Genomic DNA, 115,343 nt, shown 5'->3' with positions numbered 1-115,343 from the left:
AGCAGGGCCGCCCATGTCTTGCCGTAGCCCTCCTCGGGCGGCCCTGTGATCCAGTAGCGCACCGTGCGGTCGGTGAGCGTGTCGAGGACAGCGCCGAACCGGAGACCGGCCGGGAGGTTCTTGCGCTCGATGGCGCGCGTGGGCTGGAGGAGGAGTACATCGTCGGGCTCGATTCCCGCGAGCGACCGCGTACCCTCGCGGTCGCCTCCCGGCTCACGTGGGTCGAACAGGTTGGGAATCCTGACGGCTCGGATCCCGTGCACGGTCAGCCTCGACCAGGCGCGTTCGTTGATCGTGACGTGGAGCGCTCCGTCGATGTCGGGCGGGATGCCGCGCACGTGCTCGAAGCGCCGTCGCTCCCACGGGAGGTCGTGGTGGTGCAGGAGGACGCGCCCTCCGCGACGTTGCAGCACGTCACCCACGACACGGGAGGCGGCCTCGTGCAGCGGGAGGGAGCAGAGGTTCTCGACCACCACCAGGTCGTCGTCTCCGAGAGCGTCGCCGACCTCGACCGGGTCGGGCCCGACGGTGGCGTCGATGGCGAGGCCCGGTAGAACGACATCGGAGTGTTTGCCGTCGTCGAGGATCTCGCCGGCCACGCGGCGCACCGTGAACCCGAGCTCCGTGAGGGCCCACGACCACTTGGTGGCCTCGACCGACACGCCGTCGGTACCGCCGAGCCGGTACGACACGATCACCGCCCGCCTCGCCACGGACGGAGCGTACCGAGCCTGGTGTCAGGCGGGGATGCCGAGGCGGCGGTTGGTGGCGTCGAGCACGGCGCGCGCCAGGGCATCGGCGTGGCGGCCGGCCCGCACCACCGCTGTGCCCGACAGCTGGTGCTCGGCCGGAGGGTCGACATGGGCGAGGGTCACGATGGCCACGTGGGAGCGACCGACCGGGATCACGTGGGCCGTGTCGACCGCGAGCGCGGCGACGGCGGGCGTCGCGCCGCCGAGGGCGTCGAGGACGGCTTCGGCCACGATGCGCCCGTGGGCGACCGAGGCGATGGAGCCCTCCGCTGTCCCGCGGAGTTCCCGGCCCCGGTCGTCGAGTGTGACGGTCACGTGCGTGTGGCCACCCGTGCTGAGCTCGTCCACTCCCGTCAGGACCGGGCGGTACGTCCCCTCCGGCGCGGAAGATGCGGCAGGCGTCGCGACAGGGCGGGATCTCCCCGGCGAGGCCGTCCCGCTGCCGGGGGTGTGGGCCGTCGGGGCCTCCCCGGGCGCCGGCTGCACGACCGAGACGGCGCGCCGGTCGAGACGGAGCCCGAAGGATGCCACCGCCACCGACTCCACATCGCGCACGATCTGCTTCGGTGGCTTCCCGGGGAGTGCGACGATGTGGATCTCGGCCACACCGCCCGACGGATCCGCCACAACCCGCGCGATCGAGACATCGGGCAGACGCGTGAGCTCGCGCTCCAGCCCTTGCAGATCGGGATCGTTCACGGGTGCGTCCTCCCCTGCGGTGAACACTATGCGTGGTGAGGCCCGGGGGGTACCAAACTCGGAGAAATTGGTGCTTGTGTTGTTCGTGTTAATCAACGAGACTCCTGTGAGTCACGAAGGGGCACGGGGCGGGGCGGTGACCCCGGCTCCGCCCCTTCCTGACGGTCCGGGTGGACGGGGCCAGGCGGGCGGATTCCCCAGGCTGAACACCGGGTGTGACGACCCGGGACCGATCGACCCGACCGAGGAGAGCCGAGAGCACGACGCAGCCGCCGGACCGGACCGGGTCCCGGCGGGATCCCGCACGATCAGCCACCTCAGCGGAGCGGATTGCCGCCGCGGCCCGGGCACGGGTCGCGGGCCGTCGATTCGCACGAAGGAGGGTGTGCGATGGTGCAAACCCTGTCTGTCCGACTGACCGTCCTTGCGACGGCCGCGGCAGGACTGCTCCTCGTGGGTGGAACCCGCCGTGGCTTCTGGTACTAGAGCGGAGCGGAACGGCTGACGACGGGGTCCCGCCCGAACCCCGCCCGCCGGTGGCGACGCGTCGGTGCACCGACGAGCAGCCATGTCGAGCACGAGACCGTCTTCGAGCAGGGAGTCGTCACCCGCCCGCTCCGCGTGTTCCGGCGGGGCGCCGGCGGGTGCCCGCCGACGGACGTCGCGGCGCTTCGGGATCTTCGGCGTCGTGCTCGGGGTCGGTGCGTTCGCTGTTGCCGCGGTGCTCTGCGTGACCGGCGGAGCCCCGGCCGTGGGGCCGCTCGTGGTCTTCGGGGGCCTCGTCGCCTTCACGGAGAACCGCTCCGTCGCGTTCCCCGACGGCACGACGATGTCAGCCAGCAGTGTGCCGGTCATGGCGGCGGTCGTCGTGTTCCACGCGCAGGGTGCGCCGGCGGGGGCGATGATCGTCTCGATGTGCGGCGCCCTCTACCTTCCGGCCCTGCGGCGTCACGACGTCCCGCGCATCGCCTTCAACGCCGGTAGCTACGGCTTCGCCACGCTCGTCGTCTCCGTCACGTACGCCGCGCTCGCGGCCGTCACGGGTGTCACGGGCCTCGCGCTTCTCGTCCTGGCTGTGCCCGTCGCGCTCGTCGACCTCGTCCTCAACGATCTCCTCGTCGCTGTCGCCATGACGCTGGCGGGCGGTCGGTCGGTCCGGTGGTGCCTCCGCCGCTTCCGCCCGGGGTCGTGGCAGGTCGTGCCGTTCACGGTGCTCGGCCTGGTCATGGGCTCCGTGTGGGTGGAGTACGGCGCCGCGACGCTGCCGCTGTTCATCGTCCCGGTCGTGGTCGCCCACCGCACGTTCCACGCGTACGAGGAGCTCCGCCGCGCGCACGAGGCGACTCTCGAGACGCTGCTGCGCGCCCTCGAGGCAAAGGACGGAGCGACCGCCCGGCACGTGCGGCGGGTCGCCGTGTACGCCCGGCTCATCGGCGAGGAGCTCGGCCTGTCGCCCGCACGGCTGGACCGTCTCCGATGCGCGGCCCTCATGCACGATGTCGGCAAGCTCGCCGTGCCCAGCGAGTTGCTGAACAAGCCGGGTCGGCTGACATCGGAGGAGTTCCACCTCGTTCACCGGCACGAGGAGGTGTCGGTGGAGATCCTGGAGCGAATCAGCTTCCTGCGCGACGTCGCCCCCAGTGCCTCGAGTACCCATTCGCGCTATGACGGCGCCGACCCGATTGGCGCCGCACCCGGGACTCCGCCCGACAGGGACCGGCGCGCCGACTCGGTTGACATCCGCAGGACGGGACCTCGACGCGGGAAGCGGGCGGCTCTCCTCGAGCCCCACATCGTTCACGTGGCCGACGCATTCGACGCCATGACCTCGACGCGCCCCTACCGACGCGCGCTGGGCAGGGACGTGGCGCTCGACGAGCTGCGTCGCTGCGCCGGGAGTCAGTTCCACCCGCTCTGTGTCGAGGCACTCGAGCGCGCACTCCAGTGGCGAGCGCGTGACGTCTCCCTCGGGAGAGAGGACACGGTCTCCGACGCGATACTGCGCGCCGCGGGCGCCCCTCCCGCTGTCGAGAGGTTCCCGGTGTCACCGCCCGTGATGGGAACGGGGTCGGCCGGGCTCGGCGACCTGGCCGAGGCGGGCGCGTGAGCCGGTCGTCACGGGTCGTCGTCGTGATCTGTGCCGGGGTGTGCGCGCTCGGTGTCTCGTTCGTGCTCGGTGGCTCGGCTCCCGACATCGTGCTCCTCACGCTCGGGGTCGTCGTCGGGGACCTGCTCGTTCTCCACCCGCTGGGCGCGCCCCGCGTCCCGGCATCGCACGCGGTCGTTCTGGTGACGATGAGGAACCTGGCCGTGCCTGAGTTCCTCGCGGTGTGCGCGGTCGCGTTCCCGGTGGCAGCGTGGCTGCGCGGGAGCGGTGCCCCGTTGACCGAGCGCCGACGCGTCGCATTCCGGCTGGCCACGGCGTGTACGGCACTGGGCGCCTACCACGCGGTCCTCGCTCTCGCCCCCGCCGGCACCGCACCCTGGGTCCTCGCGTCGCTGGGCGCGGCAGCGTTGATCCAGATGGTCGCCGACGAGCTCGTGTTCCGGTTCCGTGGCGGCGCGTGGCTCCCGGAGCTGCCCGACGCGACCCGGGGGGCTCCGATCGGCTCCCACCGCATCGGGCACCGATCACGCCGGCCCGCCGGGCGCGCAGCCGCCCTGGCCGTTGCCACGAGCGGCGTCTTGATGGCTCTCGTCTCGACGGGGGTGGACGGCCGGCCCGGTCCGGGCCGGTGGAGCGCCCTGCTCCTGGCCGTCCCGCTCGTCGCTGCGCTGGCGGCCGACCACCTCGTTCGCCGTGCACGCCGGAACTACACCGAGACCATCGACGCCCTGGCCGCGGCTCCGGAGCTGGGCGGCCACGTCGCTCCAGGGAGTACGGACCGTGTCACCGAACTGTCGCGCGCGGTGGGCGAGAGCCTGGACCTCGATCTCGCGGCCCTCGAGGATCTGGAGGCTGCCGCCCGTCTCCACCGACTGGGCAGCGTGTGCCTCGACGCCGACGTCGCCACCGACGTGGAACGGCACACCGACCGTTGGCGTGCGCACCGTCGAGCGGCAGCGCGAACAGACGAGGCGGACGCCACGGCACACATCCTGGCCGCCGACGACCGTCTCGACCGTGTCGGAGCCGTCGTGTGGGCCGCGGCCCGTCCCCACCGGCGCCCGCGACCGGAACCCTCCGATGCGCGTCGCTATCCCGACCCGCCCGGCGCCGCCGCTCTCCGGGTCGCCGTCACCTACGAGGAGCTGACCCGGGGTGACGACGGACGCGCAGCCCTGGCGCTGGAGCGGATGTACTCGGGTCCTGCATACATGTTCGGCACCAGCGCGCTCGGTGCGCTCGAGCAGGTCCTCGGGGACGACGGCCGTCTCGAGGACCGCCCGGAGGGTTCGACGACCCGTGGTGGCCGTCGCCGGTCGCGCGACGCCTGAGACACGACGTCCGGAGTGCGCTGCACTACGCTCCCGCGCCGTGCAGGAGATCAGAAGCCCTGTGGGCGGAAATGTCCGTGACCTCCCTGCGGAGCTCGGAACGATGATCGCCGAAGGTGAGGTCGTTGCCGTCCTCGAGTCGGCGGGAACCGACGTGCCGGTGACCACTCGCGAGCCCGGCGTCGTCCGGGAGATCCACGTCGATCTCCACCAGCAGGTCTGCGACGGAGACCTGATCGCCCTCATCGACGAGTCCTGAGACGCCGTGATCCGCTGGGAGGCCCGAGGGCACGTCGTGGTCGCGACGCTCGACCGCCCCGACCGGCGCAACGCCCTCCACGCACAGGGTTGCGATCAGCTGCGCGCACACCTCGAGGACGCCGACGACGTGCGCGCTGTCGTGCTCACCGGCGCGGGCTCGGCATTCTGCGCCGGCGCCGATCTGGGCACGAGGTTCGCGCCCTCCACCGACGACTCCCACGAGCCCGGCGGCGAGTGGCGCGAGCAGCGCCGCGACACGTTTCGGCCCGCCTTCGAGGAGCTGCTCGACGCCATGGGCGCGCTTCCGGCACCGGTCATCGCAGCGGTTCATGGTCCCGCGATCGGTGCCGGGACGCAGCTCGCGGTCGCATGTGATCTGCGCGTGGCGGGTCGTGACGCCACCTTCGGGATCCCCGCGGGACGGCTCGGCATCCATCTGCACTGGACCAACATCCAGCGGCTCGCCGATCTCGTGGGTCCCGGGAATGCCCGGGACCTGCTCATCACGAGCCGGACGGTCGGTGTCGACGAGGCGGACCGGATGGGACTCGTGAGCCGACGGAGCGACAACCCGCTCGACACGGCCCTGGAGATGGCCGACGAGATCGCGCAGCTCGCACCCCTCACCGTGGCGGGCCACAAGCGGGCCCTCGAGCTCATCGCCGAGCGCGGAGGTCTCGTTCCCGGTGTCGACGACGACGCCATCGCCGCCATCGATGCCGACGAGGAGCGCGCCTTTTCGAGCAACGACGTACGCGTCGGCATGGAGGCGTTCGCCGAGAAGCGTCCTCCCGATTTCACAGGACGCTGAACGAAGGCCTGCCGCAGGTCAGGTGAGGTCCGGCATCCGTGCGGAACCAGCGCACATCGTCGGTTCCCCGCCACGGTCCATCACGCCGAACCGTGTGCCGCGCTCGGGGCGCCGGTTCACCATCTGCCCGCTATCGATCCACATACCGTGGAGCATTCCGTCGCCGTCATGAAGCGACGGTACCGGCCCTTCCGGCGGTCTGCGCCCGGCCGGTGGATCCGCCGGGACGCACGATCCGTGTGAGGCGCTCCCAGGCCGACCGAACAGCCCCGGCGATGCCGTCGGGGTAGGCCACGGCGACGACCACGAGCACCACTCCACTGATCGCGAACTGGTACTCCGCGGCGTCACCACCGGTCTGGTCGAGCGCGACGGTGACGAGCCCGCCCTGTGCGAGCAGCCCGGCGATCACGGCGCCGCTGACACCCGCGATTCCCCCGAGGTAGGTGAGGGCGAGGAAGGAGAGTGACAGGAACACGAGGAAGCTGTCGCCCGAGATCGTCTGGCGCTGGTAGGCGAGGAGACAGCCGGCGAGGCCCGCCAGGAAGGACGAGATGGCGAAGGCCGTGAGCTTCGTACGCGCCACGTCGATCCCCGCCGCGGCCGCCGCGCGCTCGTTGGCGCGAACAGCGAGGAAACGGAGCCCGGTCAAGGACCTCCGGTAGTTGGCCACGAGAAGACCCGCGAGAGCTGTGACGATGACACACAGGATCCCGAAAGCGGGTCTCGGGAAGCCGGTGCCACGCGCTGCGATTCCCAGGTCCATCCCGAAGATCTCCGGTGGGGGCACATCCGTTCCACCGAGGCCGCCGGTGAGCCAACCCCACCGGAAGACGATCTCCTCCACGGCGAGCGCCGCCGCCAGCGTGACCAGAGCGAGGCTCATGCCGCGGACGCGCACAGCCGGCAGGCCTGTGAGCAGACCCAGTGCAACGGCCGCGGCGGCGGCGAGTACGGGGGCGAGGGGAAACGGGATTCCGTAGGCCTCTGTGAACTTGATGACGGCGAACCCTCCGAAGCCGGCGAAGGCCATCGGCGCGAGCGAGATCTGACCCACGTAGCCCGTGAGGACGACGATCGACAGGCACAGGAGTGTGGCGATGGTCGTGGTGATGATCCCCTGTCGCCACACGCTCCCGAGCGTCAGGAGTCCCGCGACCGCCCCCGCCGCGAGGACGAGCGTGGTGACACCTGCGTGGTGGGGGGTCGGTGACCGCGGCAGGAGACGCTGGATCAGGTCGCCACGGGTGGGCAGGCTCCGGCCCCGCAGGGCCATGACGAGGATGACCAGGAGAAAGGGCACGCCCTGCTGGATTCCGTCGGGGAGCCACCCGTGGTCGGCCTGGAGCTTGAGGAGCTCCGACTCGAGCATCCCGATGGCGAGCCCTGCGGTGGCAGCGATCAGGAACGAGCGGAACCCGCCGAGGAGAGCGGCGGCCAGGGCCGGGACCACCAGAAGACTGCTCGTGACGGGATCGAGCCGGGCGATCGGTGCGATGAGGATCATCGCCACTCCTGCCGACACCGTGGCGAGTCCCAGTTCACGACGGCGACACGGTCGGGCGACAGGCCGATGAGGAGCGCGCCCTTCTCGCTCTCGGACGCGGCGCGTGTGGCGATCCCGAACCGTGTCCACTTGTAGGCGGCCGCGAGAGCGGCCGAGGCCAGGAGCACGACGGCCGCCAGCCAGATCCGGTCGCGGGGGATCACCGCCCCGAGGACGGTGACGGGCTCGGTCGGGAACAGGGGCTCGATCGTGCTGACGGCGGCGCCGATCGTGGGGAAGCGGAGGCTAACCAGCGACTGGGCGTAGAGAAAGATTCCGAGGGATGCAACCACACGGCCGAGAAGCGGCGCGTGGCGCAGGGGCCGGAAGACGACGGCGTACAGGAGCACGCCGATGGCGGCCGCCAGGAGGATGGCCACCGCGAACGCAACCCACGTGGGTGGATCGTCCATGACGTGGAGCCGGTCTGGAAGGCCGAGTACGGGGAGGACGAGGTCACCCGTACCGCGGAGCTCGTAGTAGGCGAACGCGATGTACATGCCGATCGCCGCGTGCGCGAAGTTGATGACCCCCGACGCCCGGTACGTGAGAACGAGCCCGAGTGCGAGGGCGCCGATGACGGCGCCGCCGCCGAGGCCCAGGAGCAGGAACTGGACGTGGGCCTCGATGGTCGCCTCGTCGGTCTCGTGGGTCGGTCAGGATCGGGACTCTCGGCTGTTCAGCCGACACCCGCCTCACGCAGGATCTCGGGAACCTGGATCCAGTCGTCGTTCACCTGCGACAGCTCGGTGCCGTCCCAGACGACGAGATTCTCCTGAGGTGAACACATCGCGGGAAGGTCCGGGATCTGTTCTCCGTCACAGGTGTAGGGATGCCCGTCGAAGCTCGGGACGTCGACGGCTGTGCGGAGTCCCTCCATGATCGTCGCGGTGGAGATGTTGTCGGCACCCAGCTCCGTCATGAGGGCGTAGAGGTTCATCGTCGAGCGGAACGAGACGGTAGCAGCGCTCTGGGGATCGAAGGCCCCCTCGCCGTAGCGGTCCGCGACGGCGGTGAAGAGGTCGACCTCCGGGTTGGGCACGTCGGCCTTGGCGACGCCCTCGATGTTGAACAGGACCCCTTCCGCACCCGGACCGACCTCCTCGACGATGCGCGGCGCCGCGCACGCGCCCGTCATGAACAACTGCGCGCTCACGCCGAGGTCGAACGACGACTGCATCACGGACTGGCAGCCGGCGTCGGCGGTGCCCCAGAAGATGGCGTCGGGATTTCCCTCCATGGCACGTGTGACGACCGGGAGGAAGTCGGTCGTGTCGATCGGGAAGGCGACGAGGTCGACGTCGTCGACACCCCGGGCCTCCAGGACGGCCTCGCCGTACTGGATGGCGGCGTCGGAGATGGGTGGGAACTCGCCGTAGGCGATGGCGACCTTCTCGGCGCCCACCTCCTCGGCGGCCCAGTACGCGAAGGCCGTCATGGCGCCCCACGTGCCGCCGCTGAACTGGAACGACACCGGGCTCTGGGCCTCCTCGAAGTTGGCCGGGATACCGCCCACGTAGGGGATCTCGTTCTGCTCGAAGATCGGCATCGATCCGGCGCTGGCCAGGTCGATGCCCCCGAGAACGGCCACGACGTCGCTCTGGACCATTTCCTGCGCGCAGGCCGACGACTGCTCCGGCGAGAAGTCGGTGATGCAGGTGTGGAGTTCGATCGGTCGCCCGTCGACGCCCCCCATCTCCTCGTTGAGGAACTGGACGGCGGTCTCGGCGCCGAGTCGAACCTCGGGGAACGAGCCCAGCGGCGTGTCCTCCTGGTTCAGGAGACCGACGGGGATCGGCTCGCCCGTTGCCTCTGTGGGAGCGTCGGGAATGACACCGATCGACATCTCGGTGCCGGCGAACTGCTCCACCACGGGGCCACCGTCGGAGGCGCCGGACCCGTCGGTCCCCGAACCGCTTCCAGATCCGCTTCCCGAACTGTCGCCGTTGTCGCAGGCTGCGGCCAACAGGGCGGCCGCAGCCATCAACGCCGCGACCGCGAGCGGCCCCCGCCTGCGACCCATCGAGTCCGGTCCCCCCTGTTCGGTCGGGCTGTATCCAATCAGGGCGCGTTGACGCCGTCAATGTCGTCGAAGCCGTCACCGCAGCGATCAGGAGCTCGAGGAGCGTCTCTCCCCGCGAGCCGCCACCAGGCTCACTGCACCCACCGCACCCCAGACGATCGCCAGGGCCGTGATGGTCGACGTCGTGTAGTCGATCGGGTGCAGCGTCGGGTTACCCGGGTTTCCTCCGAGACCGATCAGAGGCGGGAGGACGACCAGGAGGACGGATGCACTGATGATGCACCCCGCCATGACCGGCGTCCGCCACGGCACGGGCAACAGGCGAGCCAGCACGGCGCCGGCGAGGAACGCCGCAGGAGCGAACAGGGAATCGTGGAGGAGGTCCGCGCCGATGAAGAACAGGCCCCAGCTCACGAGGGCGTCACCCGAGAGGTTCCGGATCAGCCCGATCGCGCCGTAGGCCATCACGGCGCCGCCGATGACGACACCGACCCAGAAGCGAGCGCCGTAGGTGTTGTCCGCGGGGGAGGGATCGCCGGAGCCGTTCACCGTGCCTCCAGGCGGGAGACCCACTTGGTCTGCATGACCCCGGGCCGGTTGGGCCCGATGAGGCGCACCGGGAACCCGTGGTCGGCGTCGAGTGTCTCACCGTTGACCTCGAGCGCGAGCAGCGTGTCACGGTCGTGGGCGTGCAGCCTGTTCAGGTCGGACGAGCGTTGCCGCGGGCTGTCCTGCATCGAAATCGCACGCGCCTCGCAGTCGTTCGGCGCGCCCGCGCGTTCGAGGAGATCGCTCACGGGAACACCCGTCCACGTGGCGTTGGCGCTCCAGCCCTCGACGCACGCGATCGGCAGTTCGACGGTTCGTTGCGGCAGGGCCCGCAGCTCGTCGTAGGTGAGCTCGAAGGGGTCGGTGGCTGCGGGTCCCTCCACGGTGAGGCGGTAGTCGGCGACGTCGACGTCGGTGAGGCCGACCGAGGCGGCGGTGCGGTTGACCGGCAGTCCCTGAGGGCCCGAGTCGGGCCGGCGGGGCGCCAGGTAGGCCACTGTCCGGAGTGGCTCGAAGCTCTGTCCGACGGTGAAGAGGGCCACGGCCGCCGAGGCACCGAACGTGGTGGCGAGAAAGCCCCGTCGTGACATCCCGGCGGACCCGTTGTCGCCCGTGGCGTCGAGGTCCTTCGCCGCGGCGTGCCCGCCGCTGCGCCACAGGGCGTCGCGCGTCGTGGCGTACTTGGCGAAGACGTGGATCACCAGCGCGCCGATGGTGATCCACGCCGCCCAGTAGTGGCCGGGCCGGAAACCGAAGTTCCAGGGACGCCAGACGTTGATGTTGCCCAGACCGGTGAACGTGAGGAACAGGCCGCCGCCCACGAGCGGCAGGATGGTGACGCGCTCGACGAAGTGGGGAAACGACCCGAAGGGCGGCCAGTCGAAGAACTTCGGGTAGACCACCCACAGCTTGGCAAGCAGCACCGGGATCAGCGCGAGGCCCAGCGCCACGTGTGTTCCCTGCGTGAGCCGGTAGAGACCGGCCGGGCGCGACGTCCAGAGAAACCAACTCGGTGGGTTCTGGATCAGGTGCGACAGCACGCCCGTGGCGAAGCAGACCGTGAAGCCGACACCGAGCGCCACCCCGAGGACGGCGGCCGTGCGCTCGTCGTGGAGGCGACCGGAGAAGGCGCCGTCGCGGAACGGCCCGACGGTGGGGCGGGGCGGCCAGCGGAGCCTCATGACCCGGGCCCGGCCGGGGGCCGAACCGTGTCGTCGACATCGGCGGCCGAACCTGCGTCGACGCGGGCGGGGACGACGAGCAGCGCCAGGTGCCGCCCGCGGTCCGACCAGATGTCGACGACGTCGAGACCGGCATGCGCCACGCTCGCCTCGGCCTGATCAGCGGGCAGCCGCCCGAAGTCGAACCACGGCCCCACGCCGACGGTGCCCGGACCGTGCCCGGCGACGATCTCGAGGCGGACGCGGCGCACGTCGGCGGCGGTTCCCGGCGGGTCGAGCTCCACGAGCAGGCGCCCGCCGGGGCGCAGCAGTGCAGCGACACGACGCATCAGCCGGACGGGATCGGCCCCGATCCCGATGTTGCCGTCGAGGAGCAGGGCGCTTCCCCACCGGCCGGCGGCGGGGACTCTGTCGAAGACGGAACGGTGGAGGACCGACGCCCCCCGGTTGCGTGCCACGTCGAGGGCCCGCTCGCACACGTCGATGCCGAGCGCCGGGATCCCGCGTTCGGCGAGGGCGACGACGTGGCGGCCCGGTCCGCACCCGACGTCGAGGACAGGCGCGACGTCGAGCTCGACGACGAGCTCGACGAAGGCACGCTCGGCGTCGTCGGCCGGCGTGGCCCAGCGGTTGTCGGGCGGCACGAAGGGCGTCCCGCACTCCCCGCGCAGCAGCGCGGTGGGCACACCGTGCAACGGCGCTTCCGTCGTGTGCGGTCTCACGGCGTCGACTCCAGCAGGGCGGCGACCTTCGCCACCGCACCCGCGAATGCCGTGCCGGGAGCGGTGGCGGCGACCGCCGTGGCGTCGTCGAAGGTGTCGACGTCCATGAGCGAGGGGAGATCGCCATGGCGGAGGCCGAGCTCCTCGAAACGGCGGACCTGGTCGGGGTACGTGTGGTCGGTGCTCATGGGGACCCCGTCGAAGACCGGGAGATCGGGGCGGCGGAGCCCGAGCGCCCACCAGCCACCGTCGAGGGCGCGGCCCAGGACGGCGTCGGGAGCCGTCCCGGCGGGCTCGCAGAGGCGCCCGAGGGCCTCACTGAGCAGCGGCGGGTCGATCTGGGGCGTGTCCATCCCCACGAGCAGCGCCGGACCGTCGGCGTGGGAGAAGGCATCCGACAGCCGCTCGCCGAGGGCACCGCCGCACTGGGGAACCACATCGAAGCCATCGGGTAGCCACGGACCCGCTGTGCCGTCGAGCGCCAGGATCCGGCGATTCGCGGGCGTCGTGGCGACCGCCATCAGCGTGTCGGAGAGGGCGGCGGCGGCCAGGTCGGCTGCCTGCTCCGGGGTGCACGGTGGGCACAGCCGGGTCTTCACGCGACCGGGTCGTGGTTCCTTGGCGATCACGATCAGGGTGGCCGGAGGTGCCGTCATGCGAGGACCCGCCGCATGTCGCGGATGGTACGGGCGGTCCCGCGCACGGTTCCCGTGACCTTGGAGCGCCCGTCGCGGGGCGCATAGGTCACGTCGACCTCGTCGACGCGCCACCCGGCCTCGAGGGCGCGCACCACCATCTCGAGTGGCCACCCGAACCGGCGGTCGCGGAGATCGAGGGCGACGAGCTCGCTGCGGTGCGCGGCACGCATCGGCCCGAGGTCGCGCAGGCGCACGCCGTAGCGCTTCCGGATCGTCCGCGTGACGGCGCGGTTGCCGAGGCGGGCGTGCAGCGGCCAGGCGCCGCGTGCGGCGTCGCGAGCACCCAGCACGAGATCGGCCACACCCTTGGCGACGGGGTCGGCGACGCGTGGCAGTTGCGTGGGGTCGAGCGAGCCGTCGCAGTCCATGAAGCACACGACGTCGTCGGAGGCCGCCGTCAGTCCGGCGAAACACGCGGCTCCGAAACCGCGGCGCGGCTCGTGGACGACGAACGCGCCGAGGTCTTCTGCGACCGAGGCCGAGCCGTCGGTCGACCCGTTGTCGACGACGATCGGCCGGTAGCCCACAGGCATCGACCCGAGAACCCGCGGCAGCGCCGCCACTTCGTCGAGGACGGGCAGCACGACATCGGGCACGCCGTGAACCGTACCGAGAGCACCACCGGGGATGTCTGCGGATCTGCTTACGATTCGCGAAACAACTCCGGCGCGCGGGCGTCCGGAACGGTGGTGGCCGGTAGATTTCCGACGTGCCCCGCACAGACGTGTCGACCCCTGGGGTCCACTCCGAGAGCTCCGCCGGGGCGGCGGAGGGCGACACGCCCGTCCGGACCGCCGAGCACGAGGGCCCGCCGGGCTCGTCCGCCGTGTCGCCGGCGCGCCCGTGGTGGTCCCGGCCGGCCTACCGCGCCACCGCCGCCGTGGTGGCGTGGGGTCTCCTGATCGTGGCCGCCCGGCTGTGGGGACAGCACCTCATCGATGACCTCGGTCGCGAGGCGCTGCGGCTCAGCGCACCTCCGATCGTGGGGTGGGACGACCTCCGCCTCGGCGTGCGTGTCGTCGTGCCGGTTGCCGTGGCCCTGGCTGTCATCGTCGGTGCGCCGCGTGCGGTTCGCGCGCTGCCGTGGCGCACACTCCTCGCCGCGGCGGCGATCGCCGCGGCCGTCTGGGCGGTGGCGCTGGCGTTCACCGACGGTCTCGACGGCATCACGGACCCCACGACGCTTCCGGGCGACGAGTACCTGCTCGACGTCGACCGGGTCGGCTCGCCCGGCGACTTCCTGTCGGGCTTCACCGACGACATCGACAGCTACGTCACCCACGTCCGCTCACATCCGCCGGGCACACTGCTCACTCTCTGGTCGCTCGACGAAGTGGGCCTCGGAGGCCGGGCTTGGGCCGCCGTGCTGTTCATCGCCGGTGGCGCGCTGGCCGTCCCCGCCGTCCTCGTGGCGGTCCGGGAGGTAGCGGGCGAGCAGCGGGCACGCGCGGCGGCACCGTTCCTCGTTCTGGCTCCGGTAGCGGTGTGGATCGCCACGAGCGCCGATGCCCTGATCGCCGGTGTCTCGGCCGCCGCCGTGGCAGCGGTGATCGTGGGTACGGGCCGGTCCGGGCGTCGCTCCGACATCGCGAGCGCCTCAGGGGGACTGCTCTTCGGTGCGGCCCTGATGCTGTCGTACGGCGTGGCGCTCGTCGCGCTCGTCCCTACCGGCGTGGCGGCGGCGCGCCGCCGGCCGCGGCCCCTGTTCGTGGCGACTGCGGGAGCACTGCTGGTCCTCGGCGTCTTCTGGCTGGCCGGCTTCTCGTATCTCGACGGGTGGTCGACGTCGCGTGCCGAGTACTACGAGAGCGTGGCCTCGACCCGGCCCTACGGCTATTTCCTCTGGGCCAACATCGCCGCCCTCGGCCTGGTGGTGGGCCCCGCCACCGCCGCAGGACTGGCGTGCCTGGGCGACCGCAAGCTCTGGCTGCTCGTGGGAGGAGCGCTGGCTGCTGTCGCCGTCGCCGACCTCTCGGGCTTCTCGAAGGGGGAGGTGGAGCGGATCTGGCTGCCGTTCGCCGTCTGGCTCCTCCCGGCGGCCTCCGCCCTCATCGGACGCGTGCCGCGGGCCGCGGTGCTGCGGGGATGGCTCGCAGCACAGGCGCTCGTTGCCCTCGCCGTACAGACCGGGATCCGGACCCGGTGGTGACCATGACCACGCCGACCCGCCGCGTGCTCGTCGTCGAGGACGACCCGACGGTCTCGGAGGTCGTCGTGCGGTATCTCGAACGCGATGGATACGACGTGTGCGCCCTCGACAGCGGTGAGGCCGCCGTGAGGGAGGCCGACGCCCGTCGCCCCGACCTCGCCGTGCTCGACCTCATGCTCCCCGACATGGATGGTCTGGAGGTGTGTCGCCGCCTCCGTGACGCCGGCCCGGTTCCTGTCGTCATACTCACGGCCAAGGGCGAGGAGGAGGACCGTCTGTGCGGGCTCGAGTACGGCGCCGACGACTACGTGACGAAGCCGTTCTCACCCCGGGAGCTCATGGCCCGCATCAGGGCCGTCCTGCGCCGCACCCACGCGCCCACTCCCGATCCGGTGGAACCCGTCACGTTCGGCGACCTGGTGATCGACACGGGTGCCCGCACGGTGGAGCGCGGCGGTGCGGAGGTCCCACTCACCGCACGGGAGTTCGACCTCCTGGCCTTCCTCACCACCCATCCGGGGGTTGCCTTCCGACGCGACGAGCTCCTGGAGAGGGTGTGGGGCTACAGCTACGGCGACGCGTCGACGGTGACCGTGCACATCCGCCGGTTGCGCGAGAAGATCGAGGACGAGCCGTCGAACCCGACCAGGATCTCGACCGTGTGGGGTGTCGGCTACCGGTTCGACGCGTGAGGACGAGGGAAGAACCATGAGCGTGACGACGACCACACACGAGACCGTCCCGGGCACCCGGCGGACGCTGCTTCTCGTCGGGGGAACGCTCCTCGTCGGCGCGTTCCTGACAGCGCTCGTCGCCTCGGCGCGGTCGATGTCGCGTTCGCACTTCTTCGAGCTGCTCGTGATCGCCGCCGGAGCGGCCCTGGTCGCCGGAGCCCTCGGGACTCTCGCGCTGGGCCTGGCCCGCCGGCGCCCGATCGGCGTACAGGTCACGATCGTCACGTTGACGGCGGTGGGTGCCGCAGGGCTCGGAGCCTGGTCGGCCGCGCGGCGGATGTTCATCTCCAACGCCGACGCGGCCGCACTCGACGTCGTGCTCGTCGCCGCCGGAACCGTCGGTGTGGCGGCCGCCGTGCTCCTCGGCAACCGTGTGTCCCGCGCCAGCCACGCACTGGCCGAGCGCACGCGCCGAATCGGCGACGGCGTCGCGGTGGAGGCCGGGGACGCCCCGGCACGGTCGGTCGGACCGGGGGAGTGGGCACGCCTCGCACGTGAGCTCGACGACATGTCGCAGCGGCTCCGGGAGTCGCGGGAGCGTGAGCAGGCGATGGAGCAGTCGCGACGCGAGCTCGTGGCGTGGGTGAGCCACGACCTCCGGACACCACTGGCCGGGATCCGCGCCCTGGCGGAGGCCCTCGAGGACGGCGTGGTCACCGACCCGGGAGTCGTCGCCGAGTACCACACGACCGTCCGGACGCAGGCCGACCGGCTCGCCGAGCTGGTCGACGACCTCTTCGAGCTGAGCAGGGTGGAGGCCGGTGTCGTCCGCCCGGAGCGGGAGCAGGTGCCCCTGGCCGATCTCGTCTCGGACGCTCTCGCCGGTGTGGAGGGCGTGGCGGCGGCGAAGGGTGTCCAGGTGGAGGGTCGGATGGTCGGGACCCCGCCGGAGCTGCGGTGCTCGCCGGTCGATGTGCTGCGTGTGCTGCGCAACCTCTTGGAGAACGCCATTCGTCACACGCCCGTCGACGGCACCGTCGTCGTCGAGGCGGGCAACGGTGCCGGCGTCTCCGCCGCGTCGGTCGACGGCGGGGGCGACGTCCCCGCCGCGTGGGTGTCGGTCTGCGACGACGGTGGCGGGATCCCCGAGGCCGATCTCGACAGGGTCTTCGACACCGCGTACCGCGCCGATCCGGCGCGCCCGGCCGACGGTGGCGCGGGCCTCGGGCTCACCATCGCCCGCGGCCTCGTCGAGGCCCACGGCGGACACATCGAGGTGCGCAACGACAACGGCGGCGCACGCTTCACGGTTGTCCTGCCTCTCGACCCCGGTCCACCGGGAGGCGGCGATGTGCACCGCCCGGTCGCCACGGCGTGAAGCCATCGGTCCTCGTCACCGGCGGAGCCGGGTTCATCGGCTCGCACGTCGTCGACGCCCTGTGTGAGCGGGGCCACGACGTGCGTGTGCTCGACCTGCTCCATCCGGGCGCCCACAACGGTCCTCCCGCCGACCTGCGACCCGACGTCGACCACCGGTTCGCCGACGTACGCGACCGCGACGCGGTGGCCGACGCACTGGGTGGTGTCGACGCGGTGTGCCACCAGGCGGCGATGGTCGGGCTCGGCGTCGACTTCGGCGACGTCGAGCACTACGTCGCGCACAACGACGCCGGCACCGCCTCCCTGCTCGCCGCCATGCACGCGGCCCATGTTCCGGAGCGGCTTGTCCTGGCGGGGAGCATGGTCGCCTACGGCGAGGGCCGCTACCGGTGCGGCGAACACGGGCTGGTACGCCCCGGGCCCCGACCGCGGGAACGGCTCGACGCCGGTCTCTGGGAGCCGCTGTGCCCCGAGTGCGGCTCGGAGCTGGTGCCCGAGGCCGTCCCCGAGGAGGCACCGGTGGATCCCCGCAACGTGTACGCGGCCACCAAAGTCCACCAGGAGCACCTGTGCGCCGCCTTCGCGCGCGAGCACGACACGGAGCTCACGGTCCTGCGCTACCACAACGTCTACGGGCCGAGGATGCCCCACGACACGCCGTATGCGGGTGTGGCGTCGATCTTCCGCAGTGCCTACGAAGACGGGACCGCACCCCGCGTGTTCGAGGACGGTGGGCAGATGCGCGACTTCGTGCACGTGCGCGACGTGGCTCACGCCAACGTGCTCGCTCTTGCCGGTACCCACGAGGACGGTGCCGGGTCGGAGGCGGCCGTGCTCGACCACGCTGTCTTCAACATCGCCAGCGGGACGCCGCGAACCGTGCTCGACCTGGCGCAGGCACTCCACCGCTGCTTCCCGGGCTCACCCGCCCCCGAGGTGGTGGGCGGCTACCGCCCCGGCGACGTCCGCCACGTGTTCGCGTCCATCGAGCGTGCGGCGACGTACCTCGGCTTCCGCGCCCGGATCGACCTGGCGGAGGGGATGGAGGAGTTCGCGTCAGCCCCGATGCGGGGCTGACGCCTTGCCCATGCCTCGCCTCGGGCGGGGCAGGGTACCTGCCCCGCTGGTCCTCGGCTCGGGTCGGCGCCTGCGGCGCCTGAGCCCCGATGCGGGGCTGACGCCTTTCCCATGCCTCGCCTCGGGTCCTTGCCTCAGTAGTTTCCGGGGAGGACGCGCTCGAGGTAGGTGTAGAAGAAGAAGAGAACGGCCAGGAACGGAATGGCGCCGGCGAACCACGTGTACCAGTGCCGCCAGCGCCGGAAGGCGAAGTACCACAGCGCCCCCACGGCGGCCACGACCAGGCCGAAGACGTAGGTGGGCATCCGGCTCCCGGACTCACCCGACAGGCCCGCCGAGTCGATCGTGGTGCGCTCTGCCCCCAGGGTGACGTCGACGCTCGGCGGTTGCGCCTCGGGGCTCTTCGAGGGGTTGAGCGCCGCGAACACCACGAGGCGCTCCGCCGCCGAGTACTTCGGGTTGCAGGTGGTGAGCGTGAGCATCGCCCCGCCCTCGGGGATTTCGTCGCCGACGTAGGTGTTCTTGCCGGGGGGCTCGAGCACGTCGACGTCGGTGGGTTGGACGACCTCGGTCTTCACGACGTCGTAGACGAAGGTGCCGCTGAGGGTCGTGGTGGTGACCTCGTCGCCCGGCTCGAGCTTGTCGAGGTTGTGGAAGGGCTGGCCGTAGGTGGTGCGGTGACCGGCGATGGCGGCGTTACCGATCTCACCGGGCATCGGGGTGAACTCGTAGTGGCCCGGGCCCTTGCGCAGGTCGGGGATCGACACGCCCTGCACGACGATCCTGTCGACACCGGCATCGGGGATCTCGATCTTGAAGGCGGCCTCACCCTCGGTGAACGACGAGGCGGGAACGGGCTCGTCGAGGAACGATCCGTTCTCACCCTCGGCCCCGCCCAGGTCGTCGGGCGCCTGGTTCTCCGTGGCGTTCGATTCGACCTCCTGGAGACGCTGCTCGAAGTCGGTCTCGAGCTGGTTCTGGGCGCGCGCCTCGTAGATTGCTGTTCCCCAGAGCTGGTAGGCGACGAACAGGAGAACGAGGATTCCGAGCGTGATGAGGCCACGGCCGATGAAGCCGACCACCGCCCGGATGCCGGTGTCGCGGGGCCGGGAGGAGCCGGATTCGGGGTCGGGTGTCTCCCCGGGAGGCTCGTCGCCGCCGGAGCCGCCGTCGCCGGTGCGCCCCGGCTGCCGGGAGGGGCCGGTGTCGCCGTCTGCTGCCGGGCGCTCCGTCGTCGTGGTCGGGGTGGCCGTGGCCGTCGACGCCGTTGCGACGGGCGCCGAGGACGACGCAGTGGTCTCGGACGCGGTGGTCTCGTCGGGCATGTCGTCCATCTCGGGCACGGGGCGAATCCTACCGGGACATTCGGGGCAGTCCGGCTCACCACCGGGTCGTGCGACCTCCCACGGTCCGGCGGCGGCGTCCACATGCCGGTTCGACGGGTTCACGGGGCGCTCCTTACACTTTCGGCACCGTTTCCCGGCCCTTGAGGGTCCGTTGCCGCTCGCTGTGCGCCTCCGCGCCGCTGTCTGTCTCCTCGGTCGCTTCCCCGCTCTGGCGGGCGCCGACCTCGACGTGAGCCGAGGCGAGATCGTGCTGCTCAGCGGCCCCAACGGAGCGGGCAAGACCACGATCCTGCGGTTGCTGGCCGGCCTCGTCCGGTTGCGGTCGGGTGAGGCCGAGGTCCTGGGTGTCGACCTTGCCCGTGACCGGCGAAGCCACCGACACCTCCTCGGGCTCATGGCGCACGACACGCTGTGCTACGACGACCTGACCGTGCGGGAGAACCTGCGTTTCGCCGCGCGGGCAGCGGGAAACGACGCCTCGTCGGCGGACGACCATCTCTCGCGGGTCGGACTCGACGCGCAGGCGGCCGTCACCCACCAGAAGCTGTCGGCCGGCCAGCGCCGCCGCCTCGCACTGGCCGTGGCGCTCACCGGCCACCCCGAGCTGCTGCTCCTCGACGAGCCCCACGCCGGGCTCGACCCTGATGGGCGGGCCGTTCTCGACGGGATCGTGCGCGCGGCGCCCGATCACGGCACGACCGTCATCATCGCCTCGCACGAGACCGAGCGCGTGCGGTCGCTGGCGGACCGCGAGGTCCGCGTCGTCGGCGGCCGCGCGCACCCCGTCGCGGCCGCACCGACGGGCGACGCACCGGGACCACGCCCATGAGCCTCGTCCGTGAGGTGTGGCTCGTCGCCGCCAAGGACCTGCGCATCGAGGCCCGCTCACGGGTCACGCTCAACCAGGTCCTGCCGTTCGGCGCCGTCGTGCTGCTGCTGTTCGCCTTCGCCCTCGACCCCGACCGCGGCCTGCTCCCCGTCGTGGCCCCCGGGCTGTTCTGGGTCGCCGTACTGCTGGCCGCGGTGCTCGCGGTCTCACGCTCTTTCGCACTGGAGACCGAGCACGGCGCTCTCGACGGACTTCGCCTCTCCGGCATCGACGGTGCGTCCGTGTTCCTCGGCAAGGCGCTCGCCGTGAGCATCGAGCTCCTGGCTCTGGAGGTCGTGCTCGGTGTCGGTGTCGTCGTCTTCTACGACATGGCGCTGCGAAGCCTCGGGATCCTCGCCCTCACGGCCCTGGCCGCGACCGTCGGCGTCGCGGCCACCGGTACGCTCTTCGGGGTGCTCGCCGCCGGCCTGCGCACGCGCGAGACGCTGGTGCCCCTGTTGCTGCTTCCCGTGGTTGCGCCGGTCATGCTGGGGGCCACGCGGGCGTTCGAGGCGGGGCTCGACGGCGTGCCGTCCGAGGCATGGCCGTGGGTCCAGCTCCTCGGGCTGTTCGCCGTGTTGTACGTGGGGCTGGGGGTTCTCGCCTTCGGCTCCCTGTTGGAGGACGCATGATCTCGCTGGCCCGGCCCGCGGTGAACATCCTGGGTCTCGTCACGCTGCTGGCCCTGTTCGTCCTCGGCGTTCTCGCGCTGGGGGTCGCGCCCGCCGACGCCGTGCAGGGCGACGCGCAACGGCTCATGTACGTCCATGTGCCGGCGGCGTGGCTGGCGTACCTGGCGTTCTTCGTCACCGCCGTGGCGTCACTTCTCTACCTCTGGCCGCGCACGCGCCGCCTCGACTGGGATCTTCTCGCCGGTGCGTCGGCCGAGATCGGCGTGGTGTTCACGGGGCTCACGCTCGTGCTCGGCTCGCTCTGGGGCCGTCCCGTGTGGGGAACGTGGTGGGTGTGGGACGCCCGGCTCGTCACCACCGCGGTGCTGTTCTTCCTGTATCTCGGCTACCTGGCGCTGCGGCGCGTGCCGGCCGATCCCGACGTGCGGGCCCGACGCGCCGCGATCGCGGCGCTCATCGCCTTCGTCGACGTGCCGATCGTGCACTTCTCGGTGAACTGGTGGCGCACCCTCCACCAGGAGGCGACCGTGTTCAACCCCGAGCTCGACGCGCAGATCGAGGGGACGATGGCTTGGACGCTGGCATTCGCCGTCGTGGCCTTCACGCTCGCCTACGGCTACCTCATGGCGCGTCGGGTGCAACTCGCCCGCCTCGAGGAGGGCCACGACGAGCGTGAGCTCGAGGCCGCGATAGCGGATCGGATCGCGAGCGCCGATGCCGGTGCGGCGAACAGCGCCGCGTCGGCCGGCCCGGCGGTCGCGGGTGTGGGAGACGACCGGTGAGCGATGCGGGGTACGTGCTCGCGGGGTACGTCGTCACGGTGGTCGTCCTCGTCGCGTATGTCGCGTGGATGGCGTGGCGCTTCCGGAGGGTCCGCGCCTCGATGACCGACGAGGACCTCACCCGTGTCCGGGCGCGGGAGGGGCGCCCGTGACGTCGCAGGCCTCGCCGCGCGCCGTCCGGGGTCGACGGTGGCTCTACGTCGCAGCCGCACTCGCCTGTGTGGGCGCGGTGGCCTTCCTCGTGTTCGGAGGCCTGCGCGGCAACATCGTCTACTTCCGGACCGTGTCGGAGGCCGTGGCGGAACAGGACAGCGGACGGGTGCGCCTCGCCGGTGAGGTCGTGCCCGGGACCGTTGCCGAGACCGACGACGGCGTCACCTTCGAGGTCACCGACGGCACCGCGACCGTCGAGGTCGTCCACCGTGGCGACCCGCCCGACCTGTTCGCCGAGGGCGCCCCCGTGGTGACCGAAGGGGAGTGGTCCGACGACTTCGTGACGTTTCGCTCCGACCGGATCCTCATCAACCACGGCAACGAGTACTCACCGCCCGAGGTGAACACCGACGAGGAGCCGTCGTCGGACGCGGCGACGTCGGAGGGTGACGCCCCATGAGTCGTCGGGGCCCCGGCGCCCCCAGCCTGCGCCGGTGAAGGCGGCGATCGGATACGGCGCCCTCGTGTGGGGTGCCGCCGCCTGTGCTCTCGGCATCACGGCCCTCGGCGTCGGTTTGCACCGCGGCGACGACCGCCTCCTGCTGCTGGGGCGCCGCTTCGTGTTCGCGGTGCTCGTGGCCGCGGTCGTGGCAGCGCTCGTCATGGAATGGGCACTGCTGAGCCACGACTTCTCCCTGGAGTACGTGGCCGCCAACGGCTCGCGCGCCACGCCGGTCTTCTACACCGTGGCGTCCCTGTGGGCGTCGCTCGAGGGCTCGATCCTCCTGTGGGTCCTGATCCTCGCCGGCTACCTGGCCCACACGGCGTGGCGGTTCCGCGACCGTGCCACCGACCCGCTCGTCGCGTGGGCGACGATCACGGGTCTCGTCGTGGCGCTCTTCTTCTTCCTTCTCGTCCTGGGTCCCGCCAACCCGTTTCGGCTCGTGTCGGGTGTCGTTCCCCCCGACGGCCCGGGACCGAACCCGCTGCTCCAGAACCACCCTCTCATGGCGGTCCATCCGCCGATGCTGTACCTGGGCTACGTCGGCTTCACCGTGCCGTTCATGTTCGCCGTGGCGGCGCTCGTCACCGGCCGGCTCGGCGAGGGCTGGCTCATCGAGACCCGCCGCGCTGCTGTGCTGGCCTGGGGTTTTCTCACAGCGGGGATCGTCCTCGGCGGATGGTGGAGCTACGAGGTCCTCGGCTGGGGCGGCTACTGGGCGTGGGACCCCGTCGAGAACGCGTCACTCCTTCCGTGGCTCACCGGCACGGCCTACATCCACTCCGTGATGGTGCAGGAGCGCCGGGGGATGCTCCGGGTCTGGAACCTGTCGCTTCTCATCGCCACGTTCTGTCTCACGATCCTCGGCACGTTCCTCACGCGTTCGGGTGTGGTGAACAGCGTCCACTCCTTCACGGAGTCGGGCATCGGGCCGATGCTGCTCGCGTTCCTCGGCATCACCGCCGTCGTGGGGATCGGGCTCATCGCGTGGCGCGGCGACCTGTTGCGCTCGCCGGGTCGGATCGACAGCATCGTGTCGCGCGAGTCGGCGTTTCTGGCCAACAACCTCCTGTTCGCGGCGTTCGCCTTCGTCGTGCTGCTCGGCACCGTGTTCCCGCTGCTCGTCGAGGCCTTCCAGGAGCGGCAGTTGTCGGTCGGTGAGCCGTACTTCGACCGGATGACTCTTCCCATCGGGCTGGCGCTCCTCTTCCTCATGGCCGCCGCCCCCGCTCTGCCGTGGCGTGCGGCCTCGGGTGACGTGCTCCAACGGCGGTTCCGGGTGCCGGCCTGGACCGGGGCGGCCACCATGGCCGTCGCCGTCCTGTTCGGCACCCGCGGCGTCGCCCAGATCCTCGTCTTCGGCCTCGCCGCCTTCGCCCTCGCCGGGATCGTGCAGCAGTTCGTCGTGGCGGTGCGGTCGCGTCGCCGTGGCCACGACGAGGCGGTCCCGACGGCACTTCTCCGCACGGTCACCGGCAACCCGCGCAGGTACGGCGGCCTCGTCGTGCACGTCGGGGTGGTGCTCGTCGCCCTCGCCATCTCGGTGGGCGCCCACTGGTCGACCAGCCGCGAGGTCCGGCTCGCCGAGGGTGAGTCGGCCACGGTGGCGGGCTACACGGTCACCTATCTCGGGAGCGAGACGTCGACGACCGCACAGAAGGCCACGAGCTCGGCACGTGTGCGGGTGGAAAGGGGGGGCGACGACCTCGGTGTCTACGCGCCTGCGATCTCCACGTTCCCGAACAGCACCCAGGGTATCGGCACCCCCTCGGTGCGCACCGGCGTCACGCGCGACGTGTACCTCACGTTGATCTCGTCGCCCAACGAGTCGGGGCGCGTCACGCTCGGCGTGGCCGTGAACCCGATGGTCCTGTGGCTCTGGATCGGCGGCGGCGTGATGTTCCTCGGGACCCTGGTCGCCGTCGGCCCGTCGGCGAAGAGTGCGCTGCACCGCGTCCGCCGCTCCGACGTGGCAACGGACGCACTCCCCGAGACACCGGAGGTACCGGCGTGACGACCGGTGCGCCGTCGCCGGAGGGTCGGCCACGCCGCTCGCGGGTCGTGCTGTGGACGGCGTCGGCGGCGGGAGTCGTCGTCGTGGTCCTGGCCGTCGTGCTGGCGACGCAGGTGAACACCGACCCCACGTTCGAGGGTGGGCCGGATCTCGGTGGGCCCGCGCCGGAGTTCGACCTGCCCGTGCTCTCTCCTGCCGTGGTGGACGCAGAGCCGCCCGCGGAGACCGTGAGCAACGAGTCGCTGGCGGGCAAGGCCGTGATCGTGAACTTCTGGAACTCCTGGTGCCTCCCGTGTCGTACGGAGCACGACGCGCTGGCCGAGTTCTACGACCGGCACGCCGAGGACGCGGACTTCGCGATGGTCGGCATCGTGCGGGACGACACCGACGAGGCCGCACTCGCATGGGTCGAGGAGAAGGGCGTCGACTGGACGATCACGTCTGATCCGGGTGCTCGGGCCGCGCTCGACTTCGCCACCACGGGGCAACCCGAGACCTACGCCATCGATCCCGCCGGCGTCGTCGTCGCCAAGCAGCTCGGCGAGGTCGACGTCGACGACCTCGAGGCGATGCTCGATCGCGCGCGGGGAATCGGGTGATGCGCCGCTGGCTGCCCTGGGCGGCGCTCGCCGCTCTCGTCGTGGCGACGGTCGCCGTCGCGTGGAGCGATTCGGGCGGGGGAGACACGTCTCCGGAGGCGCGCCACGAGGCCCTCACGGAGGAGTTGCGGTGCCCGACCTGCCAGGGGCTCTCGGTGGCCGACAGCCCGTCGTCGACGGCGCGGGCCATCAGCGACGACGTCCGACGCCGTATCGACGAGGGGCAGACCGACGAGGAGATCCGCCAGGCGTACGTCGACAGGTACGGCGAGTGGATCCTGCTCGAACCGCCGGGGAGCGGTGTGGGCCTGCTCGTCTGGCTCCTGCCGGTCGCCGGGCTCCTGGTCGGTGGGGGAGTCCTCGTGGTCGCGCTCACGCGGTGGCGCCGTGAGCCCCGCTACACGCCGACGGCAGAGGACCGTGAGCTCGTCGAGCGCGAGCGCCGACAGGAGGAGGACCCCGGTGCAGCCGGCGCTCGGTGACCTCTACGACGAGCGCGACTTCCTCCTTCGGTCCCTCGACGACCTGGAGCGCGAGCGTGCCGACGACGACATCGACGAGGACACATACGAACGGCTCCGCGACGACTACACCGCGCGTGCTGCAGCGGTACTGCGGGCCATCGATGCGGCGGAACGTTCCGGTGAGGACCCGGGTACGACGGAGCGTCCGCGCAGCACCGCGCGAACGCTCGCCGTGGCCGGCGGCATCCTGGCGTTCGCGGTCGTGGCGGGCATCCTGCTCGCCAACGCGCTGGGGGATCGTACGGAGGGGGGGACCGCCACCGGCAACGAGCAGACCGCCGAAGACAGCGCCGCAGCGACGCGTGAGGCCCTCGAGGAGGCGGTGGAGCGCAACCCCGACGACCCCGAGGCGCATCTCGAGCTGGCGCGCTTCCTGGCGCCCACGGACCCTGCCGCCGCACTCATGGCCTACGACGAGGTCGTGGCCCTCGACCCCACGAACGTCGAAGCGCGCGCCTACGGCGGGTGGATCGTGTTCCTGGCCGACCTCCCCGACGAGGCCCTGGAACGCGTCGACGCTGCGGTCGCACTCGATCCCGACTTCGCCGACGCCCACTTCTTCCGGGGATTGATCCTCCTGCGGGGCATGGACGACCCTGCCGGAGCGGTCGTCGAGTTCGACCGGTACCTCGAGCTCGATCCCGACGGCCCCCTGGCCGACCAGGTACGCCAGGTCGCCGAGGAGGCGCGGGCCGCGGTTCCTGCAGGCTGACGCATCGCTGTTCGCAAGTCGAGGCAGGTGCCGACGCCCCGGTAGCGTGAAGGCTCCGACGCCCCAGGAGCTTCCGTGGAACCGCAGACGAACCATCCCATCGACGAGGACGCCACCTACCGCGTGACCGTCACCACGAGCAAGGGCGACATCGTGATGGATCTCGACCCCACGCTGGCACCCCGCACGGTCGCCAACTTCGTCGGCCTCGCCCGCGACGGCTACTACGACAAGCTCACGTTCCACCGAGTCGTGCCCGAGTTCGTCGTGCAAGGCGGATGCCCCGACGGCGACGGCACGGGCGGCCCCGGCTACCAGTTCGAGGACGAGCCCGTCACCGGTGAGTACACACTGGGTGCGGTGGCCATGGCCAACGCCGGGCCGAACACCAACGGCTCGCAGTTCTTCATCTGCATCGACGACTGCACGAGCAAGCTGTCGAAGGACTACAACCTCTTCGGCTACACCACCGAGGGTCTCGACGTCGCCCAGGCCATCGAGGTCGGCGACGTCATGGAGTCGGTCGTCGTCGAGGAAGTCTGACGGCGCGGTTTCGTCGCGCTACGGGGTGGCGAGACCGTAGCGGCGGCGGATCCGTCGCTCGAGCGTCCCGAACCCGAGGCTGTCGACGGCGATCCCGATCACGAGGATCACGACCATCGTGGCGAGCAGCGCCGTGGCGCCTTCACGTTCGAGGCACGGCTCACGTTCCTGTTCTTGGCGGCCCGAGGGACCGAACATGTCCGACCAGCAAGCCTGGATGCCCAGCTTGGCGAACGCCGAGTGGACCTGGGCTTTGGACCCGGTACGCACAGCCACCAGCTTGGCCCGATAGCGGACCAGCTCCCGCTGCTCGCGTACCTCGCTCCGGGCCATCCACGCCTCGGGCAGCGTGTTCGTGCGCATCAACTGGCCCAACAGCTCGCAGTCCCGCACGTCATTTTTCACCCGGCGATTCTCGAACCCGCGCACCGCAGCAACGTTGACCAGCTTCACCTCGCACCCGGCTGCCGAGAGCGCGTCGACCGCCCAGTACCACCCGTAGGTGGCTTCAATCGCCACCTCGGGAGACTCGCCGTGCTAGAGCACCTCAGCCACCAGCGCGTCCGGTTCGTTGGCGACCCGCTTCCAACCCAGCATCTCACCGGCGGAGTCGATGTGCATCACCACCGAACGGCGGCGATGGAGATCAATCGGAACGTACCCTGCCATGAGGGCCCTCCCATCCTCGTGAACATGGTGTGAGCCCCCGAGCATGCACGCCGGGCTCACGAGGAGCGCAGGACCCGCTCCTTCATCCCATCAACCACCAGCGTCTCCACGGCCACTGCCACGACATGCCACCAGCAGAACTCGAAGCAGCGTTCTACGCTGGTCAACAGACCGACCACAACACGGTTGGAACCCAATGAACCGAGTCTCCATCAAACCCAGGGTGAACCACTGATCTGTCACCTCGAACCCCGGTCAGGAAGGTGGAGGTCCCCCGGGTTGACGGACACCGATGCTGAGGCGACTGTGGGTCGTCTCGGGAAGGAGTCCAGATGCCTGCACCCCACCCACCGGAGTTTCGTCAGCGAGCCGTGGAGTTGGCCCGGTTGCGCGAGAAGCCCGTGGCGGAGATCGCAACCGATCTTGGGATCTCCGACAGCTGCTTGCGGAACTGGATGCACCAAGCTGACCTCGACGAGGGACGGCGCTCTGGTGGTCTCAGCACTGCTGAGCGCGAGGAGCTGGTGAAGCTGCGCCGTGAGTTGCGCGTGGCGAAGATGGAGAACGAGATCCTCAAGCCTGCGGCGGCGTACTTCGCCCAGGAGAACGTCCTCCCAAAATGATCTACACCTTCATCGCCGAGCGTTGCTCGGATCTGCCCGTCGCGGTGTGCTGCCGTGTGATGGGGGTGTCGAGAGCGGGCTTTTTCCAGCGTCGATCCGAACCGGTCACTGACGCCGAACTCGACGACGCCTGGATGGCCAACACGGTGTTCGACATTTGGACGATGTCTCGGCACTCGTATGGGTCACCTCGGGTTCTTCAGGAGCTCCGCTTGGGGATGCGCCGGCGGTGCTCCAAGACCCAGGTGGAACGCTGGATGCGTGACTGCGGCGCGGTGGGGATCCACTACCCGTCCCGGCGAGGCAAGAACGGTTGCACCCGCCGCGACGGCACGGACCCGAACCCCGACCTCGTGCAGCGACGCTTCGACCCCGAAGGTCCCGACCGCCTGTGGGTGATGGACGTCACCGAGCACCGCACCGATGAAGGCACCGTCTACCTCGCCGCTGTGGTCGACGCCTGGTCCCGCCGGGTCGTTGGCTGGTCCATCGCGGATCACATCCGCACAGAGCTCGCCGCGGATGCACTCCAGATGGCTACCTGGCGGCGGCGACCTCCAGCAGGCCAAACCGTTGCACACTCGGATCACGGGTCGATCTACACGTCATGGCTGTTCGGCAACCGGCTCCGCAACGCCGGCCTGCTCGGATCGATGGGATCCATCGGCGACGCGTATGACAACTCCGTCGCCGAGGTCTTCTTCTCGAGCCTGCAACGCGAGCTGTTGGACCAGCACCACTGGGACACCCGCGACCAGCTCGCCCACGCGATCTTCTGAATGGATCGTAACCTGGTACAACCCCCGCCGCCGGCACAGCTACAACGCCGGACACAGCCCCCTCGACTACGAAACCACCAACGCCCCATGATCACCCACACCCAACCTGTCCGTCAGAGCGGGGGACCTCCAGAACCGAGTTGCGGCAAGTAGTCATGGGCTGCAAGACCTGCGGTCCGGGTTTCTTCCATTCTCTCGATTGCCCCGTGCTCGAGAGGAAGGTACGTACCGTCTTCTTGTTCTTGACTGGAGCTCTTGGTGCACTGGTGGTGGCTTGGGTGCTCGGCCAAGCCAGGCCGTCAGAAGATGCCCGGTGGAAGATTGCGGTGGCCGTGGCGGTTTGGTGCGGTACAGGTATCGCCGCCCTGCTGCTCGGCGACCGGCGGCGCAGGCGTTAGGTCTGGTCGCGCGCTGCGGCCGCCGGCGCTACGGCCTATACCTATGATCTGGCCAACCGAATGACGGGCGCGTCGAAACCGGCGACGGGCTCAGTGGTCGACGTGGAGTTCAACGTGCGCTCGTTGTGGTTGTTCCCGGTCTACTTCGGCAGCGTTCGGGTCACCGACCAACAGGCTGGCGTCGACGTCACCGTGCCGATCTGGTTCGGACAGGTCACACCCGACGGCGCGAATGGGGCGACGAGCACCTACAGCTTCTTCGGACTCGTCAACCTCGACTGGTCAGTCACCGACAACGGTGCCGGCAACGACGAGGTCAGCCTGTCCCTGTCAGGCGCCGTAGACTACGAGGCCTACGGAACGATCACCGATGGGGATCTCCAGGTCACCAAGATCGGGGAGACCGTCACGGGCGTCACCGGGTCCGCCTCACTCGTTGGGGGTTCCCACACGACCGACGTGGCCTACAGCTACGACGCCGACGGGAACCGGCTCGCGGCCACGACCGAAACCGGAACGACCTACTCGTTGTGGGATCGGAACGCCCCGGTACCACAGCTGGTTGGCGAGTCCGACGGTGGCGGAGTGCCGTTGCGCGACTACGTGTTCGGCGAAAGCACGATCTCGATGCGCGCAGCCGGCGGGGAGTCGTTCTTCCACCGCAACGACCTCGGCAACATTGCGGCCGTCACCTCCGCCGACGGCACGCCACGATGTTCCTACGACTATGAGCCATTCGGTGCAGCGCGTCGTTCGGAACAACTCGAGCCGTCAGCACCGGCGAATCCGATGCGCTTCACGGGCGAATACCTTGATGAAGAGACCGGCCTCTACAACCTTCGGGCCCGCCAGTACGACCCATCGACAGGCCGGTTCCTCGCCACCGACCCACTGCAACCTTCTGCGGACAGCCCGTCGGTGTCGTCATACGCCTACGTCCGAAACCGCCCCGGCGTTCTGGTCGACCCGATGGGTCTCAGAGGATGTGGGTGGCGGGACCTCGGGAACTGCCTCGACGACGCCGTCGACTGGGTCGGCGAAAATAGGGTCGGGATCACAAAGGCCGTCGATACTGGTGGAGTTTTGCTGGGCACAGGTGTCACGTTCGCCAATCCGCCTGCCGGGCTAGCGCTTGTAGCTGGGGGGAGTGCCCTGAACGTGACCTCTGAAGCACTCGACGAGAAGCCATGCAAGCGGCAGCGGGTAGCACGCGCGGCAGCGCTGCCCGTTTTTTGGAGGAGCTGTGGGTGGGCCCTTGGGTGCGGCAGGAGCCTCGCGAGCAGCAGCGATTTCGGATCTGGGTGTCACCGCCGTCGGCGCGTTTGTCGATGTTCGGTGCCCAGGGTCGGGCAAGTAGCGGTGGTGAAGCGCGAGAGGTACGACGAGAAGGAGTATCGCTGGGCTTCAGCACACCCGCGGCTAGCGGGTTCGATCGTCGGAGCGTTCGGCTTCGTCTATTCCATGCTCCAGTTCGACTTCAACTACCCGCTCGTGTGCGTTGGGTTCGGGATCGGTGCTGGCTTGTTCACCTGGTGGCTTGTCCGCCCGGGTGGTGTCGGTCATCGCTGGCGGCGGCGCTACGAAGAACGCCGCCGGCGCGACTGAGGGCCGACGTCATTCACGGCGAGCCCGCTGGGCTAGGGCTCAAGAGGTCGCAAGCCCGTAGCGGCGGCGGATCCGTCGCTCGAGCGTCCCGAACCCGAGGCTGTCGACGGCGATCCCGATCACGAGGATCACGACCATCGTGGCGAGCAGCGCCGTGGCGTCGTCGCTGCGCTGCGCGTCCTGGAGCCGGACACCGATCGACTCGCTGCCGGCCACCTGCACGATCAACTCCCCGGCGATGAGGCTCCGCCACGCGAACGCCCAGCCCTGCTTGAGGCCCGCCACGTACTGGGGGTAGGCCGCCGGGAGCACCACGTAACGCAGAGCCGTCCACCCGCGCGCGCCGAGCACGCGTCCCGCACGCAGGAGGTTGGGTGGGATCTGGTCGATCCCGGCCACGAGCCCGTTGGCGACGGCCGGAGCCGCGCCGAGCACGACCACGAACATGATGGCGGTCTCCGACTGCGAGAAGAGCAGGATCGCGAACGGGAACCACGCGGTCGACGGCATGGTCTGGAGACTCGTCACGACCGATCCGACCGCCGTCCGCACGACGCGCACCCGCGCCACGGCGATCCCGATCGGCGTTCCGATGGCGATCCCGAGTGCGAATCCGAGGACGGCCCGACGAAGCGTGAGCGCCGTGGCAAGGATGAGATCTCCGCTCCACAGGTCGTCCCAGAGCGTCTCGAACACCGGGCCGGGCCCGGGCAGGACGTCCGTGGAGCGCCACCCCGACCAGACGATCAGCTGCCAGGCGACGAGCGCCACGAGCGCAGCGGCCAGTTTCGGCCACGCGGCGGCCCAGGCGCGCGTCGCCCGCCCGGGGGACGGTGGGACGGCCACTTCCAGCGCGTCGAGGCCCGCCAGCTCCTCGGTGAGCTCGTCGTCGGAGTGACCGTCTCGGTGGCTGCCGGAGTGGCCGTCGACGGACGTCGCGGGCTCAATGGGGCACATGACGCTTCACCTCTGCCATGAGGCACCCGGTGATCTCGACCGAGAGGTCGGCGACCTCGTGCGACTCGATCCTCCGGGGGCGGTCGATGTCGACGTCGAACTCCTCCACGATGCGACCCGGGCGGCTCGACAGCAGCACGACGCGGTCGCCCAGGCGGACGGCCTCACGCACGTTGTGCGTGACGAAGAGCACGGTGAGGCCCGTGTCGGCCCACAGGCGGCACAGCTCCTCGTGGAGGACGTCGCGGGTCACCGCGTCGAGGGCGCCGAAGGGCTCGTCCATCAGGAGCACCTCGGCCTGCTGGGCGAGAGCCCGGGCGAGGGCCACCCGCTGGCTCATCCCGCCGGAGAGCTCGTGGGGGCGCCTGTCGGCAAAATCGGTGAGGTGGACCATGTCGAGCAGCGCCGCCACCGTCTCCGCCCGGTGGGTCGCCGACATCGATCGCAGGGTCAGCGCCAACTCGACGTTGCCGGCCACGGTGAGCCACGGGAAGAGCGCCGACTCCTGGAACATGACCGTCGCCCGCCCGCCCTGGACCCCGATCCGGCCCGCCGTCGGCGTGTCCAGCCCGGCCACGAGGTGCAGCAGCGTCGTCTTGCCGCATCCCGACGCCCCGACGAGGCACACGAACTCCCCCGGCGACACCCGGAGCGTGACGTCGTCGAGGGCGTGGACGGCATCGGGGCCGTGGCCGAAGACCTTCGACACGTGATCCAGGTCGACGGCGTGCGGGGAACGGACATCACGCCGCACGTCGGGCGGGGAAGGCATCGGCGCCGACGGTAGCGGCCAATTCCCGACCTCTCAAGTCGGATTTAGCCGGTGAGCCCGGGCGCCCACCCCGTTGCGTCACAATGTGGGCCCATCGGCCGAAAGTCCCCAGCCGCCGCGCCGATGGGAGTGGGGGTGCCGGTCGAGGGCGCCCCCGGTCGACGGGGCCACCGGCCCCGGGAGGAGGCGGCTGCCCGTGGCGGCCCTGGTCATCATCGTGGGCCTCGTCGTGCTGATCTGGCTGCTGGCACGCGCCGGGATCTTCCGGGCCTTCGGACGGAGCGCTCCGCGCCAGACCGTCGACACCGACCGTCGGTCGATCGGGGACCTGCCCGACCTCCCCGCAGCGGGGGACTTCCGACCCGTGTTCCGCTACGAGTTCCTCGCCCCGCTCCGTGCCCTCGACGACGTGGCCGACGGTGACGATGTGAGCGGTCTCGACGCGCTCGTCGGATGTGCCCGGGGGACGTTCAACGGCCGCAGCGTCTGGGTCTACGGCCGCGCGACACCGAGTGGCACCGTCGTGTGCTCCGTCTCGGAGCTCAACGCCGACGTGCCCCGGCTCGAGATCACCCCGACGGGTGCGCCGACCGACGGACCGGCCCTTCCGCTGGAGCGGGGCACGGCCTTCACGTGCGGGGCGAGCGACGACTTCACGAACGCGTTCGCCGTCATGACGACCGACGACACCTTCGCCGCCGAGCTCCTCGACGAGCCGATGCGTCGGTTCCTGCTAGCCCAGGTCGAGCCGTGGTCGTTCGGTTTCGGGGGCAACTACGTGGTGGTCCGGGCCCGCGGTCTCGACACGGTCGGTGTCGAGCGGTTCCTCGACGTGGTCACGCGCATGCGCGACACGGTTCCTTCCGGTGTCCGCCGGATGTACCCGGCCTCGTCGCCCGACGCCTCCTGAGCCACCACCCGACGCATACTCTGGGGCCTCGTTTCACGTCAGGCTCCCGCGCCGCGGGTGCATCGAGATCCCGGAGCCCCATGTCGAAGGTCACTCCCGGCACCCCCGTCGAGCTCGTCGAGTCGGTCTACACGCGGTATCCCGGCGCCGTGGCCACGGCGCGCGAGCGCCTGGGCCGGCCGCTCACCTACGCCGAGAAGGTCCTGTTCGCCCACGCCGACGACGTCGACACAGTCGGACTGTCCCGCGGGGTCGACTACGCCGACTATCGCCCCGACCGTGTGGCCATGCAGGACGCCACCGCGCAGATGGCGCTCCTGCAGTTCATGCTGGCCGGCCTCCCCGCCGTGGCGGTCCCGACGACCGTCCACTGCGACCACCTCATCCGGGCCCACACGGGCGCCGAGAGCGACCTGAAGGTGGCGGTCGACACCAATCAGGAGGTCTACGAGTTCCTGCGCACGGCGTCGTCGCGCTACGGGATCGGCTTCTGGCGGCCCGGGAGCGGGATCATCCACCAGGTCGTGCTGGAGAACTACGCCTTTCCGGGCGGAATGATGATCGGCACCGACAGCCACACTCCGAACGCGGGTGGTCTGGGCATGGTCGCGATCGGCGTCGGCGGCGCCGACGCCGTCGACGTGATGGCGGGCCGGCCGTTCAACACCCGTGTCCCCGAGCTCATCGGCGTTCGCCTCACCGGTGCGCTGTCCGCGTGGGCCTCCCCGAAGGACGTGATTCTCCAGGTGGCGGGGATCCTCACCGTGAAGGGCGGCACGGGCGCCGTCGTCGAGTACTTCGGCCCCGGCGTCGAGTCGATCTCCGCCACGGGCAAGGCCACGATCACGAACATGGGCGCCGAGATCGGCGCCACGACGTCGATCTTCCCCTACGACCGGAGATCGGCGAAGTACCTGGCGGCGACCGGCCGCAGCGAGCTCGCCATGCTCGCCGACTCCCACGCCGAGTTCCTCTGCGCCGATCCCGACGTCGACGACGACCCCGGGCGGTACTTCGACCGGGTCATCGAGATCGACCTCGACCTCCTGGAGCCCCACCTCGTCGGCCCGCACACGCCCGATCTCGACCGACCGATCTCCGAGGTCAAGGAGGCGGCGGAGACCGAGGGCTACCCGATCCGGATCTCCTCGGCGCTGGTCGGCTCGTGCACCAACTCGTCGTACGAGGACATCGGCCGTGCCGCCCACGTGGCCCGCCAGGCCTCGGCCGCCGGTCTCACGGTCCAGAGCCCGCTGCTCATCACGCCCGGGTCGGAGCAGGTGCGCGCCACCATCGAGCGCGACGGCCTCCTCGCCGATCTCGAGGCGATCGGCGCCACGGTGCTCGCCAACGCCTGCGGGCCGTGCATCGGCCAGTGGAAACGTGACGACATCGAGGAGGGCGAGCGCAACACCATCGTGTCGAGCTTCAACCGCAACTTCCCGCGCCGCAACGACGGCAACGCGCAGACCCTGTCGTTCATCGGCTCGCCGGAGACCGTCGTGGCGTTGGCGCTCGGAGGACGGCTCGACTTCGACTTCCTGCGCGACACCCTCACCGCACCCGACGGCACGGATGTGCGGCTGGAAGCACCGTCGGCCGACGAGCTCCCCTCCGCCGGCTTCGACACGGGCGAGTCGGGGTTCGTCGCGCCGGCCGACGACCCGTCGTCGGTGGCGGTCGTCGTTCCCGACGACTCGGACCGACTGGAGCTGCTGCAGCCCTTCGCCGCGTGGGACGGCGGGGACATCCGGGGCATGCGGGTCCTGATGAAGTCGGAGGGCAAGACGACGACCGACCACATCTCCCCGGCCGGCCCGTGGCTGCGCTTCCGCGGCCACCTCACCAACATCTCGGGGAACCTCTTCACGGGGGTCAACAACGCCTTCGCCGAGAAACCGGGTCACGGTATCGACGTGCGCAGCGGCGAAGAGGTCCCACTGCCCGACCTCGCCCGGTCCTACAAGGAGGCCGGCATCGAGTGGGTGGCGGTCGGCGACGAGAACTACGGCGAGGGGTCGTCGCGCGAGCACGCGGCGATGGAGCCCCGCTACATGAACGGGCGCGTGGTGATCGCCCGGTCGTTCGCACGGATCCACGAGGCGAATCTCAAGAAGCAGGGCGTGCTGGCGCTCACGTTCGCCGACCCCGCCGACTACGACAAGGTCCGCGTCGACGACACCGTCGACATCCTCGGCCTCGAGACCCTGGCGCCCGACGCACCGCTGCGCGTCCGTCTCAACCATTCCGACGGCAGCACCGACGAGTTCGACACGACGACGACGCTGTCCCCGGAGCACGTCGAGTGGTTCAAGGCAGGTTCCGCTCTCAACGCGATGGCGTCGCGGGGATAGCCGGGGGCTCAGGGCACCTCGAGCACGCTCAACTGCGCGTCGGTCGGCTCCGAACAGCAGTACCACGACTCCGTGAGCCGCGGCCTCGTCGGCGGGACGGCTGCCGCATCGACGGCCGGCCGCGGATCGGGGCGCCCGGCTACGGCGAACACGGCGTCACGGACGCGCTGGTAGCCGGCCGTTGCTCCCGGTGTGGCGCCGGTAGCCTCGGCGGCGCCCGACTCCACGATGTTCGCGAGTTCCGCCTGGAGGTCGTCGAGGGCGGGATCGTCGGGCCGCCACCTCCACGCGTGCGCCGCCTCGTCGAACGCCCCGACGCGTTTCCGGACCTCGGGGAGATCGAGCAGGAGCGATCCGGGCGGGAGGAGCAGCCGGATCGTGTACTGCACGGGATCCACGTTGGGGACGAGATCGTGGTCGGCGACGAAGTCGAGCAGGTCGACGAGGTGCTCGATCTGAGTCCACGGCAGGAAGGGGAGGAAAGACGGCCGGATCTCGATGCCGTGGGCCCGGAGCAGCCCGACGGCCTCGGCCGCCTGCGCCGCCGTGTGACCCTTGTCGAGGAGGGCGAGTGTGCGGTCGTCCACCGACTCGAAGGCCGAGACCACGAACCGGCACCCCGCCGCCACCATCTCGTCCCACACGTCGGCGTGGCGCAGGATGTGCTCCACCTTGACGGTGCAGTCGAACGTCAGCGGTCCGCCCGCAGCGCCCTCGAAGTGCCGTCTCATCTCGCGCACGATCTCCAGCGAGTGCCGCGGCCGGTTGAGGAAGTCGGCGTCGCCGAAGGTCACGTGTCGGGCACCAGCGGCGACCTGCTCTTCGATGTCGGCCAGCACCGTGTCGGTGGCGACGGCGCGTGTGCGGCCGTCGTAGACCACCGGCACAGGGCAGTGCCGGCACCGGTGGGCGCACCCGTGGCTGGCCTCGACCGCCGCGACCGTTCGCTCCCCGTCATGGTCGACGAAGCGCACGTACCGGTCGAGGCCGGGCAGGCCGGTCCGGTCGGGCACCGGCGTGCCCGTCGGTCCGGCACGACCGATGTCGACGACGGCCCCCCGTGCCTTCTGGCCTGCCGGGTCGTCGGCCCACTCACGGAGTGCGTCCCCGTACTCACCGGCGATCAGGTGGACCGACCCGTCGCGTGCCGGTGTGGCAGCGACGGCGTAGAGACCGAACCAGCACACCGGTAGCCCGGGGCGCACCGCCCGTGCACGGCCGGTGGCCTCGGAGGCGAGACGGCGCGCCGTGTGCATCGGCACCGAGCACGCCAGGGCGTCGGCCCAGGCGACGTCGCCGTCGTCCCACGCCTCGACGGCGAGATCGCGCACCCGGGCATCGTGACCCGCTGCCCGCAGCACGGCCGCGGCCGCGGCCGCGTGCACGGGCTGGTGACCGAGCTCGTAGGTGGACAGGACCAGGACGCGCATCGCGGCCAGCGTACGACCCCCGTCGGCGTCGGGCGGTGCCGGCCACCCGTCGTGTCAGGTGATGTCGATGGTGAGCTTCCCGTGGGCGGTGCGCAGCGTGGACTCGACCTCGTCGGGGCTCGCTCCGCGGGCGAACACGAATCCGAGGTAGCGGCCGCCCTCCGGGAGCGGTTCGACGGTGCTGCCTCTCGGGATCGTGGTCTCGAGGCCCACGACACCCGGCACGGCACGGGCCTCTTCGACGCCGCGGACATCACGCAGGGTTCCGGCGCGGGGGATCGGCAGCATCATCACGCCGGAGGCCGCCCCCTCGGGGACGAGGACGGGCTGCCTGTCCTGGAGGGCGTGCCGGAGGATCACCTCCTCGAGGCTGACACCCACCCCGAAGCGCAGCGCACGTGCACACAGCCCGCCGATCGACCGCGCGGCGACCTCGAGGAGACGCACACCCCGGTCGCTGATCCGCGCCTCGGCGTGCACGGGCCCGTCGGTGAGTCCTAGGGCGCCGACCCCGGCACCGACCACCCGTTCCAGGTCGCGGAGGTCCTCCTCGGAGTGGCGACTGGGGGTCACGTAGATCGTCTCCTCGAAGTAGGGCCCGTCGAGCGGGTCGGGCTTGTCGAAGACGGCGAGAACGCGAACCTGCCCCGATCGGACCACGGCCTCCACGGCCACCTCGGGTCCGGGCACGAACTCCTCGAGCAGCAATGGGCTCGGCTCCGGAGGGTCCGTTGCTTCACCCCCCTCCGCGCCCGTGACCACCTGTGCGACCCGCTGTGCGACCGCGGGGAGATCGGCTTCCCGGTCGACACGGATCACGCCCTGGCTCCCGGAGAGTCCGAGGGGCTTGATCACCGCGGGGAACGAGACCAGCTCGTCCGAGCCGAGGTGCTCACCGGCGCACAGCCGGCGCACATCCTCGGGCTCGAGGACCGAGTACGCGGGCTGTGGCACCTCGGCAGCGCCGAAAGCGCGACGTTGCTCACGTTTGTCACGAGTGCGGCGTACCGCTTCGACGTGATTGCCGGGGAGCCCCAACCGCTCGGATGCCGCCGCTGCCGCGACGACGCCCCTGTCGTCGACCCCGACGATCGCGTCGAACGGCGTGAGGGTGTTGGCCTCGACGATGGCGTCCACCGCCGCACGCACCCCCTTCTCGTCGGGATCGCCGAGCGGGAGGACCAGGGTGTTCGCCCCGGTGACGTCCTCCAGGACCTGGCGCCCGTCGGACCCGACGACCACCTCGACACCCAGGGAACCGGCCGCCTCCAGGAAGTCGCGGGCTCTGTAGGTGGTTGTGGGCAGGAGGAGAAGCACCCGGGGCACAGGTCGTATCATGGCTGTCGACGCCGTTGTCGGGCTGATCCGATGAGTCCGGATCCATTTTTCGGATCGGATCGGCCGGCTCCCCCCCCGTGAGGACACCATGGCCAGTGACGAGAAACCCGAGACCACGCCGCTGCTGACGCTCACCGACGAGGCCCGCGAGAAGGTCCTCGAGGCACGCGCCGACGAACCCGAGGCCGACAACCTCGCGCTCTGGGTCGAGGTCAGCGGGATCGCCGGTGCCACCTACCGGTACGAGATGTACTTCCGTGCGCTCTCCGAGGCCGGCGAGGCCGAGACGGTCCTGCACAACGACGACCTGAGTGTCGTGATCGGGGCGGGTAGTGCCGACAAGCTCCGCGGCGCCACGCTCGACTACACCAACAACGGCATGGTCATGAACAACCCGAACAGCCCGGCCCCGCCGTCGGCCGGCTACGACGGCCCGCCACCCGACCTGTCGGGTGAGCTCCCCCAGAGGGTGATCGAGGTCCTCGACACGCAGATCAACCCCGCCATCGCCTCACACGGCGGTGTTGCGGAGCTCGTCGCCGTCGACGAAGGCATCGCCTACCTCCGCCTGGGCGGTGGGTGCCAGGGCTGTGGCATGGCCTCCGTGACGCTCTCGCAGGGCATCGAGGTGGCGCTCACCGAGGCCATCCCCGAGATCATCGGTGTGCGCGACGTCACCGACCACGCCTCGGGCGAGAACCCCTTCTACGAGTCCGCGAAGAAGTGAGGCGAGGGTAAGCGTCGCAGGTATCCTGCGGCGCCCGAGACGAACAAACGGGAACCTGTCCCTCAGGCTTCGAAACGCGCGGCGTCCTGGGCGGCGTAGCGCGCCACCGTCGTGTCGGTGTCGGCCATGGAGGTGACCTGTTGCACCACCGTGGCCAGCATCGGCCCCGGAATGGTGCAGGTCATCTCGGCGGCGGGCATTCCCGTGCGGACCCGACTGAGTGCGCAGCCCACGCTGGCGGCGGGCTCACCCTGCTCCTTGGCGATGGCCACGATGTGGCACTGGGGCTTGCCCTCGATGCGCAGGCCGGGAATGGCATCGGAGAGGATCATGAGCTGCTTGCCGTTCACCCGCAGCATGACCACGTCGGGGTCCACGGGTGTCTCGGCGAGTGGTCCGTAGGTGACGGTGCCCGGCTTCTCCTGCACGACCGGGATCTCCGGTACGACATCCATCGTGACCCAGCCCGACTCCACGAGGGTGGCCACGTCACCGTTGCCGGCGACCTCGTCGAGCGTCTTGAAGCCGTGCGTGAGGCTCCCCACCGAGCAGTTGCCGTGGTCCTCGGCGACCGTGGAGAAGGTGCGCTCCGTACCCTTCATCCAGAACACACAGCCGGCGGGAACCCGGCCGGTGCGACCGTCGAGGGCTTCGGGCATCGGCTCCTCGAAGGGCTCCACACCGTCGGGTGGCGTGTCGGAGAAGGTGATGGCGATCGGCGGTGCCGACAGCTTCAACGCCTCCGTCAGCTCGGTTGTGAGTGCGTTCCAGTCAGCCATGTGTGTGTTCCTCGCTGTGGTGGTCGGTGGTCGTGGTTCCCGGGGAATTCTCGGCACGCGTGCAGGGACTCTAGGTGTCGGGGCCCGCGAATGACGGGGCCGGCTCGTCCTGACCGATGCGCTCGTCCTCACCGATGCGTACGAGGAGGAAGACCAGGACCGGGTTGGCGACGGCCATCGTCATCCCCGGTACGGCCAGGCCCGAGTCGTTGAGGGCGAAGCCCAGGACCGCTGCGACCAGCAGTCCCCACGCGGCGGCTCGGAGCTCGGGGATCCGCTCGACGATCCGGTCGAGTCGGTCGCGGGCTCGCATCACGAGAGCGCCGAAGAAGACGCCCACCGCGAGGATCTCGAGACGCCAGAGGGAGTTCGTGAGGGTTCGGAGGTTCTGGTCGAGCTTGCGACGCACGACCAGTTCGAAGCTCTCCCAGCCGTCGGACGAGACGGTTTCGAACAACCGGCCCAGGTGGGTGCGATCGGCCGCAGGTCTCAGGAGATCCAGGCCGCCGATGAGAGCCACGGCGCCCGCGGTGGCCACGACGGCAATCACGACCGTCCGCAGACGCACGCGGACCTTCCACAGGAGCGCCGCAGTCAGCGCGAACGCGGGCACCCCGGTGAGGATTCCCCCCACATCGGAGCCCCAGGGGGGCGCGACGTCGACCAGGAGAACCGCGCCGAGCAGCACCGTGGCGGCGACCGCGCCGCGCGGAGACGGAAGGCAATGGGCCAGGAGCGCCGCCACGATGATCGCCGCCGCGAAGAACGCCGCCGCCGTCACGTTGTTCACGCCCGTGAACCGTCCCGCCACGATCGGGGAGTCACCGAACACCGTGCTCAGCTGCAACTGCGAATCGAGGACGACGACCGACAGCGCGACCACCGCGAGTATCGAACCGAGAGTCACGAGCAGTGGGCCAACGACACGGGCGCGTGTCGCGTGGGCAGCTGTCGCGATGGCGGCGGCGACCACCGCGAGGAAGCCCAGGTAGGCCGCCGTTCCCCAGTTGGCGAACGGAAAGAACGCGGCCAGGTAGGTGGCCGGAACCACACCAAGGACAGCGAGCGCGCTGAAGCGCACCACGGATGTCCATCGGGGATGCCGGGGACGTCGCCAGATGAGGATGCCGGCTGCGACGGCGAGGACGATCTGGAGGGCGATGAACACACTCAGGACGGGATCGAGTATGTCGTCCCGGAACTGTGCGTCGGCGTCGGCACCGATGAGATCGTCGACGCGCTGGGTGGTCGTTCCGCCGGTGTTGCCGACGTCGACGGGCCGTCCCTCCATCGTGCTCGGTGGTTCGATGTCGAAGAGCTCCAGGATCGTCGGTGCAACGTCGGAGATCGTCACGAAACCGTCGCGCCGCGTGACGGCGCTGCTCAGAAGCCCGGGCTCGACGCCCGGCGCGCGTAGTGCGAAGACGGTGAGGCGTGGTGTCGACGCCGGCACACCGGGCGCGACGAGGAGCACGGCGTCGGTCGCGGGGTCGACCTCGGCGAGCAGAGACCCGACCATGTCGTCGGTCGACTCCAGCACCCGCTGCATCATCGACCCTTTCTGCGCATCGTCGAGGACGATCCGATAGCCGTCGGCACGAGCCAGGTCGGACGCCTCGACCACGATCGTGCTCGCGTTTCCGGTCCACACGTCGGAGAACGCACCCACGACTTCGTCGGGGTCGAGTTGAACTCCGTAGGGTGCGTCGGGCGACTGCTCGAGGATCCCGCGGTCGACCCGCCCCCCTGCGACGAGGCCGTCGGTGTCGACCAGGGCCAGGGCGGCCTCGCGATGTGCGATCCAGAATCCGGCGTTCGAGAAAGGACGGTCGGCGTTGGCGACGACCGCCCTGTCGATGCCGTGTTCGGCGAGCTCCGAGCCGAGCAGTCCCGGGTCGGCGCCGAAGAGGGCTGCGTCGTTCGCCCTGAGAATCTCCGGGAACGCCACCTGGCCGACAGCTGCGTCGAGAGGCCGACCTGTTCGGCGTTCGAAGGCGTCGCCGGCTGTTCCTTCCCCGAAGGGCTCCTCGGGTCCGTAGGCCTGGCCGGCGATCTCGGGCGGCGCCACGGCGCGGCCCCCCGCTCCCATGGTGGCGTAGCCCTCACCCTGTTCCGCCCGTCCGCCCGTGACACGCGTCGACAGGTTCGCGATGGCGGAGTCGTCGATCAGCCCGTCGAGGTTCGGCGTGTCGGCGTTCCGGAGATCCTCCCAGGTGAGGTGAGGGAGCGAGACGACCAGAACGCGGTCGACCTGTGCGGACGACCCTTCCACTCCGAGACCACCGGCGGGAGTGAGAACGAGCGCCACAACGGCGATCAGGGCCGCGACGGCACTGCGCTGGATCATCGTGTGGACACGCTAGCGGGGACCTCGATCCGGCCTGGAGCCAGGTCGAGCTAGGGGGCGGCGGCGTCGGATCGCCGGGAGGGCGGGCGCAGTGACCGCAAACCGTCGACCACAATCGGAAACGCCTCGAGAAACAGTGCGACGTCGGCGTCTGAGGTGTTCCAGCCGACGCTGACACGCAGTGAGTGGTCGGCGTCGACGCCCATTGCCGCGAGGACCGGCGACGGCTCCAGGATCTCGCTCGAGCACGACGACCCCGAGTGCGCGGCGACACCGCGCTGGTCGAGCCCCAACAGGATCGGTTCCGCCTCCACGCCCTCGACACCGAAGCAGACGAGGGTGCCCAGCCGGTTGCCGGAGTCGCCGAACACGGTCACGCCCTCGACGGCAGACGAGGTTTCGCGCTCGATGGCGCTCGTCTGCTCCCGTGCGGTGTCGAGCTCTGAAGCGAGCCGACCCGGACCGGAGAGCTCTGTTGCGAGTGCCCCGAATCCGGTGGCGGCGACGACGTTCTCCAGGCCTGCCCGCCGGTCGCGTTCCTGCGCCCCGCCCACGATCATCGGGGCGATGCGCAGCCCGCGTCGCACCAGGAGCGCTCCGGTGCCCGCCGGCCCGCCGCTCTTGTGTGCCGTCACCGAGCACAGGTCGACACCCGAGCCGATGAAGCCCTTCCAGGAGCCGACGAGGTCGATGACACCGGCGCAGGCGTCGAGGTGCAGCAGCGCCGCGCCCGGCATGTCGGGGAGCCCGGCCGCCACCGCCTCCCAGGGCTGGCGGGTCCCGACCTCGTGGTTGGCGCTCTGGATGCTCACGAGCGCGGTGTCGGCCCGCACGGCGTCGAGAACAGTGGCCGGGTCGTAGCGCCCGAGACCGTCGACGCCGATGATGCTGACGTCGGCGCCCGCACGCTCCACGGCCTCGCCCACACTCGAGTGCTCCACCGCCGTCACGACGGCGTGTGGAGGTGCGCCGCCGGCGCTCGCCCGGGCGCGTTCGACTGCGCCGGTCACAGCCGTGTTGACCGCTTCGGTTCCACCCGAGGTGAAGACGACCTCGCGTGGCCGAGCGCCGAGCAGCTCGGCGACGGACGCGCGCGCTTCCTCCAGAGCCACGCGGTGCCGGCGCCCTTCGGCGTGCAGGCGGCCCGGATCGCCGGCCACGACATCGAGGGCGGCGACCATGGCGTCGCGGACCACGGGCCGAAGCGGCGACGTGGACGCGTGGTCGAGATAGGCGCGTCGCACGCGTCAGGCGCGGGTGAGAACGCGCGCCACGCAGTGGTCATCGCCGTCGGGGCGGCTCTCCTCGTGGCTCGTGACCGTGTCGCCGTAGAGACCGGCGAGCATCCCGCGGATGATGCCGCGGTCGACGGCGCACACGACGTGGGGGTAGGCCGTGGCCGTGCCCCCGAACGGGCAGTGCTCTGCGACGATGCGAAACGAGCGACCCTCATGTTCGGCGTGGGCGGCGAAGCCGTGGGCCGTGAGGGCGTCGGCGACGGTGCTGAGCGCTGTCTGCACCGACCGGTGGCGCTCCGCCGGATCGATGCGGTCGGCCATGGCGCGACCGTAGTCGTAGCCCACCCGGTCGGCCATCTCCGCGGCCTGCGAGGGGTCGAGGAGCTCGAGAGCCTGGGAAAGGAGTGTGGCGAGGAGATCGTCGCGACGGGGCGGGAAGCTGAGCAGGTGGTCGTGGCCTGTGACGCGGTAGCGCTTCGACGGTCGTCCGGCGGTGGTCTGCCTGTCGAGGTCGACGTCGACGTAGCCGCCGCCTGCCAGCTTCTCGAGATGGTGGCGGGCGACGTTGGCGTGCACGTCGAAGCGATCGGCCACCTCGCCGGCGGTGACGCCGTCCGGGAGGTCGCGCAGCCAGAGGTAGATCTTGCGGCGTGTCGGATCACCGAAGGCCGACGTCACCGCCGTGACCGCGGCGGTGAACTCGTCGGAGCCGAGGTCGGTCTCGAAGCGCGGGGTCGGCCCTGCTTCGGGGGTGCGGGGGGTCACGCCGGTATTCTACCTACCGACGTAGTGGAAATTCCTGCGTCCCGTCGAGTCACCGAGGAGGGCCGTGTCCGCGACGAGCCAGGTTGGCGTGGCCGAGGTCCGGGAGCGCCTCGCCGCGGTCGACGACCCGGCGACCGGACGCGGCCTGGGCGAGCTCGGACTGCTCGGTGACGTGTCCGTGTCGGGCGGCACCGCACGCGTGGAGGTGATGGTCCCGTCGGACGACTACCCCCTGCGCGACCGTCTCGAGAACGCCGTACGCGACGCACTGGGCGCCATCTCCGGCCTCGACGGGGTCGAGGTCTCCGTGGGCGTCCTCGACGAGGCGGGTGCCCGTGCCCTGGCCGAGCTCCTGCGGAGCACCGGGCCGGCGGCGGGGGAGAGCGGCGTCAACCCGTTCACGAGCGCGTCGACGCGTGTGATCGCGGTGTCGTCGGGAAAGGGTGGAGTCGGCAAGTCGTCGGTCACCGCCAATCTCTCGGTGGCTCTCGCCCGGCAGGGTCACGACGTCGCTGTCGTCGACGCCGACGTGTGGGGCTTCTCGATGCCGCGCATGTTGGGCATCGACCGCCCGCCGGCGTTGGTCGACGACCTCATCGTTCCGCCGTCGGCACACGGCGTCCGCCTCATCTCGATGGGCTTCTTCGCCCGGGAGGACCAGCCGATCATCTGGCGCGGGCCGATGCTGCACAAGGCGTTGGAGCAGTTCCTGACCGACGTCTACTGGGGCGAGCCCGACTTCCTCGTCGTCGACATGCCGCCGGGCACCGGTGACATCTCGATGTCGATGGCCGAGTTCCTCCCGCGTGCGGAGGTGGTGGTGGTGACGACCCCCCAGCCGGCCGCCCAGCGTGTCGCGCAGCGCGCCGCCTACATGGCCCGCAAGGTGAACCTGTCGGTGGTCGGGGTCGTCGAGAACATGTCGTGGTTCCGCGGCGACGACGGGACCTCCTACGAGCTGTTCGGGGCCGGTGGCGGAAAGGAGCTGGCCGACGACCTCGATGTTCCCCTCCTCGGGCAGGTGCCGTTGGTTCCCGAGCTGCGCTCCGGCGCCGACGAGGGCCTCCCGATCGTCGTCGCGCACCCCGACGACGAGGCGAGCGCCGCGTTCGACGCCATCGCACGGCGGCTCGCCACCGAGATCCGGCCGTCCAAGGTGTACAAGAGCGAGCTTCGGATCTCCTGAGTCGCGAGTGCGCGGCCCTCTCGCGGTTCCCGGCTGCGGCCGAACGAGACCGCCACGGGTACGATGCGCCGGAGACGATCGAACGGGAACGAGGGCCGCACGGACATGGAAGTCAGGGTCGGAGTCATCCACAGCCACAAGGAGCTCAGCATCGAGGTCGACGATGCGGCCGACGACATCTCGGCGAAGGTCGACGCGGCCATGGCCAACGACGACTCCGTTCTCTGGCTCGACGATCGCAACGGTGAGCGCGTCGGGATCGCGGTCGACAAGATCGCCTACGTCGAGCTCATGGGCACCGACGGGAAGAGCCAGGTCGGTTTCGGGGGCGGCTAGCGCCGTGCGCGCGGCCGACCTGCTCGACCGCCGACTCGTCTTCGTCACGGGGAAGGGTGGCGTCGGCAAGAGTACCGTGGCGGCGTCGCTGGCGCTCCTGGCCGCCAACGACGGTCGACGTGTCCTCCTCGTCGAGGTCGACGCCAAGGGCAACCTCACCGACCTCTTCGAGCAACCACCGGTCGGATTCGAGCCGCGGTCGATCGTGCCGGGTGTGCATGCGATGCGCATGGACACCGAGGCATCGCTGCGTGAGTACCTCAAGCTGAATCTGAAGATCCCCGTCCTCGGGCGCCTCGGCCCGGTGGCCCGCGTGTTCGACTTCGTCGCGACAGCCGCACCCGGCGTCCGAGAGATCCTCACGGTCGGGAAGATCTGCTGGGAGGTGCGCGAGTCGATGGAGGGGCGTGGCGACTGGGATCTCGTCGTGGTCGACGCGTCGGCGTCGGGGCACGTGATCGCACAGCTCGCGGCGCCCGACACGATTCAGGGGCTGGTCAAGGTCGGGCCCGTCCGGCAGCAGACCGAATGGATGAATGACATCCTCACCGACGGCGACATCACCGCGCTCGTGGTCGTGGCGACGCCCGAGGAGATGCCCGTCAGCGAGACGATCGAGCTCGTGAACCGCGTGCGCGCGGAGCTGAGGGTGTCGCTCGGGCCGGTCATCGTGAACAGGGTGCTCCCGGAGCTCTTCACGCACGCCGACGAGGCGACCTTCGAGGCCCTCCGCGACGACGGGCCTCTCCGTGTGCTGGAGAGCCGGGCCGGCGCCGGCACAGAGGTCGTTCTCGACGCGGCCCGCCTGGCCGTCTCGCTGCGACGGACCAGGGCCGAGCATCTGCATCGTCTGCGGGACGAGGTCGACCTCCCCATGGTCTACGTGCCGTACCTGTTCGTTCGCGAGCACGGGTTGCGTGTGACGCGCATGATCAGCGACGCGCTCGACGAGGAGATGGGGCTGTGACCCGCGCGGCAACCGACCTTCCGACAGGGCGCCGCGACCTGGAGCAGCTGCTGGCCGCCAAGGAGATCATCGTCTTCTGTGGCAGCGGTGGGGTCGGCAAGACATCCGTGGCCGCGGCCGCCGCACTCGGCGCAGCCGCGCGACTGGGTGGGAAGGTCCTCGTGCTCACCGTCGACCCGGCGCGCCGGCTGGCCACGGCGCTGGGGCTCGAGGGGATCGGCAACGTGGCGCGACGAGTCCCACCGGAGGTGTGCGAGGCCGCCGGCGTGGAGATGCGTGGTGAGCTGTGGGCGGCGATGCTCGACACGAAGGAGTCGTGGGACGCGCTCGTGCTCCGGCACGCGCCGAACCGTGAGACGGCGTACCAGATCCTCGAGAACACCCTGTACCGGAACATCACCGCACGATTCGTTCAGAGCCACGACTACATCGCCATGGAGCGACTCTACGAGGTGCATGCGAGCGGCGACTACGACCTCATCGTCCTCGACACCCCTCCGACCCGCAACGCCATCGACTTCCTCGAGGCTCCCAGGAGGATGGCCGACTTCTTCGGCGGTCGCCTCCTGCGGTGGTTGACCGCGCCCTACCGCGTGGGCGGCAAGCGCGGCGCCCGCGTGCTCAACTTCGCGTCCCGGCCCTTCTACCAGGTCGCCGACCGCGTGCTCGGCAGCGAGTTCCTCCAGGAGATCGGCGAGTTCTTCTGGCTCTTCCAGTCGATGTACGACGGGTTCGTCGAGCGAGCCGCCGCTGTCGAGGACCTGCTGCACGACCGGAGGACCACGTTCGGTGTGGTCACGACACTCGAGGCGGCGCCGCTTCGTGAGGGGGAGGTCTTCATCGAGGAACTGCGTCGACGCGACTTCGACCTCCAGGCGCTGGTCCTCAACAAGACGCTCCCCGGCACCCTCCTCGACCCGACCGGAGCCGACTCGGCGCGCGTCCTCATCGACGAGGCCACCGAGCTGGCGGACGCACTCGCCGCTGGAGCGGCCGGGTCGTCGTCAGCGCCCGAGGGGCCACTCGACAGTCCGAACCGGACGGCGCGCGTTCTCCGAACGGTGGGGGAGTCGTTTCGCAACTTCGGTGTCGTCGCCAAACGGGAGGCCGAGCTGCGCGCGGAGCTGTCCCGGGTCCCCGATGTGCTGTGCAACGTCCCAACCCTCGAGGTCGACATCCACGACGTCGGAGGGCTCGCCGAGATCGGGATGCATCTCTTCGGGCCCGGGCCCGAAGTGCCGGGTCCCACCCCACCGGTGGGGCGCCCGCGATGACACCCGACCGGCTCCTCGTCCACTTCCACGAGATAGCCCTCAAGGGACGCAACCGAGGTGTGTTCCTCAAGGCCCTGCGCCGGAACCTCACGACGGCGCTCGGCGACCAGGCGGGGGAGGTCCGCTCCCTGGGTGACCGGCTGGAGGTACGCGATCCCGGCGACGGCGCACTCGAACGCACGCTCCGGGTCTTCGGAGTCGCCAATGCGGCACCGGTCCGCGCCGTGGAGGCGACGCCCACGGTCGTTCTCGACACGGCCCTGGAGGTCGCCGAGGCGACCGACGCCGACGAGCCCTTCGAGACCTTCGCGGTTCGGGCCCGCCGGGCCCGCACACGGTTCCCTCTCGACAGCGGGACCGTCAACGTCGAGGTCGGCGAGGCCATCCGCACCGGTCTCGACAAGGCGGTCGACCTGTCGAGCCCCGACGTCACGATCAGGATCGAGATCGTGGGTGACACCGCCTACGTGTCGGCCCGGAAGTTCACCGGCGCGGGCGGGCTTCCGGTCGGTACCGCCGGGCGGACGGTGGCGCTGCTCTCGGCGGGGATCGATTCCCCGGTCGCGGTCTGGCGGATGCTCAAGCGCGGGTCGGACGTCGTGGCGGTGCACTGCCACGGCCAGCCGTTCACCGACCCCTCGTCGGAGCGCAACGTCTCCCGGATCCTCGACCAGCTCGGTCGCTGGGGATTCCGCGGGACCTGGTGGTCGGTACCGATCGGGGAGGAGCAGCGCGCCATCACGCTCGGCGCGCCGGCGCGCGTTCGGGTCCTCCTGTACCGACGGCTCATGCTGCGTGTCGCCGAAGCCTTGGCGGAACGGGAGGATGCGCTCGGGATCGTGACGGGTGAGAGCCTGGCGCAGGTGGCCTCACAGACACTCGAGAACCTTGGAGCGGTCGGTGCCGTCGCGACCCTGCCGGTGCTGCGGCCACTGATCGGCCACGACAAGGCCGAGATCATCGACGAGGCGCGGCGCATCGGGACCTACGACCTGTCGGTACTGCCCCACCAGGACTGCTGCACGTTGTTCGAGCCGCGGGAGGCCGCCACGCGTACGACCGCCGATGCCCTGGCACGAGCGGAGGCCGATCTCGACGTCGACGGAGCGCTCCGGCGGTCACTGGAGCGCGCACGCCGTGTCGGCCCTGATGGAGACGTGGTGGGGCCCGACAGGCCGACGGGTACCGTTTCACCGTGATCACGGTTCTCGACCTCGCCCGAACGTACACATCGCTGCAGCGCGACGATCTCGAGCACCTCGAGAGCCTCGTCTTCTCGTGGCAACCGCTCGCAGACCTGTGTTTCGCCGACCTGATGCTGTTCGCCCCGTTGAAGGAGCACAGCGCGCGCTTCGTCGCTCTCTCGCAGGTTCGCCCGGTCACCGGCCAGACGCTCTACCCGCACGAGACCAGCGGTGCCATCGTCGACGAGGAGGAGCGCCCCCTCGTGGCCGAGGCCTTTCACAGCGGCGAATCGGTCGAGGGCGACGGCCAGGTCGTCGGGACCGACGAGCCGGCACGCCTCCTGTGCATCCCGGTGCGCCACGACGACAGGGTCATCGGGGTCCTCACCCGCTACCAGTCGACCGTGGCCCGGCGTCGGCGCGGCGAGCTCGAGCGGAACTACCTCAAGGCGTTCGGTCACTTCGCCGAGATGGTTCAGGCGGGGTCGTTCCCCTTCCCCCTCGGGGAGCTGAACGTCGAGGAGGAGCCCCGCGTCGGCGACGGTGTCATCATCGTGGAGGACGACCTCACGATCCGGTTCGCCAGCCCGAACGCTGTCAGCTCCATGCATCGTATGGGCTTTCTCGGCTACAGCCGTGGTGCGCCCCTCACCGAGCTGGGCTTCGACGTCGGCGCGGTCGAGATGGCGATGAGCGCCCGGACCCCCGTGCTCGAGGAGGTCGAGGAGGGTGACTCCAACACGATGATGCGTGTCGTGCCCTTTCTCGAGGGCGACACGGCCGTCGGAGCGATCCTCCTGATCCGCGATGTCACCGACCTCCGACGACGCGACCGCATGCTCCTGTCGAAGGACGCCACCATCCGCGAGATCCACCACAGGGTCAAGAACAACCTCCAGACGATCGCAGCGCTTCTCAGACTCCAGAGCCGGCGGCTGCGGACACCTGAGGCGCAGCAGGCCGTGGCCGAGTCGGAGCGGCGGATCCGGTCGATCGCGCTCGTGCACGAGACCCTCGCGAAGGAGTCGAGCGAGGTCGTGCCCTTCGACGACATCGTTCGCCCCCTCGCGCGTGTCGTCGAGGAGGGTGTGAGCTCCCCGGAGACCCCGATCTCGTTCACCGTGAAGGGCTCGGTCGGCGATCTGCCCGGCTCGGTGGCCACGCCGCTGGCGGTCGTACTCAACGAGTTGATGCAGAACGCTCTCGACCACGCCTTCGACTACGAGCGTCCCGGGGCCGGTGGAACGGTGACGATCCTGCTCGAACGCGACGGCGACGACCTGAGCATCGACGTCGTCGACGACGGCCGTGGGCTGCCCGGCGACTTCGAGCTCGAGAACTCGAAGGGGCTCGGCCTCTCGATCGTCCAGGCTCTCGTCACCAGTGAGCTCGGGGGAACGATCGAGCTCGTGTCGGACGGCGGAACACATGTCCGCGTGAGGCTGTCGGTCCCGCACACTCCCGACGCGCTCGTCGCCGGATAGAACGACGGAGCCTCCGCGGTCGACGTCAGCCGCGAACGGTGTCGAGGGAGGCACCGACCGCGGTGTCGCCGGTGTGTTCGGGCGCCCGGGCGGCAGAGCGGCGTGCCCGGCGCATCCGCCGGCGCTCCTCCTCGGTGGCGCCGCCCCACACACCCGCTTCCTGGTTCGTGCTCAACGCGAACTCGAGGCACTCGGGTCGGGCCAGACACTTCGTGCACACAGCCTTGGCCGCCTCGATCTGGTTGACAGCCTCACCGGTCGTTCCGACGGGAAAGAACAGCTCCGGGCTCGTCTCCCTGCACAGGGAGCGCTCACGCCAGTCGTCGGCGTCCCAGTCGTGGTCGCGGATCCAGGTGAGTGCCACGCGTCCTCCGGTTGTCGGCGGTCCTGCCCGCGTCGTTGAACCCGTCGTCGTCGAACCGTCGATGACGCGCCGTGTACACGGTGTCGGGTGCGGGGGCTCCGGTGGTCCCGGTCGTGGGAGCCGGTCTCCTCCCGCCCGTCCGCACCACGCTACCGGGGTGACGCGGGTGTCACAAGGGGTCTGACCAGCGGTTTCGCGTGGCGACCCCGGACCCGTCAATGACGAGGCATCATCGCGCGGATGCGCGCGCCGGAGCCGCTCCCGCTCGTTCTCGCCCACCGCGGTGACCACACGCGGTCGCGCGAGAACACCACGGCGGCCTTCGGAGCCGCCCACCTCGCCGGTGCCGACGGCGTGGAGCTGGACGTGCGCCGAAGTGCCGACGGGATCCTGCTCGTCCACCACGACGCCACCGCCGACGGTGTCGGCGTTCTCGGTCATGCCACCTTCGGACAGGTCCGCGACGTGCTGCCATGGCTCCCCACCCTCGACGAGGCTCTCGATGCCTGTGCCCGGATGCACCTCGTGAACGTCGAGATCAAGAACATCCCCACCGACCCCGACTTCGACGAGTCCGAGGGGATCGTCGATGCCGTCGTGGACCTGGCGGCGCGCCGCCGATCCGATCCGGGGCCCCGGATGGTCATCTCGTCGTTCATGGTCCCGTCCCTCGAGCGCGTGAAGGGGCTCGATGCGACGATCGAGACGGCCTGGCTGACATTCCCCGATCTCGAGCCACGCGCGGCGCTACGTGCCGCTGCCGAGCGCGGCATCGGTGGTGTGCACCCGGCCCGTCAGGCGCTCGAGCGTTCCGACGTGCCCGGGGTCGTCGACCACGCCCGCGACCTCGGTCTCGCCCTCCGTCCCTGGACGGTCAACGACGCGGGCGACCTACGCCGGTTCCTCGCGGCCGGTGTCGACGCCGTGATCACCGACCGACCGGCCGACGCCGTGGCGCTACGGAACGAGGAGCCGCAGTGAGTCGGGCTCGTAGGCCACGGTGAGCCGCTCGGCATCGCCCAGGTGGTCGCCGTCGACCTGGTAGGGGAAGGGACGCGAGCCCACCACAGAGAACGACTCCAGGTCCGAACGGTGCACGAGACCGGACGCCTTCTTCACGAAGCGGCCGGTGGTGAGCGCCGAGGCCGCTCCGCGCAGCAACAGGTACGCCGAGAGCGACTGGAAGGCCGTGACGGCCAACGGACGCTCGAGGGACGCCTCGGGCGCGATCCGGATCGGCCGGCGACCCAGGTAGGTGTAGGGCGTGGTGTTCGAGATGATCACGAAGAAGCAACCGCCGACCGACTCGCCGGGGAGCTCGAGGCGCATAGCCGGGTTCGAACGGTCGTAGTGGCGGGCCCAGGTGTCGAACGCGGCGACGACGAACAGAGGGTGCGCCAGATAGCGCTTGAGCCACCCTCGCCTCTCGACCTGCGCGATCACCGCTGCGTCGAAACCGAGCCCGGCGTGGAACAGGAAGCGCCGACCTGACACGGCGCCGACACCCACCCTCCGGAAGGCGCGGCGCTCGAGAGCGTCGAGGAGCTGGCCTGTCGCCTCGACGGGGTCCGCGGGGATCCCCAGTGTCCGGGCGAACACGTTCGTGGACCCTCCGGGGAGTGCGGCCAGTGCGGTGTCGGTGCCGACCACCCCGTCGGCTGCCTCGTTGAGCGTGCCGTCGCCGGCGAGGACGACGACGACGTCGTAGCTGTCGACGGAGGCGCCCCGTGCGAGGCGGGTGGCGTGGCCGCGCCGCGATGTCTCCACCACGCGGAGGTCGTGGTCGGCGTCGAGAGCCTTGCTGATGACGACACGGGTCCGTGCTGTCACCGAGGAGGCGGTTGTGTTCACCAGGAGCAGGACGCGCATCGCCCGGAGGCTAGTGGTGGTGCCTCGGTGGGAGCGGTCCCGCTGCCGCAGGCCCTACGCTGGGGGTGTGCCCGTGAAGGTCGTCATCATCGGTGCGGGTCCGGCCGGCAACACCGCCGCCACCGTCGCCGCCACACTCGGCGCCGAGGTCACGCTCGTGGAGCGTGACCTCGTCGGGGGCGCGGCACATCTTCTCGACTGCATCCCGTCGAAGGCGATGATCGCATCGGGCGCGAAGCTGCGGGGGCTCCGCCGAGCGCGCACCGTCGGGCTCCACGCGGAGGGGAGTCTCGACGTCTCGGCACTTCGCGAGCACGTCGCCACGATCGAGGCCCAGCTGCACGACGCCACCACCCGGCTCCTCGAGTCGCAGGGCGTCCGCATCATCCGGGGGACGGGACGGCTGAAGGGGCCCCACGAGGTCGTGGCCGACACCGGGACGGGTCTCGAGGAGCTGGACGCCGACTTCGTCGTTCTCGCCACCGGCTCACGCCCACGGGTCCCCGACTGGGCGGAGCCCGACGGCGAGCGGATCCTCACGACCCGCGACGCCTACCCGCCGCCGGAGCTGCCGTCCCATCTGGTCGTCGTCGGCTCGGGTGTCACAGGCGTCGAGTTCACCAACATGTTCTCGTCGTTCGGTGCCGACGTCACCCTCGTGGTGTCCCGCCAGCAGGTGTTGCCGTTGAAGGACCCCGAGGTCGCCGCGGCGCTGGAAGAGGAGTTCCTGCGACGCGACGTGACGCTGCTCAAGGGCGCCCGTGCCGATTCCGTCACCCGCGAGGGCAGTGCCGTCCACGTCGACTGTGACGACGGGCGCCGGGTCGTCGGCTCACACGTGGTGCTCGCCATCGGGTCGGTTCCGAACTCCGAGAACCTCGGGCTCGAAGAGGCCGGGGTGGAGGTCGACAGCGGCGGCTACGTCCCCGTCGACCGCCACTGCCAGTCGAACGTGGCGCACATCTACGCTGCCGGTGACCTCTCGGGCAAGCTCCCCCTGTCGTCGGTCGGGGCGATGCAGGGCCGCAAGATCGCCGAGCACCTGATGGGGCTCCACAACCGGCCCCACCGCCACCTCGACTACGACAAGGCGGCGTCTGCGATCTTCACGGTCCCCGAGATCGCCGATGTCGGCCTCGAGGAGGCCGACGCGTTCGCCCAGGGCCGCAAGATCCGTGTCACCAAGGTCCCGTTCTCCGCCAACGCCCGGGCACTCATCGACGGCGACTCGCGCGGCTTCGTCAAGGTGATCTCCGACCCGGCCACCGGGGTCGTCCTCGGAGGCTCGATCGTCGGGCGCAACGCCGCCGAGCTCATTAGTGTGATGGCCGTGGCAGTCACGAACGGCCTCAAGGTCGACGACATCGTCGACTCGCTCCTCGTCCACCCGGCTCTGGCGGAGTCACTCGCCGACGCTGCGTCATGAGGGCCGGCGCACCGTGACGGTGACCACGACGATTCGCGGCTTCGCGGGCGACCTCACACGGTGGGCCGTCGGTGTGCGCAAGAGCTCGTGGTGGAGCGATCTCCTCAGCCCGGTTCCGAAGGCGGCCGGTTTCTACACCCGTCTCTGCATGGACTGGGCTTCCGGGCGCACGCACTCGGCCGGCATCCCGCGGACGCGCCCGCACCCCCTCGTCCTGGCGGAGGCCACGCTCGACGAGCTGGTCCTCGCCGTGTTCAAGGTGGGGCGACCGCCACGCCACGACGACGCCTACCGCCGGATCATCGAGGAGGGCCTCGACGCGGCCGCCGTGTACGAGTCGCTCGGCTTCCACCGCGACCCGCAGGCCTTCTGGGGTGAGCCCGAGCCGTTCGGTGAGCCCGTCGTCCGGCAGCGGTCCGTTGCCGACCACGTCTACGAGCACTGCACGTGGTCGAGCGGGTTCGAGCCCCACGAGGGGGTTCCCGGCGCTCAGCGGTGGCGGTCCTACGCCGCCAACCGCACGACACACGCCTGGGTGCTCCGTCACGACGAGCCACGCCCGTGGCTCGTGTGCCTCCCCGGAACGGGGATGGGTTTTCCCCGCGCCGACTTCCAGACCTTCCCGCCGCGGCACCTCCACGACGAGCTCGGGCTCAACGTCGTGGTTCCCGTGGCGCCGCTCCACGGGCCGCGCCGCCGCCAGGCGATCTACGGACTGGGCTTCCCGACCGACGACCTCGTCGACACGGTGCACGGGATCTCCCAGTCGGTGTGGGACACGCGTCGCATCCTGGGCTGGATCCGCCGGCAGTCCGACGAGGCGATCGGCCTCACCGGCATCTCGCTCGGCGGCTACCTCAGCGCGAGCGTGGCCAACCTCGACGAGGACCTCGCCTGCGTCATCGTCGGTGTCCCTCCGGTCGACTTTGCCTCCCTCTTTCAGTCGCACACCCCACATTCCGTGCGCGACACGCCGATCTTCGCCGAGTTCCATCAAGCGGCGAGCCGGCTGTTCCGTGTCGTGTCCCCACTCGCGCTGGAGCCGAAGCCTGCGCGGGAGCGACGCTTCATCTACGCCGGACTCGTCGACCGGCTGATCAACCCACGTCGTCAGGCCCTTCGGCTGTGGAACCACTGGGAGCAGCCCCGGATCACCTGGTACTCGGGTAGCCACCTGGGGTTCATGTGGTCGCGGCCCGTGCGTGACTTCGTGGAGGAGGCCCTCGTCGACACCGGGATGGTCGAGCCCTCCCGCAGTCACGTCGCCTGACAGCCGCCCGGGCGGCGGTTGGGCGCAGCGGTCTACTCCACGACGATGAGGACGTCCCCCGGCGCGACCGTGTCGCCCCCGGACACCCGGATCTCACTGACCGTGCCGTCGGCGTCGGCGTTCAGGTGGTTCTCCATCTTCATCGCCTCGAGTACGAGAAGTGCCTGGCCGGCCTCGACCGTGTCTCCGACGTCGACGAGGACCTTGACGATGGTCCCCTGCATGGGTGCGCTGATCGTCCCACCGCCGGTGGCACCCCCACCGGTGGACGCGGCCGGCTTCGGAGCCCGGGCTGTGCGCGCTGCGGGTGCTGCCTCGACGTCGGGGAGCCAGACCTTCACCTCGAAGCGCTTGCCGTTGACCTCGACGGGCACGGTGCGCTCGGTCAGTTCCTGTGCCGAGTCTGTGGGCGGCGAATCGGCCGAATCACCGGCTCTCACGAACGTGGCGGGGTCGACGTCCTCTTCGAGCCACTTCGTGGAGTGGCGGGCGGCGCGGAAGTCGGGGTGGTCGAGCAGGGCGAGCTGCGCGTCGATGGTTGTCCTGACTCCACTGATCTCGAACTCCTCGAGAGCGCGCCGGGTCCGCGCAATGGCCCTGTCGCGGTCGGGAGCCCGGCAGACAAGCTTTGCGATGAGGTTGTCGTAGTGCTGAGACACGGTGTCGCCGGTCTCGTAGCCCTGGTCGGTCCGCACGCCGGGCCCGTCGGGGCGCTCGAAGCGGGTGAGGGTGCCGGGTGACGGCATGAAACCTGCGGCGGGATCCTCGGCGTTGATGCGGCATTCGATCGCATGCCCCCGGCGCTCGATGCTGTCCTGGGTGAACGACAGGGGTTCGCCGTCGGCGACGTGTATCTGCTCAGCGACGAGGTCGAGCGACGTGACCTCCTCGGTGACGCAGTGCTCGACCTGGAGCCGGGTGTTCATCTCGAGGAAGTAGAAGTCGCCGTCCTCGTACATGAACTCGACGGTTCCGGCGTTCACGTAGCCGAACTCACGGCAGAGCGCCACCGCCGCCTCGCCCATGGCGGTGCGGACGCTGTCGGGGAACTCGGGCGCAGGGCTCTCCTCGATGAGCTTCTGGTGCCGTCGCTGGATCGAGCAGTCGCGTTCGCCCAGCCACACGGCGTTGCCGTGCGTGTCGGCGAAGACCTGCATCTCCACGTGGCGAGGACGCGTGAGGTACCGCTCGATGAAGGCCTCGGGGCGCCCGAAGTAGGCCTCGGCCTCGCGTGCCGCCGAGTCGAGCGCCGCCTGGGCCTCGTCGGGGTGTTCCACGACCTTCATGCCCTTCCCACCCCCGCCGTAGGCGGCCTTGATGAGGATCGGGTAGCCGTGCTCCTCACCGAACGCCAGGACCTCGGCGACGTCGGTGACGGGGTCGAGGGTCCCGGGCACCGTGGGCACACCGGCGTCGGCGCCTGCCCGGCGCGACGACAGCTTGTCGCCGGCGACCTCGATCGCCTCGGGCGGGGGACCGATCCAGGTGACACCGGCATCGATGACCGCCCGGGCGAAGTCGGCGTTCTCGGAGAAGAAGCCGTAGCCGGGGTGCAGGGCCTCGGCGCCGCTTGCGGCGAGCGCAGCGAGAATCGCGTCCGTGTTCAGGTAGCTCTCGCCGGCCGCCTGGCCGCCCAGGGCGTAGGCCTCGTCGGCCTCACGCACGTGCATGGCGTCGCGGTCGAGGTCGGAGTAGACGGCGACGGTTCCGATACCCATCTCGCGGCAGGTGCGGATCACCCGCACAGCGATCTCGCCGCGGTTGGCGATGAGGATCTTGGAAAACACTGACGGGCTCCCGGGTCGGCGGCGGCCCCGTATCCTACGGGCGATGCGCACGAACCCGCCCATCTGGAGCGGTCGAGGCGTCGACGAACGGCTCCGCGCCGCACGCTTTGGGCCGGTTCGGTGGTTCGACCGCCTCGACTCCACCAACCGTTACCTCCTCGACGAGGCGGCCGGCGGTGCGCCCGACGGCACCGTGGCCGTGGCCGACGTCCAGGACGCCGGACGCGGGCGCCTCGACCGCCGGTGGGAGGCTGCGGCGGGCCGGGCGCTTCTCGTGTCGGTGCTGCTGCGGCCGTCCGGGTTGCCCGACGACGCCTGGCACCTCGCGACGGTGGCGGCGGGACTGGCCATGTCCGACGCCGTCGTGGCGACGGCCGGTGTGGAGCCGGCGTTGAAGTGGCCCAACGATCTCGTCGTCGACGACCGCAAGCTGGCGGGGATCCTGGCCGAGTCGGTGGTGACGGGCCCCGACTCACGGGCCCTGGTGGTGGGCGTGGGATGCAATCTCGCCCGCGGCGCGTTCCCCGACGACCTCGCGGGAGTGGCCACGTCGGTCGAGCACGTCACCGGTCGTTCCGTGGAGGTACGGGATGCGCTCGTGGCGTTCCTCGACGCTTTCGCCGACTACGCGGACCACCTGGGGTCCGGCGCCGGGCGGGAACGCCTACGCGCCCTCGCGCGGGACCGCTCGGCGACCCTCGGTCAGGTCGTCGAGGTGGAACACCCCGGCGGGAGCGTGTCGGGACGCGCCGTCGACATCGCGACCGACGGTGCTCTGATGGTCGAAGCGGGCGGAGAGCGGCACGCGTTCCACGTCGGAGACGTGATCCACGTTCGTGCCGACCGACATTCGTCGTGAGATGCAGCGTTCGTGTCGGGGGTGCCGCCGCCGTCAGGGGTCGGGTGTGGTGCGGACCAGCTCGGTGAAGGCCTCGGCCAGGTGACGCGTGATCGGCCCCGGTACTGCGAACTCCGTACCGTCGACGCGGTCGACGGGTTGGATCTCCCGTGTCGACGACGTGATGAACACCTCGTCGGCGGCGAGGAGCGTGCTCGGCTCCAGGCGGCCCGTCGATGTTCCGATCCCTGTCGAGGCGGCGATCTCGAGCACGAGAGCGCGCGTGACACCGAGGAGGCAGCCCGACGCTGCCGGTGGCGTGAAGAGTTCCCCGTCGACGACGGCGAACAGGTTCGCCCCGGTCCCCTCGCACACGTCGCCGACGGTGTTGAGGAAGAGCGCCTCGCCGCCTCCCCGCTCGGAGGCGAAGGCGAGCGCCCGGACGTTCTCGGCGTACGAGATGGTCTTGAGCCCGGTCACTGCGCCACGCTCGTTGCGTGGCCAGGGGACGGTGACGAGCGCCGTGGTCGGCGGCCACGCGGCCGCGGCGGCGGCAGCGACGATGACGGTGGGCGCGGTGTCGCCCCGCTCGGAGCCCAGCGGTGAGGGACCGCCGGTGATCGTGATCCGCAGTCGAGCCTCGGTGAGGCCGTTGGCCGACAGGACGTCGTCGGCCCGCCGGCGCAGATCGTCGCCGTCGGGGACGTCGAGACCGAGCCCGGCGGCCGAGTGGTGCAGCCGGTCGAGGTGGCGTGTCCACGCGAACGGGACCCCCGCGTAGACGCGCAACGTCTCGAACACGCCATCGCCCACGAGGAGGCCGTGGTCGAAGGGGGAGATCCGTGCGTCGTCCACGGCCAGGAGCCGTCCGTCGACCGACACCTGCACCGTCACGCTGCACCTGCACCGGTGAGCACGGACACGTCCTCCCCGACCGACCGACGGACGCGCGCCACCTTCAGCTCGGTCTCCTCCCACTCGCGCGTCGGGCTGCTGTCGGCCACGATGCCGGCACCGACCCCGAGGTGCGTCGAGTCGTCGTGAACGGTGAACGTGCGGATGGCGACGGCCAGATCGCCACGATCGCGCGCGGTGTCGATCCAGCCAACGGCACCGCAGTAGACACCGCGTCGCACGGGCTCGAGGTCTTCGATGGCCTGGAGCACGCGTGGCTTGGGTGCCCCCGTCACCGACGCCGGTGGCATCGTGGCCGTCAGCAGGTCGCCGAGTCCGGCGTCGTCGCGCCGCCGGCCCCGCACCGTGCTGACGAGGTGGAAGAGCCCGGGGTGTGCCTCGAGACCGCACAGCTGCGGGACATGGATCGAGCCCGGCACGCACACGCGTCCGAGGTCGTTGCGCGCGAGGTCGACGATCATCACGTTCTCGGCGCGGTCCTTCGTGCTGGCGGTGAGCGCCGAGGCGGCGCGGCCTGTGCCCTTGATGGGGCGTGTCTCGACCGAACGCCCGTTCCACGCGAGGAAGCGCTCAGGGGAGGCGGACACGACCCCGGTGCCGGCGATGTCGACGAGCGCGGTGTGCGGAGCGGGGTTCCCGCTGCTGAGCGCGGCGAAGAGTCGGGCCGTGTCGGGCGCCAGCGGCCAGGTGAGGCGTCGCGTGAGGTTCACCTGGTAGCACTCGCCCGCCTCGAGCAGGCCGATGATGCGCCGAACGGCACTCTCGAACGCCGGGCGGTCGAGGCTCGTGGTGGGCTGTCCCGACAGAAGCGGAGCGCCAGACGTCGCCGGGGTGTCGCCGTCGACAAGCCGCGCTGCGACCTCGTCGAGCACCCCGCGTCCCTCGCCGTCGCCCACGACGGTGACCGACGGGGACGCGCCGGGATCGATGAGGAGGCGGGCGTCGAAACGCCCGAGCGCGACGTCGGGGACGCCGGGCCACTCGGCGTAGAATCCTCCGGCGCGGGGCCTGACGCGCTCCACCGTCCGCCCGATGTCGTAGGACAGGAACCCCGCCCACCACCCACGGTCGGCGTCGGACGACCCGAGGCGGTGCAGTCGGTCGAGTGCCTTCCCGCCGTCGGCGGTGATGACCGCGTCGGGGTGGACACCGACGACCGTGCGCTGCCCGTCGCGCACGATGACGCGCCCGTCGCGTGGGCCGTCGAGGGGTGGGAGGAGACGGGCCACGGCGCCGGCAGCAGCGTGCGGCAGGTCGAGTGGTGGCACCGCCGCAGGGTACCGCCGGCCCCTCGGCCCCTGATGCGTCGATATGGCGTCAAGGAGGCCCGCATGTGGCACCTCATTGATGCACCGGGGCCCGCCCCGCCCGCCAGAGCGGCCGCGACCGGGCCGACGGTGGCCCCGCCGGTAACATCGACGCCTCGTGCCAAGGTCCACGTCGTCACTGCGCGCATTCCTGGTCCGGTTCGGCATTGCCCTCGGAGTGGTCTTTGCCCTCACCGGCCTGGCCGTCGCGGGCGCGTACTGGGAGACCAACAACAAGGTCGACGAGATCCAGCGGGTCGAGATCGTCGGCCTCGATCCTGACGACGACCTCCCGGCCCAGGCGGGCAACTTCGTGATCATCGGCTCCGACTCCCGTGAGGCGCTCGGCGCCCAGGTCGAGGGCGACGAGGAGCAGATCGGGAGTGAGCGCTCCGACACCCTGATGGTCGCCCATGTGGACCCCGACCAGAAGTCCGGCCTGCTCGTGTCGTTCCCCCGTGACCTGTGGGTCGAGATCCCGGGCCACGGGGAGAGCAAGATCAACGCCGCCTACAGCCTCGGGGGCCCGCAGCTCGTCGTCGACACGCTCCAGGCGAACTTCGACATCCCGATCACGAACTACATCGAGGTCGACTTCGCCGGCTTCGAGGAGATCGTCGACGCCATCGGTGGCGTGCCCGTCTACTTCGAGGGCCCGGCGCGCGACGTCGACCCCGGGGGCGACGGCGGGAGCGGGTTCGTGCAGCCCTATCCGGGGTGCTACAAGCTCCAGGGCGACCGCGCCCTCCAGTACGTGCGGTCACGCCACTACCAGGTCTACGACGGGTCCCAGTGGATCTCCGATCCCACGGCCGACCTGGGGAGGATCGAGCGCCAGCAGAAGTTCATGCGCAGCCTCGCCAGCACGGCACTGGAGAACGTCGGCGCCAATCCCCTCCGGGCTCGCGATCTCGCCGACCAGCTCCTGGCGAACATGAAGGTCGACGACACGCTCGGGACCCGCGACGTGCTCGGGCTCGTCGATGCGTTCCGTGTGGTGGATCCGAACTCCGAGTCCTTCGAGTCGGTCACGTTGCCCAACGAAGGGGGTTTCACCGACGGTCAGTCCGTCCTGTTCGTCAAGGAGCCCGAGGCCGAGGCGGTGCTCACGCGGCTGCGCACATTCGGCCCGACCGCGGAGCCCGATCCCGGGGCGGCGCCGCCGGAGGTTCCCGACATCGAGCCCTTCACCGTGAGCGTGAGCGTCCTCAACGGGAGCGGGGTCGACGGCGCCGCCGGTGCAACGCTCGACGCTCTCGTGGTCGAGGGTTTCGCGACAGGCGGTGTCGGCAACGCCGACGTCGTGGCCGAAACCGAGGTCCGCTACGCGCCCGGCAACGAGGACCAGGCGCGGCTGGTCCTCGGCTACCTGGGTGGGGTCGGCACCCTGGTGGAGGACTCGTCGGTGACCCAGACCGATGTGCAGGTCGTCATCGGAGGCGACTTCGTGGGAGTCGCCGCTCCCGACCAGGCCGAGCCACCGGCACCCGTCGAGCCGCCGCCCACCGAGGAGGGTGAGGCCCCGCCCGACGAGGAGGAGGAGCCTCCGCCCGAGGAGGCCAACTGCTGACTCGGTGACCCTGCGGGCCCTGCCGTAGCATCGTGGCCGTGAAACTGCTCGTGACAGGCGCAGCCGGCTTCATCGGCGCCAACTTCGTGCGCCACTGGGTCGAGTCGCACCCCGACGACGGGGTGGTGGGCTACGACGTGCTCACCTACGCCGGCAACCTGCCCAACCTCGACCCGGTCGCCGACAGGATCACGTTCGTCCGGGGCGACATCACCGACGGTGAGCAGGCCCGCCGTACGCTCGAGGAGCACGGGATCGACGTCGTCGTCAACTTCGCGGCCGAGTCCCACAACAGCCTCGCGGTTCTCGACCCCGGCCGGTTCTTCCGCACCAACGCCCTGGGCACGCAGACCCTGCTCGAAGCCGCCCGCCACGCCGGTGTGGCGCGGTTCCACCACGTGTCGACCTGCGAGGTCTACGGCGACCTGGCCCTCGACGACCCGGGGGCCTTCCGGGAGGACTCGCCCTACCGGCCCCGAACGCCCTACAACGCGTCCAAGGCCGCTGCCGACCACGCGGTGCGCGCCTACTTCGAGACGTTCGACCTCCCCGTCACCATCTCCAACTGCGCCAACAACTACGGGCCCCTCCAGTTCCCCGAGAAGGTCATCCCGGTCTTCACCACCAAGGCCCTCGACGACGAGCCCCTGCCGCTCTACGCGTCCACGCTCAACCGCCGTGAGTGGATCCACGTCGTCGACCACTGCACAGCGATCGAGCGCGTCCTCCTCGACGGCGTGGTCGGGGAGACCTACAACGTCGGCACCGGCCGGGAGGCAACGATCGAGGAGATCGCCGACCTGGTCCTCGCGGCGCTCGACAAGCCGCCGTCGCTCAAGACGATCGTGCCCGACCGCCCCGGCCACGACCGCCGCTACCTCCTCGATTCCACGAAGATCCGCGAGGAGCTCGGGTGGAGCCCCGGGATCCCGTTCGAGACCGGTGTCGCCGACACTGTCCGCTGGTACGCCGAGAACAGGGCGTGGTGGGAGCCGCTGCGCGACCGGGCGCCCGTCGTGGAGTCCGCCTGGTCCACCACCTCCACGGCGCCGTCGGCCCACAGCGCGGGCTGAGGCGTGCGGGCCCTCGTCACCGGCGCCGGCGGGCAGCTGGGAAGCACCGTCGGTCCGGCGATCCGTCGGTCGCCGGCCGGCCACGAGGTCATCGAGGTCGACCACTCCACGCTCGACATCGGCGACCGCGACGCCGTCGACGCCGTCGTCAGCGACGTCGTGCCCGATGTGATCGTGAACGCGGCGGCCATGACCGACGTCGACGGGTGCGAACGCGATCCCGACGCCGCCTACCGCTGCAATGCTCTCGCGCTCCGCCATATGGGCACGGCCGCCGACCGCATCGGCGCGCATGTCGTCCACGTGTCGACCGATTTCGTCTTCTCCGGCGATGCCGACCGCCCCTACACCGAGTGGGATGCGACGGATCCCGCCTCCGTCTACGCGCGCTCGAAGCTGGCAGGGGAGCACGAGCTCGCCGCGTCATGCCGATCCTGGGCCGTAGCCCGTACCTCGTGGGTGTTCGGCCGACCCGGCGGCGACTTCATCTCGTGGGTTCTCGACACCGCCCGTCGCGGAGAGCTCCGTGGGGTCGTCGACGACGAGACCGGTAGTCCCACACTCGCTGCCGACCTGGCGGGAATGCTGGTCCGGCTCGCCGTCGAGCAGCGGCGGGGTCTGTTCCACGTCACGAACCAGGGCTCGTGCACGCGCCTCGAGCTCGCGCGCGAGATCCTCGACATCGCCGGCATGGAAGAGGGAACCGCGGCGGGCGTCGCGCCGTCGGCAATCCGCAGCGCCGACCTCGGTCGCCCCGCGGCCCGACCGCACTATTCCGTCCTCGACAACGCCGTCCTGCGGCTCCAGGGCGTCGAGCTCCTCCGACACTGGAAGCACGCGCTGGCCGACTACCTCCAGACCTCGGGCCTCCTCGCGGTCGCCGGTTCAGATCCCGGTGGCACCACCCGGGAGGCGGAGGTCGCGCCGTGAGCAGCGTCGGCGTGATCGGGACGGGCTACGTCGGCCTCACGACGGCGGCGTGCATGGCGCGCCTCGGCCACACGGTCGTTGCCGCCGACGTCGACCCCGACCTCGTGGCGCGACTCTCCAAAGGCGAAGTGGGGATTCTCGAAGACGGGCTGGCGGAGCTCGTGGCCGAGGGTCTCACCTCGTCGAACCTGCGTTTCGTCGTGGGAGCCGCCGAGGCGGCACGGTCCAGTGAGTTCGTGTTCATCTGCGTGCCCACACCTCAGGGCCCCGACGGTGCCGCGGATCTCAGCTTCGTCGACGACGCTGTCCGCGAGATAGCGCCCGTGCTCAGCCCGGGAGCGGTCATCGTCAACAAGTCGACGGTGCCGATCGGAACGACGATGCGTGTCCGGCACCTGGCCGTGGAGGCCGGAGCCACCGTCGACGAGTTCGGCGTTGCGTCCAATCCCGAGTTCCTGCGCGAAGGCCATGCGGTGCACGACTTTCTCGAGCCCGACCGCATCGTCATCGGCTGCGACGATCCCGCCGTGGCCGTCCGTGTGTCGGAGCTCTACGCCGACACGCGCGCCCCGACCGTCGTCACGAACGCGGCATCCGCCGAGATGATCAAGTACGCGGCGAACGCGTTCCTGGCCACGAAGGTGTCGTTCATCAACGCGGTGGCGAACCTCTGCGAGGCGTACGACGCAGACGTGAGCGACGTGGCGCTCGGGATGGGCTACGACAAGCGCATCGGCTCCGACTTCCTGCACGCCGGGCCGGGCTACGGCGGCTCCTGCTTCCCCAAGGACACCGCCGCCCTCCTGCACGCCGCCGACGAGGTGGGCGACGATCTGCCGCTCCTCCGGGGAACCGTCGTCGTCAACACGCGCCAACGCCAACGCATCGTCGACAAGGTGGCGGCGATCGTCGACCGGCCGCTGCGCGACTGCCGCGTCGGGGTGTGGGGGCTCACCTTCAAGGCGAACACGGACGACCTCCGCGACTCTCCCGCCCTCGAGATCGCCGACCTGCTGCTCGAGGCCGGTGCCGTCGTGCACGCCTACGATCCCGCGGCCGGTGAGGGAGCGTCGTCGGCGCTACCGTCGCTCCGGGTCACGACCGACCCCTACAGCTGTGCCACCGACGCCGACGCCGTCGTCCTCCTCACGGAATGGGAGGAGTTCCGATGGCTCGACTTCGAGCGTGTGGCGCAGGTCATGGCCACACCGCGCATCGTCGACGCACGGAACCTCCTCGACCCCCACGCACTGCGACGGGTCGGGTTCGACTACGACGGCGTCGGGCGCTGATGCCCCGGGCCGTCATCACGGGAGCGGCCGGGTTCCTGGGCTCGGCGCTCAGCCGGGTGCTCGTCGGTGCCGGCTGGGACGTTCTCGGGCTCGACAACATGCTGACGGGGCGCGTCGAGAACGTCGACGACCTCCTCGACACCGGCCGGTTCTCACTCACCGACTACGACGTCACGAACTACCTCCACGTCCCGGGCGACGTCGACGCCGTGCTCCACTTCGCGAGTCCCGCCAGCCCCCGCGACTACCTCGAGTACCCGATCAAGACGCTCAAGGTCGGGTCGCTCGGCACCCACCACGCGCTGGGCCTCGCCAAGGCGAAGGGAGCGCGTTTCCTCCTCGCCTCCACGAGCGAGGTCTACGGGGACCCGCAGGTCCACCCACAGCCCGAGACCTACTGGGGGCACGTGAACCCGGTGGGGCCACGCGGTGTGTACGACGAGGCCAAGAGGTTCGCCGAGGCCATGGCGATGGCGTACATGCGCTCGCACGGCCTCGACGTCAAGGTGGCGCGGATCTTCAACACCTACGGCCCGCGCCTGCGACCGGGCGACGGCCGGGCCATCCCGAACTTCCTGTCACAGGCGATCGCGGGTGAGTCACTCACGGTGTACGGCGACGGGACCCAGACACGGTCCTTCTGCTACATCGACGACGAGGTGGAGGGGCTCCTCGCGCTGTTGGACTCCGACCACCGGGGGCCGATGAACATCGGCAACCCCGACGAGTACACGGTGCGCGAGCTGGCAGAATTGGTGCTCGAGGTCACGGGGAGCCGTTCCGGGATCGTCACCACTGAGCTCCCTGTGAACGACCCGGTCCGCCGGCGCCCCGACATCACGCTCGCGGAGACGGTCCTCGGATGGAGACCCCGTACCTCGCTACGCGACGGCCTGGAGCGGACCTTCGAGTGGTTCCGTCAGGCATGATCGGTCACGCGGCGCGACCCCGCTGGGCGGCGGTGGTCGTCAACCACAACGCCGGCGACCTGCTCCTGGAGTGCGCCCGCTCGTTGCTCGCCGGCGGTCCCGATCCCGACGACGGGCCCGATCTCGTCGTTGTCGACAATGCCTCCACCGACTCCTCGGTCGACGCACTCGCCGAGGAGCTCCCCGACATCCCGGTCATCAGGTCGCGGGTCAATCTCGGCTACGCACGTGCCGCCAACCTGGGGGCGGCCGCCACGGCGGCGCCCGTGATCCTGGTGTCGAATCCCGATGTCGTGTTCCGCGCCGGTGCCGCAGGCGCCGCCCTGGCCCGTTTCGTCGAGCCGAGCATCGCCGCCGTCGGGCCACTGATCTTCGAGGTCGACGGCTCCGTGTACCCCAGCGCACGCCGGGAGCCCGGGATCGTCGACGCTGTGGGCCACGGGCTCGTCGGTCTGGTCCGTCCCGACAACCCGTGGACGCGGCGCTACCGGGAGCTCGACGTCGATCCGCACGTCGCCCGCGATGTCGACTGGGTCTCGGGCGCAGCACTCTGGTTGCGTCGTGAGGCGCTCGACGCCGTGGGTGGATGGGACGAGGAGTTCTTCATGTACGCCGAGGACGTCGACCTGTGCCGTCGCCTGCGGGGGGCCGGATGGCGTGTCGTGTTCGAACCGGGCGCCGAGGTCACGCACGTCGGCGGCGCGAGCACAGCGGGGCGCCCGTACCGGATGATCGTCGAGCACCACCGGTCGCTCTTCCGCTTCGCCTCGAAGCACTGGAGCGGCGTACGGCGCGTCCTGCTCCCCGCGGCGGCCGTCATCCTCGCGGTGCGGGCGGCACTGGCGATGGTGGCGAACCTGGTGCGCGAGGTCGTCGGGCAGGACACGTCATCGCTCCACCCGGTTGATCCGTGAACGTGGCCGCGGGACGGTAATCTGCGGGGATGGGCCGAGCATCCTCTCGCAAGAAGTACCGCGCGCCCCGGGGTACCGGGAGCCGCGGGAAGGGCCGCAAGAACTGGCCGTGGTACGTCGCCATCGTGCTCATCGTCGGCGTCGGGGTCGCCCTGATTGCGTTTTCGCGCGGTGACGACGGCGCCGAGGCCGCGCGACCCACCGTCGACGACCACTTCCACGCCAGCCTCAACGTGAACATCTGCGGCACCGACATCGGCCCCGCCCCTGAGTTCGAGCAGGCTGCCGACAACGCCAACCTCATCGCGGGCGTCCACTCGCACGGCGACGGCCTGATCCACACGCACCCGAACTCCAACGCCGAGGCGGGCGACAACGCCACTGTCGGGCTGTTCTTCCGGTACGGCGGCTGGTCCGTCTCCGAGGACAGCATCACGGCGTGGGACGATCAGACCCACACCAACGGTGACTCCTGCGAGGAGCTCGACGGACGCGAGGGTGTCCTGCGCTGGAGCCTCAACGGCGAGGAGCAGGACGGCAACGTCGCCGACCACGTCGTGGCCTGCGGGCTCGCCTGCGGCGACGAGAACGACCAGATCGTGATCGCCTTCCTCCCCGAGGACGAGGAGATGCCGGCTCCACCCGAGCCCGTCGCCCCGTCGGATCTGCCCACCGAGGAGAACCCCGAGGCCAGCGTACCGGTCCCGGAGGGCGCGGTCCCCGACGAGACCCTTCCCGAGGGGACGACGCCACCGGGCGACGGAGCGGAGCCGCCCGCGTCACCACCGGCTTCGTGAGGGCGGTCCTCCTCGTCGGCGGGCAGGGAACCCGCCTGCGCCCGCTCACGCTCACGTGCCCGAAACCGCTCCTGCCGGTCGCCAACCAGGCTTTCGTGGAGCGTCAGCTCACATGGCTCGCCACACACGGCGTGGACGACGTCGTGCTATCGATGGGATACCTCCCCGACGCCTTCCGCGAGCACTTCCCCGACGGCCGGTTCGAGTGCGCGGCCGGTGTGGTGTCCCTCCGCTACGCCGTGGAGGCCGAGCCACTCGGCACGGCCGGGGCGATCCGGTTCGCCGCCGCGGCCTTCGAGGACCCGCCCGACGCCACGGCGGGAACGGCGCCGGCGGGTGAACGGATGATCGTGTGCAACGGCGACGTGCTCACCGACCTCGATCTCGGCGCTCTCGTCGCTCTCCATGCCGACCGTGGCGCCGCGGCCACGGTCGCCCTGTCGCAGGTCGAGGACCCGTCGGCCTTCGGGGTCGTGCCCACGAAGCCCGACGGCGAGGTCGAGTCCTTCGTCGAGAAGCCCCCGCGTGACGAGGCCCCGACGAACTGGATCAACGCGGGTACCTACGTCCTCGAGCCCGAGATCCTCGACCTCATTCCCGCCGGCCGGAACGTCTCCGTCGAACGCGAGACCTTCCCCCACCTGCTCGAGACCCCCGGTCGTCTCTACGCCCTCGAGGCCGACTGCTACTGGCTCGACGTCGGAACGCCGGCGCTCTACCTGCGGGCGCACCGCGACGTCGTGGACGGGCGTCTCGGAACACCGCCGTCACCCGGTGCCGAGGAGATCTCACCGGGCGTGTGGGTGCAGGGAACCGTCGACGTCGCCGCGACCGCACAGCTCACGGGGCCACTGCTCCTCGGAGAGGGGGCGGTCGTCGCCGGCGACGCGGTGGTCGGCACGTCGAGCATCGGGCGCGGTGTCACGGTCGGCCCGGGTGCCGTCGTCGAGGCCTCCGTGCTGCTCGACGGCGTGCACGTGGAGGACGGCTCGGCCGTGCGCGGCTCGATTCTCGGTCGCGGTGCCGTCCTGGACAGCGGTGCCGTCGTCACCGATGAGAGTGTCGTCGGCGCCGGTGTCACAATACCCACAGGTTCCACGGTGTCGGCGGGGCGCGTTCCCGTCCCCTCCGACTGACCCGCCGGGCAACCGGCACCGATCGCGTCACCAACCATCCACGACACCGGACACTCGCATGGGCACCAAGGCTCTCGTCACCGGCGGCGCCGGATTCATCGGCTCCAACCTGGTCGACCGCCTGCTGGCGGAAGGATGCGACGTGGAGGTCGCCGACGATCTCTCCACCGGGTCGCTCGGCAACCTGGCCGACGCACGGGCGCTGCGCTCGCGACGTTTCTCGTTCCACCGCATCGATGTCCGCTCGCAGGCCGTCACCGACCTGATCGAGCACCGACGCCCGGAGCTGATCTTCCACCTCGCGGCGCAGGCCGACGTGCGCGTGTCGGTGGCCCGACCCGACTTCGACGCCGAGGTCAACATCATCGGTGCGCTCAACGTGCTCCAGGGCGCCGTCGCGGCCGGTGCACGCAAGGTCGTCTTCGCCAGCTCGGGTGGGACGATCTACGGGTCACCCGAGGACCTGCCCGTTCGGGAGGGTGCACCGCAGCGCCCCGAGTCGCCCTACGGCGTCGCCAAGAAGGCCGTCGGTGACTACCTCCACTACTACAGGGAGGTGCACGGGCTCGAGTACACGGCGTTGGCGCTGGCCAACGTGTACGGGCCCCGCCAGGACCCCCACGGCGAGGCGGGTGTCGTCTCGATCTTCGCCGGCCTTCTCCTCAACCGGGAACGCCCCACCATCTACGGCGACGGCGAGCAGACACGCGACTTCGTGTACGTCGACGACGTCGTGGATGCGTTCGTGCGGGCCGGTGACAAGGGCGGTGGCTTGCTGATGAACATCGGGACCGGCGTCGAGACCAGCGTCCAGCACCTGTTCGACGTCATGGCGAAACAGACCGGCTTCACCGATCCGGCGCGCTACGCACCGCCGCGGCTCGGGGAGCTCCAGCGATCGGCCCTCGACCCGGGACGGGCGGAGATCCATCTGGGGTGGAAGCCCTTCACGACGCTCGAGGAGGGTGTCGGGAGAACAGTCGAGTTCTTCAAGGCGACACGCGCCGCGTCGCGGTGACGATGCAGCATCCGCCTCTCAGCGGCGGGTGCTGAGCCGGCGCAGGTCCGCGGCCTCGCGCGGCCGGGGTGTGTAGCCCGGATCAGGGCGACCGACCATCACCAGGGCCCTCGGCGCCCAGTCGGGCGGCAGGTCGAGGGCGCGCCGTGCCTCATCGGGGCAGAAGATCGGCGCCGCCACCCAGCACGTTGCCAGCCCCGTCTCGGTGGCGGCGAGCATCAGGTTCTGCACGGCCGCACCGAGCGAGAGAAGAGCCATCCCCGCCTCGGCCGCCCGGCGGGCGGCATCGGGGTAGTGGTCGAGGCCGTCGTCGGTGACGCACCCGAGTACGAGCGCCGGCGCCGAGCGCAGCCGGCTCCGCGAGGCGTCGGTGAGCTCGGCGATGCGGTCGCCGGGGGTCCCGTCGCGTTCGAGGTCCTCGCGCCAGCGCTGCGCCATGGCGTCGGCGAGCGCGGCCTTTGCGCCGTCGGAGTGCACGACCACGAACCGCCAGGGCTGCGAATGGTGGGGGCCGGTGCGAGGCACGCCGACTCGAGGAGGTCGTCGAGCAGCGAGGCTGACACGGGCTCGGCCGTGAAGGCCCGGACCGAGCGTCGGCGCGCGAGGAACTCGGGAGCGCTCATCGGAAGAGGTCCTCGGACGGCCGGCGCACGAGTCTGCGAACGGAGCTGTCCACGAACCAGGCGGGGTCGAGCCCGCGGACGACGGCGGCGGGTACTCCGCGGGACTTTCCCATCACGAGATCCGCCGCGGCCGCGATCTCGTCGGCGACGGCCACCTCCGTGACCTCGAGGGGACGACCACCCGCGTCGTTCGTTCCCCGGAGGTCGACGACAGCGGCGATGCCCGCGACGCCGATGGCGACGTCGCACACTCCCTCGCGCCACGGGCGCCCGAAGGTGTCGGTCACGATGACGGCCACGTCGACACCCGCGCGGCGCGCCAGCATCGAGCGGATCCGTCCCGCCGAGCGGTCGGCATCGACGGGTAGCAGCGTCACCGTTCCCTCCGGGACGTTGGAGGCGTCGACACCGGCGTTGGCGCAGACGAAGCCGTGGCGCGTCTCACTGATGAGCAGGTCACCCCTCCGCCGCAGGACACGTTCCGACTCGGCCTCGATCAACGCCCGGCGGTGGCGCCCGGGCTCGCTCCTGTCGAGCGCGACGCTGCGCCCCTCAGCCTTCGACACGATCTTCTGGGTCACGACGACGCAGTCGCCGTCCTGCATGGCCGTGGTGCCGTCGGCCGACGTGGCGGCGGCCGCGAGGACGGCACCGAGGTCGTCGCCGGCGTGGATGTCGCCGACCCCCCGGAGGGGGTGGACCGAGAGGCTCGGGACGGGTGCCGTCATTACTCACGCAACCGCCGACAGGGCCGTACGTGCGAGTTCGGCCGCCACGGCGGTGTCACGCATCACCGTGTCGGCGACGACAGCGCGCACACCGAGAGCCTCGATCTCACCCACGTGCCCGGCGTCGATACCGTCGATCACGAGTGTTCCGCAGAACTCGCGGTACGCGGCCGCCACTCCCGCGCAGGAGACCTCCATGCCGAGTGCAGCCATGAGCCGGTCCGCCGGGCCCCTCACGGCTGACCCACCGATGATGGGGCTGACCCCGACGACGTGCTCGCGGCGGCGGGCGAGGGTCTCGCGGATCCCGGGGACCGCGAGAATCGGACCGATCGAGATCACGGGGTTCGACGGGCACACCACGACGGACTCGGCAGCGTTGAGGGCCTCGAGGACCCCGGGTGCCGGCGTGGAGGTGTCGGCACCCTCGAAGCGCACGGCACGGACCGCCGGCTCGCACCGCTGCCCGACGAACCACTCCTGCATCGCCATCTCGACGGTGACGCCGTCGTCGGCTGTCGCGCCGTTCTCGGCACCGGCGACGCTGATCACGGTCCGGACGCGGTCGTCGGACATCGGGAGCAGCCTCGCGCGCACGCCCCAGGCCGCAGCGATCTCCGCCGTGGCCCCCGACAGCGTCTTTCCCTCCCGGAGGCAGTGGGCCCGGAACAGGTGCGTGGCGATGTCGCGGTCACCCAGACGGAACCACGTCGGCATCCCGTAGCGCGCGAGCGCCGCTGTGGCCTCGAAGGTGTCGCCGGCCAGACCCCACCCCGTGTGGGGGTTCTCCGTACCGGCGAGGGTGTAGGTCACCGTGTCGAGGTCGGGCGACACCGGTAGACCGTGGATCTCGTCGTCGTCGGCGGTGTTGACGACGACCGTGACGTCCTCGGCGGGAACGGTGCGCAGGAGCCCCCGGAGGAACCGGGCGGCTCCGACACCACCGGCCAGGCATGCGTAGCGGGTGGTCACCGGGTCGAGGGTAGTTCCGAACGCGCACCGACCTCCCTTGCGGGAGGCCGGTGACGGGGGGACGGTACGCAGCGGTTCCGCTGCGGGATCTGTCGTCCTAGTTGGTCGACGCCTTCGACGCGGCGGACGACGTGGACGTGGCGGGCGCCGCACCGGAGCCGCGACCGACGAGACGCTCCACGCGGGTACGACCCTCGTCGATGGCCTTGCCGGCGGTCTGGGGGAGTTCCTGGAGCCGGCTCTGGATCTGCTCCACGACGGGCTCGAGGCGCTCACGGGCAGCCTGGCCCGCGTCGTCGGCACGCTCGCGGACCTCGTCGCTCAGCGACCCGACCCGGGTGCGGACCTCGCCGCGCAGCGACGCCGCACGCTCGCGAGCGTCCTTCGTGGCGTCGTCGACGGTGTCGGCGACCGTCCGGGAGGCGTCGGTGACGGCGCTCTGGACCGACTCGAACTGCCTGCGCGCGTCGGAGCGCACCTTCGAGGCCTGGTCGCGGGCGTTGCCACGTGCCTCACCGAGCTTCTCGGTGGCCGAGTTCACGCCCTTCCGGACCTGCTGGGCCCCGAGGACACCGATCCCGAGGGCGATGTACCCGGCGTCCTGGAGGGACTTCCTCATGTCGAACTCGTCGGGGCCCGAGGTGCTCGACGTCGACGTCGCCGTCTTTGCTGCTGTCTTCGCTGGCATGGCGTGTCCTTTGCTCGTGTGTCTCGTTCGACCTGGATCCGCCCGGGCCGGCTCCTCTCCCGTCGCCCGTGGGGGCATTGTCGGCAGCGGCCGGTCCTCGGGGGACCTGTGTGCTTGACACAGTAACTCCTTTCGCTAACTATTGCAAGCAGAAGCCCGAGATCCCTTCCGGCACAAGGCCTCCGGTCGGTGACGGCGCCGCCACGTCCCGCCCCGGAGCGCGCCCCGCCGACGCAGCGCCGGTAGGCTCCGCGCTCCGATGCCCGCCGACGATCCAGCCGCGCCCGCGCCGGAGCGCCCGGAGGCGCCGCCCGTGGTGGCGGTGGTCCTCACCCGGGGCGACCGTCCCTCGTTGGTGGCCACACTCGAGGCGCTCGCCGCCCAGCGCTACGGGGCCCTGTCCGTGCTCGTGGCGGCCCACGAGGGTCCCGACGACCTGACCGGACGGGTCGCCCTCGCCGCTCCCGGCGCCTTCGTGCGGCGGGTCGACTCCACGACGTACGCCGCCATGGCCAACGAGGCGCTGGGGTCCGTCGAGGGGGCCCACTTCCTGTTGTTCCTCCATGACGACGTCGCCCTCGACCCCGACGCCCTGGCGTGTCTCGTCGACGAGGCCTACCGGTCGAACGCCGGGATCGTCGGCCCCAAACTCGTAGGGGCCGACGACGAGAGGATCCTGGTCGACGTCGGGCAGTCGATGGACCGTTTCGCCGCCGCCCGGTCGATCGTCGAACCGGGCGAGCGTGACCAGGAGCAGCACGACGCCGTGCGGGACGTCTTCTTCGTGTCCGGAGCGGCGATGCTCGTGCGCACCGACCTCATGGAGACCCTCGGTGGCTTCGACCCGATGGTGTCGCCCGGCGTCGAGGACCTCGATCTCGGGTGGAGGGCTCGTCTCGCCGGCGCACGTGTTCTCGTCGCCCCCGACGCCCGCGGGCGCCACGCCGAGTCGGCGGTCGACGACCGGATCGGGCCCCGCACGAGGCCCCGCGAGTACGAGCAGCACCGGCTCCGCGCGTTCCTCAAGAACTACTCCGCCCGCACGCTGCTCTGGCTGACTCCGGCCTTCCTCGTCGTGGCGGTGGTGGAGAGTCTGGTCTTCCTCGTCAGCCGTCGTACCGCACGGGCCCGCGCGGTCCTGGGAGCGTGGTTCTGGAACCTGCGCAGGCTCGGAAGCCTCCGCGGCGACCGAGCGGCGGTGAAGCGCCAGCGCCGGGCGACCGACGCCGACCTCCGTTTTCTCCAGGTGCGTGGGAGTGCCCGGGCGGCGCGCTACATCGGCGACAAGCTCCACGCGCAGGAACGACTCGAGGAGCTCGAACACCTCGGGCAGAACGCCATGCAGGGAGCGGGGCGACGGGCGCGTACGCCCGTGGCCATCGGCTGGATCGTGCTGGCGCTCGTCCTGCTCGTGGGTCAGCGCGACCTCCTTTTCGGGAGCGTGGCGAGCGTCGGGTCGCTGCTCGAGTGGCCGGGCACCCGTGACCTCTTCGACACGTTCACGTCGGGGTGGCGCTTCTCCGGGCTGGGCGCCGCCGCGCCCGCTCCCGCCGCGTTCGCGCTGATGGGGACGCTCGGCACCGTCCTGCTCGGTGCGGTCGGGCTGGCGCGTACGGTCATCGTCGTCGGCGCCATCCCGCTCGGCGCGGTGCTCATGTACCGACTCGTGCGGCCCCGGTCGGTGTCGGCCGGACCGGCCTTCGCCGCCGCGCTCGCCTACGCGGCGATCCCGATCCCGCGAAACGCCATCGCCAACGGGCGCCTGGGGGCGATCGTCCTCTACGCCCTGGCACCCGCGATCCTCTCGGCGCTCCTGCGCAGCTCCGGGATCCACCCGTCGGGTGAGGCGGGCGGACACGACAGCACTGTGCCCCGGTCCGTCGCGGACGTCCCCGCCGCGCGGCGATCGTGGTTCCGCCTCGTCGTCCTCACGGCGATCGCGACGGCGTTCGCTCCCGCGGCCATCGCCTTCGTCCCGGTCATCGTCGTGGCGTTGGTCCTCTCGCTCCCGGTCGTCGGTGGCTTCCGCCTGGCGGGTCGGGCCGTCGTGGCGGGAGCGGGCGCCGTCGTGCTGGCTCTCGTCCTGCTGGCCCCGTGGCCCTTCGCCTTCGTCGACGGCGGTGGGGACCCCGCCTCGCTCGGCGCCGTGTTCTCCGTGGAGGGAATGCGCCTCGCCGACATCCTGCGCTTCCACACCGGCCCTGCCGGGGGAGGCTGGCTGGAGTGGGGGATCCTGGCGGCGGCGTCCTTCTCCCTCCTCGTCGCCACGCGGCGTCGACTCCAGTGGGCCGCCCGGGCGTGGATGCTCGCTCTGGTCGGCTTCGCGCTCGTCTGGGTACCTGCCCGTTTCGGTGGCGACCTGCTCGTCCCCTCACCCGACCTCCTCCTCGTCCCCGCAGCCGTCGGCCTCGCCTTCGCCGTCGGGATCGGCGCCGCCGCCTTCGTCGACGACCTTCCCCGATTCGGGTTCGGCTGGCGCCAGGCCGCTGCCGTGGGCGCCGGGATCGCGCTCGTTCTTCCGGCAGCCGCACTCGCGGGGGCGTCGGTCGACGGTCGGTGGGAGATGCCGGGTCGCGGCTGGTCCGCCACCCTGGGTTTCATCGACGGCGACGTCGACGGGTCCTCGTTCCGGACCCTGTGGGTCGGCGACCCGGAGATCCTGCCCCTCGACCCGTGGGTCCGCGAGCTCGGGGACGACTCCGAGCGTGTCGGCTACGGGACGACGCGCGACGGCACGGGTGACGCCCGTGAGTTGTGGCCGCTCGGCTCCGACGCGGGCGCCAACGAACTCCTGGGCGACGCGCTCGAGCGCGCCGTCGACGGCGACACCACGCGTCTCGGGCACATGCTCGCGCCGATGGGCGTCCGGTACCTCGTGGTTCCGGAGCGCAACGCTCCCGACGGGGTCGAGGGCGACATCCCCACCGGGACGCTGGCCGCGCTCGACCGCCAGCGTGACCTTGCCCGTAGCGAGCTCGGCGACGACCTCGTTCTGTACGAGAACGAGGTCTGGATCCCGCTGCGCGCCATCGTCCCGAACACCCCCACCGACATCAACGAGAGCGCCGCCGCGCTCGTCCCGTCCGAGAGCGGAGCGACCGCCGACCTGCTCCATCCCGACGATCCGTTGAGCGCGGCCGAACGCGTCGATCCCGGCGCCTTCGCCGTCCCGCTCACCGGCCCCCGGTCCGGTTCGGCGCCCGCTCCGCCGGGGATCTTCCTGTGGGGCGAGGCGTTCGATCCCGACTGGTCGGCGTCGGCCGACGGGGAGAGCCTCGAGCACTTCCCTGCGTTCGGGTGGTCCAACGGGTACGACGCGGAGAACGGCGGGTCCGAGTCGATATCCATCTCGTACGGGGGCGAGACCTCGCGCCTGCTCCTCGTGGCAGCCGAGGCCCTGGCCTGGTTCATCGTCCTGGCGCTGTGGTGGCGCACGGGCCGGCGGGGGCACGGCGCGTCGGGACAGCAGGCGGCGGACGCGCACGAAAGTCCGGCCGACCTCGGCCCGTCCCGGGGGGAGGTGACCTCGTGACGTCTCCCGAGCCGGGCGTCGAGCGACGCGCCATCCGTGAACGGGAGAGGGCGCGTGGCCGGCGCGTACCGCGGCTGCCGATCCTCCTCATCGTCGTCGGTGCGATCGTCGCTGCGGCCGTCCTGGGCACGGGCGGCGCCGACTCCGGCGGCGACGTCGCGGACAGGCCCGACGCCGACGCGGGGGCAACTGCTGTGCCCGCCGCCGAGATCGTGGAGGGACGCACGTCCGCGACCTGGTACTGCGCCGCCGGGAGCTCCGACCCGGAGGGCTTCGCGGACGAGACGGTCGTCGTCGCCAACATCGGCGACGAGGACGCCGATGTGCTCGTCACGGTGGAGCGTGGCGACGAGGGCGATCCCGTCCGGGAGCGCTATGTCGTGCCGGCGGGCTCGCAGGAGCGCATCCTCGTGTCGGATCTCGTCGAGAGCGTCTCGCCCGGTGTCGTCGTCGAGGCGTTCGGCGGCACCGTCGTCGTCGACCACCTGCTGCGCGGCGCCGACGACGTGGCGGGGGGGCCGTGTGCGACCACGGCGTCGCCCACGTGGTACTTCGCGGCCGGCACGACCACCGCCGACACGGGTCAGTTCCTCGAGCTCTTCAACCCGTTCGGGGACGACGCCGTCGTCGACGTGACGCTCTTCACGGCGGCGGGGACCGTCCCCGACCAGTCCCTCGAGGGCTTCGTCGTCCCCGCGCACTCCAAGGTGCGCGCGGAGATCCACACCGCCCTTCCGCGGGAGGAGATCCTGGGGCTCTCCGTTGAGGCCCGGTCGGGTCGTCTCGTGGCGGAGCGCACGACGGTCTACATCGGGAACATCAAGACGCCCGGTCTCGCGGTTTCGCTCGGCGCGATGGCCCCCGCCACCGACTGGGCGATCGTGGAGGGGCGCGTGGGCCCCGACGTGTCGGAGGCCGTCGTCGTCCTGAATCCCGGTGACACGACGGCGGAGATCGAGGCGTCGTTCGCGGTCGACGGCGACACGCCGGTCGAACCGCAGGTGCTCTCCGTACCGCCCCGGTCGGTGGCGGCTCTCGGCCTCGGTGAGCAGCTCCCCGTCGACGAGGGGCACACCGTGCGCATCCGTTCCGTCAACGACCGACCGGTCGTCGTCGACCAGCGGTGGGTGTTCCGCGGCCCGTCCACCGCGCTCGGTGTCGCGGGCACCGACGGCATCACGGCCGGCTCCGGGCGCTGGGCGTTCGGCTACGCCGCCGTCACCGAGGGCTCGGCCGACCGGATCGTGATCTTCAACCCGGCCGTGTTCAGCGAGGGCGAGACCGTCCGGGTGTCGGCAACGGTGTTCGCCGACGGGACGCGCGAGGAGCTCCGGGCCGCGGACCTCGACGCCGCCGATCTCGACGTCACCGACGTGCCTCTCGAGCCCGGTCGGCGGCTCACCGTGAAGCTCGGCGACGTCCCCGACATCGAGCAGGCCGCACTGGAGATCACGGCGACGGGCCCCGTCATGGCGACGCTGGTGTCGTTCCCGTCGGGCGTGGCGGTCACCTCGGGCGTACCGGTCCGCTGACCCCGGTTCAGCTCCACGGTCCGCGGTCGGTAACGTCGCCGTTCGTGGAGCTCCGCATCGCCGTTGCTGTCGTGGTCGTCGTTGTGGCCGCCGCCCTCGCCCGGATCATCGAGCGCCGGCGGAGGGACCCGGCGCCCGCACCCGTCGGGCCGACGGTCCCGCAGCACCTCCGGCGCGACGACTTCGAGCGCCCCGAGGCCGAATGGCTCGTGGCGTTGTTCTCGTCGGCAACCTGCGACAGCTGCGCCACGATGAAGGGCAAGGTCGCCGCACTGGAGTCGCAGGCGGTCGCCACCTGCGACGTCGAGTACTCCGCGGCTCGCGAGCTGCACGCACGCTACGGGATCGACTCGGTACCGCTCGTCGTCGTCGCCGACCGTGACGGCGCCGTGCGCGCTGCATTCGTGGGCAACACGACGGCCACAGACCTGTGGGCGGCCGTAGCGGAGGTGCGGGCTCCCGGGTCGACCCCCGAACACGACCTCGGTGGAGTGGGGAGCTGAGCGGATCAGGCCCGCCCGGGTGGATCGAGGGGAGGCCCGATGATCGGTGCGGGTGACGGCGCCACCTCGGGCTCGAGGTCGCCGTCGGGTGTGATCTCGGTCTTGGGGGGCTCGACCTCGACACGTGTGCCGTCGGCCTTCCGGATCACCCGCTTGCCGCCGGAGGGTCGGCCCATCGCCTCGTCGACGAGACGCTCCACCTCCGCCCCCTCGAGGGTCTCCTTCTCGAGCAGCGCCTGCGCCACCGCGTCGAGCCCGGGGCGGAACTCGGCGAGGAGCTCGCGTGTGCGCTCCTCCTGTTCCCGCAGGATCCGCTCGACCTCCTCGTCGATCACGCGCGCGGTGTCGTCGGAGTAGTCGCGGGTGTGCACGAGGTCCTCGCCGAGGAACACCTGGCCCTGCGAGCCCCAGGCCATCGGCCCGATCCGCCCCGACATGCCCCACTCACGGACCATCTTGCGCGCCAGCTCGGTGGCACCCACGAGGTCGTTGTTGGCGCCGGTGGAGAGCTCGTCGTACACCAGCGCCTCGGCGACGCGACCGCCCATCCGCACCACCAGGGAGTCGGCGATGTAGTCGTAGCGGTGGATGTGACGCTCCTCGGGCAGTTGCTGTGTGACACCCAGCGCCATACCCGTGGGGAGGATCGTGACCTTGTGGACGGGGTCGGCGTGGGGGAGGACGTAGGCGGCGAGGGCGTGGCCCGCCTCGTGGTAGGCGACAGCCTCCTTCTCCTCCTCGCTCATCGACATCGAGTCGCGCTTGAGGCCCATGAGCACCCGGTCACGTGCGTTCTCGAAGTCCTCGGCGCGCACCTCGTCGTCGCCGCGGCGGACGGCGTAGAGCGCCGCCTCGTTCACGAGGTTGGCCAGATCGGCCCCGCTCATGCCCGGTGTGCCCTTGGCGAGGGTCGCGACGTCGACGTCGTCGCCGATCTTCTTGTCCTGGAAGTGGACCTGGAGGATGTCCTCGCGCTCGCCCTGCGACGGCAGCGGTACGAGGACCTGGCGGTCGAAGCGCCCGGGCCGCAACAGCGCCGCGTCGAGCACGTCGGGCCGGTTCGTGGCCGCCATCACCACCAGGCCCTCGGTGGGCTCGAACCCGTCCATCTCGCCGAGGATCTGGTTGAGCGTCTGCTCACGCTCGTCGTGGCCGCCGCCGAGGCCCGCGCCCCGCTTGCGCCCGATGGAGTCGACCTCGTCGATGAAGATGATGGCCGGCGCCTGCTTGCGCGCGTTCTGGAACAGGTCGCGCACGCGTGACGCGCCCACACCGACGAACATCTCCATGAAGTCGGAGCCGGTGACCGCGATGAACGGAACCCCCGCCTCGCCTGCGACCGCGCGGGCGATCAGGGTCTTTCCGGTTCCGGGCGGCCCGACGAGAAGGACCCCCTTCGGGATCTTGGCGCCGATGTCGCGGAACTTCGACGGGTACTTGAGGAAGTCGACCACCTCGGTGATCTCCTTCTTGACGCCCTCGTAGCCCGCGACGTCGTCGAAGCTCGTCTTGGGCTTCTCGGTGGCGTAGACCTTCGCCTTCGACTTGCCGATGTTCATGACGCCGGCCATCTGGCCCTGGGCGCGGCGGTTGAGCCACACGAACACACCGATGATGAGTGCGATCGGAACCAGCAGCACCAGCCAGTCACCGATGATGTTGCTCTTCTCGGGCTCGTAGTCCCGTCCGACGCCCTTCTCGTCGAGGAGGGCGATGTCGGACTCGGGGATCTGGTCGCGTGGGCCCTGCGCCTCGAACTCCTCCTTGTTGTCGAACTCGTCGGAGGTCTCCTCGAACTCGCCCACGATCTTGCCGTTGTCCTGGTCGATGCTGACGCTCTTGACCTGATCGTCCTCGACGGCCTCGATGAACTCGGAGTACTCGAAGTCGTACCGGTCGGTGCTCTCCCGGAAGAAGCCGTTGAACACCAGCAGCGCCACGATGAGGCCCACACCCAGGAACGGGATCCACCGGGGCCACGGGCGCGACTTGTCGGCGTCGGGGCCGTTCTGCCCCTCGGGAGGGCTCGGCGGTGGTCCCGGCGGGGGGCCGGGAGGCTGGCTGCTCATGACGGGGCCTTTCGGGAACGTCGCTGACCATGGTACGACCCGATAACGGCACCGGAGGCCCCGGGTGTTCCCCGGCGCGGCCCGGCTCAGGTCGGCCGTTACCGTGTCAGGCGTGCAGCCGACGCCCACGGGCCCCGCCACCCGCCGGTTCTCCTGGGGACTGCCCGACACGTTCGTGGTGTGGGGGACCGGGTTCTTCGTGGCGGCGTTCACCGTCGGAGCGATGGCCGCGGCCGGGATCCTGACGGAAGGCCCCGGCGACGCCCCCGACCTCACGGCGTGGGGATTCGGCGTCGTCCTCCTCGTGCAGAACGCCACGATGCTCGTCGCCGCGTGGGTCGTCGCCCGGGTGCGCGGGAGTGGCTCCCCCGCACGGGATTTCGGCCTGCGGGTCTCGATGCGCGACAGCGGGTGGCTCCTCGTGGGCCTGGCACTCCAGATCCTGGCGCTCATCGCCCTGCTGCCCATCGCCGAGCTGGCGGGAGTCGACGACGCCCCCCAGGAGGCGGTGCAGCGCCTCGAGAACGCGGGAGGCGCCGAACTGGCACTCCTCGCCGTCGGGGTCGTGGTCATCGCCCCGGTGGTGGAGGAGCTCGTGTTCCGCGGCCTGCTGCTCCGGTCGCTCCTGCGCCGGATGGGCCCGGGGCCGGCGGTGGGGCTGTCGGCGTGCCTCTTCGGCGTCATCCACCTCGCCGACCCCGGTGCCGCCGTCGTCGTCCCGGGGCTCGTGGCCCTCGGCCTCCTCGCAGGCGTGGAGGCGACCCGTACGGGGTCCCTCTCCCGGCCGATCCTGCTGCACGCCGGGTTCAACCTGCTCACCGTCGTCGTTCTGGCCGTCTGAGAAGTCCTCAACCACGCCCCACGGGCTCCGATGAGCACCTGATGCGGAGGAGGGGCCCGGGGCCCGGCGGAGGGAACACCATGCACTGTGGCGCATGCGGCAAGGACACGGTCATCGAGATCCGGATGGAGATCTCCGGCGAGAAGGTGACGTTCCAGCGGTGCGGCTTCTGCGAGGCCAAGTCGTGGGACGTCGAGGACACGGGCGTGCTGACCCTCGAGGGAGTGCTCGACCTGGCTCGCACCGCCGGCTGACACAGGTCTCCCCGCTCCCGTAGTTCCGTCCCCGCGCCACCGACGTCGCCGTCGCCGCCTGAGGCTCCCCGCCCCGGCCGGGCGCGTCCCCCCTGGCATCCTGTCGGGATGCAGCCAGCCGGGGCCGCGCCCGGGCCCCCTCCGACGCCCGAGGTGATTCCCAACGCCGCGGCGCGTCATCGTCGCCTCATCGAACTCGCAGTGGGCATCGGCGTCGTCGCCGCGTGCTGTGCGTTCGTGTTCCTCGAGCTCCAGCCATCCCTGCTGTTCCGGGACACGACGGCGAACGGGGGCGACACCGGGGCGCACGTCTGGTGGCCCGCCTTCTTCGGCGACCACATCCTGGGGACCCTGAGGCTGTCCGGCTGGTCGCAGGACTACTACGCCGGCTTTCCCGTCGGGCACTTCTACTTCCCCCTGCCGGCGTTCCTGATCCGGGTCGGCGACCTCGTCCTGCCCTACAACGTGTCCTTCAAGCTCGTGGCGGCGGCGGGTCCCGTGCTCCTCCCCGCCGGCGCCTACGTGTTCGCCCGGGGCATCCGGGTGCGCTGGCCCGCGCCGCCGTTGTTCGCGGCCGCCTCGGTGCTCTTCCTGTTCGACCTGAAGTACCAGAACTGGGGTGGCAACCTCACGAGCACCCTCCAGGGGGAGTTCTCCTTCTCGCTCGGGCTGGCGCTCGGGCTGTTCTTCCTGGGGGTCTTCGCACGGGCGTTGCGCACGGGACGGGGCCGGGCCCTGGCCGCCGTGCTCTTCGCCGCCACGATCATGTGCCACATCATCGTGGCGGGCTTCGTCGTGGGTGCCGCCGTGATGGTGTGGCTGGGCTTCCACCCGGTGAGGACCCTCGTTCGTGCCGCCACGATCGGCGTGATCGGCCTCACCCTCACCGCGGTGTGGGCGCTGCCGCTCGTGGCCCGTCTCGGCTACACGACCGACATGGGCTGGCAGAAGCTCACGAACTACGTCGACGTCCTTTTCCCGACGGAGATCCTCTGGGTCGTCGGGCTCGCCGTGGTGGGCGCGGTCTCGGGCGTGGTCGGCCGCCGCCGGCCCGCCATCGTGGTGTGTGCGCTCACCGTGGCGTTCGGGCTGCTGGTCCGCCTCATGCCCGAGGGCCGGGTCTGGAACGGGCGTCTCGTGCCCTTCTACTACCTGATGCTGTTCCTCCTCGCGGCGCTCGGAGCCGCCGACTGCGCCCGGTGGGTCGGCCGGCTGTCGGTGTGGGCGTGGGCGCGTGCGGAGCGGCCTCTCGGTGTCGATGACGCTTCGGGCGCCGACGCCGGGCCGGAGACGGGCGGCGACGATGCGGGATGGGAGCGGTCGGAGCCCACGCGGTCGGAGCCCACGTGGTCGGCGACGGCGGACGGCACGGTGGCCGCGCCCGTGAGGGAGCCCGGAGAGGGTGCCCAGCCGGCGTTCGTCGTCGCGACCGTCGTGGCGGTGGCGGCGAGCCTGGCGGCACTCGCCTTCTCGCACGCCGACCGATCGTTCCTCGACGACTGGGCACGGTGGAACAACACGGGATTCGAGGGCCGCGATGCGGCTCCCGAGTTCTTCGAGGTCATGGACACGATGGGAGCCCTGCCGGAGGGCCGCGCCGTGTGGGAGCGCGCCGACGGCCTGAACAACTACGGGACCGACCTGGCCCTGGAGCTCCTCCCGTACTTCACCGACGGCCGCATCGCCTCGATGGAGGGCCTCTACTTCGAGTCGTCGGCAACCACGCCGTTCCACTTCCTCATGACCGCCAAGCTCGCGAGTGAGCCCTCCAACCCGGTGCGGTTCCCCGACGACTCCGAGGTCGTGTACGGGCCCAACGCCGGGAACGGCTCACCGGAGACGTTCGACCACGGCGTCCGTCAGCTCCAGGCGCTCGGTGTCCGGTACCTCATGCTCACCTCCGACGAGGCGATCGAGCGCGCCGACGCGCACGAGTCCCTGAGTCTCGTGGCGGAGGTCGACGACCGCGACGGCGTGGAGCCGGACGGGTGGCGCATCTACCAGGTCGCCGACGCGTCGCTGGTGTCGGGTCTGGCGTACGAGCCCGTCGTGCTCGAGGGTGTCGGACCAGGTGACTGGCTGGAGCCCGCCGCCCTCTGGTGGGAGGACCCGACGGCCCTCGAGCGCCCGCTGGCCTCCGGCGGGCCCCCGGGATGGGTGCGTGCCGCTCCCGACGAGGCGGTGACCGAGGCCTTCCGGGCGCTGCCGCCCGTGGAGGTCTCCGACATCGAGGAGAGTGACGACTCCGTGAGCTTCTCGGTCGACGAGACCGGCGTCCCGGTCGTCGTGCGGACGTCGTACTTCCCCGGATGGAGTGCGAGCGGCGCCGACGGGCCGTGGCGGCTCACGCCGAACCTCATGGTGGTCGTCCCCACCGAACACGACGTGACGCTGAGCTACGGGCCGACCGGGCTCGACCGGGTCGCCCTCGGAATCAGCCTCCTGGGGCTCATCGGCCTCGTGGCGCTCATCACCGCGGAAGGTCGACGTCGTCGGCGGGGAACGGTGGAGCAGACAGGTGAGGTGGCGACCTCGCCGCCGGTGGAACCCGACGGTCAGGCCGGGGGAGACGGGACCGCGGCGCACGAGCAGGTCACACGGGTGCATCCGTAGCGGCCGGCCCGGCGCCCGACCGGAGGGAGGGCCGACCGGACCCCGGCACTACCATGTGCGCCCGCATGAACCCGCCCGACGACCTCGACGCGTTCTTCAAGGCCTACGACATCCGGGGCACGTACCCCGACCAGATCGACGACGACCTCGCACGCCGCGTCGGCAACGCCTTCGTGGCCTTCCTCGGAGCAGGCGCCATCGCCGTCGGCCACGACATGCGCCCGTCGTCGGAGCCCCTCACGGAAGCCTTCATCGACGGTGCGACGCTGGCAGGCGCCGACGTCACCAACATCGGGCTCGCCTCGACCGACATGGTCTACTTCGCCGCCGGGCTCCTCGACGTCCCCGCCGTCCAGTTCACGGCCAGCCACAACCCGGCGCAGTACAACGGGATGAAGCTGTGCCGGGCGGGTGCGGCCCCCATCGGCCGGGACACGGGCCTGGCCGAGATCAAGGCGAGGGTCGCCGACGGCCTCGTGGAGCGGGCGCCCACGTCGGGCACGGTCACGGAGCGCCCGCTGCTCGACGAGTTCGCCGCGCACGTCCACGGTTTCATCGACGTCGGCTCTCTCTCCCCGATGACGATCGTGGCCGATGCCGCCAACGGCATGGGCGGCCTCGTGGCCCCGAGGGTCTTCGAGGATCTCCCCGTGGAGCTCACGATGCTCTACCCCGAGCTCGACGGCACCTTCCCCAACCACCCGGCCGACCCGATCAACCCCGAGAACCTCGTCGACCTGCAACGGGAGGTCCGGGAGCGTTCGGCCGACGTCGGCCTGGCCTTCGACGGCGACGCCGACCGCGTGTTCCTCGTCGACGACACGGGCGAGCCACTCTCGGGCTCTCTCACGACGTCGATCGTCGCGGCAGGGGTCCTCGACCGCATCGCGGCGGACGGGTCTCCTCCGGAACCTCCCGTCGTGCTGCACAACCTGATCTGCTCGAAGGCCGTCCCCGAGGTGATCCGTGAGCACGGCGGCGAGCCCGTCCGCACGCGCGTCGGGCACTCGTTCATCAAGGCCGTGATGGCCGACACCGGCGCCGTGTTCGGCGGCGAGCACTCGGGCCACTACTACTTCGCCGACAACTGGAGGGCCGACTCCGGCATCATCGCCACGATGGTCGTCCTCGAGCAGCTGTCGAGGGCGGGTGTGCCGCTGTCGGAGCTCCGCAGGCCGTTCGAGCGGTACGCCGACTCCGGCGAGATCAACAGTGAGGTGCCTGACCCGGCGGCGGTGATCGAGCGCGTCGAGGCCGAGTTCCCCGACGCCGAGGCCGACCACCTCGACGGGCTCACCCTCGATTTCGGCGACTGGTGGTTCAACCTCCGCCCGTCCAACACCGAGCCGCTCCTGCGCCTGAACCTCGAGGCCCCGACCCGTGAGGAGTGCTCGAAGCGGACCGACGAGGTCCTCGCCGTCATCCGGGCGTAGTCCCGCCCCGACCGTTTCCCGACAACCCGAATCCCGTCCGCACGATCCGAAAGGGACGAACATGGCGCTCGACAAGCGGCTGCTGGAGATCCTGGCCTGCCCCGAGGACAAGGGACCTCTCCTCTACTTCGAGGCCGACGACTTCCTCTACAACCCGCGCCTCCGACGCAGGTACCTGATCCGTGACGGCATCCCGGTGATGCTCGTCGACGAGGCAGAGCCGGTCGATGACGCGGAGCACGAGGCGCTGGTGGAGCGCGCCGAGGCCGAGGGAATCGCTCCCACCTTCGACGTCTGACCGGAGGACACCGTGGCCAGTCTCGACACCCTCGACTTCGCGGACGCCGTCCACGGGCTCCCCGAACAGGTCGCCGCGGCCCACAAGGCCGCAGGGTCGATCCCGGCCGACAGGTTCCCGGCGGCAGACGACGTCGACTCGATCGTCGTCTGCGGGATGGGCGGGTCGGGCATCTCGGGCGATGTCCTGGCGTCGGTCGGCAGGCGCGCGCTTCCCGTGCCGGTGACCGTCGTGAAGGACTACGACGCGCCGGCGTTCCTCGGTTCGCGCACGCTCGTCTTCGCGCAGTCCTACTCGGGTGACACCGAGGAGACCCTCACGACGACCCACGCCGCCCTCGATGCCGGTGCCACGGTCGTGGCCGTCACGAGTGGAGGAGCCCTGGGAGCGCTCGCACGGGAGCACGACCTCCTGCACTTCGACTGCCCCGCGGGCCTCCAACCCCGTGCTGCTCTCGGCGCGCTGGTCGTCCCGCTCTTCGTGACCGCCAAGCGCGCCGGCCTGCTCCCCGACGCGCACGCCTGGCTGCTCGAGGCGGAGAAGGCCCTCGCGGCCCGACGCGATTCCTGCGCAACCGGCGTCACAGGCGACGCCAACCCGGCTCGGGCGCTGGCCCGGCAGATCGGCCGTACCGTCCCGTTGGTCTACGGGGGTGGCCCGCTCGGGGGTGTTGCGGCGATGCGCTGGAAGTGCGACGTGAACGAGAACGCCAAGGCCCCGGCCGTGTGGAACGTGTACCCCGAGCTCGACCACAACGAGATCTGTGGCTGGGGCCAGCACGGCGACGTCACCCGGCAGGTGTTCACGCTGGTGACGCTGCGCCACGATTTCGAGGGTGAGCGCGTGCCCGAGCGGATCGCGGCGACGACCGGGCTCATCGACGAGGCGCTCGCCGCCACCCTGGAGGTGCGCGCGCACGGGGAGGGCCCCCTCGCCCAGCTGCTCGACCTCATGTACGTCGGCGACTGGACCAGCCTCTACCTCGCCTACGACAACGAGGTCGACCCCGGCCCGATCGACGCCATCCAGCAGCTGAAGAAGGAGCTGGCGGGCGAGGACCTGTAAACTGGTCCGGTCGGGCCGTTTCGGCTGTCACCCGGTGATCCGGGCCGACTCCCAGCACACGAACCGGGTTCTCTGTGCGCGGCACGCCGGCCGGCCCAGCGGACACCGCCCGACCAGGGAGCACCATGACAACCACCGCATCATCGGAGACCGCGACCCGCGACGCCGCGTCCGACTTCAAGGTCGCCGACCTCTCCGAGGCGGCGTTCGGCCGCCGGGAGATCACGCTCGCCGAGCACGAGATGCCCGGGCTCATGGCGCTGCGTGACGAGTTCGGCGCGAAGCAGCCGCTCGCCGGGGCCCGCATCACCGGCTCGCTGCACATGACGGTCCAGACAGCCGTTCTCATCGAGACGCTCCTCGACCTCGGTGCGGAAGTCCGGTGGGCGTCGTGCAACATCTTCTCGACCCAGGACCACGCCGCTGCCGCGGTCGTCGTGGGTCGCGACGGAACGATGGACGCGCCTTCCGGCCCCGCCGTGTTCGCATGGAAGGGCGAGACGCTCGAGGAGTACTGGTGGTGCACGCTGCAGGCACTCACCTGGCCGGGTGACTCGAGCCCCAACATGATCCTCGACGACGGTGGTGACGCAACCCTGCTCGTGCACAAGGGCGTCGAGTTCGAGAAGGAAGGCGCCGTTCCGGCCCCTGACACCGCCGACTCCGAGGAGTTCCGCTACGTGCTCGAGCTCCTCGGCCGCGTCCACGGGTCAGACGACCGCCACTGGCACCGCCTCGCCGGCGAGATCCGCGGCGTCACCGAGGAAACCACCACGGGCGTCCACAGGCTCTACCAGATGAAGGAGGCCGGCACGCTGCTGTTCCCGGCCATCAACGTCAACGACTCCGTCACGAAGTCGAAGTTCGACAACCTCTACGGGTGCCGGCACTCGCTCGTCGACGGGATCTCCCGGGCCACCGACGTCATGATCGGCGGGAAGACCGCCGTCGTGTGCGGTTACGGCGACGTCGGCAAGGGCTGCGCGCAGTCACTGCGCGGTCAGGGCGCACGCGTCGTCGTCACCGAGATCGACCCCATCAACGCACTCCAGGCGGTCATGGAGGGCTACGAGGTCGCCACCCTCGATGACGTCGTCGCGGAGGCCGACATCTTCATCACGAGCACGGGCAACAAGGACGTCATCACCGCCGACCACATGGCCGCCATGAAGCACAACGCGATCGTCGGCAACATCGGCCATTTCGACAACGAGATCGACATGGCGGGGCTGAAGCACGTGCCCGGCGTCGAGCGCACGGAGGTCAAGCCGCAGGTCGACCAGTGGACCTTCGCCGACGGCCACGCCGTGATCATTCTGGCGGAGGGCCGCCTCCTGAACCTCGGATGCGCCACCGGCCACCCGAGCTTCGTGATGTCGAACAGCTTCTCGAACCAGGTGCTGGCGCAGCTCGAGTTGTACGGCCACGACGACTTCTACGAGAACCGGGTCTACACCCTTCCGAAGCACCTCGACGAGAAGGTCGCCCGGCTCCACCTCGACAAGCTGGGCGTCCGTCTCACGCGCCTCACCGAGGAGCAGTCCGACTACCTCGGCATCCCCGTCGACGGCCCCTACAAGCCCGAGCACTACCGCTATTGAAGGTAGGTGTCGGAGGGCGCCGGTAGCGTCCGGCGGGTGCTCCGGTCGCTCACGTCCCTCCTGCTCCCACTGCCGTGTGTCGGATGCGGCGCCGAGGCCTCCGACGGCCTGTGCGGCCCGTGCACCGACCGTCTGGCGGCGGCGGTCCCGTCGCCGCCACCTCCCGGCGTCGCGGCGTGGTACGCAGCGCACTCCTACGCGGGTGCCTGGCGCGCCGCGGTGGTGGCTGCCAAGTCGCGTCGGTCGCGCGCGGTCCTGGCGGTGCTGGCCGACCATCTGGTGGCCGCAGTCGGGCCCGACGAGCTCACCGATGTCGTCACCTGGCCACCCACGACGCGTGATCGGCGGCGTCGCCGGGGCTTCGACCAGGCCGAGGTCCTCGCGCGTGCCGTCGCACGATCGCTGCGTCGTCCGGCGGCACGTCTCCTCACACGTGACCCGCACTCGTCCGCCCAGCAGGGCCGTGGGCGCGCCGAACGCGCGGTGGGCCCGACGTTCGCCTGTACCCGCGACATCCGCGGCTTGAGCGCGCTCGTCGTCGACGACGTGGCGACCACCGGTGCCACCCTCTCGGCCGCCGCGCGCGCATTGCGGGCCGCCGGCGCGCGCCGGGTCGTGGCCGCGACGGCCGCCCGGACGGCGCCACCGTGTGCCGGTCCCGGCGGGAGCGACAGCGATGGATACCACGGAGAGTGAAAAAACCCTTCAGATCGGCCACGCAACGTCCGATTCTCCGGCTGACACGCCCGAGGTGCTCGGGTGCCGGCGCAGAGGGCCGGCCACGGTGGACGGCGGCGAAAGGACACATCGATGGCGGCCATGACCGGTGTGCGGGCCCTCGGGCCCCCGCTGTCGGCCCCGTCGGGACCGCCCCCGCCCTCGTCGGTGCGCCCCGACGTCGTACGGGCCGTGCGCGCCCGGGTCGGGACCGGTGCGTACCGACCCCGTGCCGACGAGGTGGCGGAACGCCTCGTCGACCTCCTCCGCGCCACCGGGGCGTGACCTCGGGGGCCGGCGTCGCGGGCGCTGCCTATACTCGCCCCATGCTCCGCGGTCGGCGACCCCCGTGCCCCGTCGGTCGGCCCGGCAGCGCCGACGTGCCTCCCCTCTGCGGCCCGGTGCGCTGAGCGTGGAGATCGTCGTCCGGCACAAGCACGGACGCGTTCCCGCGAAGTTGCGGGGTCTCGCCGACGAGAAAGCCGGGCGTGTCACCCGCTTCCTTCGCGACATCACCCGTATCGACGTCGAGTTCGAACAGGAGCGGAACCCGAGCGTCTCCGACAGGGAAGTCTGCGAGATCCTCGTGCACGTCACGGGAACCCTGTTGAAGGCGCGTGCGTGCGCCGCCTCCTACGAGGCCGCACTCGACGTCGCGGTCGACAAGGTGGAGCACCAGGCGCGCAAGCTCCACGAACGCCGGGTCCAGAGATCCCACCCCCGCCGATCGCCGCGTGGGCCGACCAACGCCCCCGATCCCGGCCCCGACGCCGCTGCCGGCGACAGTCGGCAGGCCGTGGTCACCGCCACGCTGGCCGGCGCTGTCCCCGGTGGGGTGGCGGCCGCCGGGCCGGCGTCGCACACGACATCCGCCGCGAGCACCGGAGCAGAACGGGAGATCGTCCGCGTGAGGCAGGACGCGATGAAACCGATGAGCCCCCGCGAGGCGGCGATGCAGATGGACCTGCTCGGCCACGACTTCCTCCTGTTCACGAGCTCGGAGCACGGCCGTGCGGCGGTGATCTACCGCCGTCGCGACGGTGACCTGGGGCTGATCGAGGCCGGCTGAGCACGTCATGGACGAACAGCCCGAGGTCGAGACCGGCGAGCCGCTTCGCGTCCTCATCGTGGACGACCACGCGCTGTTCCGCCGCGGCCTCGAGCTGGTCCTCTCCCAGGAGGACGACATCGACGTCGTCGGTGAGGCAACCGACGGTGACGCCGCCGTGGAATCGGCCGAGTCGTTGGGCCCCGACGTGATCCTCATGGATGTCCGCATGCCCGGAACGTCCGGGATCGACGCGGCACGCAAGATCCGTGAGCAACACCCTGCCACGAAGATCCTGATGCTGACGGTCTCCGACGACGAGCGCGATCTCTTCGACTCCGTCCTCGCCGGCGCCGACGGGTACCTGCTCAAGGAGGTGTCGATCGAGGATGTCGCCGACGCGGTCCGGGCGGTCGCCCGTGGGCACGGCCTCGTGTCGCCGTCGCTCACGCCGAAGCTGCTGTCGGAGTTCAACGCCGTGGCGCGACGCGCGGAGGACCGACGACTCGCACACACGCCGCGGCTGACCGCACGCGAGGTCGAGGTGCTCAAGCTCGTGGCCAAGGGCGAGAGCAACCGCGAGATAGCCGAGCACCTCTACATCGCGGAGAACACCGTCAAGAACCACATCCGCAACATTCTCGAGAAGCTGGGCCTCCACTCGCGCATGGAGGCCGTCGTCTACGCCCTGCGCGAGAAGCTCCTCGAGATCGAGTGACGAACACGCGACCGTTCGCGGCGCGACTCACCCGGAACCGAGTCTCACCCGGAGCCGACGCGCCGGAGCACGACGATGTCGTCGTCTTCGAAGACCACACCGAACTCCCCGGACTCCTCGATCCGCACCATCGTGGCGGCGTCGTCCTCGCCGAGGAGCCGACGGTTGACGACCAGCCAGTTGACGACCGACGGGTCGGGGAGCCCCTCGCCCGACACGCCGAAGTTCCGTTCGCGGAACGGGTTCGGGAACTCGTAGATGCTCTCGCGGTGCGTGAGGTGCGGGACGAGGTCGTAGGTGGCGCTCACCGAAGCACCGTCGGGTACCACGTCCAGCGCCTCGAGCCGCGCTGCGCGCTGCGCGTCGTCGGCACTCGGCCAGTACCCGTCGTCGTAGCGGAACCCGACCGGCGAGGGGCCCCACGCCACCGTGCCGAACACGGCGCACCCCAGGAGACCCGTCAGCACGAGTCGCCGCGACCATCGCCGGATGTCGCGACGCAGCAGCCAACTGACCCCCTCGACCATTCCGAGAGTGAGCGCGGCGAGGGGGAGCGCGGCGTAGTGGAAGGTGATCGACCGGGTGAAGTCGTTGACCGACAGCAGGTTCACGAGGAGCTGTGGAAGGCCGATCAGGAGGACGCCGGGCGCCAGGAGGGGTAGGAGGCCGAAGGGGGCGAGCATCATCCACACGTACTCCCGCGCACCGGGCGCGCCGAGACGTTGGGTGACGAGCGACGGGTCGCGTGCGGCATTGCCCGCGATCTCGAGCGGCGATCTCCCGAGGTCGCCGAAGAACTGGTTGTAGAACGCCTGGTCGCCGTTGACAGCGGGCAGCAGCACCTGTGACACGAAGAGGAACCACACGAGGGCCGCACCGAAGGTGACGATCCCGATCTGGCGGTCACCGCGCTCGCGGGTGCCGCGCGCGGCGACGATGAGCCCGAGGACCGCCACGGCGAGCGCCACGTCCTCCTTCCAGATCACCGCCAGTGTCGCCCACACGGTGAACCACGCCCAGTTCCGCCGGACCGAGGCGTAGTAGGCGCACAGGAGAGGGGTGAGGGCGATGCTCTCGGGATGGAACGTCTCCCACGCCAGGAACTGCAACGCGGGATGCAGGAGGAACACGACCCCGAGCAGCACCGCGGGCCACTCCCGCCCGAGGCGGTACCGGGCCAGCAGGTACACGGGTACGGCACCGAGCGCCATCACCACGACCTGCAGAAGGTTCAGGAAATGCGGGCCGGCGCCCAGGCGGTAGAACGGTGCGAGCAGCACGAGGCCGAGGTTGGCGTGGTGGCCGAACACGTCGAGGCCCCGCACGGTGATGAACTGCGAGTCGAGGTGCGCCAGCAGCCACGTCGACTGGTCGAAGATCCCGAGGTCGAAGCCGAAGGTGCCGAACCGGTCGTGGCGCTGCCAGACGAGCACACCGAAGACCACGGCCCACAGCACGATCGCCGCCCCGAGGACGAGACGCGGCACCGACACGTCGGCGCGGATCCACGGGACGACGCGCCGCCCACCGGCCGGCGGTCGGTCGGAGCCGTCGGGGGAACCGGGCGTGTCGGGCGGATCGGGGTCGGCGCCGATCGCCGGTAGACTCGTCGTTCCCATGGGTGTATTCAACAAGCTTCTACGCGTCGGCGAGGGCCGCAAGCTCAAGGCCGTCCAGAGGGTCGTCCCCCTCGTCAACGAGCTCGAGCCGGAGATGGAGGCCCGCACCGACGCCGAGCTCCGGGCTCTCACCGACGACTACCGGGGGCGGTTCGCCGCCCTGGGTGACGACCCCGACGACGCGGAGGTCGACGACCTCCTCGACGAGCTCCTGCCCGAGTCGTTCGCGCTCGTCCGTGAGGCGGCGCGTCGCGTCCTCGGACAGCGTCACTACGACGTCCAGCTCATGGGTGGAGCAGCCCTCCACTTCGGTTGGGTGGCGGAGATGAAGACCGGTGAGGGCAAGACGCTCGTGTCCACGCTCCCGGTGTATCTCAACGCGTTGGCCGGTCGGGGCGTGCACGTCGTCACCGTCAACGACTACCTCGCCACGCGCGACGCCCAGTGGATGGGGCGGATCTACGACTTCCTGGGACTCTCGGTCGGCGTGGTCGTCCCCGGCGGCGATGGGCCCGATGAGAAGCGAGCGGCCTACAACGCCGACATCACCTACGGAACCAACAACGAGTTCGGCTTCGACTACCTGCGCGACAACATGGCGCCCAGCAGGGCGAACCAGGTACAGCGGGGCCACCGGTTCGCCATCGTCGACGAGGTCGACTCCATCCTCGTCGACGAGGCCCGAACGCCGCTGATCATCTCCGGGCGTGCGGAGAAGAACTACGAGATCTACGTCCAGTTCGCCAAGATCGTTCGTACGCTGAAGAAGGACCGCGACTTCGAGCTCGACGAGGCGAAGCGCACGGTCGTACCCACCGAGGAGGGCATCGGCCGGGTCGAGGAGGCACTCGGCACCGAGAACCTCTACGACCACTTCAACCAGAACTACGTCCACCAGCTCCAGGCCGCGCTCAAGGCCCGCGAGCTCTTCAAGCGCGACAAGGACTACATCGTCGCCGACGGGGAGGTGAAGATCGTCGACGAGTTCACGGGCCGCATCCTCGAGGGAAGGAGGTGGAGCGAAGGCATCCACCAGGCCGTCGAGGCCAAGGAGGGTGTGCGGATCAAGGACGAGAACCAGACGCTCGCCACCGTCACGCTCCAGAACTACTTCCGCCTCTACGAGAAGCTGTCGGGAATGACCGGAACCGCCAGCACCGAGGCCGGCGAGTTCGCCCACACCTACGAGCTCGAGGTGGTGTCGATCCCGACACACCGGCCACTGGCGCGTATCGACGAGCCGGATCTCATCTACCAGACCGAGGCCGCCAAGTGGGAGGCCCTCGCCGACGACATCGCCGAGCGCTACCACGCCGGTCAACCCGTCCTCGTCGGAACGATCTCCGTGGAGAAGTCGGAGCATCTCGGGACGCTCCTCGACAAGCGTGGGATCGACGCCGAGGTCCTCAACGCCAAGCAGCACTTTCGGGAGGCCGTGATCGTGGCGCAGGCCGGCCAGCCGCACGCCGTCACGGTCGCCACGAACATGGCGGGCCGTGGTGTCGACATCCTCCTGGGCGGGAATCCCGAGATGCTCGCCGAAGAGGAGCTGAAGCGTGAGGACACCACCCGGGAGGAGAGCCCGAAGCGCTACGAGGAGCTCGTGGCCACAGCCACCGAGCAGTGCAGGGCCGACGGCGACGAGGTCCGGGAGCTGGGTGGTCTCTACGTGATCGGCACCGAGCGGCACGAGAGCCGGCGGATCGACAACCAGCTGCGCGGCCGCTCCGGGCGTCAGGGCGACCCGGGTGAGAGCCGTTTCTACCTCTCCCTGGAGGACGATCTGCTGCGGCTGTTCGCCACGGGTGCCATGGAGTGGGTCATGGGGAAGGGCTTCCCCGAGGACGTCCCCCTCGAGTCGAGGATGGTGTCGAAGGCCATCGAGCGCGCGCAGCACACGGTGGAGGACCGCAACTTCGAGACCCGCAAGAACGTCCTCGAGTACGACGAGGTGATGAACGAGCAGCGCAAGGTCATCTACCGCCGACGCCAGCAGATCCTCGACGGCGGCGATCTACGCGATGCCTCCATGGCGGCCATCGAGTCGGCCATCGAGCGTGCCGTCACCACGTTCTGCTCCGAGGAGCTCCCCGAGGACTGGGACCTCGAGGAGCTGCACACACAGATTCGCACGGCGTTCCCCACCACGATCGAGCTCGACGCGCTCGGGCAGATGGAGTCGGCTGTCGAGGTGGAGGAGGCTCTCCTCGACGACGCCGTCACGCTCTACGAGGAGAAGGAGGAACTGGTCGGCGCGGAGAAGCTCCGTGAGATCGAGCGTCGCGTGATGCTCTCGGTCATCGATCAGCACTGGCGCGACCACCTCTACGAGATGGATTACCTGAAGGGTGGTATCAACCTCCGTGCAATGGGCCAGCGCGACCCGTTGTCGGAGTGGCAGCGCGAGGGCTTCGACATGTTCGAGGCGATGCTCGCGGGCATCGAGGACGACTTCGTGCGCTACGTCTTCCACCTCAAGGTCGTCACGCCCGAGCAGCAGCAGGCGCCGGAGTCGGGGCTCACCTACACCGCGCCCCAGGGTGCGGTGCAGGGCTCGAAGGCGCTCCGTGCGGCCGCAGGGCCGGCGTCGTCGTCGACCTCGTCGTCGACCTCGTCGTCGACGACCACGGGAACGGCGCTCGCCGACGCGCCCCGGGCCAACCCCACCGACAACGCACCCAACATGCCCGTCACCGTCGACAAGACCCCGGGGCGCAACGAGCCCTGCCACTGCGGCAGCGGCCGCAAGTACAAGCACTGCCACGGCCGCTGAGCATGCACGACTTCTCGGCCGATCTGGCCGAGCTCCGCGGACGCGTCGCGGACGCGTCCGGATACCTCGGGATCGACACCGCCCGCGCGCGCCTCGAGGAGCTCGAGGCGGAAGCAAGCCGTCCCGACCTCTGGGACGACCAGGACGTGGCCCGCAGGGTCACCACGGAGCTGTCGGCCGTTCGCGACGACGTCGAGCTCGTCGACGGGTTGGGTGCGCAGATCGCAGATCTCGAAACCCTCTACGAGCTCGCGGTCGAGGAGAACGACGACTCGGTGGAGGCCGAGATCGCCGACGGGGTCTCCTCACTCGCGACCGAGCTCGACCGCCTCGAGCTCCGTGCGCTGTTCAGCGGAGAGCACGACGAGGCCGACGCCATCTGCGAGGTACATTCGGGCGCGGGCGGTACCGACGCACAGGACTGGGCCGAGATGATGCTGCGCATGTACACCCGGTGGGCGGAGCGGCGCGGGTTCAGCGTGGAGATCGACTCGGTGCAGGAGGGGGAGGAGGCGGGAATCTCGTCGGCCACGTTCACCGTCCGCGGACGCCACGCCTACGGCCTGCTCTCGGGTGAACGCGGCGTGCACCGGCTCGTCCGTATCTCGCCGTTCGACTCCCAGTCCCGTCGTCACACGGCGTTCGCCTCGTTCGACGCCGTTCCCGCCCTCGACGAGGCCGAGGTCCCCGCGATCGACCCGTCGGATCTGCGCATCGACACCTACCGCTCGTCGGGCGCCGGCGGTCAACACGTCAACGTGACCGACTCGGCGGTCCGCATCACGCACCTGCCCACCGGGGTCGTTGTCTCGTGCCAGAACGAGCGCTCCCAGATCCAGAACAAGGCGCGTGCCATGGCGATCCTCGGTGCCCGCCTCGCCGAGCGCGCCCGCGAGGAGCGCGAGGCGGAGATCGAGAAGCTCTCGGGCGAGAAGAAGGATGTGGCGTGGGGGAGCCAGCTCCGCTCGTACGTGCTCGCGCCCTACCAGCTCGCCAAGGACGAGCGGAAGGTCGACGACGAGCCGATCCACGAGACCGGGAACGTCCTGGCCGTTCTCGACGGAGACCTCGACGCCTTCATCGAGGCCGGCCTCCAGTTCCGGAAGCGAGGCGAGGGTTAGCGCTGCAGGTATCCTGCAGCGCCCGAGACGAGCAACGGGAAGGCGAGGCGAGGGTTAGCGCTGCAGGTATCCTGCAGCGCCCGAGACGAGCAACGGGAAGAAGCGAGGCGAGGGTTAGCGCTGCAGGTATCCTGCAGCGCCCGAGACGAGCAACGGCAACAGGTGTCCTGCGCTGCCCGAGCAGGGAAACCTGAAGCCTGAGAGAAGCCTGAACGCCACGCGTCGGGGGCTTTGCGACCGTCCCCGGATTTCGGGGGTGCCGTAGTACCCTCGTCCGGACCGATGATCACTTTCGAGAACGTCACCAAGGTCTACAAGGGCGACGTTGTCGCACTGCGCGACATCTCCGTCGAGGTCGCCAAGGGCGAGTTCGTCTTCCTGGTCGGTCCGTCCGGTTCGGGGAAGTCCACCTTCCTGCGCCTGCTCCTGCGCGAGGAGCAGCCCACTGACGGCCAGATCATCGTGGCGGGGCGCGAGATCGACAAGCTGTCGCGTTGGAAGGTTCCGCACCTGCGTCGCAACATCGGCTGCGTCTTCCAGGACTACAAGCTGCTCGACTCGAAGACCGTCTACGAGAACGTCGCCTTCGCCCTCGAGGTGATCGGCCGGCCCAAGAACGTCGTCGAGTCGCAGGTCCCGCAGATCCTCGACCTCGTCGGTCTCAAGACCAAGGCCGGGAACTTCCCCAACGAGCTGTCGGGTGGCGAGCAGCAACGCGTGTCGATCGCGCGGGCCTTCGTGAACCGCCCGCTCATCCTGCTCGCCGACGAGCCGACCGGAAACCTCGACCCGGCCACGACGGTCGGCATCATGCGCCTGCTCGACCGCATCAACAAGACCGGAACCACTGTCGTGATGGCCACACACGACCAGCGGATCGTCGACGCCATGCGTCGCCGGGTCATCGAGCTCGAGGCCGGCGAGATGGTGCGCGACCAGTCGCGCGGCGTCTACGGCGTGAGCGCGTAGGGAGCAACGATGGCTCTCCGAGCGGGCTACTTCTCACGCGAGACGCTGATCTCGCTGCGTCGCAACATCCTCATGACCCTGGCGGGGATCCTGACCGTGGCGGTGTCGCTGCTCCTCTTCGGCGTGATCCTCCTCGTTTCCCGCGCTGTCGACGCCGGTACCGACCGCTGGAAGGACGGTGTCGAGTTCGAGGTCTTCATGGAGGTGGAGGCCACCCAGAACCAGATCGACGACGTCGAGCTGGCCCTCGAGGAAGACCCCGAGGTGGCGCGGTTCACGTTCCTGACCCAGGACGACGCCTTCGAGGAGTTCAAGCGCCTCTTCCAGGACGACTCCCTCGCCGAGAACATCACTCCGGACGATCTCCCCACGTCGTTCCGCGTCGTCCCGGTCGAACCGGAGCTCACCGAAGACATCGCGGCACGATTCGAGAGCCGTCCCGGCGTCGATGTCGTCCGCACCGCCGGCGAGCAGGTGAAGAACGTCCTCGATGCAACGCGCATCCTTCGGTACGGCATCTACGTGCTGTCGGGTGCGCTGCTCCTGGCTTCGCTGTTCCTGATCGTCAACACGATCCGGCTGGCGACCTTCGCGCGGCGCCGTGAGATCGAGGTCATGAAGCTCGTGGGCGCCGGCAACTGGTTCGTACGCGTCCCGTTCCTGGCCGAGGGCCTCGTTCAGGGTGTGGTGGGCGCCGGCATCGGCTTCGGGGGCGTGTACCTGTTCCAGCGGCTGGTCTTCGGTGACTCGCCCAAGCAGCACCTGGGCAAGCTGCTGGAGAACTTCTACGCTTCATCGGCCGACGCCGTGCAGATCGGCCTGCTCTGCCTCGTCATCGGGGCCGTGATCGGCATCTGCGGTTCGTGGCTCGGCCTGCGCAAGTACCTGAACGTCTAGGACCCGACAGGAGCACGGCCCGGGCCGCCACGGTCCGTGGCCTTGATGACAGAAGAACTCCCGGACGGTGGCACTGCGACCGCTTCCGGATAGCGGCGACGATGATGCGGCGACGACCGCTGCAGAGGTACAGATCGAGGGCCGTGCGGCCGATGACCTGTGTATGACCTGTTGCCAGTGTGACTGATGTTCCCTACGATGAAACAGATGCGATTCCGCCCGGTGGCCCTCGTGGCTGCGTTCCTCCTGGTGACGCCTGTCGCCGCCGGAGCGGCGCGCCCCGCCCAGACGGCGCTCGACCCCACGCAGAACGACGCCCGGATCGGCGAGCTGCGCGCGGAGATCGGCGAGGCGGGCGTCGCCGAGACGGAGGCACTCGCCGAGCTCGACGCCGTGCAGGCACGTCGCGGCGAGGCGCAGGCGCGAGTCGCCGAGGCCCAGCAGCGCGTCGACGAGGCCACGTACCTGGTGCAGGCGGCGCAGGCGGCCTACGACGAGGTGGCGGCGCGCTTCTTCGCGCTCCAGGCCGATGTCGAGGAGACCGAGAGGGCCCTCGACCGGGCTGAGGAGGAGTTCGGCGACACGGTCGTCGACCTCTACCAGGGCGGCGGCGACGTCAGCGTGGTCGACCTCGTCGAGGACGCCGAGAACGTGCGGGAGCTGGCGGCCGGGACGCACTACCTGGAACAGGTCTCCGGCGACAGGCGTGAGGTCGTCGACGGGTACATCGACCAGCGCGACGCCCTCGAAGTCCTGTCGGCGGAGCTCGAGGTCCAGCGCGACGAGGCACTCGCCCGGCAGCAGGCCCTCGACGAGCGCCGTACCGAGCTCGACGCGCTCCGGGCCGAGCAGCAGGTCGCGCTCGACCAGGTCGCCGCCGAGGAGGCCGCCGAGGAAGAGGTCGTCGCCGGCATCCAGGCCCGCAAGGGCGAGTTCGAAGCCGAGCTCGCTGATCTCGAGGCCGAGTCCCAGGCCATCACCCAGCTCATCCTGGCGATGCAGCAGCCCGACCCCGTCCCTGCGCCGACCCCGACCGCCCCCGGCGGCACGGGTGGTGGCGGAGGGGGCTCCGGTGGCGGAGGTGCCGTCGGAACGGGCCAGTTCCTCCGACCGGTCCCCGGTCCCATCACGAGCTACTTCGGCACCCGCGTGCACCCGATCTCCGGGGTGGTCAAGATGCACACCGGCCTCGACTTCGGGAGCGGCTACGGTACGCCGATCGTCGCCGGCGGCACCGGCGTCGTGATCGCCGCCGGCTACCAGGGCGGCTACGGCAACACGGTCATCATCGACCACGGCGGCGGGATCGCCACGCTCTACGGGCACCAGTCGTCGCTCGCTGTGAGTGCCGGCCAGACGGTCAGCGCCGGTCAGGTCGTCGGCTACGTGGGATCCACCGGATACTCGACGGGAGCGCACCTCCACTGGGAGGTCCGCGTCAACGGCACCCCCGTCGACGCTCTCGGCTACCTCTGAACCAGCTTTGCTGACCTACTTGTCGGGCTGGGGGGTCACCCGGAGGTAGGGCTTGAGCGCCGTGAAGCCCTTCGGGAACTTCTCGGTCGCCTCCTCGTCCGAGAGCGCGGGGACCACGATCACGTCGTCGCCGTCGGTCCAGTTCACCGGTGTCGCGACCTGGTGGTCGGCCGTGAGTTGGAGCGAGTCGATGACCCGGAGGATCTCGTCGAAGTTGCGACCTGTCGACGCCGGGTAGGTGATCATCAGCTTGACCGACTTGTCGGGCCCGATGATGAATACCGAGCGGACGGTGAGCGTGTCGTCGGCGTTCGGATGGATCATCCCGTAGAGGTCCGACACGGTGCGGTCGGGATCGGCGATGAGCGGGAAGTTCAGGGCCGCGCCCTGCGTCTCCTCGATGTCGCCGACCCAGCCCTCGTGGGAGTCGAGCGGGTCGACGCTCAGGCCGAGGACCTTCACGTTGCGCTTGTCGAACTCGGGCTTGAGCTTGGCGACCGCACCGAGTTCCGTGGTGCACACGGGTGTGAAGTCCTTCGGGTGCGAGAACAGGACGCCCCAGCTGTCGCCGAGGTAGTCGTAGAGGTTGACCTCGCCGTCGGTCGTCTGTGCGGTGAAATCGGGGGCCTTGTCGCCCAACTGGATCGCCATCGTGGCCTTCTTTCTCCGGCGGGGTGGGTGCCGGGCGTCGTTGTATGCGGTGCTACCGACCGACCCTAGGCGGCCCCGGGGCAAAAGGTCGAGTGTCGGGTCAGGAATTGCCCGGGGCCGGAGTCCGCCCACCTCGCGCAACGGGGCCTCCCGTACGATGGCCGCCATGTGCGGACGGTTCGTGTCGGTGGCCTCGCCCGAGCTCCTCGTGGAGCGCTTCGGACTCGACGGGCTCGTCGACGGGACCGGGTCCGGTGACGGGTCGTCCCGCGACTCGGGGGGCCTACCCGACCTCGGTGCCCGCTACAACGTGGCCCCGCGGGCGCAGATCTACGCCGTGACCGGCGAAGAGGGAGCCCGCACGCTCGAGACGCTGCGGTGGGGGCTCGTGCCCTTCTGGGCGAAGGAGCTCAAGATCGGCGACCGGATGATCAACGCCCGGGCGGAGACCGTGGCCGAGAAACCTGCCTACCGCAACGCCTTCCGGAAGCACCGCTGCCTGATCCCCGTCACGGCCTTCTACGAGTGGGAGCGGGTCCCCGACAGGCCCAAGCAGCCGTGGCTGTTCAGCCCTGCCGACGGTGAGCCCCTCGCCTTCGCCGGATTGAGCGAGACGTGGCGCGACCCGGCCGACGACGACGCGGAGCCCGTGCGCTCGGCGGCGATCGTCACCACGACCGCCAACGACCTGATGGCACCGGTTCACGACCGCATGCCCGTGATCCTCCCCGAGAGCGCGTGGGGCGAGTGGCTCGACCCCGACAACCGCGACGCCGGGTCCCTTCAGGAGCTCCTGGTTCCGGCGAACAACGACGTGCTCGAGAAGTGGCCCGTGAGCACGCGGGTCAACAACGCCCGCAACCAGGGTGCCGATCTCGTGAAGAGGGTCATCCTCCCGGACGGTGACGGTTCCTGAGCGGGTCGCCGGCAGCCGCGCCGACGACGCGTCGGACCGGTCAGGGGGTCTGCGGAGCGACGGCGTTCCGGAAGAAGTCGATGAGGTGCTCGCGGCGGTCGGCCAGCATCTCGTCGGACATCGGGTCACCGTCGATGAGTCCCGTGATCAGGGCCGCGTCCGACATGTACGACAGGATCGCCCCGTACCCCGTGAGGAGGAGCTGGCGCGCGTCGTAGCGGACCAGCCGCCCTTCGTCCATCTCGTGGGTGAGGAACGCCGCGCCACGGTCGAAGAGCGGCCGGATGGCCGCACCGAGCTCCTGCTGGAGGATCGGGCCGCCGTCGATAGCCTCCCGCCGGGCGAGCACCACGAACTCCGGGTGCTCCTCGAAGAAGACGAAGGCGGCGCGCAGCACCCGCTCCACCTGCGGCCAGCCCTCACGCGGCACCTGCACGGCGTCCTCGACGAGCTCGAACCAGTCGGCGAACTCGTCGAGGAGGACAGCCCGGTACAGCGCCTCCTTCGAGGGGAAGTGGTGCAGGAGACTCGGCCGGCGGATCCCGACCTCGTCGGCGATCTCGTTGAGGCTCGTCCCGGCGTAGCCCTGATCGGCGAAGCGCCGCAGCGCCACAGAGAGGATGACGGCCTTCGTGTCGGTGCCGTCGGTCGTCTTCATGGCCGCAGGCTAGGCGGTGCCCGCCGGGATGGTGCGGTTGGTGGGCCCTGAGCCTGTCACCTGCACCATCCCGGGGGCGTCGGCGCGGTGGGCCACCGGAGCGGAGCACGTAGTGTGCCGACCGTCCGCACAAGGAGGGACGTATGGCCTACGCAGGTTTCCAGATCCCCAGCTTCACGTTCCCCGACACGCCGAGCGACCACCTGTTCGACCGCGTGGTGGAGTTGGCCGCCGCGGCGGAGGACGCCGGCTTCGACTCGGTCTGGGTCATGGACCACTTCATCCAGATCCCGGTCGTCGGCTCACCGACCGACCCGATCCTCGAGGCCTACACGACACTCGCCGCGCTCGCGGGCCGTACGAGCACCGTCGACCTCGGCGCGCTCGTGACCGGAGTCACCTACCGCAACTCGGCACTCCTGGCGAAGATGGTCACCAGCCTCGACGTGATCTCGTCGGGCCGTGCCGTTCTCGGGATCGGCGCCGCGTGGTTCGATGTGGAGCACGCCGCCTACGGCTACGAGTTCCCGGCGGTCGGTGAGCGCTTCGAGCGCCTCGAGGACGCTCTCGAGATCTGTACACGCATGTTCGGCGACGACTCACCCTCCTACGACGGCAGGCATCACAGCATCACCGACGCCTTCAACGTGCCGGGCCCGGTGCGCGAGGGCGGTCCCCCGATCCTCATCGGTGGTGGAGGTGAGAAGAAGACACTCCGGCTCGTGGCGCGCTTCGCCGATTACTGCAACCTCTTCGGGGACGTCGATGAGGTCCGGCACAAGCTCGACGTGCTCGATGCGCACTGCGCCGATGTCGGTCGGGACCCCTCGGAGGTGACCCGGACCCGTCTCGGGACGCTCGCGCTCGCCCCCACGCACGACCGGGCCGTGGCCGCCACCGCACCACTGCGTGACCAGTTCGGCGCGGAGTCCTTCGACGCCATGGTCGTCGCGGGCTCGCCGGAGACCGTCGCCGAACGACTCCAGGTGTTCAACGACGCAGGGCTCGACGGCCACATCGTGAACCTGATGCCGGGTACGGCCACACCCGACACGGTGGGCCTGGCGGGCGAGACGATGGCGCTCCTGCGGTGACCCGACAGCGTCGACGTCGGTCGACCTGCCCGGGTGGACGTGGCATGGTGGCGTCGTGGGCAGAGAGGACGTCCCCGGCCTCGTCATCGACGTCGACGGCCTCGATCATCTACTGCGCGTCCTGAAGGAGCGCGGGATGCGCGTGGTCGGGCCGACGGTGGTGGGCGAGGCGATCGTGTACGACGAGATCGACACCGTGCGTGACCTCCCCGCCGGGGTGACCGACGAGCAGGACGGTGGTCACTACCGCCTCCGCTCGCGTGACGACGGCGCCCTGTTCGGCTACGCCGTCGGGCCCCACTCGTGGAAGCGGTTTCTCTTCCCGCCCCGTACGGTCCTCTGGCGGGCGGAACGCAGCGACGGCGTCTTCCGCCTCATCGAAGAGCCCGACGCGGGCCATCGGTCCCACGCCTTCTTCGGGGTGCGGGCCTGCGAGCTGCACGCGATGGCGATTCAGGACAGGGTCTTCCTCGACTGTGATGAGCCCGACCGGACCTACCGGCGGGGTCGCGGGTCGGCGTTCCTCGTCGCCGTCAACTGCGGTACACCCGCCGGAACATGTTTCTGCACCTCCATGGACGCAGGCCCGCGGGTATCGGGCGGCGAGGACCTCGCGCTGACGGAGCTCCTCGACGGGGAACGCCACGAGTTCGTCATCGAAGCCGGATCGGATGCCGGACGCGACGTACTGAGCGAGCTGTCCGGCCGGACGGCGGAGCCGACCGACCACGATGCCGTCGATGCAGTCGTGGAGGCAGCGGCGTCGGTCATGGGTCGCACCCTCGACACCCATGGCATCAGGGAAGTCCTCGCCGACAACCTCGAGCACCCACGGTGGGACGACGTAGCGCAGCGGTGCCTCGCGTGCACCAACTGCACACTCGTGTGCCCAACCTGCTTCTGCAGCACCGTCGAGGACTCGACCGACGTCACCGGAACCGAGGCCACGCGGGAACGTCGGTGGGACTCATGCTTCACGATGGACTTCTCGTACGTCCACGGTGGCGCCGTACGTTCCACGACGAGATCGCGCTACCGCCAGTGGATGACGCACAAGCTGGGAACCTGGATCGACCAGTTCGGCTCATCCGGCTGCGTGGGCTGCGGACGGTGTATCACGTGGTGCCCGGTCGGAATCGACATCACCGAGGAGATGGCGGCCATTCGTGCCGCCCCGCTCTCCGACGCTCGGAGGTACTCGACGTGACGGTGCGCTTCATCGCCGATCTCATCGGTGAGGCCGGTGTCTTCGACGGCCTCGCGGCGGAGGATCTCGATCTTGTCGCGGGTTGCGCGAAGAACGTGCAGTTCCCGGCCGGTGGCCTGCTGCTGCAGGAAGGCGAGCACGCCGACACCTTCTACCTGATCAGGACCGGGCGGGTGGGCCTCGAGGTGCACGTTCCCGACGGGGGCGCGCTGATCATCGACACTCTCGGGCCGGGTGATGTCGTCGGCTGGTCATGGCTGTTTCCGCCGTACCGCTGGTCGTACGACGCCCGCGCGCTCGAAGACACCCGCACCGTGGCCTTCGACGGCGCGTGTCTGCGCGGGAAGTGCGACGACGATCCCCGACTCGGATACGCGCTCATGCAGCGCTTCTCGCGCGTGATGGTCAGTCGGCTCCAGGCCACCCGTCTCCAACTCCTCGACCTGTACGGCCGTCACCGTGGCACGTGATCGTGTATCACCCGCCGGACCGACGATGGCGCCCCACCGGGGCCGGGTCGTGTCGTCGTCACGGGACCTCGACGACACGGTGACGCTCACGGTGGACATTCCCGACGGAGCGATGGCGCAGCCCGTTCCCGGCCAGTTCCACATGCTCTGGGCCCCCGGAATCGGTGAGGTACCGATTTCGGTGAGTGGTACGGATGGTCCGGCCCGGCTCGTCTTCACGATCCGGGCGGTGGGAGCGGTCACGGCGGCGCTCTGCGCAACGGGGACCGGGGACGAGATCGGGGTCCGCGGGCCGTACGGAACCGACTGGGCTCTCGACTCGGCGACCGGACACGACGTCATCATCGTGGCGGGCGGCATCGGTCTGGCGCCCGTGCGTCCCGCGGTGCGTGCGGTGATCTCCGAGCGGGACAGCTTCCGTCGCGTCGCCGTCCTCATCGGCGCCCGCCGTCCGAACGATCTCCTGTACCAGCACGAGATCGAAGAGTGGCGGTCCCGGTCGGACCTCGACGTGAGAATCACCGTCGATGTCGCCGATCCCGGTTGGTGCGACGATGTCGGCGTCGTCCCGAGTCTCGTGCCCCGGGCGGACGTCGACTTTTCCGACACGTTCGCGCTCGTCTGCGGGCCCGAGGTGATGATCCGGTTCACTGCCGACGCCCTTGTCGCACAGGGCGTCAGTCCCGAGCGCGTGCGTGTGTCGCTGGAACGCAACATGCAGTGCGCCGTCGGCCACTGCGGCCACTGCCAGTTCGGAGCGAACTTCGTCTGCCGCGACGGCCCGGTTTTCGGCTATGACGACGTGTCGTCCCTGATGAGGGTGCGTGAGCTGTGACTCCGTCGCGCCCGTCGCTCGCCGTGTGGAAGTTCGCCTCGTGTGACGGCTGCCAGTTGTCGTTGCTGGACTGCGAGGACGAACTGCTCGACATCGCCGGGGCCGTCGACATCGCGTACTTCCTCGAGGCGTCACGTGCCACGGTCGCAGGGCCCTACGATCTGTCCCTTGTGGAAGGCTCGGTCACGACTGCTGCCGACGCGGAGAGGATCCGTGAGGTCCGACGTTCGTCGCGCAGACTCGTGACCATCGGCGCGTGTGCAACAGCCGGAGGTATCCAGGCACTGCGAAACTTCGACGACGTGCGGGAGTTCGCCGCGGTCGTGTACGCACAACCCGCGTTCGTCTCGACGCTCGAGACGTCGACGCCGATCTCCGACCATGTTCCCGTCGACTTCGAGCTCCGCGGGTGTCCGATCGACAAGGGCCAGCTGCTCGAGGTGATCTCCTCGTTCCTCCACAACCGGAAGCCGAATGTCTCCTCCCACAGTGTGTGTGTGGAGTGCAAGCTGCGTGGAAACGTGTGTGTGACGGTCGCCCACGGGACACCGTGTCTCGGTCCGGTCACTCACGCCGGGTGCGGCGCGCTCTGCCCGACGTACGATCGAGGGTGCTACGGATGCTTCGGGCCGGCCGATACCGTCAACACCTCACCACTCGTCGAGCGCCTGCGCGACCTCGGGATGCCCGACCGCGACGTCGTGAGAGCCTTCCGGACCTTCAACGCCTACGCCGAGCCGTTTCGTGAGGCGGCCGCCGACGTCGATGCCGGTACGTCATGACTCACAAGGCCCCCGCAAGCCGGACGATGAAGGTCGATGCCCTCGCCCGCGTCGAGGGCGAGGGGGCGATGTACGTCGAGATCGTCGACGGCTCGGTGCGCGACGTTCAACTGGAGATCTACGAGCCGCCCCGGTTCTTCGAGGCGTTCCTCCGGGGGCGCGCCTACACCGAGCCCCCTGACATCACGGCCAGGATCTGTGGAATCTGCCCTGTGGCCTACCAGATGAGCAGTGTGCGGGCCATCGAGGACGCATGTGGTGCCACTGTCGACGGCGCGTTGCGCGACCTCCGGAAGCTCCTCTACTACGGCGAGTGGATCGAGAGCCACACGCTGCACATCGCGATGCTCCACGCCCCCGACTTCCTGGGTTACGACAGCGCCATCGACATGGCAGCCGACCACCGGCCCGCGGTCGAGCGGAGCCTGCGGCTCAAGAAGGCGGGGAATGCCGTCATCGAGCAGGTCGGTGGGCGGGCCGTACACCCGGTGAATGTCCGCGTCGGTGGGTTCTACCGCGTTCCGACGAAGCGGGAGCTCCGGCCCCTCAGCGAGACGCTCCGCCGAGCTCGCGACGACGCCGTCGCCACCGTGCAGTGGGTCGCAGGTTTCGACTTTCCCGATTTCGACCACGGCCACGAGCACGTGGCTCTCACGCGAACCGACGAATACGCCGTTCTCGATGGGAGGATCCGCTCCGACCGGGGCCTCGACGTCGACGAGCGCGCGTTCCTCGATCACATCGAGGAGGAGCACGTCGAGCACTCCACCGCCCTCCACGCCCACCTCCTCGAACGGGCCGAGTATCTCGTCGGGCCCTTGGCCCGCTACAGCCTCGGCTCGGATCACTTGACACCCGTCGCGCGGGAGGCGGCCCGGTCGGCCGGCCTCGGCGCCGAATGCCGCAACCCGTTTCGAAGCATCGTCGTCCGCGCGGTCGAGGTCCTCCACGCCTGTGAGGAGGCGCTCACCATTCTCGACGGGTACGAACCGCCCGACCGGCCCGCCGTGACCGTGGAGCCCCGCGCCGCTGTCGGCCACGCCTGTACGGAGGCCCCGCGAGGTCTCCTGTACCACCGTTACGAGCTGGCCGACGACGGCTCGATCCTCGACGCCCGGATCATCCCGCCCACCTCCCAGAACCAACCCACCATCGAGCACGACCTGTGGCACTTCGTCGACGACAACCTGGGTCTCGACCAGGACACACTTCAGCTCCGGAGCGAGCAGATCATCCGCAACTACGACCCGTGCATCTCGTGCGCCACCCATTTCCTCGATCTCACGGTGGACGACGGCTCGGGCACGACCCGGGGCGCCACCGAGGGTGGAGGCGAGACATGACGGCTGCTCGGCTCATCGGGGTCGGCAACGATTTCCGGCGCGACGACGGAGTCGGACTGCGCGCCGCCGATCTGGCCGAGGAACGCCTCGGCGCGACGGTGGAGGTGTACGCGCTCGACGGTGAGCCGACGCGGGTCATCGACGCGTGGGACGGTGCCGAACTGGCCATTGTCGTGGACGGTGTCCGCTCGGGCGCAGAACCGGGAACCATCCACCGGCTCGTCCTGGAGCCCGGCGATCCCGACCGGCCCGATCCGGAAGCAGGTCGGCAGCACGACATCCCGGAAGATCCGCGGGCGCGAAGCAGCCATGCCGCCGGCCCGGGCGAGGCCGTCGCTCTCGCGCGCGCACTCGGTCGAATGCCGCGGAAACTCCTCCTCTACGGCGTCGAGGGAGGCGACTTCGGCGAAGGACCGGGATTGTCGCCCGCTGTCGAACGGGCTCTCGACGATGTCATGGCGTCCATCACACGTGATCTCGAGACGGCCCTTCCGTGAGGACGGTGCAGGCTCCCTCCGGCAGTACGACGACCCGTGTCGGCGTCCGCGTCACGGTCACGGGTGTCGTGCAGGGCGTCGGGTTCCGGCCGTTCGTCTGGCACCTCGCCCACCGTCACGGACTCACGGGCACAGTGCGCAACGTCGGGGGGAGGGTCGAGATCGACATCGAAGGGACGCCGGCCGACATCGATCGGTTCTGCGACGCGCTCGAGGCGGAGGCTCCCCCCCGTGCGGAAATCACGGGACTTCGACGCACGGCGCGCCCGGCGTCGGGCGCGGCCACGTTCACCATCGACAGGTCGGCAGCGTCCCCGGGTAGGTCGGGCTCCAGCGATGGTTCGGGCTCGGGCGAAGCCGACGCCGTGCTCGTTCCTCCCGATCTGGCCACGTGCCCCGCCTGTCTCGCCGAACTGCTCGACCCGGAAGACCGACGGTACGGCTACGCCTTCACCAACTGTGTCGACTGCGGGCCCCGCTACACGGTGATCGACGAGCTGCCATACGACCGCGAACGCACGAGCATGAGGGTGTTTCCCCTCTGTCGCGACTGCACGCGTGAGTACACCGATCCGTCCGACCGCCGTTTCCACGCCGAGCCGGTGGCGTGCCCGGCGTGCGGACCGCGCCTCGACCTGCATGACGGCGACGGTCGGTCAATGGAGGTCGAACCGGTCGAGACAGCCGCACAAAGGCTTCTCGCGGGTGAGATCGTCGCCCTGAAGGCACTCGGTGGATACCACCTGGCGTGCGATGCGACGAACGCGTCGTCGGTCGGAGCGCTGAGGGTCCGCAAGAACCGGCCCGACAAGCCCTTCGCGGTCATGGTGCGCGATTGCGACGCGGCATCGGAGATCGTCTACCTCGACGATGCCACGTCCGATCTCCTCACGTCGTGGCGTGCGCCGGTCGTCCTGGCACGCGACCGTGGGTTCCTCGCCCCGGACGTCGCGCCCGGACAGCGACGCCTGGGTGTGATGCTTCCCGCCACACCGCTCCACCACCTCCTCGTGCGCGCGGTCGGCCGTCCACTGGTGATGACCAGCGGAAACCGCGGAGACGAACCGATCTGTACCGGGAACGAAGAGGCCCGAACCCGCCTCGCAGGAATCGCCGACTCGTTCCTCGTTCACGACCGGGCGATCGTCGCCCGCTACGACGACTCGGTGACGGCCGTCCGTCGCGGTGGTCTCGCGGTCCTGCGTCGCGCGCGCGGCTTCGCTCCAGAGCCGGTCGATCTCCGTGAAGACGGTCCGGATGTGCTGGCGTGCGGTGCACACCTCCAGGTGAGTTTCTGTGTCGCCACGGGGCGACGGGCCTTCATGTCGCCGCACATCGGCGATCTCGACGACGATCTGTCCGTCGAGGCGTTTCACGACGCGCTGGGACGCCTCCGTCGCTTGCTGGGGGTCGAGCCCGTGGCGGTGGCGCACGATCGTCACCCCGACTTCCTGACGACTCGTCTCGCTGAGGCGATGGATCTCGAGACCGCCCCGGTGCAGCACCATCACGCGCACATCGCCGCGGTCATGGCCGAACACCGGCTTCCAGGCCGTGTGATCGGCGTGGCCTTCGACGGGTTCGGCCTCGGCGACGACGACGGCTCGTGGGGCGGGGAGTTCCTCCTCGCAGATCCGCACGAAGCCGTGCGAGCGGGGCACCTCCGGTGCGTAGCGCAACCGGGGGGCGACCTGTCCGTGCGTGAGCCGGTGCGCATGGCTGCCGCCCACACCGCCGACGCGGAATGCCTTGCCCGAGCCCGACCGCTCCTCGAGGACTGCATCGACGGTGAGGTCATCGACCGTGTGGTCGCGCAGGTGTCCTCGGGTGTGGGCACAGCCCCCACGACATCGGTCGGGCGGCTCTTCGACGCTGTCTCCGTCCTGCTGGGTCTCATCGTGACACCGACATACGAGGGACATGCCGCGATCGTGCTCGAGCAGGCCGCCGACCCCGATGTCGAGGGGGAGTATCCCGTCGACATCAGCGAGCAGGAGGGTCGGCTCTGCGTCGACACACGACCGCTCGTCGACGCGGTCGTGACGGCGCGCTGCGCGGACAGGCCCGTGGCCGAGATAGCGGCGCGTTTCCACCGCTCGCTCGCGCGGGTGGTCGCGACGGTGTGCCACGAACTGCGGGAACACTCGGGGCTCGGGCGTGTGTGCCTCGGTGGTGGCGTGTTCGGAAACGACCTACTGCTCGACAGGACCGCCGATCTACTCACCGACGCCGGCTTCGAAGTCTTCTGGCCGCGCCTCGTACCCCCCGGTGACGGCGGCCTGGCGCTCGGGCAGGCCCTCGTGGCCCGTGCCCGACTGTCGAACAGAGGCGGTCACTGACATGTGCCTGGGAATTCCCGGACGGGTCGTGGAGCGCCGCGACGACGAGGCATTGCCGATGGGGATCGTGGATTTCGGTGGCGTTCGCCGTGATGCCTGCCTTGCCTACACGCCCGAGGTCGGGATCGGCGAGTACGTCATCGTCCACGTGGGCTTCGCCATCGGTGTCGTCGACGAGGAGGAGGCGCACCGGACCCTCGCCCTCCTCTCGGAGGACGACCTCTCCGAGGAGCTCGGCCCGGGAACGGGCCGAGCGCTCCGATGAAGTTCCTCGACGAGTACCGCGACACCGAGATCGCCCGGCACCTGCTCGAGCGAATCCGTGCCCGGGCCACACGGCGCTGGGTCCTCATGGAGGTGTGCGGCGGCCAGACACACACACTCGTCCGCACGGGCCTCGACGAACTGCTGTCCGACAGCGTGGAGCTGGTTCACGGACCGGGTTGCCCGGTATGTGTGACCCCGCTCTCGGTCATCGACCATGCGCTGGAGCTCGCCCGTCGCCCGGGAGTCACGCTGTGCTCGTTCGGTGACATGCTCCGGGTTCCCGGTTCCCGTGACGATCTGCTGCGGGCGCGTGCTGCCGGCGCGGATGTCCGGGTCGTGTACTCACCGCTCGACGCGGTCGAGATCGCCCGCGCCGAGCCGGACCGCACGGTCGTCTTCTTCGCCGTCGGCTTCGAGACCACGGCACCGGCCAATGCCATGGCGGTCCACCGCGCGGCGCAGCTGCGTCTCGACAACTTCACCGAGCTGGTCGCTCACGTTCTCGTGCCACCGGCGATGGTGGCGATCCTGTCGGCACCGGGCAACCGCGTTCAGGGCTTCCTCGCCCCGGGCCACGTGTGCACCGTCATGGGGTGGGGGGAGTACGCCCCCATCACCACCGGCTACGACGTACCGATCGTGATCACCGGCTTCGAGCCGGTCGACCTGCTCGAGGGTGTCGCCATGGCCGTCGAGCAGCTCGAGACCGGTCGCGCCGAGCTCGAGAACCAGTACGTCCGTGCGGTGCGTCCGAACGGAAATCCGCCGGCACAGGAGATCGTCGACGAGGTCTTCGAGCCCTGCGACCGGGCTTGGCGGGGCATCGGTGTTCTTCCCGAGTCCGGTCTACGGCTACGCGAGACGTACTGCTCCTTCGACGCCGGACGACGCTTCCCCGCACGGGATGACCCGGTGGTCGAGTCGGAGCGCTGCATCGCGGGACTCGTCCTCCAGGGACGTGCTCGGCCCGACGAGTGCCCGGCGTTCGGTCTCGAGTGCACACCGGAGCATCCGCTCGGGGCACCGATGGTCTCCAGCGAGGGTGCGTGCGCCGCCTACCGACTGGCCGGGCGGGTCGCGGCCTCAGGTGCCACGTGAGCCGACCGCGTTCACCCGGCGAGACTCCCGGCAGATCCGAAGCCCTGGCGTTCGCATGCCCGGCACCGCTTCCTCCGGGCGATCGCGTGCTCCTCGGTCACGGCAGTGGCGGCCGCCTCTCGGCCGACCTCGTCCGGACCGTGTTCCAGCCTGCCCTCGGCGATCCCGAACTCGCCCGACTCGGCGACGCCGCCGTCGTCGAGATCGGCGGGAACCGTCTGGCGTTCACGACCGACGGGTTCGTCGTGCAGCCGCCGTTCTTTCCCGGCTCCGACATCGGCGCGTTGGCTGTCAACGGGACCGTGAACGACCTCGCCGTCGTGGGCGCCCGCCCCGAGTGCCTCTCGGCAGCCTTCATCCTGGAGGAGGGCTTCGCGATCGACGGACTCGGTCGGATCGCGAAGTCCATGGGTGAGGCCTGCGAAGACGCCGGCGTTCGCCTCGTCGCTGCCGACACGAAGGTCGTCGAGCGGGGGAGTGCCGACGGCATCTTCGTCGTCACCTCGGGAATCGGTTCGGTTCCCGAGGGTGTGAGCATCGGCCCGCAGCACATCCGGCCCGGCGACACCGTCCTGGTCTCGGGGCCGGTGGGAACCCACGGTGTCGCTGTCATGTCGCGCCGTGCGGGGACCGGATTCGACGTAGATGTCGGAAGCGACACGGCACCGCTCACCGGGCTGGTCGAGGCAATGCTCACAGCCGGGTCCGTCCGCTGCCTGCGGGACGCGACCCGCGGTGGCGTGGCCACGGTCCTGAACGAGCTCGCTGCGGTGGCGGACGTCACCATCGAGGTCGACGACGACGCGGTCCCTGTCCTGGAGCCGGTGCGTGCCGCGTGCGCCACACTCGGACTGGATCCTCTCTACGTCGCCAACGAGGGCGTGTGCGTCGCGGCCGTCGCTGCCGCCGACGTCGACGCGGTCCTGGCGGCAGCGTCGGCTCATCCACTCGGCACGGGGGCAGCAGTCATCGGCAGAATCGAGGCGGGGCCGGCGTCCGTTCATCTCCGCACCGGGCTCGGGACGACACGCCCCCTCCTGATGCTCGCAGGCGATCAGCTCCCCCGCATCTGCTGACGCAGGGCCGTCACGGCCTGTCGGGCACGATCACCACGGGGCAGCGGGCGTGGTGGGCGCACTGACTGCTGACAGAGCCCAGCAGGAGACTCGAGAACCCGCCGCGACCCCGGGAACCCACCACCAGCATGTCGGCGTCGGAGGCCTCATCGACGAGTACCCGAGCCGCCGGTCCTTCGACGGCCCGGGTGTCGTGTTCCAAGCCGTCACAGACATCCTGTGCCATGGACGTGGCGACCTTCTCTGCGTCGATCCGGAACTCCTCAGAATGCTCGGCGCCTTCCCAGAATCCACTTCCGTCCACGAGGACCGGGGTCTCCCAGGCCGTGATCACGATGAGGCGGCCTGCGTGGTTCCGGGCTTCGGAAGCAGCCCATTCCAACGCTCGACGTGACTCGTCCGAGCCGTCGACACCCACGACGATCTTCTGCATGAATCATCCTTTCGACAGGATTTCGTCACCACTCCTGGCTGCGGCCTCCAGGAGTTCCGTCATGCCGCGCTCGATTCCGCCGGCGAGGACGTCGATGTCGGCGGCGTGCTCGTAGTCACCTGTGACGGCGAACCTGAGCTGCCCCATGTAGGAGAGGATCGCGACCGTGAGTTCCATTCTCCCCGCGATCGGGACGAACGGCAAGAGCTCGAGCACCTTCCGGCCCGCTGCGTAGAGCGGGAACTGCGGGCCCGGCACGTTGGTCGTGATGGTCTCGACGAACGGCTGCATGTGCGTGAGTGCCCTGCTGGCCAGTGCGTGGGGGAGAGCAGGTGTGGCATCGCCGCCGCTCAGGAACGAGTCGACCGCCTCGATCTCTCCCGAGCGCTTCAGATTGCCGAGCTGCGTGCTGAGGTCGGTGAGTCGTTCCACGGGATCTTCGATGCCGACGGGCAGGTCGGCGAACATGACCGATACGCGGTTGTCGAGTCGGCCGTGCTCGTCGGGCGCGCGCAGCGACACGGGTACGACGGAGCGGACGGTGCGGCCCTCACAGGACTCACCGCGGGCCGTGAGGAGATCGCGCCACCCGTGGGTCACGACCGCGAGTACGACGTCGTTCACAGTCCCTCCCAGCTCTCGCCGCACGGTCTTCACGTCGTCGAGTGACGCGCCTGCCCAGTGGTACCGGCGGTGCGGTCCGATGGGTCGCATGAGCGACGAGGGCGGTCGGGGGCGGAGCATTCCACCCATCCGACCGAGGCCGCGTGCGGTGTCGGCGAGACGCCGGATCGTCGGGACCGGATCGTGGAGAGTGGCGAGAGCTGCACGGGTCCGTACGACGGGTGCTGCCAGGATCCCGCGAAGGGAGTGCATCGCGAGGTCGAGCGACGACGGCTCGGGACGGGGCGTCCATTCGACGTGCGGGGGCGGGTCCGCATCGAGTTCGATGTCGAAGATGGCCGCCAGGAGCTCCGTGCCGGCGATCCCGTCGACGATCGAGTGGTGCACCTTCGTGATCACGGCCCACCGGTCGTCGGGGAGGCCCTCGACGACCCACATCTCCCACAGGGGCCGCCGGCGGTCGAGCTGCTGGGACATCACGCGGCCCATCAGGTTGCGGAGCTCGTCGTGACCACCCGGAGGGGGCAGTGCCGTGTGGCGGATGTGGTAGGCGATCTCGAAGCGCGTGTCGTCGATCCAGACCGGTCGGCCGATGTTCGCCGGTGCCGTTCGGACCTTCTGCCGGTAGCGGGGCACGAGGGGGAGCTTCGCGGTGACGAGTCGCTCGAGCTCGTCGGGGCCAGGCGGCGGTCCCTCCACGATGCAGAGGGCGCCGATGTGCATGTGGTTGACGGCATCTTCGGTCTCGAGGAAGAACGCGTCGAGGACACC

The 115,343-nt window shown here is 70.3% G+C and carries 110 protein-coding genes (2 of these 110 cut by a window edge); 74 read left to right on the top strand and 36 right to left on the bottom strand.

Annotated features, from left to right (window positions below; all coding sequences use genetic code 11):
- Together R3A49_06915 and R3A49_06910 are read right to left on the bottom strand one after the other, a co-directional pair.
- Nucleotides 1–713 carry the 5' portion of a glycosyltransferase gene (locus tag R3A49_06915; protein ID MEZ5170462.1) on the bottom strand. Its footprint begins 361 nt before the window's first position, so the window shows 713 of its 1,074 coding nt (coding positions 1–713); its start codon is at nt 711–713; its stop codon lies beyond the left edge, outside the window.
- Between the two features lie 24 nt (nt 714–737).
- Nucleotides 738–1,451: a hypothetical protein gene (locus R3A49_06910; protein ID MEZ5170461.1), complete on the bottom strand. Its 714-nt coding sequence runs from the start codon at nt 1,449–1,451 to the stop codon at nt 738–740.
- 568 nt (nt 1,452–2,019) lie between these two features.
- Here R3A49_06910 and R3A49_06905 point away from each other — a divergent pair.
- From R3A49_06905 to R3A49_06890, 4 genes are read left to right on the top strand one after another with little or no spacing between them, the layout of a single operon-like run.
- The gene (locus R3A49_06905) at nt 2,020–3,558 is read left to right on the top strand and encodes an HD domain-containing protein (GenBank protein ID MEZ5170460.1); all 1,539 of its coding nucleotides are present in this window, start codon (nt 2,020–2,022) and stop codon (nt 3,556–3,558) included.
- Nucleotides 3,555–4,889, top strand: coding sequence for a hypothetical protein (locus tag R3A49_06900; GenBank protein ID MEZ5170459.1), 1,335 nt, complete (start codon nt 3,555–3,557; stop codon nt 4,887–4,889). The genes R3A49_06905 and R3A49_06900 overlap by 4 nt, the downstream gene beginning before the upstream one ends.
- Before the next feature lie 40 nt (nt 4,890–4,929).
- Nucleotides 4,930–5,148, top strand: coding sequence for a biotin/lipoyl-containing protein (locus R3A49_06895; GenBank protein MEZ5170458.1), 219 nt, complete (start codon nt 4,930–4,932; stop codon nt 5,146–5,148).
- Nucleotides 5,149–5,154: 6 nt separating this feature from the next.
- Nucleotides 5,155–5,961 carry an enoyl-CoA hydratase-related protein gene (locus R3A49_06890; GenBank protein MEZ5170457.1) on the top strand — a complete coding sequence of 269 codons (807 nt, stop codon included), beginning with the start codon at nt 5,155–5,157 and terminating at the stop codon, nt 5,959–5,961.
- Between the two features lie 166 nt (nt 5,962–6,127).
- Here R3A49_06890 and R3A49_06885 read toward each other — a convergent pair whose 3' ends face one another.
- From R3A49_06885 to R3A49_06850, 8 genes are all read right to left on the bottom strand, one after another.
- Nucleotides 6,128–7,468 (bottom strand): hypothetical protein, encoded by a 1,341-nt coding sequence (locus tag R3A49_06885; protein MEZ5170456.1) that lies wholly within the window; start codon nt 7,466–7,468, stop codon nt 6,128–6,130.
- Nucleotides 7,465–8,109 (bottom strand): branched-chain amino acid ABC transporter permease, encoded by a 645-nt coding sequence (locus R3A49_06880; protein ID MEZ5170455.1) that lies wholly within the window; start codon nt 8,107–8,109, stop codon nt 7,465–7,467. Before R3A49_06880 ends, R3A49_06885 begins: the two co-directional genes overlap by 4 nt.
- 77 nt (nt 8,110–8,186) lie before the next feature.
- Nucleotides 8,187–9,530: an ABC transporter substrate-binding protein gene (locus R3A49_06875; protein MEZ5170454.1), complete on the bottom strand. Its 1,344-nt coding sequence runs from the start codon at nt 9,528–9,530 to the stop codon at nt 8,187–8,189.
- 87 nt (nt 9,531–9,617) lie between these two features.
- The gene (locus R3A49_06870; protein MEZ5170453.1) at nt 9,618–10,079 is read right to left on the bottom strand and encodes a hypothetical protein; all 462 of its coding nucleotides are present in this window, start codon (nt 10,077–10,079) and stop codon (nt 9,618–9,620) included.
- Nucleotides 10,076–11,260, bottom strand: a complete 1,185-nt coding sequence (locus R3A49_06865; GenBank protein ID MEZ5170452.1) for a molybdopterin-dependent oxidoreductase — start codon at nt 11,258–11,260, stop codon at nt 10,076–10,078. The genes R3A49_06870 and R3A49_06865 overlap by 4 nt, the downstream gene beginning before the upstream one ends.
- A complete protein-coding gene (locus R3A49_06860; GenBank protein ID MEZ5170451.1) occupies nt 11,257–11,982 on the bottom strand; it encodes a methyltransferase domain-containing protein in 726 nt (241 codons plus the stop codon). Before R3A49_06860 ends, R3A49_06865 begins: the two co-directional genes overlap by 4 nt.
- Complete coding sequence (locus tag R3A49_06855; GenBank protein ID MEZ5170450.1) at nt 11,979–12,638, bottom strand: DUF2064 domain-containing protein; 660 nt, start codon at nt 12,636–12,638, stop codon at nt 11,979–11,981. Before R3A49_06855 ends, R3A49_06860 begins: the two co-directional genes overlap by 4 nt.
- The gene (locus tag R3A49_06850) at nt 12,635–13,276 is read right to left on the bottom strand and encodes a glycosyltransferase family 2 protein (protein ID MEZ5170449.1); all 642 of its coding nucleotides are present in this window, start codon (nt 13,274–13,276) and stop codon (nt 12,635–12,637) included. Before R3A49_06850 ends, R3A49_06855 begins: the two co-directional genes overlap by 4 nt.
- Nucleotides 13,277–13,389: 113 nt before the next feature.
- Between R3A49_06850 and R3A49_06845 the strand changes: the two genes are divergently transcribed.
- Genes R3A49_06845 through R3A49_06830 form a run of 4 tightly spaced genes read left to right on the top strand, consistent with a single transcriptional unit; the run spans nt 13,390 to nt 17,960 of the window.
- Nucleotides 13,390–14,829, top strand: a complete 1,440-nt coding sequence (locus R3A49_06845) for a hypothetical protein (GenBank protein ID MEZ5170448.1) — start codon at nt 13,390–13,392, stop codon at nt 14,827–14,829.
- 2 nt (nt 14,830–14,831) lie between these two features.
- Entirely contained in the window at nt 14,832–15,521 is a 690-nt protein-coding gene (locus R3A49_06840; GenBank protein MEZ5170447.1) for a response regulator transcription factor, read from the top strand.
- Nucleotides 15,522–15,537: 16 nt separating this feature from the next.
- Entirely contained in the window at nt 15,538–16,881 is a 1,344-nt protein-coding gene (locus tag R3A49_06835) for a HAMP domain-containing sensor histidine kinase (protein ID MEZ5170446.1), read from the top strand.
- Nucleotides 16,878–17,960 carry an NAD-dependent epimerase/dehydratase family protein gene (locus R3A49_06830; protein ID MEZ5170445.1) on the top strand — a complete coding sequence of 361 codons (1,083 nt, stop codon included), beginning with the start codon at nt 16,878–16,880 and terminating at the stop codon, nt 17,958–17,960. The genes R3A49_06835 and R3A49_06830 overlap by 4 nt, the downstream gene beginning before the upstream one ends.
- 134 nt (nt 17,961–18,094) lie before the next feature.
- On the opposite strand, the gene R3A49_06825 is transcribed toward R3A49_06830, so the two are convergent.
- The gene (locus R3A49_06825) at nt 18,095–19,294 is read right to left on the bottom strand and encodes a class E sortase (GenBank protein MEZ5170444.1); all 1,200 of its coding nucleotides are present in this window, start codon (nt 19,292–19,294) and stop codon (nt 18,095–18,097) included.
- Nucleotides 19,295–19,457: 163 nt separating this feature from the next.
- On the opposite strand from R3A49_06825, the gene ccmA reads away from it, so the two are divergent.
- From ccmA to R3A49_06775, 10 genes are all read left to right on the top strand, one after another.
- Nucleotides 19,458–20,135 (top strand): heme ABC exporter ATP-binding protein CcmA, encoded by a 678-nt coding sequence (gene ccmA, locus R3A49_06820; GenBank protein MEZ5170443.1) that lies wholly within the window; start codon nt 19,458–19,460, stop codon nt 20,133–20,135.
- Nucleotides 20,132–20,806 (top strand): heme exporter protein CcmB, encoded by a 675-nt coding sequence (locus R3A49_06815; GenBank protein MEZ5170442.1) that lies wholly within the window; start codon nt 20,132–20,134, stop codon nt 20,804–20,806. Before ccmA ends, R3A49_06815 begins: the two co-directional genes overlap by 4 nt.
- A complete protein-coding gene (ccsA, locus tag R3A49_06810; GenBank protein ID MEZ5170441.1) occupies nt 20,803–21,588 on the top strand; it encodes a cytochrome c biogenesis protein CcsA in 786 nt (261 codons plus the stop codon). Before R3A49_06815 ends, ccsA begins: the two co-directional genes overlap by 4 nt.
- Nucleotides 21,585–21,740 (top strand): hypothetical protein, encoded by a 156-nt coding sequence (locus R3A49_06805; protein MEZ5170440.1) that lies wholly within the window; start codon nt 21,585–21,587, stop codon nt 21,738–21,740. The genes ccsA and R3A49_06805 overlap by 4 nt, the downstream gene beginning before the upstream one ends.
- A complete protein-coding gene (locus R3A49_06800) occupies nt 21,737–22,201 on the top strand; it encodes a cytochrome c maturation protein CcmE (protein MEZ5170439.1) in 465 nt (154 codons plus the stop codon). The genes R3A49_06805 and R3A49_06800 overlap by 4 nt, the downstream gene beginning before the upstream one ends.
- A gap of 34 nt (nt 22,202–22,235) precedes the next feature.
- A complete protein-coding gene (locus tag R3A49_06795) occupies nt 22,236–24,257 on the top strand; it encodes a heme lyase CcmF/NrfE family subunit (protein MEZ5170438.1) in 2,022 nt (673 codons plus the stop codon).
- Entirely contained in the window at nt 24,254–24,856 is a 603-nt protein-coding gene (locus tag R3A49_06790; protein MEZ5170437.1) for a redoxin domain-containing protein, read from the top strand. Before R3A49_06795 ends, R3A49_06790 begins: the two co-directional genes overlap by 4 nt.
- Nucleotides 24,856–25,338, top strand: coding sequence for a cytochrome c-type biogenesis protein CcmH (locus R3A49_06785; GenBank protein ID MEZ5170436.1), 483 nt, complete (start codon nt 24,856–24,858; stop codon nt 25,336–25,338). The genes R3A49_06790 and R3A49_06785 overlap by 1 nt, the downstream gene beginning before the upstream one ends.
- Complete coding sequence (locus R3A49_06780) at nt 25,319–26,092, top strand: tetratricopeptide repeat protein (GenBank protein ID MEZ5170435.1); 774 nt, start codon at nt 25,319–25,321, stop codon at nt 26,090–26,092. The genes R3A49_06785 and R3A49_06780 overlap by 20 nt, the downstream gene beginning before the upstream one ends.
- A 75-nt stretch (nt 26,093–26,167) precedes the next feature.
- Nucleotides 26,168–26,635 (top strand): peptidylprolyl isomerase, encoded by a 468-nt coding sequence (locus R3A49_06775; protein MEZ5170434.1) that lies wholly within the window; start codon nt 26,168–26,170, stop codon nt 26,633–26,635.
- Nucleotides 26,636–26,653: 18 nt separating this feature from the next.
- Here R3A49_06775 and R3A49_06770 read toward each other — a convergent pair whose 3' ends face one another.
- Together R3A49_06770 and R3A49_06765 are read right to left on the bottom strand one after the other, a co-directional pair.
- Nucleotides 26,654–27,154 carry a transposase gene (locus tag R3A49_06770; protein MEZ5170433.1) on the bottom strand — a complete coding sequence of 167 codons (501 nt, stop codon included), beginning with the start codon at nt 27,152–27,154 and terminating at the stop codon, nt 26,654–26,656.
- Between the two features lie 18 nt (nt 27,155–27,172).
- Entirely contained in the window at nt 27,173–27,304 is a 132-nt protein-coding gene (locus tag R3A49_06765) for a hypothetical protein (protein MEZ5170432.1), read from the bottom strand.
- A 332-nt stretch (nt 27,305–27,636) separates the two neighbouring features.
- On the opposite strand from R3A49_06765, the gene R3A49_06760 reads away from it, so the two are divergent.
- The 3 genes from R3A49_06760 (at nt 27,637) to R3A49_06750 (ending at nt 30,709) form a co-directional block, all read left to right on the top strand.
- Complete coding sequence (locus R3A49_06760) at nt 27,637–27,927, top strand: transposase (GenBank protein MEZ5170431.1); 291 nt, start codon at nt 27,637–27,639, stop codon at nt 27,925–27,927.
- A complete protein-coding gene (locus R3A49_06755) occupies nt 27,924–28,706 on the top strand; it encodes an IS3 family transposase (protein MEZ5170430.1) in 783 nt (260 codons plus the stop codon). The genes R3A49_06760 and R3A49_06755 overlap by 4 nt, the downstream gene beginning before the upstream one ends.
- Before the next feature lie 491 nt (nt 28,707–29,197).
- Nucleotides 29,198–30,709, top strand: a complete 1,512-nt coding sequence (locus R3A49_06750) for an RHS repeat-associated core domain-containing protein (protein ID MEZ5170429.1) — start codon at nt 29,198–29,200, stop codon at nt 30,707–30,709.
- A 39-nt stretch (nt 30,710–30,748) separates the two neighbouring features.
- Here the strand turns inward: R3A49_06750 and R3A49_06745 are convergent, their stop codons facing one another.
- Nucleotides 30,749–31,666 (bottom strand): ABC transporter permease, encoded by a 918-nt coding sequence (locus R3A49_06745; GenBank protein ID MEZ5170428.1) that lies wholly within the window; start codon nt 31,664–31,666, stop codon nt 30,749–30,751.
- Nucleotides 31,653–32,438, bottom strand: coding sequence for an ABC transporter ATP-binding protein (locus R3A49_06740; GenBank protein ID MEZ5170427.1), 786 nt, complete (start codon nt 32,436–32,438; stop codon nt 31,653–31,655). The genes R3A49_06745 and R3A49_06740 overlap by 14 nt, the downstream gene beginning before the upstream one ends.
- Nucleotides 32,439–32,634: 196 nt before the next feature.
- Here R3A49_06740 and R3A49_06735 point away from each other — a divergent pair, with 196 nt between their 5' ends.
- The gene (locus R3A49_06735) at nt 32,635–33,348 is read left to right on the top strand and encodes a hypothetical protein (GenBank protein ID MEZ5170426.1); all 714 of its coding nucleotides are present in this window, start codon (nt 32,635–32,637) and stop codon (nt 33,346–33,348) included.
- 80 nt (nt 33,349–33,428) lie between these two features.
- Complete coding sequence (locus R3A49_06730; protein MEZ5170425.1) at nt 33,429–35,702, top strand: aconitate hydratase; 2,274 nt, start codon at nt 33,429–33,431, stop codon at nt 35,700–35,702.
- 8 nt (nt 35,703–35,710) lie between these two features.
- Here the strand turns inward: R3A49_06730 and R3A49_06725 are convergent, their stop codons facing one another.
- Nucleotides 35,711–37,132, bottom strand: coding sequence for a radical SAM protein (locus R3A49_06725; GenBank protein MEZ5170424.1), 1,422 nt, complete (start codon nt 37,130–37,132; stop codon nt 35,711–35,713).
- A 54-nt stretch (nt 37,133–37,186) separates the two neighbouring features.
- Nucleotides 37,187–38,470: an ATP-grasp domain-containing protein gene (locus R3A49_06720; GenBank protein MEZ5170423.1), complete on the bottom strand. Its 1,284-nt coding sequence runs from the start codon at nt 38,468–38,470 to the stop codon at nt 37,187–37,189.
- Nucleotides 38,471–38,558: 88 nt separating this feature from the next.
- Here R3A49_06720 and R3A49_06715 point away from each other — a divergent pair, with 88 nt between their 5' ends.
- Entirely contained in the window at nt 38,559–39,197 is a 639-nt protein-coding gene (locus R3A49_06715; protein ID MEZ5170422.1) for a NifU family protein, read from the top strand.
- A 62-nt stretch (nt 39,198–39,259) separates the two neighbouring features.
- Here the strand turns inward: R3A49_06715 and R3A49_06710 are convergent, their stop codons facing one another.
- The 4 genes from R3A49_06710 to R3A49_06695 form a co-directional block, all read right to left on the bottom strand.
- Complete coding sequence (locus tag R3A49_06710; GenBank protein ID MEZ5170421.1) at nt 39,260–39,976, bottom strand: DUF169 domain-containing protein; 717 nt, start codon at nt 39,974–39,976, stop codon at nt 39,260–39,262.
- A gap of 70 nt (nt 39,977–40,046) precedes the next feature.
- Nucleotides 40,047–42,323, bottom strand: a complete 2,277-nt coding sequence (locus R3A49_06705) for a hypothetical protein (protein ID MEZ5170420.1) — start codon at nt 42,321–42,323, stop codon at nt 40,047–40,049.
- Between the two features lie 50 nt (nt 42,324–42,373).
- Nucleotides 42,374–43,567, bottom strand: a complete 1,194-nt coding sequence (locus tag R3A49_06700; protein MEZ5170419.1) for a cysteine desulfurase family protein — start codon at nt 43,565–43,567, stop codon at nt 42,374–42,376.
- Between the two features lie 3 nt (nt 43,568–43,570).
- Nucleotides 43,571–44,326, bottom strand: coding sequence for a helix-turn-helix domain-containing protein (locus R3A49_06695; GenBank protein ID MEZ5170418.1), 756 nt, complete (start codon nt 44,324–44,326; stop codon nt 43,571–43,573).
- A 64-nt stretch (nt 44,327–44,390) separates the two neighbouring features.
- Between R3A49_06695 and R3A49_06690 the strand changes: the two genes are divergently transcribed.
- The 6 genes from R3A49_06690 to R3A49_06665 all read left to right on the top strand — a co-directional run bounded on the left by R3A49_06690 (nt 44,391) and on the right by R3A49_06665 (nt 50,757).
- On the top strand, nt 44,391–45,512 hold the full coding sequence (locus R3A49_06690) for an Mrp/NBP35 family ATP-binding protein (protein MEZ5170417.1): 1,122 nt from the start codon (nt 44,391–44,393) through the stop codon (nt 45,510–45,512).
- 105 nt (nt 45,513–45,617) lie between these two features.
- Nucleotides 45,618–45,848: a DUF3107 domain-containing protein gene (locus tag R3A49_06685; protein MEZ5170416.1), complete on the top strand. Its 231-nt coding sequence runs from the start codon at nt 45,618–45,620 to the stop codon at nt 45,846–45,848.
- A gap of 4 nt (nt 45,849–45,852) precedes the next feature.
- The gene (locus R3A49_06680) at nt 45,853–46,815 is read left to right on the top strand and encodes an ArsA family ATPase (GenBank protein ID MEZ5170415.1); all 963 of its coding nucleotides are present in this window, start codon (nt 45,853–45,855) and stop codon (nt 46,813–46,815) included.
- Complete coding sequence (locus R3A49_06675) at nt 46,812–48,089, top strand: ArsA-related P-loop ATPase (protein MEZ5170414.1); 1,278 nt, start codon at nt 46,812–46,814, stop codon at nt 48,087–48,089. Before R3A49_06680 ends, R3A49_06675 begins: the two co-directional genes overlap by 4 nt.
- Nucleotides 48,086–49,288, top strand: a complete 1,203-nt coding sequence (thiI, locus tag R3A49_06670) for a tRNA uracil 4-sulfurtransferase ThiI (GenBank protein ID MEZ5170413.1) — start codon at nt 48,086–48,088, stop codon at nt 49,286–49,288. The genes R3A49_06675 and thiI overlap by 4 nt, the downstream gene beginning before the upstream one ends.
- Nucleotides 49,285–50,757 carry a sensor histidine kinase gene (locus R3A49_06665; protein ID MEZ5170412.1) on the top strand — a complete coding sequence of 491 codons (1,473 nt, stop codon included), beginning with the start codon at nt 49,285–49,287 and terminating at the stop codon, nt 50,755–50,757. Before thiI ends, R3A49_06665 begins: the two co-directional genes overlap by 4 nt.
- Before the next feature lie 25 nt (nt 50,758–50,782).
- Here the strand turns inward: R3A49_06665 and R3A49_06660 are convergent, their stop codons facing one another.
- The gene (locus tag R3A49_06660; protein MEZ5170411.1) at nt 50,783–51,106 is read right to left on the bottom strand and encodes a WhiB family transcriptional regulator; all 324 of its coding nucleotides are present in this window, start codon (nt 51,104–51,106) and stop codon (nt 50,783–50,785) included.
- A gap of 255 nt (nt 51,107–51,361) precedes the next feature.
- Between R3A49_06660 and R3A49_06655 the strand changes: the two genes are divergently transcribed.
- Nucleotides 51,362–52,102, top strand: coding sequence for a glycerophosphodiester phosphodiesterase (locus R3A49_06655; protein ID MEZ5170410.1), 741 nt, complete (start codon nt 51,362–51,364; stop codon nt 52,100–52,102).
- Here R3A49_06655 and R3A49_06650 read toward each other — a convergent pair.
- Entirely contained in the window at nt 52,079–52,990 is a 912-nt protein-coding gene (locus R3A49_06650; protein ID MEZ5170409.1) for a diacylglycerol kinase family protein, read from the bottom strand. The genes R3A49_06655 and R3A49_06650 overlap by 24 nt on opposite strands.
- A gap of 67 nt (nt 52,991–53,057) precedes the next feature.
- On the opposite strand from R3A49_06650, the gene R3A49_06645 reads away from it, so the two are divergent.
- Nucleotides 53,058–54,416, top strand: coding sequence for an FAD-dependent oxidoreductase (locus R3A49_06645; GenBank protein MEZ5170408.1), 1,359 nt, complete (start codon nt 53,058–53,060; stop codon nt 54,414–54,416).
- 13 nt (nt 54,417–54,429) lie between these two features.
- Nucleotides 54,430–55,686, top strand: coding sequence for a hypothetical protein (locus R3A49_06640; protein MEZ5170407.1), 1,257 nt, complete (start codon nt 54,430–54,432; stop codon nt 55,684–55,686).
- Nucleotides 55,687–55,718: 32 nt separating this feature from the next.
- Here the strand turns inward: R3A49_06640 and R3A49_06635 are convergent, their stop codons facing one another.
- Nucleotides 55,719–57,473, bottom strand: coding sequence for an acetyl-CoA carboxylase biotin carboxylase subunit (locus R3A49_06635; protein ID MEZ5170406.1), 1,755 nt, complete (start codon nt 57,471–57,473; stop codon nt 55,719–55,721).
- Between the two features lie 43 nt (nt 57,474–57,516).
- On the opposite strand from R3A49_06635, the gene R3A49_06630 reads away from it, so the two are divergent.
- Nucleotides 57,517–58,332 carry a biotin--[acetyl-CoA-carboxylase] ligase gene (locus tag R3A49_06630; GenBank protein MEZ5170405.1) on the top strand — a complete coding sequence of 272 codons (816 nt, stop codon included), beginning with the start codon at nt 57,517–57,519 and terminating at the stop codon, nt 58,330–58,332.
- 33 nt (nt 58,333–58,365) lie between these two features.
- Here the strand turns inward: R3A49_06630 and R3A49_06625 are convergent, their stop codons facing one another.
- Together R3A49_06625 and R3A49_06620 are read right to left on the bottom strand one after the other, a co-directional pair.
- Nucleotides 58,366–59,199 (bottom strand): aminotransferase class IV, encoded by an 834-nt coding sequence (locus tag R3A49_06625; GenBank protein MEZ5170404.1) that lies wholly within the window; start codon nt 59,197–59,199, stop codon nt 58,366–58,368.
- Between the two features lie 2 nt (nt 59,200–59,201).
- Nucleotides 59,202–60,494 carry an anthranilate synthase component I family protein gene (locus R3A49_06620; GenBank protein ID MEZ5170403.1) on the bottom strand — a complete coding sequence of 431 codons (1,293 nt, stop codon included), beginning with the start codon at nt 60,492–60,494 and terminating at the stop codon, nt 59,202–59,204.
- A gap of 157 nt (nt 60,495–60,651) precedes the next feature.
- Between R3A49_06620 and R3A49_06615 the strand changes: the two genes are divergently transcribed.
- The 9 genes from R3A49_06615 to R3A49_06575 are packed head-to-tail and all read left to right on the top strand — an operon-like array spanning nt 60,652 to nt 70,192.
- Nucleotides 60,652–62,103, top strand: a complete 1,452-nt coding sequence (locus R3A49_06615) for an LCP family protein (protein ID MEZ5170402.1) — start codon at nt 60,652–60,654, stop codon at nt 62,101–62,103.
- Between the two features lie 38 nt (nt 62,104–62,141).
- Nucleotides 62,142–63,176 (top strand): dTDP-glucose 4,6-dehydratase, encoded by a 1,035-nt coding sequence (gene rfbB / locus R3A49_06610; GenBank protein ID MEZ5170401.1) that lies wholly within the window; start codon nt 62,142–62,144, stop codon nt 63,174–63,176.
- Between the two features lie 3 nt (nt 63,177–63,179).
- Entirely contained in the window at nt 63,180–64,106 is a 927-nt protein-coding gene (gene rfbD, locus R3A49_06605) for a dTDP-4-dehydrorhamnose reductase (protein ID MEZ5170400.1), read from the top strand.
- Nucleotides 64,103–65,398, top strand: coding sequence for a UDP-glucose/GDP-mannose dehydrogenase family protein (locus R3A49_06600; protein MEZ5170399.1), 1,296 nt, complete (start codon nt 64,103–64,105; stop codon nt 65,396–65,398). Before rfbD ends, R3A49_06600 begins: the two co-directional genes overlap by 4 nt.
- Nucleotides 65,398–66,327 (top strand): UDP-glucuronic acid decarboxylase family protein, encoded by a 930-nt coding sequence (locus R3A49_06595; GenBank protein ID MEZ5170398.1) that lies wholly within the window; start codon nt 65,398–65,400, stop codon nt 66,325–66,327. Before R3A49_06600 ends, R3A49_06595 begins: the two co-directional genes overlap by 1 nt.
- Nucleotides 66,324–67,241, top strand: a complete 918-nt coding sequence (locus R3A49_06590; GenBank protein ID MEZ5170397.1) for a glycosyltransferase family 2 protein — start codon at nt 66,324–66,326, stop codon at nt 67,239–67,241. Before R3A49_06595 ends, R3A49_06590 begins: the two co-directional genes overlap by 4 nt.
- 29 nt (nt 67,242–67,270) lie before the next feature.
- A complete protein-coding gene (locus R3A49_06585) occupies nt 67,271–68,038 on the top strand; it encodes a hypothetical protein (GenBank protein ID MEZ5170396.1) in 768 nt (255 codons plus the stop codon).
- Nucleotides 68,035–69,174: an NDP-sugar synthase gene (locus R3A49_06580; GenBank protein MEZ5170395.1), complete on the top strand. Its 1,140-nt coding sequence runs from the start codon at nt 68,035–68,037 to the stop codon at nt 69,172–69,174. The genes R3A49_06585 and R3A49_06580 overlap by 4 nt, the downstream gene beginning before the upstream one ends.
- Before the next feature lie 58 nt (nt 69,175–69,232).
- A complete protein-coding gene (locus R3A49_06575; protein ID MEZ5170394.1) occupies nt 69,233–70,192 on the top strand; it encodes a GDP-mannose 4,6-dehydratase in 960 nt (319 codons plus the stop codon).
- Nucleotides 70,193–70,210: 18 nt separating this feature from the next.
- Here R3A49_06575 and R3A49_06570 read toward each other — a convergent pair whose 3' ends face one another.
- The 4 genes from R3A49_06570 to R3A49_06555 form a co-directional block, all read right to left on the bottom strand.
- The gene (locus R3A49_06570; protein MEZ5170393.1) at nt 70,211–70,717 is read right to left on the bottom strand and encodes a nitroreductase family protein; all 507 of its coding nucleotides are present in this window, start codon (nt 70,715–70,717) and stop codon (nt 70,211–70,213) included.
- 94 nt (nt 70,718–70,811) lie between these two features.
- Nucleotides 70,812–71,543 carry a coenzyme F420-0:L-glutamate ligase gene (gene cofE, locus R3A49_06565; GenBank protein ID MEZ5170392.1) on the bottom strand — a complete coding sequence of 244 codons (732 nt, stop codon included), beginning with the start codon at nt 71,541–71,543 and terminating at the stop codon, nt 70,812–70,814.
- A 3-nt stretch (nt 71,544–71,546) separates the two neighbouring features.
- On the bottom strand, nt 71,547–72,515 hold the full coding sequence (gene cofD, locus R3A49_06560) for a 2-phospho-L-lactate transferase (protein MEZ5170391.1): 969 nt from the start codon (nt 72,513–72,515) through the stop codon (nt 71,547–71,549).
- Nucleotides 72,516–72,612: 97 nt separating this feature from the next.
- Nucleotides 72,613–73,203, bottom strand: a complete 591-nt coding sequence (locus tag R3A49_06555) for a hypothetical protein (protein ID MEZ5170390.1) — start codon at nt 73,201–73,203, stop codon at nt 72,613–72,615.
- A 259-nt stretch (nt 73,204–73,462) separates the two neighbouring features.
- On the opposite strand from R3A49_06555, the gene R3A49_06550 reads away from it, so the two are divergent.
- From R3A49_06550 to R3A49_06540, 3 genes are read left to right on the top strand one after another with little or no spacing between them, the layout of a single operon-like run.
- The gene (locus R3A49_06550) at nt 73,463–76,735 is read left to right on the top strand and encodes a glycosyltransferase family 2 protein (protein MEZ5170389.1); all 3,273 of its coding nucleotides are present in this window, start codon (nt 73,463–73,465) and stop codon (nt 76,733–76,735) included.
- A complete protein-coding gene (locus R3A49_06545) occupies nt 76,732–78,267 on the top strand; it encodes a DUF5719 family protein (protein ID MEZ5170388.1) in 1,536 nt (511 codons plus the stop codon). The genes R3A49_06550 and R3A49_06545 overlap by 4 nt, the downstream gene beginning before the upstream one ends.
- 44 nt (nt 78,268–78,311) lie before the next feature.
- On the top strand, nt 78,312–78,770 hold the full coding sequence (locus R3A49_06540) for a hypothetical protein (protein MEZ5170387.1): 459 nt from the start codon (nt 78,312–78,314) through the stop codon (nt 78,768–78,770).
- A 5-nt stretch (nt 78,771–78,775) separates the two neighbouring features.
- Here R3A49_06540 and ftsH read toward each other — a convergent pair whose 3' ends face one another.
- Nucleotides 78,776–80,839 carry an ATP-dependent zinc metalloprotease FtsH gene (ftsH, locus tag R3A49_06535; GenBank protein MEZ5170386.1) on the bottom strand — a complete coding sequence of 688 codons (2,064 nt, stop codon included), beginning with the start codon at nt 80,837–80,839 and terminating at the stop codon, nt 78,776–78,778.
- Between the two features lie 112 nt (nt 80,840–80,951).
- Here ftsH and R3A49_06530 point away from each other — a divergent pair, with 112 nt between their 5' ends.
- The 11 genes from R3A49_06530 to R3A49_06480 all read left to right on the top strand — a co-directional run bounded on the left by R3A49_06530 (nt 80,952) and on the right by R3A49_06480 (nt 91,427).
- The gene (locus R3A49_06530) at nt 80,952–81,680 is read left to right on the top strand and encodes a type II CAAX endopeptidase family protein (GenBank protein ID MEZ5170385.1); all 729 of its coding nucleotides are present in this window, start codon (nt 80,952–80,954) and stop codon (nt 81,678–81,680) included.
- Nucleotides 81,681–81,760: 80 nt separating this feature from the next.
- Entirely contained in the window at nt 81,761–81,934 is a 174-nt protein-coding gene (locus tag R3A49_06525; GenBank protein MEZ5170384.1) for a hypothetical protein, read from the top strand.
- Between the two features lie 108 nt (nt 81,935–82,042).
- Nucleotides 82,043–84,547: a 6-pyruvoyl-tetrahydropterin synthase-related protein gene (locus tag R3A49_06520; protein ID MEZ5170383.1), complete on the top strand. Its 2,505-nt coding sequence runs from the start codon at nt 82,043–82,045 to the stop codon at nt 84,545–84,547.
- Between the two features lie 65 nt (nt 84,548–84,612).
- Nucleotides 84,613–85,980, top strand: coding sequence for a phosphomannomutase/phosphoglucomutase (gene manB, locus R3A49_06515; GenBank protein ID MEZ5170382.1), 1,368 nt, complete (start codon nt 84,613–84,615; stop codon nt 85,978–85,980).
- A 61-nt stretch (nt 85,981–86,041) separates the two neighbouring features.
- Nucleotides 86,042–86,278, top strand: coding sequence for a Trm112 family protein (locus tag R3A49_06510; protein MEZ5170381.1), 237 nt, complete (start codon nt 86,042–86,044; stop codon nt 86,276–86,278).
- 12 nt (nt 86,279–86,290) lie between these two features.
- Nucleotides 86,291–87,343, top strand: coding sequence for a bifunctional phosphoglucose/phosphomannose isomerase (locus R3A49_06505; GenBank protein ID MEZ5170380.1), 1,053 nt, complete (start codon nt 86,291–86,293; stop codon nt 87,341–87,343).
- Nucleotides 87,344–87,468: 125 nt separating this feature from the next.
- Nucleotides 87,469–88,944: an adenosylhomocysteinase gene (gene ahcY / locus R3A49_06500; GenBank protein MEZ5170379.1), complete on the top strand. Its 1,476-nt coding sequence runs from the start codon at nt 87,469–87,471 to the stop codon at nt 88,942–88,944.
- A 36-nt stretch (nt 88,945–88,980) separates the two neighbouring features.
- The gene (locus R3A49_06495) at nt 88,981–89,640 is read left to right on the top strand and encodes a phosphoribosyltransferase family protein (GenBank protein MEZ5170378.1); all 660 of its coding nucleotides are present in this window, start codon (nt 88,981–88,983) and stop codon (nt 89,638–89,640) included.
- A gap of 114 nt (nt 89,641–89,754) precedes the next feature.
- Nucleotides 89,755–89,946, top strand: coding sequence for a hypothetical protein (locus R3A49_06490; protein MEZ5170377.1), 192 nt, complete (start codon nt 89,755–89,757; stop codon nt 89,944–89,946).
- Between the two features lie 127 nt (nt 89,947–90,073).
- Nucleotides 90,074–90,730, top strand: a complete 657-nt coding sequence (gene raiA / locus R3A49_06485) for a ribosome-associated translation inhibitor RaiA (GenBank protein ID MEZ5170376.1) — start codon at nt 90,074–90,076, stop codon at nt 90,728–90,730.
- 7 nt (nt 90,731–90,737) lie between these two features.
- The gene (locus R3A49_06480; GenBank protein ID MEZ5170375.1) at nt 90,738–91,427 is read left to right on the top strand and encodes a response regulator transcription factor; all 690 of its coding nucleotides are present in this window, start codon (nt 90,738–90,740) and stop codon (nt 91,425–91,427) included.
- A gap of 44 nt (nt 91,428–91,471) precedes the next feature.
- Here the strand turns inward: R3A49_06480 and R3A49_06475 are convergent, their stop codons facing one another.
- Nucleotides 91,472–93,046, bottom strand: a complete 1,575-nt coding sequence (locus R3A49_06475; protein MEZ5170374.1) for a DUF2079 domain-containing protein — start codon at nt 93,044–93,046, stop codon at nt 91,472–91,474.
- Between R3A49_06475 and secA the strand changes: the two genes are divergently transcribed.
- From secA to R3A49_06450, 5 genes are all read left to right on the top strand, one after another.
- Entirely contained in the window at nt 93,045–95,819 is a 2,775-nt protein-coding gene (secA, locus tag R3A49_06470; GenBank protein MEZ5170373.1) for a preprotein translocase subunit SecA, read from the top strand. The two genes, R3A49_06475 and secA, sit on opposite strands and share 2 nt — an antisense overlap.
- Nucleotides 95,820–95,821: 2 nt before the next feature.
- Complete coding sequence (prfB, locus tag R3A49_06465; GenBank protein MEZ5170372.1) at nt 95,822–96,940, top strand: peptide chain release factor 2; 1,119 nt, start codon at nt 95,822–95,824, stop codon at nt 96,938–96,940.
- A gap of 282 nt (nt 96,941–97,222) precedes the next feature.
- Complete coding sequence (gene ftsE / locus R3A49_06460) at nt 97,223–97,909, top strand: cell division ATP-binding protein FtsE (GenBank protein MEZ5170371.1); 687 nt, start codon at nt 97,223–97,225, stop codon at nt 97,907–97,909.
- Nucleotides 97,910–97,918: 9 nt separating this feature from the next.
- The gene (gene ftsX, locus R3A49_06455) at nt 97,919–98,806 is read left to right on the top strand and encodes a permease-like cell division protein FtsX (GenBank protein MEZ5170370.1); all 888 of its coding nucleotides are present in this window, start codon (nt 97,919–97,921) and stop codon (nt 98,804–98,806) included.
- A gap of 207 nt (nt 98,807–99,013) precedes the next feature.
- A complete protein-coding gene (locus R3A49_06450; protein ID MEZ5170369.1) occupies nt 99,014–100,282 on the top strand; it encodes a peptidoglycan DD-metalloendopeptidase family protein in 1,269 nt (422 codons plus the stop codon).
- Nucleotides 100,283–100,297: 15 nt separating this feature from the next.
- On the opposite strand, the gene R3A49_06445 is transcribed toward R3A49_06450, so the two are convergent.
- Nucleotides 100,298–100,933: a peroxiredoxin gene (locus R3A49_06445; protein MEZ5170368.1), complete on the bottom strand. Its 636-nt coding sequence runs from the start codon at nt 100,931–100,933 to the stop codon at nt 100,298–100,300.
- A gap of 166 nt (nt 100,934–101,099) precedes the next feature.
- Between R3A49_06445 and R3A49_06440 the strand changes: the two genes are divergently transcribed.
- Entirely contained in the window at nt 101,100–101,849 is a 750-nt protein-coding gene (locus R3A49_06440) for an SOS response-associated peptidase (GenBank protein MEZ5170367.1), read from the top strand.
- A 40-nt stretch (nt 101,850–101,889) separates the two neighbouring features.
- Here the strand turns inward: R3A49_06440 and R3A49_06435 are convergent, their stop codons facing one another.
- The gene (locus R3A49_06435; GenBank protein MEZ5170366.1) at nt 101,890–102,507 is read right to left on the bottom strand and encodes a TetR family transcriptional regulator; all 618 of its coding nucleotides are present in this window, start codon (nt 102,505–102,507) and stop codon (nt 101,890–101,892) included.
- Nucleotides 102,508–102,650: 143 nt separating this feature from the next.
- Between R3A49_06435 and R3A49_06430 the strand changes: the two genes are divergently transcribed.
- From R3A49_06430 to hypE, 11 genes are read left to right on the top strand one after another with little or no spacing between them, the layout of a single operon-like run.
- Nucleotides 102,651–103,601: an LLM class F420-dependent oxidoreductase gene (locus R3A49_06430; GenBank protein ID MEZ5170365.1), complete on the top strand. Its 951-nt coding sequence runs from the start codon at nt 102,651–102,653 to the stop codon at nt 103,599–103,601.
- A gap of 55 nt (nt 103,602–103,656) precedes the next feature.
- Nucleotides 103,657–104,808 (top strand): 4Fe-4S dicluster domain-containing protein, encoded by a 1,152-nt coding sequence (locus tag R3A49_06425; protein ID MEZ5170364.1) that lies wholly within the window; start codon nt 103,657–103,659, stop codon nt 104,806–104,808.
- Nucleotides 104,805–105,278, top strand: a complete 474-nt coding sequence (locus tag R3A49_06420) for a cyclic nucleotide-binding domain-containing protein (GenBank protein ID MEZ5170363.1) — start codon at nt 104,805–104,807, stop codon at nt 105,276–105,278. The genes R3A49_06425 and R3A49_06420 overlap by 4 nt, the downstream gene beginning before the upstream one ends.
- 25 nt (nt 105,279–105,303) lie before the next feature.
- Nucleotides 105,304–106,113, top strand: coding sequence for an FAD/NAD(P)-binding protein (locus tag R3A49_06415; GenBank protein ID MEZ5170362.1), 810 nt, complete (start codon nt 105,304–105,306; stop codon nt 106,111–106,113).
- The gene (locus R3A49_06410; protein ID MEZ5170361.1) at nt 106,110–106,895 is read left to right on the top strand and encodes an oxidoreductase; all 786 of its coding nucleotides are present in this window, start codon (nt 106,110–106,112) and stop codon (nt 106,893–106,895) included. The genes R3A49_06415 and R3A49_06410 overlap by 4 nt, the downstream gene beginning before the upstream one ends.
- Complete coding sequence (locus tag R3A49_06405) at nt 106,892–108,238, top strand: Ni/Fe hydrogenase subunit alpha (protein MEZ5170360.1); 1,347 nt, start codon at nt 106,892–106,894, stop codon at nt 108,236–108,238. The genes R3A49_06410 and R3A49_06405 overlap by 4 nt, the downstream gene beginning before the upstream one ends.
- Nucleotides 108,235–108,735, top strand: coding sequence for a hydrogenase maturation protease (locus R3A49_06400; protein MEZ5170359.1), 501 nt, complete (start codon nt 108,235–108,237; stop codon nt 108,733–108,735). Before R3A49_06405 ends, R3A49_06400 begins: the two co-directional genes overlap by 4 nt.
- A complete protein-coding gene (gene hypF, locus R3A49_06395; protein ID MEZ5170358.1) occupies nt 108,732–111,074 on the top strand; it encodes a carbamoyltransferase HypF in 2,343 nt (780 codons plus the stop codon). Before R3A49_06400 ends, hypF begins: the two co-directional genes overlap by 4 nt.
- A gap of 1 nt (nt 111,075) precedes the next feature.
- Nucleotides 111,076–111,339, top strand: a complete 264-nt coding sequence (locus R3A49_06390) for a HypC/HybG/HupF family hydrogenase formation chaperone (protein ID MEZ5170357.1) — start codon at nt 111,076–111,078, stop codon at nt 111,337–111,339.
- Nucleotides 111,336–112,439, top strand: a complete 1,104-nt coding sequence (gene hypD, locus R3A49_06385; protein ID MEZ5170356.1) for a hydrogenase formation protein HypD — start codon at nt 111,336–111,338, stop codon at nt 112,437–112,439. Before R3A49_06390 ends, hypD begins: the two co-directional genes overlap by 4 nt.
- A complete protein-coding gene (gene hypE / locus R3A49_06380) occupies nt 112,436–113,515 on the top strand; it encodes a hydrogenase expression/formation protein HypE (GenBank protein ID MEZ5170355.1) in 1,080 nt (359 codons plus the stop codon). The genes hypD and hypE overlap by 4 nt, the downstream gene beginning before the upstream one ends.
- A 10-nt stretch (nt 113,516–113,525) precedes the next feature.
- Here the strand turns inward: hypE and R3A49_06375 are convergent, their stop codons facing one another.
- Complete coding sequence (locus R3A49_06375) at nt 113,526–113,948, bottom strand: universal stress protein (protein ID MEZ5170354.1); 423 nt, start codon at nt 113,946–113,948, stop codon at nt 113,526–113,528.
- A gap of 3 nt (nt 113,949–113,951) precedes the next feature.
- A protein-coding gene (locus R3A49_06370) for a wax ester/triacylglycerol synthase family O-acyltransferase (GenBank protein ID MEZ5170353.1) crosses the window boundary here: on the bottom strand, nt 113,952–115,343 show its 3' portion. 12 nt of this gene lie beyond the right edge of the window; 1,392 of the gene's 1,404 nt are visible here — the last part of the coding sequence; its start codon lies off the right edge, out of view; the stop codon is at nt 113,952–113,954.

This window comes from Acidimicrobiia bacterium (assembly GCA_041394025.1).
GTDB lineage: Bacteria > Actinomycetota > Acidimicrobiia > IMCC26256 > JAOSJL01 > JAOSJL01.
This window is presented reverse-complemented; position numbering and strand designations above follow the sequence as displayed.

Excerpts from the sequence above, each read along its gene's own strand:
- R3A49_06905 (MEZ5170460.1), top strand. The coding sequence starts at position 2,020 with ATGTCGAGCACGAGACCGTCTTCGAGCAGGGAGTCGTCACCCGCCCGC.
- R3A49_06885 (MEZ5170456.1), bottom strand. The coding sequence starts at position 7,468 with ATGATCCTCATCGCACCGATCGCCCGGCTCGATCCCGTCACGAGCAGT.
- R3A49_06875 (MEZ5170454.1), bottom strand. The coding sequence starts at position 9,530 with ATGGGTCGCAGGCGGGGGCCGCTCGCGGTCGCGGCGTTGATGGCTGCG.
- R3A49_06865 (MEZ5170452.1), bottom strand. The coding sequence starts at position 11,260 with ATGAGGCTCCGCTGGCCGCCCCGCCCCACCGTCGGGCCGTTCCGCGAC.
- R3A49_06855 (MEZ5170450.1), bottom strand. The coding sequence starts at position 12,638 with ATGACGGCACCTCCGGCCACCCTGATCGTGATCGCCAAGGAACCACGA.
- R3A49_06840 (MEZ5170447.1), top strand. The coding sequence starts at position 14,832 with ATGACCACGCCGACCCGCCGCGTGCTCGTCGTCGAGGACGACCCGACG.
- R3A49_06835 (MEZ5170446.1), top strand. The coding sequence starts at position 15,538 with ATGAGCGTGACGACGACCACACACGAGACCGTCCCGGGCACCCGGCGG.
- R3A49_06825 (MEZ5170444.1), bottom strand. The coding sequence starts at position 19,294 with ATGGACGACATGCCCGACGAGACCACCGCGTCCGAGACCACTGCGTCG.
- R3A49_06815 (MEZ5170442.1), top strand. The coding sequence starts at position 20,132 with ATGAGCCTCGTCCGTGAGGTGTGGCTCGTCGCCGCCAAGGACCTGCGC.
- ccsA (MEZ5170441.1), top strand. The coding sequence starts at position 20,803 with ATGATCTCGCTGGCCCGGCCCGCGGTGAACATCCTGGGTCTCGTCACG.
- R3A49_06785 (MEZ5170436.1), top strand. The coding sequence starts at position 24,856 with ATGCGCCGCTGGCTGCCCTGGGCGGCGCTCGCCGCTCTCGTCGTGGCG.
- R3A49_06765 (MEZ5170432.1), bottom strand. The coding sequence starts at position 27,304 with ATGGCAGGGTACGTTCCGATTGATCTCCATCGCCGCCGTTCGGTGGTG.
- R3A49_06760 (MEZ5170431.1), top strand. The coding sequence starts at position 27,637 with ATGCCTGCACCCCACCCACCGGAGTTTCGTCAGCGAGCCGTGGAGTTG.
- R3A49_06755 (MEZ5170430.1), top strand. The coding sequence starts at position 27,924 with ATGATCTACACCTTCATCGCCGAGCGTTGCTCGGATCTGCCCGTCGCG.
- R3A49_06745 (MEZ5170428.1), bottom strand. The coding sequence starts at position 31,666 with ATGTGCCCCATTGAGCCCGCGACGTCCGTCGACGGCCACTCCGGCAGC.
- R3A49_06740 (MEZ5170427.1), bottom strand. The coding sequence starts at position 32,438 with ATGCCTTCCCCGCCCGACGTGCGGCGTGATGTCCGTTCCCCGCACGCC.
- R3A49_06730 (MEZ5170425.1), top strand. The coding sequence starts at position 33,429 with ATGTCGAAGGTCACTCCCGGCACCCCCGTCGAGCTCGTCGAGTCGGTC.
- R3A49_06725 (MEZ5170424.1), bottom strand. The coding sequence starts at position 37,132 with ATGCGCGTCCTGGTCCTGTCCACCTACGAGCTCGGTCACCAGCCCGTG.
- R3A49_06720 (MEZ5170423.1), bottom strand. The coding sequence starts at position 38,470 with ATGATACGACCTGTGCCCCGGGTGCTTCTCCTCCTGCCCACAACCACC.
- R3A49_06715 (MEZ5170422.1), top strand. The coding sequence starts at position 38,559 with ATGGCCAGTGACGAGAAACCCGAGACCACGCCGCTGCTGACGCTCACC.
- R3A49_06710 (MEZ5170421.1), bottom strand. The coding sequence starts at position 39,976 with ATGGCTGACTGGAACGCACTCACAACCGAGCTGACGGAGGCGTTGAAG.
- R3A49_06705 (MEZ5170420.1), bottom strand. The coding sequence starts at position 42,323 with ATGATCCAGCGCAGTGCCGTCGCGGCCCTGATCGCCGTTGTGGCGCTC.
- R3A49_06685 (MEZ5170416.1), top strand. The coding sequence starts at position 45,618 with ATGGAAGTCAGGGTCGGAGTCATCCACAGCCACAAGGAGCTCAGCATC.
- thiI (MEZ5170413.1), top strand. The coding sequence starts at position 48,086 with ATGACACCCGACCGGCTCCTCGTCCACTTCCACGAGATAGCCCTCAAG.
- R3A49_06655 (MEZ5170410.1), top strand. The coding sequence starts at position 51,362 with ATGCGCGCGCCGGAGCCGCTCCCGCTCGTTCTCGCCCACCGCGGTGAC.
- R3A49_06650 (MEZ5170409.1), bottom strand. The coding sequence starts at position 52,990 with ATGCGCGTCCTGCTCCTGGTGAACACAACCGCCTCCTCGGTGACAGCA.
- R3A49_06630 (MEZ5170405.1), top strand. The coding sequence starts at position 57,517 with ATGCGCACGAACCCGCCCATCTGGAGCGGTCGAGGCGTCGACGAACGG.
- R3A49_06595 (MEZ5170398.1), top strand. The coding sequence starts at position 65,398 with ATGCCCCGGGCCGTCATCACGGGAGCGGCCGGGTTCCTGGGCTCGGCG.
- R3A49_06590 (MEZ5170397.1), top strand. The coding sequence starts at position 66,324 with ATGATCGGTCACGCGGCGCGACCCCGCTGGGCGGCGGTGGTCGTCAAC.
- R3A49_06585 (MEZ5170396.1), top strand. The coding sequence starts at position 67,271 with ATGGGCCGAGCATCCTCTCGCAAGAAGTACCGCGCGCCCCGGGGTACC.
- R3A49_06575 (MEZ5170394.1), top strand. The coding sequence starts at position 69,233 with ATGGGCACCAAGGCTCTCGTCACCGGCGGCGCCGGATTCATCGGCTCC.
- cofE (MEZ5170392.1), bottom strand. The coding sequence starts at position 71,543 with ATGACGGCACCCGTCCCGAGCCTCTCGGTCCACCCCCTCCGGGGGGTC.
- R3A49_06555 (MEZ5170390.1), bottom strand. The coding sequence starts at position 73,203 with ATGCCAGCGAAGACAGCAGCAAAGACGGCGACGTCGACGTCGAGCACC.
- R3A49_06550 (MEZ5170389.1), top strand. The coding sequence starts at position 73,463 with ATGCCCGCCGACGATCCAGCCGCGCCCGCGCCGGAGCGCCCGGAGGCG.
- ftsH (MEZ5170386.1), bottom strand. The coding sequence starts at position 80,839 with ATGAGCAGCCAGCCTCCCGGCCCCCCGCCGGGACCACCGCCGAGCCCT.
- R3A49_06525 (MEZ5170384.1), top strand. The coding sequence starts at position 81,761 with ATGCACTGTGGCGCATGCGGCAAGGACACGGTCATCGAGATCCGGATG.
- R3A49_06520 (MEZ5170383.1), top strand. The coding sequence starts at position 82,043 with ATGCAGCCAGCCGGGGCCGCGCCCGGGCCCCCTCCGACGCCCGAGGTG.
- manB (MEZ5170382.1), top strand. The coding sequence starts at position 84,613 with ATGAACCCGCCCGACGACCTCGACGCGTTCTTCAAGGCCTACGACATC.
- R3A49_06510 (MEZ5170381.1), top strand. The coding sequence starts at position 86,042 with ATGGCGCTCGACAAGCGGCTGCTGGAGATCCTGGCCTGCCCCGAGGAC.
- ahcY (MEZ5170379.1), top strand. The coding sequence starts at position 87,469 with ATGACAACCACCGCATCATCGGAGACCGCGACCCGCGACGCCGCGTCC.
- R3A49_06490 (MEZ5170377.1), top strand. The coding sequence starts at position 89,755 with ATGGCGGCCATGACCGGTGTGCGGGCCCTCGGGCCCCCGCTGTCGGCC.
- R3A49_06480 (MEZ5170375.1), top strand. The coding sequence starts at position 90,738 with ATGGACGAACAGCCCGAGGTCGAGACCGGCGAGCCGCTTCGCGTCCTC.
- secA (MEZ5170373.1), top strand. The coding sequence starts at position 93,045 with ATGGGTGTATTCAACAAGCTTCTACGCGTCGGCGAGGGCCGCAAGCTC.
- R3A49_06475 (MEZ5170374.1), bottom strand. The coding sequence starts at position 93,046 with ATGGGAACGACGAGTCTACCGGCGATCGGCGCCGACCCCGATCCGCCC.
- prfB (MEZ5170372.1), top strand. The coding sequence starts at position 95,822 with ATGCACGACTTCTCGGCCGATCTGGCCGAGCTCCGCGGACGCGTCGCG.
- ftsE (MEZ5170371.1), top strand. The coding sequence starts at position 97,223 with ATGATCACTTTCGAGAACGTCACCAAGGTCTACAAGGGCGACGTTGTC.
- ftsX (MEZ5170370.1), top strand. The coding sequence starts at position 97,919 with ATGGCTCTCCGAGCGGGCTACTTCTCACGCGAGACGCTGATCTCGCTG.
- R3A49_06450 (MEZ5170369.1), top strand. The coding sequence starts at position 99,014 with ATGCGATTCCGCCCGGTGGCCCTCGTGGCTGCGTTCCTCCTGGTGACG.
- R3A49_06445 (MEZ5170368.1), bottom strand. The coding sequence starts at position 100,933 with ATGGCGATCCAGTTGGGCGACAAGGCCCCCGATTTCACCGCACAGACG.
- R3A49_06440 (MEZ5170367.1), top strand. The coding sequence starts at position 101,100 with ATGTGCGGACGGTTCGTGTCGGTGGCCTCGCCCGAGCTCCTCGTGGAG.
- R3A49_06435 (MEZ5170366.1), bottom strand. The coding sequence starts at position 102,507 with ATGAAGACGACCGACGGCACCGACACGAAGGCCGTCATCCTCTCTGTG.
- R3A49_06430 (MEZ5170365.1), top strand. The coding sequence starts at position 102,651 with ATGGCCTACGCAGGTTTCCAGATCCCCAGCTTCACGTTCCCCGACACG.
- R3A49_06415 (MEZ5170362.1), top strand. The coding sequence starts at position 105,304 with ATGGCGCCCCACCGGGGCCGGGTCGTGTCGTCGTCACGGGACCTCGAC.
- R3A49_06405 (MEZ5170360.1), top strand. The coding sequence starts at position 106,892 with ATGACTCACAAGGCCCCCGCAAGCCGGACGATGAAGGTCGATGCCCTC.
- R3A49_06400 (MEZ5170359.1), top strand. The coding sequence starts at position 108,235 with ATGACGGCTGCTCGGCTCATCGGGGTCGGCAACGATTTCCGGCGCGAC.
- R3A49_06390 (MEZ5170357.1), top strand. The coding sequence starts at position 111,076 with ATGTGCCTGGGAATTCCCGGACGGGTCGTGGAGCGCCGCGACGACGAG.
- hypD (MEZ5170356.1), top strand. The coding sequence starts at position 111,336 with ATGAAGTTCCTCGACGAGTACCGCGACACCGAGATCGCCCGGCACCTG.
- R3A49_06375 (MEZ5170354.1), bottom strand. The coding sequence starts at position 113,948 with ATGCAGAAGATCGTCGTGGGTGTCGACGGCTCGGACGAGTCACGTCGA.